Below are 115,343 nucleotides of genomic sequence, written 5' to 3'. Positions count from 1 at the left end.
ATGCGGCAAACCCACTAACTTTTCAATAACACTTTCTGACTTTACCATACCTTTATACTTATCTCCCGGCTGCAGTGATACAGGTATTTTCCGGTTAATATATTCTTCGTCCGGTATAGATTTTAAATGCAGATAAGATTCAATCATTGGATAATTCAAATACAATTTTCCCATATCTGTCGAATCCTCAAAGCAACGCTGCATTTCCAAAATTTTTTCTTCAGAAAATGCCGGATCATGTCGTTCATAATCAAATACAAGAATTATATTTGTAAAATCATTCCTATAATAAACTGTTTCCGGATGTTCCTTTTTACTGATTACAAATGGCAAATCAACATCCATTTCATCCTTCGCCCAATCCCTTCCATATTCTCTTACAATGTCCTCGTACAGCTTATAAATATTGGTACCGTAAATCCATACATCATCTATATCAATATTTAATTCTGGAAAACACTTGAAAACCAGCCAGAATAATTCATCTTTTTCATGTTTTCCCTCTACAATCAGTAAACTCCGGCTGCGCCGTCTTGTTTCTACTCCGTAATTATTCATACTTTTCAAACTCTCCACTGATATACATCTTTTCGAGATTATGACCTTCTCTTAATTCACGTTCTGTTGCATTACAAAGAGCTGTTAATGTTCCTTTCCTTGATAAAATAAACAGACAATCCGGTCTCATAATTCTATTTGTCATCAAATTCGTATTATGTGACGTCATAATCATCTGACATTTTGGATATTTGTGTTTAAAGAAACGGATTACATTTTCTGCCATTTCATAATGATAAAATGCATCAAATTCATCCAGATAAATCAAGGATGCATCCCATACTTTTGGAATCAATCTCCGATAAAGCTCTGCTAATGCCAATGTACCACTTGAAGCATTTTCATAAAACGGCACTAATTGTTCATGCGCAAAATATAATTCTCTTTGTCCGTCCGGTAATTTTTTTAGTATTAATTTACACTCAATTCCCATTGCATTTAAAAAATCTTCAAAATCTTTTAAACGTTCCGGATTTTCTAAACTTTCATAGAAACCCTCATTCATTCTTCCAAAGCGATACCGCATCCCATTTCCTACTGTAATCATCATCATTCTTCTTACATAATTTGCCAATTGAATAAGTGCGGAATCATTTTTTAAAGCCACGTTACTAATCAACCATCTCAAAAATGGCAACTTCGGTTCACTGATTTCATCATCTTCTCCGACCTCCAACGATTGCAAATACCGATCTATATTCGCAGTTTCTGCATCAATATAATTCAAATGGTCGAAATTATATTTCTGTGAACTAAAATTGCATTTAAAAATATTTTTTCCATTTATAAATAATTCTTCATCCCGCAGTTCCTGATTTGATAATCTCGAATATTTATAACTTAATTCTGTATTCTCAAATCTGAATTCATATTGAAAAACCGCAGCATCTTCTTTTGAATCTGCATTAAGTAAAATTCCATTTCCTGCATATCTTGTTCCACCAAACATTGTTGAACCTATATCAAGAAGTGCTTTCCCCAGATTTGTCTTACCCGTTGCATTGCGTCCATAAATTAATATTTTCCCGATAATACCCTCTGAAAGACAGTCTGTGTTAAACTGATATCCTGCAATATTTTCAAAATCTATTGTAATTTCATCTTTAAAATTTTTATAATTCTTCAATGTGAATTTTTTAAGCATATCTCATACCACCCTCTGAAATAATCATTCATGTATAACTCTATGCTTACAGTATAACCAATTTTTTAACTCTCTGCAAGAATACGCCGTAAAAAAATTACGGCATTTACTCCTCACCAACCACCGGATATACGCGCTGTGTCACATAACCGCCCATTAATCCAATAATAATGCCTGTTACAATACCAAAGATTAAAAGTACCGGCAGGTAATAATAAATCGCCGTAGTATCCATTAAAAAGACTGCCGCCGTAATCTGACCGACATTGTGGAAGACACCGCCTGCCACACTCACACCGACAATCGAAAAATGTCCGCTTTTCTTTAAAATCACCATAACCAAAAGACTTAACATTCCCCCTGCCATACTAAACAGAAAGCTGTTAAAATTACCAAATAACACCGCCGTCAGCGTAATCCGCAGCAGATTGACAAGCAGTGCCTGTCCGCTTCCAAGCAGATACAATACCGATATAATGGCAATATTGGCAATTCCCAGCTTCACGCCCGGAACCGGCAGCGGAATCGGTATCAGGGACTCTATATATGAAAATATCATTGCAAGCGCCGTTAAAATACCGCCCAGCGCGATTTTTTTCGTTCTTCCTGTATTCTTGTTTTTCTTTCTTCTTCTCATTTTTTTCTCCGTTTCCGCTACTGCACAACCGCATCAAATGTATCTGTCGTTCCTGTGATCTCTACGACAACGCGGTGCGGCAGGCACACAATGGTTTCACCCGTCTTATGAATCGTTCCTGTATGCACACACAGCTTGTCCGGACAGTCTGCATCAGACATATACACTGCATTATCCTGTATTACGATATGATTCGTACCGCCCTGATACCCTGATACATCAAATTCCGTATCATTCTTTAATGCAAGCTGTTTTACCACATTGCCATCTACTTTTATCACAACGGTTTCACCCTGCTTTTTGACACCGAACTGTATCCAGGCAAGCAGTCCTGCGGTAATAATAAGCAGTACCGCAACCAGATAAAAATCCGCAGATTTTAACCCCAGCCGGTTCTTTCTTTTTACTGTTTCTATTGTAAATTTCATTGGTTTTACTCCTGATTTGACTTTTTATATACTTAAAAATCCCTGTCTATTTTAGCATAAACAGACAGGGATTGTATACAGGGAATTTCAGTGTTTTACATATCTATCTATTGTGTAGAATGAATTTCCTGTGATATTGTATTTAACCGTTCTATTGAAAGTGATACTAACTGTTCTATACTTTCTATCGGCAGTCCCATTGCAAATGCCCTGCGAGCTGTTTCCTTTGCCGTCTTTTGTGCTTCCTCTGCCGCACGCATATTTGCATAATCCTCTACCAGCTTACACATCGTACTTCTCCCCTTTCCTTCTTTGTATTCCCTCAGCTTTTCACAACCCCTCTGAAACCGTTCATCCTGTACAGGTTTTGTGCTTTTAAACACTTTCATCAATGCCGCTGTACTGGATGAATCATCTATCTGTGTATTAACATATACTTCATACAGTCCGTTGTCAACTACATCTTTTGTTTCCCGCAGTGTCCTGTCTACATGATATGTGTTCTTCCCTTTTTTGAAAATGTCAAAAAAAGCCCTGCCAATAACAGCAGAGCCTCCAACATTTTCTTCCCACTATTCCTCTATCTGTATCTCTCCATCATCTTCTCAACCTCTTCCTTCATCTCATCCACAAATGACTGCGGTGACAACACTTTCACCCAGCTTCCCTGACTTAATAGTGTCATTTTAATGCCTGTTCCGTGTACCACCGTTGCCTGAATCGTCACCTTATTCTTTTCCCTCTTGATGACCTTCGATTTTGGAATACGGTCTAAAATAGCCTGTACAGAAGGTCCTGTAAATTCAAACTCAATCTGCTGTTCCTTGCCCGGCCACATATACTGGATTTCATTTTTCAACTTGCCTTCATCAAACCGGCTGTCATACTCCACTTCAAAACGTGTCCGGTGTTTTATCATATCTGTAATACGGTCAATTCGATAATACCGCTCTTTCCATTCGTCGTCTACCTCGTGTACTGCAATCAGATAAAAGTAATATTCGCTGAATACAATCGCCAACGGACGGATTCTCCTGTCAATTCTGGATTTGTCCATTTTGTAATATGTAATTGTAATTTCCTGCTTATCATCAATAGCCTCTGCCAGTGCATACAAATTATCAATTAAATCATTACACAGCGTTGCGACCGGTTTGTAATGGTAAAGTTCTCTCTTTACAAGTTCCTTCAACCGCTTTTTGTCTTTTGTTGAAGCAAATCCCTCCAGCTTTTCAACCAGCTGATTCATCTTATCCTGTGGCAGCGTTCTCGTTGCAATCAGTATTTTGGTAATTGCCAGCATTTCTCCATTGGTTAAAAACTTTTCTGCTTCAAAATACATTTTCTGTGAAGAACGATCAAACTTTACTTCTTCCCTACCCACAGAATATCCGTATTCTGCCATAAAATTTTTTATTTCACTGATGTCACGCTGGATACTCTTTTCTGATACTTCATACTCCGCCGCGAGGTCTTTTACCGCCATATGTTCGCCGCTCATAAATCTGTAAAAGATTTCCATAACACGATTTCTTTTATTCATCTCCAAAACCTCTTTCCTGTATCTTCTTTTACATATTGTATCATATGGAAACGACAATGAAATGACCGTGTAAAATTCTAATTAATCTTAACCTTTTTCCACCCGCACACAACACACTTTTTTGTAATTTTACAAACCCTTGCACCACAATGTGGGCAGATACTTTGATTGGCGACTCTGCTAATTGCAGAATCGCCATTGCTGTTCATTTTGATTTTTTTCACTTTGATCCTCATTTCTAAACAACTTTATCGCAAAGATGTCATGAAAACCAGTGCCTATGCCGCAATATCATTCATAACCTTTTGAGCATGCTGCATATTGCTTTCAACCTCAATCTTATTCACTGAATTCATTTCGTCTTCATTCGCCGCTTTCTTAACGAGATTGACCTTACACATCTTATACAAAAGTCCTACTAATAACACTGAATTCTGGGTTGCCAGCTTTTCTTCTTCTGTAAATTCATTCCAATCCACTTTACCCATTGTATAAACGGTATTATAAACCTTTTGAAAATTCTGACCATACAAAGCATATACTTTTTCCAGTGAATTAATATACCTGCCTGCCATTTTTCTTAAATCGAGCAGATATTCGCATATTTTATTGATTGTTTTTTCAGCTTTCTCCATCTGCTCCCACGCTTCATCTGCCTTATCGGATAATTTGCTTCCGGTTGCACTAAAAATTACACCGCCTACCAGCAAACCGACCCCCAGAGTTGTCGCGCCTAAAATGCTGGTTCCTAATGCAATACCACCGCCGCCGGCTGCTACAGCTCCGCCGCCAAGTGCAGCAAGTGTCGCATTGGTAGCCGCAGCTCCGCTAAGAGATGCAATGGCAGTTCCTGTCGATGCCGTGCCCAATGCCATAACCGCCGATGTCGTTGCCCCTGCCGCCGCAAAACCGCCTGCCGTACCTACAGCCGCACCGCCAATTCCGCCTAACAACACGCCTGCACCGACAGATACCTTGTTTAACTCTTCCTTATTGTACTTCGGAAGCGCAACCCCGCCTATTTTATATTCTTTAAATTCCGGACGATTCTGGATTTTTTCAATAGCATCTGAAAAATCTTTAAAATCATTTAAGATTTTTAATTCCAATTCTCCCAGTTTGTCCATTCTCTTATTGGTCTTTTCACTTTCGTTTTCAAAATACTCTATATTCTGTTTATGTTTGCGTTCAGCCGCCTTCATGGTGTCATTGGCTTCTTTCATTTTTGCAGCACCGTGTATTCCGCTTCCAACTCCTGCTACACCCGCTACCGCTGCTAATCCTCCTATAATAAGTGGTAATGGCATAATTCATTCCTCCGTTTTCTTTAAATTTTCACATCCAAGTTTGTTCAATCTGTAATACTCATCCCGTGTCATATACTCCTTAAAGTACAGTTCATAACACGCATCTACCCTGCACAATAATGGTCTTTTATCATATATTGTACACAAATTTTCTTTTAAATAAATACACGTACCATCTCCTCTGTCTAACTGTGCATACAGTTCCGACTTTTTTAAATTTCTACAACAACAGCCACAGCAATCACATGAAAACATTATTCAAATACCAGCGTAGCATTCTTATCCGACATATGCTTGTCAAAATCTCCCTGCCACGGCTTTTTAATTCCCATTTGTTCAAATGTATCCAATAACAGTACATTTAACTCTTTATCTGTTGTTGCTGTTGAAAAAATCCGGACTGCTTTGTTGTATTCTTGTGTTTCCCGTTTAAATGCTTCTATGTCAATCTGCTCTAATTCATGCAGATAAACAAGCAGGGCCTCATTGATGCGCTGAAATGCTAATATTGTTTCAGATAAAGCATCTTTTAAACCAACCCGGATACATACTTCCTTTAACACAAGCGTCACAAATCTAAACCATACAATCAGATTCAATCGTAAAAAAAATTCCAGAAAATCTCCGCCTGAATGTACTCCCGCATCAATGCCGTCCATTACACAGAGTGTTCCGTTTCCTAGCAGCAGCATTATTCTTAAATCTGCGTGCTGACTTGTTGGAATACACTCTTTTACCGGTAATTCATATTGAAAATGCCTGCGCAGTGCCCATATTAACCGGATAGATAAATCTGTCAGAACCACCGGAATAACCGCCGCCATTCCAAATCTGAAATCGTATCCCTTCTGGAATGCCCTTGTCGCAATCGTTGCTAAATCCTGTCTGTCATTTTCGACTTTAAAACTGCCGAACTTACAAAATTGAAACAACTCATAAAACGGCATTACAACGCCTGCTCCTCTGCCCGCATTTCCTCTTGCACCCGAACCTCCTGCAATATCTGACATAATATGCCCAAACCAGTTTGCAATACCGCAGAATAACTTTGCAATAAAATTTCCGCCCTGTAACTCATATGTATCTGTTGCAATCGTTATAATCTTTCCATTTGCAATAAAAGATGAAGTTGAGGTAAACTGATTCAATATTGAAAAAAACAGTCCTACAATATCCGGCGAATGTGACAATGACATCATATGATGATTTTTTGTGGACATATTAAAAGCATTTCCAACATCTGCGGTATGCCTCTGGTCATAATTAACTTTATACTTTCTTTCTAGAAAACCAATGGCACTTGCTACATTTTCTTTCTGCGCCTGCCTGGGATTCCAGCCGACCAGCTTCGCAAATCCTTTCACTGCACTATCAACCTGCGAATCTGTCCATTTTCCAAGTACACTATTGCCCGGTGTTCCAACAAGAAAAATATCAACCAATCCGCCTACTGCACCGCAGGCTACTGCCGCTAAATAATCGTATTTATCGCACTTATCTTCCCTTAGTAATGCCCTTTTATTCTGCTCCGTTTCTTTCATCAGTGCATAATCTGTTTTTGTTTCTTCCATACATACCCTTCTTTCATTTCATTTTCAAATTATCCCACTATTTATTTTTTCCCTCCTGTTTCACAGTCATTACTGCACTTATCTGCACACAATATGCAGTCCATCTTTTAAAGAAATTCTATGATATTTATAACCATATTTATAATACAGCCAGTCACCTATAACATTAAATTTTTTGGAGTATCCATCTTGTACAAGCGGACACTTGTCTTCAAGAATATTTTCTATATAACCTCCAGATGTCAAATCACAATCTACAAGATATGCATCTTCATTCAACGTCGTATAGTATAAATGCCCCTTACATAACTGCCATGCTCCGATTTCTTCACGACGCGCCTGCATATCCAGTTCTTCAATCTTCATTTCCCCTGTTGAAAGATTCAGTTTCGCAAATTCAACCGTATCCTTCTTTTCATTCTGCGCTACGGTATACTGATACCCATCAAAAAATTCTGTAACTGCTTCTCTATACTGCTGACAATAATCTTCTAAACACGTATCTAACTTACTGTCTTTATCAAATTCATAAACCAACTTTATTTCGCTCGATAAAATATCGTATACATATTCTGCATGGTTCGCACAAAAATAAATCTTTGTTCCCAACAGTTTAAATGAATAACACCGCGTTACAATATTTCCATCTTCATAACGCACATATTTTGTTTTTTCTGTATTCAAGTCCTGATATATCAACTGTGATTTACCATTCACATAAACAATGTACTGTTCATCACACTGCGGATACACCACACGTTTCGAATCACAACCAACCGCTCCAAGCATCGCATCAATATATGTCTTTTCATATGTTTTCACATCACAAACATAAATTTTCTCTTTTGAAAAAGAATTCCGACAAAACAAATAAATTTTATTCTCATATCCGCATATATTATTTTTCCAACTATAATCAGAAGACATGGGAGTTACAGTTACACGATGAAAAAGTCCATACATTCCATTTGATTGTTTTTCATCTGTTTTTTCTTTATCTGTTTTTTCTTCAATCCCACTATTACCTAATTTAAACTCTTTACATACTCCGTCTTCCTTTGAAACAATATACAATATTTCTTTTTCTTCATCTACTGTCACTACAACATCATCCAGTACTACCAGTGGTTCATGCATTTTTAACACATCTGCACATTTTTCTGAAATTCCTTTTAAATTACTCATACTTTCTCCATTCCGGGATTCTTTTGCTTTCCCTGTAAATTTTTTCACACCATTCGTATAAACCACAGCATAGAGCATACATATACCCTTATTAAAATATACCACACATACAAGAATCTGACAATAATATCCCAATCAAAATATAATAATAAGTTGGAGTAATATAATTTAATCAGGAGGTGTTGGCATGCCGAAAAAAGAAAATCCTTTGCGACAGCTTCCTGCCAGTTCAGACGAGTATGGTACTTTTAAGATTCATCTGGCAGAACTGATGGAACAGCGCGGCGTTTCCATGAACCAGCTTTCCTTCCGGACGGAGATGCAGCGCACGCAGCTTCGCAATTACCGGGATGAAAAGGTTCAGCGGCTTGATATTGATATTCTGAAACGTCTTTGTTATGTACTCGAATGTGATTTGAACGAACTCATCGAATACATTCCGCCAAAAGAAATCTAATCTCTTGTCTGTGATTTATACTTGACCATACAATAACACATACGGCGGACAACTATTTGTCCGTGTAAACCAAAAAGGTAGTTTTTGTATCCAAAATGATTACAAAAACTACCTCTTTTTCTGTCAGACTGCATTTTCTACAGCTTCGCCAGCAGTTCCGACTTCTTCTGCTGATATTCTTCTTCGCTTAAAATACCTTTTTCCTTTAATCCGGCAAGTTTTTCAATCTGCTCAAGAATTACATCACCGTTTGCTGCCTGTGTTTCTCCTGCCTGCATGCCGGACATCTGCTGTCCCTGCATATTCTGTGCCGCATTACGGTTTCCTGCAAATTTCTTTAAAATGCCGTTCTGACGTAAAACGTCCATAAATTCCACACATTTTTTTGCCTGACCGTAAATACTGATTCCCGTCAGCATTTCCAGCCGGATAAACTGCTCGTTGCCGTCCGAATCTTCATATTCGATTTCAATGTTGTTTTTCTGCTCCATTGCTTTCATATCCGAATCGCTGGAACTGAGCAGCCACTCTGTATTGCTGATTTTACGCTCTACAATTTCAAGTGACTTGATTTTGGCATATGGAATCGCCATTTCTTCAAACCAGTCATTTGTGCCGATGGTTGGTTTTAAATAAAAGCACTCCTCCATAATATTCAATCCGATTTCTCCGGACTGCTGTTTCGGATATTTGGCAAGTCCGCCTTTATAAGCGACACCGTAGCGCGTGATTGCGCCCTCAACCGGCTGTTTCATTTTCTTTGTTTCTTCGCTGAATTTTTTCATTTCACCTGCTGACTCTGCAAATGAACCTGCCACTTTACCTGTAATATTCTTTGTCGCATTTTTTGTTGTATTGATGGCATCTGCCAGTTTATCCGAATCAAATACTCCGCTGAAAAATCCCATGGTCTTTTCCCCTTTCATCTTTAATAATAATCGTTGTACATCGATTCAACTTCCCTGTATGTATCCGTAACAATCCAGCGATAACTTCCAATAACCGCCATCAACGGAAGAATTGCTACCACCAGAAACATCAGCCCCATGCCTTTAAAATTTTCTTTAGAAAGGCACTTCTTTGCAAAAGGCACTATTGTTTCCGGGCGGAATTCGGGGTCTTTTCTTAATTCATTGAATGACAATGCAAATGCAATCAGATAAATAATCATGCCGACCAATGCACTCACCTCAAACATAATAAAGATTCCCACCAGTGTAATAATCACACTGGTAATGGCTATCGCCTGATTATCCCTTTTGACTTCCGTGCTGTCTTTCTTTTTCGGCTTTGCCGCCTGCGGCGTAATAACCGCACCGCAGTGCGTACACACATTCAAACCATCTGCTACATTTCCCTTACACTTTGGACAAATTTTCATATTCCTCTCCATTCCGCAGGCTTTTTAATGCCTGCTGCTGTTTTTTTCGTGCTGTTTTCCGGACGTCCGAATCGCCTTTCCTTGAATTCTTTTGTATTCTATCACAGCACCCCGTCAGCATTTTGTCCGTGTAAAATAAAAATCCTGCCAATATCATCTTCCGCTATTAAAATCGCAGATATTTCCATGTGACAATGTGACATAATTATGCTATAATAACGAAAAGAAAGGAGTTGATATTATGCCAATTATAATGCCAATCCGGGATTTGAGAAATACCAGTGAAATATCAGAAATAGCTCATAAAGAACAAGAACCTATTTTCATTACCAAAAATGGATATAGTGATTTAGTGGTTATGAGCAGTGAACTATATGATGAATTTGCCGGAGTAAACCGTATTGATCAGGCAATTTACGAATCAGAACTTGAGACTGCTAATGGTTTTGAACCTGTAGATGCAGAAGAAGTTTTTTCAGAATTGGAGAAGAAATATTTTGGATAAATATAAAGTAAAAATCAATCATAGAGCGATTCGTGAATTAAACGCTATCTATGATTACATTGCAAAAGAAAAATTATCTCCCGAATATGCTAAAAGGCAGGCCGACAGAATCAAATCTGCTATTTTAGATTTAAGCACATTTCCTCAATCTCATCAAGAACGTAATACCGGCAAATACGCCGGCAAAGGATATCGTCAATTATTAATTGATAACTATGTTGCCGTATTTAAAATTGATGATTCCAATAAAACCGTCAATATCGTTACCATACAATATCAAAGACGAAATTTATAAAAAACCGGAGAACCACAGAATCTTTCTGTAGTCCTCCGGTTTTTATAGTATTTCTGATTAATGAAGATGAATAATCTTCTTCGGGCACTTTTCGGCACATTTGCCGCAGCCTGTACATTTTTCATAATCAATGTGTGCAATGTTGTTTTCAACGGTGATTGCACCGAATTCACACTGCTTTGTACAAAGCATACATCCGATACAGCCTGTTGAACATACTGGCATTACATCTTTACCCTTATCCTTGGAAGCACACTTTACAGTATACTTGCTTTCGTACGGAATGAGTTCAATTAAATGTCTAGGACATGTTGCAACACACTTACCGCATGCCTTACATTTTTCCTTATCGACTACCGCAATACCGTTTACAACGTGGATTGCATCAAACGGACATGCCTTGACACAAGAACCGTATCCCATACAGCCGTATGTACATGCCTTTGAACCGCCGTTTGGCGCAAATGGCATTACCGTACATTCTTCTACGCCGGAATACTTGTAATTTTCCTTTGCCTTTTCGCAGTCACCCGCACATTTTACAAATGCTGTCATTCTGGTAGATTCACCAACCTCAGCACCCATAATTGCCGCAATCTTTTCGGCAACCGGTTCACCACCGACCGGACAGGCACCTACCGGTGCTTCTCCTGCTGCGATTGCCTTTGCAAGGGCATCACAGCCTGCGTAACCGCAACCGCCGCAGTTATTACCCGGAAGTTCTGCTCTGACATCAATTTCTTTCTGGTCTACTTCTACTGCAAACTTCTTACCCATTACACCGAGGAAAAGTCCCAGTATCAAACCTGTAAGGCTGACAACTACAGCCGCTATAATAATACCTGTCATTTTCTTTTCCTCCTATAAGATTCCTGCGAATCCAAAGAATGCAATAGACATCAGGCCTGCTGTTAATAATACAATCGGCATACCCTGAAAACTCTCTGGAACATCATTAAATTCAATTCTTTCACGAATACCTGCCATGATGACAATTGCAATCGTAAAACCTACTGCTGTACCGAAACCAGCTACAACAGATTCAATGAAATTGTAACCGTTCTGTACATTTGTTAAAGCAATACCCAGTACGGCACAGTTTGTTGTAATTAAAGGAAGGTATACACCAAGTGCTTCATAAAGCGCCGGAGAAGTCTTCTTTAAGAACATTTCTACAAACTGAACAAGTGCTGCGATAACAAGAATGAACACGATTGTATTCAGATATGTTAAATCGAGCGGTACTAAGATAAAATCGTAAATCAAGCTGCAGATTGCTGATGAAATTGTGATAACACCGATAACGGCACCACCCATGCCTGCGGCTGTGTTAATCTTTTTTGATACACCAAGGAAAGGACACAGACCGAGGAACTGGCTTAATACAACGTTATTAACCAGTGCAGCACCAATCGCAATAATTAATAAATTCATATTTTCTTTCCTCCCTTATGCCTGCTTCTTTTCTTCTGCAAATGCCTTGCCGCCGCACATTGTGTTGGCGCAGGAATCACAGCTGCCGTCTTTTGAGCAGTAATCCGGTACCTGTGCCGGTTCCATGCCGTGCTTTGCCTTAATCTTGTTCATAATCGCAATACACATTGCCAGTACGAAGAAGGCACCCGGTGCAAGGATAAAGATACTTGCCGGTGTATACACGCTTTCAGGAATTGTAACAAGTGCTGAGCTGCCTGTGCTTAAAATGGTTCCGGCACCAATCAGCTCTCTGACAGCACCAAGAATTGTAATCGCACAGGTAAAACCAAGTCCCATGCCGAGTCCGTCAAATGCAGACGGCAGAACCGGATTTTTAGAAGCGTAAGCTTCCGCACGTCCTAAAATAATACAGTTTACAACAATCAAAGGAATATAAATTCCCAGTGAATCATAAAGGGATGGCAGATAGCCCTGCATTAAGAACTGTACCATTGTTACAAATGAAGCAACGATAACGATAAATGCCGGCATTCTGACACCGTCCGGAATTACTTTTCTAAGTAATGAAATCATAAGGTTTGACATTACCAGTACGACAGTAGAGGAAAGTCCCATACCGATACCGTTAATTGCCGATGTTGTAACGGCAAGTGTCGGACACATACCCAGTGTTAAAACAAATGTCGGATTTTCTTTAATCAAACCATTATAAAGTCTTTCAACGCATTTATTCAACTGAAACACCTCCTACTGTTACAGCTTTTGCTGCATAAATTTCTTTGTAAGCAATTAAAGCGGAGTTGACACCACGTAAAACTGCCTTTGATGTTACAGTAGAACCACTGATTGCATCAATCTTTTCATCTCCTGCGGCAGCACCGGAACCATCCTTTACAAGTACGAACTTGTCTGTATTGGCACTCTTAAACTGCGCGAGGAAATCCGGGCTTGTCTTTACACGCATACCAAGACCGGCTGTTTCTGAAATCGACAGAATTGATGTTCCGAGGTATGTACCGTCCGCACCGACGCCGACAGAAAACTTAATATCTCCGCCGTAGCCGTCACCTGCTACAACTGTTACAACAAGACCGATAACCTTACCGTCCTTGACACCTGCAACAACCTCTGTGATTTCATCTGCTGTGTAATTTTCAGCATCTGCCTGTAAGGCAGCTGCAAATGTTGCTGTAATATTGGCTTCTGAATAAGCATCGCCGCTTAATGCTTCAAAGCTGTCGGCATCTGCCATAACTTCTTTATAAGCTTCCTGCTTTGCCTTTTCATTCTGTGCCGCAATCGGGTCTTTGGTAATGTCATAGACAAAACCGAGAAGCACTCCTGCTACCAGCGTAATTGCAAACAGAATTAACGCATCTTTTACAATTTTATTCATAATCAGGCTGCCTCCTTTTCCGGTTTTTTCTTACCAAATGACTTTGGAACCGTTACCTTTTCAATTAACGGTACTAACAGGTTCGAGAAGATAATTGCATAAGAAACACCTTCTGCTGAACCGCCGAACATTCTGAAGATGAATGTTAAAAGTCCTAAAATCACACCAAATACAAGCTTTCCGTTTGGTGTAATCGGTGATGTTACATAGTCGGTTGCCATAAAGAATGCACCGAGGATTAAACCACCGCCGCAAATCTGTTCTGCTGTATACAGCACATCAAACTGATGTCCCGGAGCAAACAGGAAAATTAAAACGGCAAAGGTTAAAATGTAGGCTGCCGGTATTCTGATAGAAATAACCTTGCGCACTAACAGATAAACCGCACCGATTAACAAGAATAATACGGATGTTTCACCGATTACACCGCCTGTTCTACCGATAAACATATCAAGCAGCTTCACTGCGCCTTCTGCTTCTCCGCCCGGCTTTAAGACTGCCAGTGGTGTAGCGCCTGCAACACCGTCATAAACGAACTTTGTCATAGGACCTGTATAAGCAATTAAAAGGAAACATCTTGCTGCAAGCGCCGGGTTCATGAAGTTCTGACCCAGACCGCCAAATAACTGTTTTACAATAATAATCGCGAAAAGACATCCGACAATTTCATAACCAATGTTTAATGTCGGTGGTACATTTAACGCAATTAAAAGACCTGTAACCGCAGCACTTAAATCGCTGATAGTTACTTTTTTGTGCATAAAATACTGGTATGCTCCTTCTGCTGCCACACAGACTGCAATGCCGATGACAATACGAAGCAGTGCGCCCAGTCCAAAATTATAAATTCCAAATATACTTGCAGGTGTCAGTGCAATCAGAACGTCACGCATGATTGTCTGTGTCGTATCCTTGCTTCGTACATGAGGATTTGTCGATACATTAAATAAATCGCTCACCTGTTTTGTCCACCTTTCTACTTCTTTCTTCTGTTTGCCATGATGGTTCTTCTCATGGACTTAATCTGCTGTGTTAATGGACGTTTGGCCGGACAGACATATGAACAGCTGCCACATTCCACACATTCCATACCGTCAAACTTCAAGAAGCCTGCTTCGTCATTTCTGCTTGCAAATCCCGCAAGCTTGGCAGGAAGCAGATGGCTTGGACATCCGTCACCGCAGCGTCCGCAGCGGATACATGCCGATGTTTCAAGCTTTGAAACAACATCTTCCTTGAATACTAAAAGGGAAGAACTGCCCTTTACAACCGGCACGTCTAAGCTGTACATCGCAAAGCCCATCATCGGACCGCCTGAAATGTACTTTTCCGGTTCGCCGACAGGACCGCCTGCCGCTTCTAAAAGCTGTCTGTAATTGGTTCCGAGCCATACATAGAAGTTACCCGGTTCTTTTACGCCGTCACCAGTTACGGTTACAATTCGCTTTGTCAGCGGCTTTCCTTCGATAACTGCCATATAGATAGAGTAAATCGTATCGACATTATGTACGATACAACCCGCATCTGCCGGTAACATAGAGGAGTTAATGCTTCTGCCTGTTGTTGCATAAATCAGACAGCGCTCACCACCCTGCGGATACTTTGTCTTTAATTCCTTGACTTCAATATCCGGCTCATTCGCAGTCTTTTCCTTCATAATTCTGATAGCTTCCGGCTTATTATCTTCAATACCGATAATACCCTTTGCATGGTCGAACAGCTTTAAGGCAACCTTTAAGCCCATAACAACCTTATCAGATTCTTCTAACAGTCTGCGGTAATCGGAAGTAAGATACGGTTCACATTCTGCACCGTTTACAATGATGTAATCGATGTTCTCAGGATTCTTCGGTGTCAGCTTGACATTTGTCGGGAAGCCTGCACCGCCCATACCTACAACACCTGCCGCCTTGATTCTTTCGCGGATTTCATCTCTTGAAAGGTCTTCAAGCTTTGCCGGTGTATATTCTACTTCTTTGTACTCACCATCATTTTCAATGATGATTGCATTGCACTTGCCGCCTGTTGCAAGTGTTCTTGGTTCGATTGCTTTTACAGTACCTGAAACGGACGAATGAATATTTGCCGAAACAAATCCACCCGCTTCTGCAATCAACTGTCCTGCAAGTACATAGTCGCCTTTTGCTACGACAGGAACTGCAGGTGCACCGATGTGCTGTGAAAGTGGGAATACCATCTCACCCTGTGCAGGGAATAATTCTTTTACAGGTTTATCCTTAGAAAATTCCTTACCATCATAAGGGTGTACTCCACCTTTAAATGTACACTTTCCCATGACATAAATCTCCTTATAAATTTAATCTTACATTGTATTTTATCGCAAAATCGACAAAAAATCTACTTTTTTTTGTGTATATATTAATATATAATAAACAAAAGCTGATACATTTTTAACATTTCATGACATATTTTTAACAGTATCTGATATTTTTTTAACAGTTTTTCACAAAAACAGGAGTTTGTGCAAAAAACCTGCTTTTTACCGGTTTTATACAGCAGACTCCGGAAATGAGGTTTACAATGAAAGTGCTTACATCTACAATCCCTGCTACTGCCGCACCGTCACAGACTGCGGCGCTTTTATGTGCCTGTTTTCATACCGCGCACGCCGCAGGAGATTTTATATTTTTTGATATTGAAACAACCGGACTGTCCGCAGACAATTCAATGTGCTGGCTGATTGGCACTCTGGTTTTACAGGATGATTCCCTGATTCTGACACAGTATTTTGCAGATTCACCGTCCGATGAAAAAGAACTGATGGAACAATTTTTAGGAACACTTTCCGCCACAAGCTGTCTGGTGCATTTTAACGGCACACGCTTTGATATCCCGTTCTTACAGGAACGCGCGGCTCTTTTAGAATGTGATGCACAGCTTGCTGCAAAGCTTACAGACTGTGACAGCATTGACATTTTTAAAATGATAAAATCTTATGACAGCCTGCTTCATCTGACCAATTATAAGCAGAAAACCATTGAAAGTTTTTTGAATTTTCCACGCACGGATAAATTAGACGGCAAAAAGCTGATTGCCCTGTACAAATCCTACGTACTCTCTAAAGATACCGATTCTGAACGGCTGTTACTTTTACACAACAGCGACGACCTTGCCGGACTGCATGAAATCTGTGCCGTCCTCGCCTACGGACAGCTTTACGATACCGCCTTAAAAAAGGATTCTGTAGATAGTTTTAAAAAAGTTTTTGAAAATATTTCAATGGAGTTCAACTACGCCTCTGATTATGAAGGGAATGAAATTACCGAACTGATTTTAGAAACCGCGCCGGTTTTTCCTTTTCCAAAGGCACTCGACTGTAAACAGCCGGACGGATACTGCAAGATTTTCCCGGATAAACTGCGCCTGTGCGTTCCGGTTGTCAATGACCGTGTCAAGTTATTTTACAAAGATTATAAGAATTATTACTATCTGCCGGAGCAGAACTGCGCCATACATAAAAGCGTTGCCGCCTACGTGGACAAATCCAGACGCACCGCCGCAACTAAAAACACCTGCTATACATGGGTTGAGCCGCACACCCTAAACACCCCTGTCGCACTGTATCACTTTCTGACTGCCTATTTATGGCATTTGTTACAATAAATCTATGAAATCAGCCGGACGAAAATCCCGCCCGGCTGATTTATTGTTTATATTGATTTTGTGATATTTGCTCTCATCAGAAAACAAATACCTACAGCTTGTACACATTTAACGTTTAGATGCCCTGTACCTTCCGGTAGAAGAACAGTTTATCAAAGGTGTATCCCAAATCCTTGTGATTGATAATCTGTTCTGTGTTACCTACAAACAGACAGCCGTCATTAACTAATGCACGATTGAAGTTCTTATAAATATCCAGTTTTGCTTCTTCTGTAAAATAAATCATAACATTTCTGCATACAATCAGATGGCAGCCGGTCGGATACTTATCCTTTAACAAATCCGCCTTTTTAAATTCTACACACCGCTTGATGTCATCCGAAATCTTGTAATAACGGTCGCCCATTTTCTCAAAGTATTTCTTTTTATATTCATCCGGCAGTCCGTTCAGGCTGTTCGCACCGTATACGCCGTCCTTTGCCTTTGCAAGTACCTGCTCATCAATATCGGTTGCGTAAATATGGATCTTGTTCATCGGCACTTTCTTTGCCATGACCATTGCAAGGGAATACGGCTCATCCCCTGTGGAGCATGCCGCACTCCATATTTTTAAATTTTCCCCGAACTTGCTGATTAAGTCGGGTAATATTACATCTTCCAGCGTCTTCCAAAGCGCCGGATTGCGGTAAAATTCAGATACATTAATCGTAATATAATTGATGAATTCTTCCATCAGCTTTTTGTCTTTTTTAATGGCCTGACTGTAACTGTCGTAGCCGTCATACTTATTTCTACTAATCAGCGTATCAATACGGCGCTTCATCTGACGTTCCTTATAGGCATTTAAATCAATCGTTGTGCTTTGCAAAATAAATTTTTTAAAGTCTTCATAATCTTTAATCATGTTGCCCTCTTTCCTGCAAATCTTGTGACTTCTGCCAATCATCCAGTGCAGCATGTCTATCTTGCATATGTATTGCATATATTTTACCACATTTCACCATGAAAATCTTCCTTATTTTGAAATTATTTGAAACTTTTTAAAAAATTCTTTACAAAATATGTTATACTTTTGGCACGCACCGGCGCCGCCATATCTGAATCATGCAGTCTTATGCGCAGCCGGGGTCTGATTTTATAAAATGCCTTAAAAATCCTGAAATAAAACTAAAATAAATACGAACAGGAGAAACAATATGGACGAAGAAATTCTTTTAAAACGCAGACTCATTGATACCGCCAATAAGGCTTACCGTCAGAATATCTATACCTATACTAATTTTTTAAGCATGTCTGAGCTGGACACGTATTACCGGACACTGCCCGAACTATCCTTTATCCACTCGGAAGCCTTTGGTGGCAGTGTTTCCTGTGAGCGGCAGATTGTACGTTTCGGAAGCCCGGACGACTTTGGATTTGACGAACCGTATCCGATTGACTGTATCAAAATCTCGCCCCTGCTCCGCAAATTTGCCGATGACCTTACCCACCGCGATTTTTTAGGGGCTATTTTAAATCTGGGCATTGAACGCAGCCTCATCGGCGACATTCTGATTCGTGACAATGTAGGGTATCTGTTCTGCCTGTCCCACATCAGCACATTTATTATGGAAAACCTTATCAAAATCAAACACACCAATGTAAAATGTGAACCTGCCGCACCGGATACCGATGACTTTGCACCGGTTTTAGAAGACCTTGAACTCATCTGTGCTTCTGCCCGCATTGATGCCGTCACTGCTTCAATCACCAAGCTTTCCCGCAGTAAATCGGTAGAGCTTTTCCGCACCCAGAAAATCTTTGTCAACGGAAAATGTATGGAAAACAACAGTTATGCGTTAAAACCGGACGATATTCTTGTTATCCGCGGCACAGGCAAGTTCATCTACAAGGGCTGTGGAAATGAAACACGAAAAGGCAGGATCTATGTCCGCCTGCAAAAATACGTGTGACATTCCCTGCCTGTATACTGTTTTATTATCCTGTTACTGCTTGTTCTTATTTTTGTTCAGACGCTTTGCGCCAATGCCTGCTGCCGTTACTGCAGACGATGCCATCAGCAGCAGACATGTCCAGATATTTGCAGTATCAGCAGTCTTCACCATTGTCCGTGTATACAATGCTTCCATCAAAATCCTGTGGTGCATTGACCACAATTTCATCAAACTGCGAGGTCAGTGATGTGCTTTTGAGTAAATCAAATCCATTGTCCGCGTCCATATCCACTGTAACATCTGTCGCAAATGCACCGTAGCCGTTTGAGGCTTCAAACAGATTTAATCTGCCCCAACCTTCTGCGCCCTTTGGCACAACCATTTCTTTTGTGGTATCTGCATTGTTGAGTTTCAAAGTGTTAAAGTTTAAACTTAGATTTTCTGACTACTTCTTATTTCTTCTGAATATAGAAAACAGCCCTTTTCTTTTAGGCTTTGTACGCAGTTCCTGCTCCCGCAGTGCTTCCATGCGTTCATCTGTGTGTTCATCTGTTTTCATATCGTCATAAATCTTGTCTTTAAACTGTAAACCGAGTGTTTCCATCATGCTGTCGCCGCCATTTAATTCTCCAAACATAATACCCTCCATTTCTGCCGCACCCCTGCGGCTGACCTGTCCATAAGCTGTTCTCCTGCTCTTATTCATTCCATTTTATTGACCATCTTTACTTTACCCTCATACTTCCTATATCTGCCTAAAATGCACTTTCACTTTTTCACACGATTACTTTGTTTCCGCAGATTATTTCTGTGTATCCGCTTTCCCTGCCGTATCACACCGATAAGACCAGCTCCCATAACTGCAATTTCAATGCCAAATCCCGTTATCCATACCCAGTCTGCCAGCAATGGAACTGCCTGTGAAAAGTCGTCCCCTGTATAATACATTTTCACGGTATCACCCTGGTCTTTGTAGATGATACTTTTCTTACAAACAGCAAACCTGCTTTTTCCTGCTTCAAAATACTGATATGCATTATGTCCTTCATAGTACTCTGCCGTAATACACGTTCCTTCCCGCAGGAGTTTTTCGGAAAACTGATACTCCCGGATTGTATCAACAAAGCACCACATTGCAATACCAATGATTATGATACTAAAAATCAGCCAGAATACTGCGTTCTTTCGTTCCGCTTTTTCTTCTCTTTTTACCAGCCAGCTTTCATAATCAGACATATCTGTCACCTCCTATTAAATGACCTCTTGTCAAGAATAAATTTCAACAAATCACCTCGTTGTCCTTCCTTTTAAACTTTAACACTGTGTACATAAAAGCATTCCTCTGTACTATTTTTTAATTTCCGAAAAATCTATAAAATTCTTACCACTATATTCTAATATGCCAAAACTTTGTTCATCATATTTATTATAAATCATTTCATTCACATCAAATTCTTTTATAGAATTATTGATTTTAAAAATAAAAACATGTCGTTTCTTTTTATCTAAAAAACTACCGCTCTTCTCTGCCAGTGCAAAATTAGAATAAGCACCACCATAATTTACCATTGAACTTTCCGTCTGTTCTAAAATACATTTTGATTCTAAAATAGCTTCTTTTTTCTTTTTCATATTAATGCACTCCCAACCTAAGTATTAAACAGTATTTAATATATTCTTACTTCGGACTATTCATCTGCCACCTCCTCACATTGATTTTTGCTTCTTTGCTTCTTTCCTTTGTTCTGTTTACAGTATATACCAAAATCAGCAAAAAAGAAGACATAATCACGCAATACCGCATCTTTGCCCCGCAACTGTCACTTTCAGGTGTGCAACTGTCAGAAAACAATAATTGTCCTTGTTTCCGGCAAAAAACTGACAAACAAGCCACGTAAAAAAGCTACCGCCGCCACATATGAAATGTGGCAGCGGCAGCTTCTATGAATATAGACTGTCTGATGACCGTTCTAAATTATTCTTCTGTTGATTCTTCCTGAGCGTTATCTGATGCAAGAGCCTTCATGCTGAGACTGATCTTCTTTTCAGCTTCGTTCATGTCAACAACCTTTGCTTCGATTTCCTGACCGATTGAAAGAACATCTGAAGGCTTTTCAATATGTTCCTTCGCAATCTGTGAAACATGAAGTAATGCGTCAACACCTTCTTCAAGCTGTACGAATGCACCAAAATCTGTCATTCTTGCAACTTTACCCTTAACAACGTTACCTACAGCATACTTTGTAGCTGCATCGTTCCAAGGATTAGAATCCGGATACTTCACACTTAAAGCAATCTTATTGCCGTTGATTTCCTTAATGAAGCACTTTACAGAATCGCCAACCTTGTATACTTTCTTAGGATTTTCTGTTCTGCCCCATGACATTTCTGAAATATGAAGAAGTCCGTCAACACCGCCGAGGTCGATAAATGCACCGAAGTCTGTTACATTCTTAACTGTTCCTTCGATTGTATCACCTTCGTGAATCTTTTCTAATAATTCCTTCTGTGCTGCTTCCTTCTGTGCAACGATTAACTGCTTGCAGTCACCGATGATTCTTCTTCTCTTTGGATTGTACTCTGTGATTACGAAAGAAACTTCCTTATCCTTGTATACAGATAAATCCTTTACATATGTGTCTGAAACAAGACTTGCCGGAATAAATACTCTTGCTTCGTCAATGACAACACCAAGACCGCCATTCATAACCTGACTTACTGTTGCTGTTAATACTGTCTGGTTTTCGAAAGCTTCTTCAAGCTTCTTATTACCGTTATCAGCTACAAGTCTTCTGTATGTTAATAATACCTGACCTTCGCCGTCGTTTACTTTAAGGACCTTAGCCTGCATTGTATCACCAACAGATACAACTGTTGTTAAGTCAATGCCCGGTGTAGATGAGTATTCATTACGTGTAATAATACCATCTGCCTTATAGCCGATGTTAAGGATGATCTGGTCTTCCTTAACGTCGATAACAGTACCGTCAACTACCTCTCCTGTATGTATTGTCTTAAATGTTTCATCTAACATCTCTTCAAAGCTCTGTTCTGACATTAGTGTAAACCTCCTGAATAATATTGTTTGGGGTCGATGCCCCTGCTGTAATACCTATGCAGTCTGCCTTGCCCAAACTTGTCATGTCAAGGTCATTAAGCGTCTGAATGTAATATGTATCTTTACACTCGTTCTTACAGATTTCATACAGTTTTCGCGTATTGGAACTGCTGCTGCCTCCGACTACTATCATTGCATCAACACGCTTCGCTATCTCCCGTGCTTCTGTCTGACGTTCCTCAGTTGCATTACAAATTGTATTACGAATAATAATATTGTACCCCTTTTCGGATATAATTTCAACTAATTCTTTAAATTTATTGTAATTAAATGTCGTCTGGGATACGATACACACTTCCCGCTGTGGGTCTAATTGCAGATTTTGTGCCTTTTCTGCGGTATCAACCACATGTACTTGTGTTTTGGACCACCCCATAATTCCTTCGACTTCGGGGTGTTTTTCATTGCCGATAATAACAATCTGCTTGCCATTTGCACTTTCCTGCTTCACAATATTGTGAATTTTTAATACAAACGGACAGGTGGCATCTACAATTTCCACGCCTTTCTTCTGCAATGCTTCATAAACCGCACTGGATACTCCGTGTGAACGGATAATCACCGTTCCTTCTGTAATATCGTCTAATTCCTCCATTGTATTAATAACAAAGACGCCTTTTTTTTCTAAATCTTTAACAACTTCTTCATTATGAATAATCGGTCCAAATGTATAGACGTTTTTTTTGCCTGTCTGTTCATATACGGTATCCACCGCACGCTTTACACCAAAACAAAATCCTGCCGATTTTGCAAGAATCACTTCTTTCATGATGCCTTTTTCTCCTCAATAATCTGTGTAAGCTTTGCAACGACTTCTTCGATATTCATATCGGATGTATCCACCAGTATTGCATCTTCTGCCTGCTTTAACGGGGAAATTTCACGGTGCATGTCAGCATAGTCACGGCTTTCGATATCTGCCGCAATTTCTTCCAGATTACACTGCTCACCTTTCTGTGTAAGCTCGTCAAATCTTCTTTTTGCACGTGCCTGTGTACTCGCTGTCAGATAAATTTTTACAAAAGCATCCGGAAGCACGGTCGTTCCAATGTCCCTGCCGTCCATAATGACATCGGTTGTCTTTGCCAGCTTTCGCTGTAAATCCACCAGCTTACTGCGCACTGCCGCATACTTTGATGTCTTTGAAGCCATTTTTCCTGTTTCTTCTGTGCGTAACAGTCCTGTGACATTGTCACCGTTTAAAATCACCTGCTGTACGCCGTCCATATATTCAATCGTAATGTCCACATTGGACACTGCCGCATTGATTTCACGCTCATCGTCCGGGTTGACGTGATTCTGCGTAAAATATACCGCCATTGCACGGTACATTGCGCCTGTATCCACATAAATATAATTCATCTTTGCCGCCAAAAGCTTGGCAATCGTACTTTTTCCTGCACCAGCAGGTCCGTCAATCGCTATTGATACTGCCATTTTTTCTCCATTCCATTACATTTATTGTAATATTTTATATTTTATATTTTATATTTAAAATATTTATAAATTTTTCGTCTTACTGCCATTTATCAAAACTTTTACGATAAATGTGCCGCCGCCGCATAGGCTGTTGACCACGCAATCTGCAAATTAAAACCGCCGGTTACGGCATCCACGTCTAAGACTTCACCCGCAAAATACACACCGGATACCAGCTTTGATTCCATCGTTGCCGGATTGACTTCTTTGACACTCACACCGCCCTGCGTGATAATGGCTTCCTGAAAGCCGCGCAGTCCCGTAAGGGTCAACTTGAAATTCTTTAACAGCGTAACCAGCCGCTGGCGTTCCTGCTTTGTGACCTCGTGGATTTTCTTGTCCGGTGGGATTTTACTTAATTCCACAACCACAGGAATCAGCTTCTTTGGCAATAGCTTATCCAGTGAATTTTTAAAGCTTTTATTCTTTGCTTCTTCAAAATCCCGCAGCACACGCTCGTCTAGCTGTGCTTCATCAAGTGCCGGTTTTAAATCTATCGTAAGTAAAAGATTTTTCTGGCGGATAACCTTTGCCGCATAACTGCTGGCACTAAGCACTGTCGGACCGCTCACGCCAAAGTGCGTAAAAAGCATTTCCCCAAAATCTGAGTAAATCTTTTTGCCGGTATCCGGATCTGAAATCGTCACCGCCACATTTTTAAGGCTGAGCCCCTGCAACTCGCGCTCCCATTCTTCTTTTACAATAAACGGCACCAGTGCCGGAAGAATCGGTGTCACTTCGTGTCCCAGTTCTTTTGCAAAACGGTAGCCGTCCCCGGTAGAGCCTGTAGACTGATAAGAATTACCGCCGGTCGCTATAATCAGCGCATTGCCCTGTACCATGCGCTTACTGCCTGTCACTGTATCTTTCACCCTCAGCCCTGTAAATCTGCCGTCCTTGTGGCACACCTGCACAACCTCAGTATTTAAATGAACCTCTACCGACAGCTTTTTCATCTCACGCTGTAATGCGCCGATGACATCTGAGGAATGGTCTGATTCCGGGAATACGCGGTTGCCGCGTTCAATTTTAAACGCCAGCCCCAGTTCATCAAAAAAGCCCATTGTATCATAATTGGAAAAGCCGTTGAACGCGCTGTATAAAAACTTGCGATTGGTGACGACACTGTTAAAAATATCCTCGGAATCGCCTGCATTCGTAAAATTACAACGGCCCTTTCCTGTAATAAACAGCTTCTTTCCAAGCTTTTCGTTTTTTTCAAATAAAATAACCTGATTTCCATTTCTTGCCGCCGTAATGGCAGCCATCATGCCGGCTGCACCGCCGCCGGCGATTAAACATTTTTTCATCTTTTTCATTCCTTTGCTGACTAAACAAGGCTATTGTATCATAAAGCGGAAAAGAAACCAACCCTAAACGCCACAACTTCCTGCAACATCTATGGATTTATAACGCAAAACAGATTTACGGAAAATGTGTACTGCCCCGTACTATCCGTAAATCTGTTTAATCTCCTCAAAATGTTCTTTTGTAATCAGCGCATCTTTTTGTGTTCCTTTGAATTTGACAACATACGTCCACCTGCCATACGGCTCAATGGATTTAATTTTTGAAACATTAATCAGATACGACTTGTGGCTTCTAAGGAAACCTGTGTCCGAAAGCTTTTCTTCCAGCTCGCTGATTGCCATGCTGGTCGTAAACGGTTCTGCATCTGCCGTATAAAGAATCGTGGCATTGTTCTCACGCTCTACAAAAATAATGTCGTCTTTATCAAAAAAACGCACGCTTTCTTTGCCCTTAATCAGGATTTTATCTTTCTCGTGAAGCTTCTCCCGCGCTTTTTCGGACGGTATATCTGCCTTTTTGGACCCGGACGGTACTTCTGACGGATTCTGATTCTGACAGATATTGATACTGTCCGTGTCACCTATGTTGTCTTTTACACTGCCGCCGTTATTATTACCGTTGCTATCATTTATATTGTTTACGGCGTCCATATCATTTTTACTGACGCCCTGATACTGACTTTCATAACTACGCTGTATCCGCTCCAGTGTATGCTGAATCCGTTCCATATCAAATGGCTTTACCAGATAGTCAAACGCATACAGTTCAAACGCATTGGACATATACTCCGAATATGCCGTTGCAAAAATGATTTTCGTATCCGGCGCAGACTGTGCAATTACCTTTGCACAGTCTATTCCGCTGCTGCCCTTAATCTCAATATCCATAAACACAACCTCAGGCTGCGTTTCGTGAAAAGCCAGCAGGGCATCTGTCATGCTGTCACATTCGCTGACAACACAAAATGCCGGATTCCGTTCTATGACCCTGCGCAAAATCAAGCGGATATGAGCCTCATCGTCTACAAGCATTACCTTGATTGCCATGTCATTTTCCCTTTCAAATCGTGTGTCTGTTTCTTCTGTGTCTTCTTTTACATACCGGTTCTGCAAGAATCTCGGATAATACAACTGCCTGTCTTAATACTTCTGTATCCATGCCGCCAGATATTCCCTCAAATCCTGTTTTACCTGCACGGTGCATATCCTGTGCACAGGACATGCCGTCCGGCATGGTATGAACTTCCTGCCGCGGCTGTGCCTGCTGCTGTGTGGATGGCAGCGGTGGAGCAGCAGACTGCCGGTTCCCCGGCTGTCCGCCAAGCTGTCTGACAACCTGTGCGCCTAACTGCCCGCCAAGTTCACTGCCTGCTGCTTTCAGTCTTGCTGCAATCGTCTTTTTTAACTGCTGCTGGCTGCTATAAGACATCTTTTGGTTCATGTGCATCACCCTCTAAAATGTTCTTTGCGTTCACATCTTCCCTTGCAATGTTTTCACGCATTTTTGTATCTGCCTTAATATTCTGCATATCATAGTAATCCATAATGCCTAACTTGCCCTCACGCAGTGCATAAGCCAGTGCCTTTGGTACTTCTGCTTCGGCTTCTACAACGTAAGCGCGCATTTCCTGTTCCTTTGCAACTGCCATTGCACGGCGTTCCTCTGCTTTTGCCTGTGCGATATTTTTGTCGGCCTCTGCCTGAAGACTCTGTAAATGTGCACCAATGTTTCGTCCGATGTCGACATCCGCAATGTCGATGGAAAGAATTTCAAATGCTGTTCCCGCATCCAATCCCTTTGATAATACCAGCTTTGAAATATCGTCCGGATTTTCAAGCACTCTCTTGTGTTCTGCTGCCGAACCTACCGTTGTAACAATACCTTCACCGATACGTGCGATAATCGTTGCTTCACCGGCACCGCCAACCAGACGTTCCAGATTTGTTCTTACGGTGACTCTGGCTTTTACAAGCAGTTCAATACCATCCTTTGCCACGGCTGAAATATTCGGTGTTTCAATCACTTTCGGATTAACGCTCATCTTTACGGCTTCTAAGACATTTCGTCCCGCAAGGTCGATTGCCGCCGCCTTTTCAAACGGTAAATCAATGCCTGCACGTTCTGCAGCAATCAGCGCATCAACAACGCCGTCTACGTTACCGCCTGCAAGGTAATGTGCTTCTAACTGGTTGACCTGTAATGCGATACCGGCTTTGGTTGCCTTAATCAGCGGAAGAATAATTCTTGCCGGAACAACACGTCTTAAACGCATACCAATCAGTGTGAAAATGCCAACCCGCACTCCGGATGCCATCGATGAAATCCACAGTCCCACCGGAACAAACGAGAAAAACATAATCAAAATAAATACTACTACTGCTGCAACAATAATCGGTCCTACCATAACCTTTAACCCCTTTCTGTGTATGCATATTTTCATTTATTAATACAAAATGGCTGCCCATTTGAATTAATCTCTACTCCTGTCTTGCCTTTCTGACGACAAGTGATGAATTGCTGATTTTGTAAATCTCCACCAGTGTGCCTTTTTCTAAAAACGCACCGTCGGAAATCACATCAAACTCTACATCTTCTATCCGTACTTTCCCTGCCGGATGTAAATCCGTGGTTACAACTCCTTTTTTTCCTACAAGATACTGTAAATCCGTCGAACTTATGTAACCTTCTTCTTTATTCATTCTATCATTCAGAATAATCGGTGTCTTTAACCTGCCCTTTGCAAGCAGTGTAACCAGCGTAAATATCAAAACTGCAAGCAGCAATAAAACGACTGCTACGATAATAACCGCTTCCTGCACGCTGTCTGCGATTAAAAACACACCGGCGACCAGACAACACCCTCCTAAAATTCCCGGCGCGCCAAAGCCCGGTATAAGAGTTTCAATTCCCACAAAAAGAAAGCCCGCCGCCAGCAGTACAATTCCCAAAATCATAAAACCGTCCATTGCCCTTCTCCTTTCCTTTTCGCTTCTTTTTTTCTTTCTGTTTACAGTATATACAAAAAGCACCGAAAGGAAAGACATAATCACGCAATACCGCATCTTTTATCCGCAACTGTCACTTTTTGATATGCAACTGTCATTTTTATTTTGGAAGTGTCACGTCAAATTCTGTTTTTCCCGGTACAGAAGTAACGGTAATCGTGCCACGATACTGCCCTGCAAGCTTCCGCACCATCCACAGCCCCAGTCCGTGGCCTTCTTCCTTTTTGCTTGAATACCCCTTCTTAAAAATCAGTTCCCGCTTATTTTCCGGTATAACCGGACCATTATTGTATACAATAAACAAATACTGTTTTTCATTTTCCTGAATACACAGATGTACCTTTTTCTCTCCGTCCATGCCAGACACCGCCGTAAAGGCATTGTCGATTAAATTACCGAGAATCCGGCACACTTCCCACTGTTCCATGGAAAGTGCCGCCAGATCTGACGACACTTCCACAAAAAATGTAATCTGCTGCTTCTGCGCATACTCCATTTTTGCCTGAAGCAGGGCATTGACCGCCGGTTTTTTCGTCCGCAGTGCTTTTCCGATCCGCGCAATGTCCTCATAGAGCGGATGCAGATACCGGTACGCTTCTTCATATTCTTCCAGTTCAAGCAATCCGTAAACGACCTGCATTTCATTTAAGTATTCATGCCGCTGTGCGCGCAGTTTTAAATTAAGATGTTCCAGATTTTTAAAATTTTCCTGTAAATTTACAATATAAAACTTATCCAGTAAAAATGTCGATAAAATAATACTGATATTACACACCAGTAACATTCCCATAAAAACATAAACCGCAAGCGGCAGTGTTCCATACAGCCCAAGCCCCGCCGCAATCCAGAATACAATACTGATAAAAAACTGGATATACGCCGGAACCTGAATTTTTCTGCGCAGTTTTTTCCATTCCATTAAATATTTTCCTCTTTAATACACCCGATCAGATTTAATTTCTGAAGCTTTTTCTTAGAGTATATCATAGTTACAAATACAATGAAATAGACGCTTAGTACTGAAATTAAAATTGCCTTCCACGGAATATCCAATACCAGCACCTGTACGTTGTTAATCGTTTTGGCAATCCAGACGGATATAAGCACAGACACCGGAATCCCATATAACAGGGCTTTAGAGCCGTACATCAGACACTCAAAATACAGCATTTTGCCAAACCCCTGCTCCGTCATGCCGATGGATTTTAACATGGCAAATTCCCTGCGCCGCAGCATCATATTGGTAGAAATGGTGTTGAATACATTTGCCATGGCTATCAGCGACATCAATACTAAAAATCCGTATGAGAATACTTTTACCACATAAATAATACTTCTGTAGGATTCGTATTCCATTGCCTCATCGACCAGACTATAGCGGAAATACTGACCATTATCTTTGAGAATTTTCTGCATCTGTTCATACACCGCCATATGGTCTGTCGTCTTAAAATAAGTTATCAGTCCGCCCTGCCGATACTGCATTTTTTGTGTAAGCTTTTCCGCCATGGTGCGTGAACACAGCACAATATCATTTTGGTAGCGCAGATCGGTCTGCACCGCATACGGCAGCTTATCCACCGTTCTTCCGATATTAAAATCAATATCTGCTGCCTGTTTTTCTTCCTGCTCATTTTCATCTTCCGTTTCCGGATAAAAACATGCCTTTAATGTAAATGCCTGATTTGCAAAAACCGGATAATCCTTTCGTTTTCCGCTCTTGGTATCCGTCACACGGCGGTTGGTGTAGAGCAGATAAACCGGATTTTCCGTGTTCATATACGTATCCTTTGATAATCCGTTCTGCTGTAAATATCGTTCATACAAATCGTCTGCGATGCCGTAGACAAACATCAGTGTTTTTCCGTCGTTATAGGAAACCGAAGCATTTTCACTTTTCTTCTGCTCGGTTTTATATTCTTCTGTGAGATACGCGCTGTTTTCGTCCGCTTTATACCAGAACAGCCCCGCAGACAATGTGGTTGAACTTTCTTTTACGCCCTGTACCTGTTTTAATTTTTCAATAACCGGTTCTTCTTTTTCAATGTCTTCTAACGAACCGGAGCGGTAATAAACATCGTATTCCCCAAGCTTATAATTTTCCTCGACCATAAGCACAAGGTATTTGCCAAATGCGCTTGCCGATACAAACATCACAATACTGACAAACAGTGAAAAAATCGTGGTGCGGTATCTTTTGCCGCTTCTTTTAAAGTTCTTGCGGCTGATTACGCCTTCCACGCCGAACAGCTTCCTGAATATTTTAGAACATCTGATCTTTCTGCGGCTTAACTGAATATCGCCGTTCTGGCGGATTGCCTCAATCGCAGACATTCTCGAAATCCGTATCATCGGGATAAACGTTGAAATCAGCACCGTAAATAAAGATACGACTGCCGCCGCCGCAATTGCCGCAGGTGCCGGATACAATTTCATTTCACCGAGGGATACCATGCTTGCCGCAATGCTTTTCATACTGGCACGCACACCGAAAAGGGTAATGCCGATTCCCGCAACACCCACTAATATTCCCAGCGGGATTCCTGCAATGCTGACTAAAAATGCCTCGGAAAGCACACATTTACGAAGCTGTGCTTTGGTCGCCCCCACGGAGGAGAGCAGTCCGAACTGCTTTGTCCGTTCATTTAACGAAATGACAAAGGAATTGTAAATTAAAAGCACCGAAGCTCCGACAACCAGTACAATCACAATCACCGCTATCGTCGTAATAAAAGAGTAATAGGAAGAATACACGGATATTCCGCTCAGTCTTAACAGTCCGAGATTGTAGCCGGTTTCATAGGATGCATCGCTGTACCGTTTTAAAACCGCAAACGTATTCTTCGGATTTTTCACCCGAATGTAAACATCGGCACTTTCAACATTCTTTGTATTTTCATCGTATTTTGTATACACTACATAGCCGCTTCCGCTGCCAATATTAAAACCTGCGTCCTCATACAGACCGACTACCGTATATCCCTGTGTGTCCGCAAGTGCCAGTTCAACCGTATCGCCCACCTTGCAGTCCGCAAGAATACCGCTTGTAATCAAATCACTTGCAACTACAATTTCTTTTGAATTTTCCGCCATTCTGCCTTCTGTAAGCTCCAATGGGAGGCTGATTTCATTTTCATCACTGAATGCCTTGACACTGATCTGATGTCCGTCCTGTTCTTCAATGGTACTGCCGATATTGTACATCAGACGTTCTGATAAAATGTCACTGTCCTGCCTGATTTTTTCCAGCCCTTCCTTTAAATCGACCTGCTCAATCACGCCGTACCAGTTGCCCGATTCTTTGATTTTATAATCCAGCATACTTTTATGCAGGCTGGCGATAAAGACCGTAATTGCCGTAATCAACGCCGCTGACAGCATAATGCCGATAATCGTTACCAGTGTACGCACTTTGTTTTTTACCATTTGCCGGTAAGTCATTTTTAAAAAAATATGATTCTGTCCCATTAGCGGATCACCTCATCTCTTGTGATTCTGCCGTCGGAAATCTCAATAATACGGTCCGCCTGCAGGGCGATGTTTTCATCATGCGTAATGACAACCAGTGTCTGATTGTACTTTTTATTTGACAGCTTTAACAGTTCCATAATTTCATGGCTGTTGGCAGAGTCAAGATTTCCGGTCGGTTCATCCGCTAACAGCAGTGCCGGGTCATTCATCAGTGCACGCCCGATAGAAACTCTCTGCTGCTGCCCGCCGGATAACTGGTTCGGCAGATGATTTTCCCTTCCTTTTAAATGCAACACAGTCAAAAGCTCCTCTAACCGTTCCTCATCGACCTTTCTGCCGTCCATTAACACGGGCAGTGTGATATTTTCCACGACATTCAGCACCGGAATCAGGTTGTAAAACTGATAAATCAGCCCGACCTCCCTGCGCCTGAAAATTGCAAGCTGTGTATCATTTCTTGCATAGACATCATTGCTGTCCACATAGACATGCCCACCATCCGGTCTGTCTACGCCGCCAATCAGATGCAGAAGTGTAGACTTTCCCGAGCCGGACGGTCCTACAATTGCCACAAACTGCCCGCGCTTCACACTGAAGGACACGTTATCCAATGCCTTAAAGCTGTTTTCTCCTTTTCCGTAAATCTTTGTTAAATTTTCTACTTTCAAAATATCCATTGACTGCCTCCTGTATTTTAGATTTCAGTCTAAATTGTAGGACAGTCCGGTGACTGTGCCATGACTTTTATATGACAAATCTGTCACTTTTCGTTTAAGGCAGCATTTTATAAAAACAGATTTGAAATTCCGCACCGCCGTTTTTTGCGTTAAATACCTTTATCGTTCCGTTCTGCCTGCGGACAATCTCTGCTGCCAGTGAAAGTCCGATACCCACTCCTGTATTTTCCGTTCCTTTGCCACGGTAAAACCGCTCAAACAGGTGTGGTAAATCTTCTTTTTGAATTCCTGTTCCGTTGTCACGCACGATGATTTCCGTGTAAATCGGATTTTCCTGCGCCTCCATCTGAATCTGCCCGCCGGACGGTGTGTGTTCCATGCAGTTTTTCACAATATTTTCCAGCGCTTCTTTTGTCCACTGGAAATCTCCCGTAAAGGATACATTTTCTGCAATATCGTATGTCAAAAGCACCTCTTTTAATTCAAGCTGTACCGCCATGCCCTCAAATACCGTATCTGCCAGCTTTTTTACGGACACCGGTGCATTTTGAAACTGCACGACACCCGCATCGAATTTGGAAAGCTTTAAGAGTGTCGTTATGAGTTCTTCGACATGCGAGAGTGCATTGGATAACTTGCCGCTTAAATGCAGGCGTTCTTCATATGTAAGGTTTTCTTCCATTAAAAATGACAAAATAATATTCACGCTGGTCAGCGGTGTCTTTAACTGGTGCGAAATATCCGCCATGGCATTCATCAGATACTGTTTGTCCTGTCCCAGCTGCACCGCCTGTTCGTTTAAACGGATTACCAGCTTGTGAAGCTGATTCTGCAAAATACTTAAATCACCCTCCTGATACTCCTCAAATGCCGTTGTATAATCTCCCCGCAGAACGCGGTCTATCTGCGCATAAATTTCCCGGATTTTCTTTCTGCGACTGTATTCGCCCTCCGCATGGATTCCCATATATAAAATTCCCGTGGGAAGCACTATCCACCATGCCCGGCTTATCCATGCCGCCAATATTGAAGCTGTAAACACAACACCTTCTGCAATCCATTCACCGTTTCTTTTCATAGACGATACCCCATTCCACGCACCGTCTTAATTAACTCCGGATGGGACGGGTCTTCTTCTATCTTTTCCCGCAGCCGCTTAATATAAACTGTCAGCGTGTTGTCATTAACAAATTCTCCTGCCACGTCCCAGATTTCCGAGAGCAGGCGGCCTCTTGATAAAACCACACCCTTATTGTTAAAAAATATCAGTAACAGGCGGTATTCGAGTGCTGACAGTGCCAGCTCCTCTCCGTTACGGTATACGATTCCCTTAACCGTATCCACGGTGATACTGCCCTCTTTTAACAGCTTCTGGCTCTTTCCTGTCCGTCTTAACACACTGCGGATTCTTGAAACCAGCTCCCGCGGACGGAACGGCTTATTGATATAGTCATCTGCGCCCATATCCAGTCCCGTCACGACACTGTATTCATCGCCCGATGCCGTAAGGAAAATGACCGCCGCCGTGGATTTTTCCTTTGCCGCCGCACAGACTGCATATCCATTGCCGTCTGCTAACGATATATCAATTAAGAGCAAATCATATTCCCTTGTTTCAAGTTTTTCAATCGCTTCCCGCTGCCCCGCTACCGCTTCTACGATAAAATTTTCATTTTTTAAAAAGCTGCTTAAATAATCTACAATATCCCTGTCATCTTCAACCAGCAAAATTTTTTCCTGCACGCTTTTTCCGCCTTTCGCACTTTTTACCTCGTTTATATATCTTTTATCATCATAACAGTCCACCGAAAGTTCGTCAAATAATTAACTCTGCTTTTCTTTATGATAAGAACGTGCTATGATAGTTTTGTAATGATTTTTCTCAAGGGGAGGATTTTAAACTATGGCGTTACATATTATGGACGAAGCAAACAGATGCCTTCAGTGTAAGGTTCCGCAGTGTCAGAAGGGGTGTCCGATTCACACCAACATTCCGCTGGCAATTCGCCTGTTAAAAGAAAACAAATTAAACGAAGCCGGAAAAATGCTTTTTGAAAACAATCCGCTGACAACCGTGTGCAGTCTTGTCTGCAACCATGAAAATCAGTGTGAGGGTCACTGCGTACTTGGCAGAAAAGGTGCGCCGGTTCATTTTTCCAGCATTGAAAATTATATTTCCACAACCTATGCCAACCAGATGACCAACGGTCCTGCTAAATCCAACGGCATGCGCGTTGCCATTATCGGTTCCGGTCCTGCCGGTATTACGATTGCGATTATTCTTGCACGATACGGCTATCAGGTTACTATTTTTGAAGGAAAGGACAAGATTGGCGGTGTATTACGCTACGGCATCCCGGAATTTCGTCTGCCAAAGAGCGTCTTAGACGATATTGAATACCGCCATCTTGAATTAAAGGGCATTAAAATCCGCCCGAATACGACAATCGGCGGTGCTATCGGCATTGACGATTTATTCCGTGACGGCTATAAGGCAATTTTCGTCGGTACGGGTGTATGGAAGCCGAATACCCTGCATATTAAAGGTGAAACCTTTGGCAATGTCCACTTCGGTATCAATTACTTAAACAATCCTGACAGCTACCGCTTAGGCAAGCGTGTCATCGTCATCGGTGCCGGAAATGCCGCTATGGATGTGGCAAGAACCGCTATCCGCAAGGGTGTGGAGCATTTAACCTGCTTTTCTATCACAAAAGAGGTCGCCGCCAGCCACTATGAATTCAGCTATGCCCAGTTAGAGGGTGTCCAGTTTGAATACAATAAGCGTCCGGTTGAAATTAAGGATAACGGTGTTATCTTTATTGATGTTATTGAAAATGAAGATGGTACCTTTACAGATGTTGAAGGCACTGAAAAGCTTTACGAAGCCGACAGCACGATTATTTCTATCAGTCAGGGACCACAGAACCGTATTGTCAATACCACCGAAGGCTTAAAATCCACAGCCAGGGGTCTTTTGGATGCCGATGAAACCGGTCACACTTCAAGACCGGGTATCTTTGCTTCCGGTGATGTTGTAAACGGTGCGCGTACTGTTGTTGAAGCTGTTGCCCACAGCAAGGTTGTAGCAGAATCCATGCACGAATATATGCAGAGCCTGCCAAAGGACTGATAATATATCAGGTACTATAACCGTCAATTGCTTGCTCTCTATCCGATTCACAGTCGGAAAAAGAGCAGCCGATTGACGGTTAAACGGTGTCTGGTATTCCTGCCGGACACTTTTTACTTTATGGAAATTTGTATCCCCCGTCCTATTCTTTCTATCTTTTTTCCTAGAATTCCCTTTTATCTTATCCCTTTATAACCACATACTTTTGCACTGCATTATGGTAAAATTTTATTGTATTTCTATTTTTAGGAGGAAAGGAAAATTATGAAACACAATTTTAAGAAAATTCTGTGCGTACTGCTTGCCTGTCTTATGGTGATTCCGTTCTGTACAGAATTTGCAAAGCTTCCGCAGATTTGGGCAGCTTCGTCCGACATCGTGGACATTCCCGATGTCAATATGAAAGCCGCTTTAAACAGCGCTTTAAACGTTGAAGATTCTTCTGCCGATATTACAAAGGAACAGCTTGAATCGCTCACTGCTTTAAAATTAACAAATTCTGACGACACACACATTACCGACTACACAGGTCTTGAGTACTGTGTGAATCTGAAAACCTTACGGATTACCGATTCCGAACTTACGGTACTGCCGGATATTACGGCATTAACAAAACTGCACTTTCTGGATTTAAGTGACTGCTACAACCTGACAGATATTTCTAAAATTCCGGTAACGGATACTTTAAATGATGTAGAACTCGAAAAATGCACATCTGTAAATGATATCAGCCCGTTAAAAGCAGTTCCGTCTATCACAAGACTTTGTCTGGACGGTGTTAAAATCACCGATAAAAACGCTGATTCTAATGCGGACACAATTTCAAGCCTTACGAATCTGAAATATCTGGATTTGTCATACGCTTATGTAACAGACGAGTATTCTTCAATGTTTGATTCGCTTACAAAGCTTGAAACCTTAATTCTGGCATATAACCGTTTTTCAAATGTTGATTTCCTGTTGTCACACAACGGTACTTTAAAGGAACTGACACTTTACGGCTGTCCAGTTGCCAATGACATGACCGACACACTCGGACAAATGACCAGCTTAAAAACACTGGGTATCAGCTCTACAAATATTATGGACTACCGCTTTATGTCCCGTCTGCCGCATTTAACCAACTGGCCTATCCGTATGGCAGAAGGAAGTGATTCCTTCCCGACCAGACCATACACTAAAATTGTAAAGGAATTTCTGCCATATACACAGGAAACCTGTGTAATTGACAACCCGGTTATCAATATTGACGGCACACCTGTCGCTCCGGTTGAAGCAGACGGATACACTTTTGATGCGTCATCCAATCAGATTATACTGGATACAACACTTGTGGACAGCGGTTCCCGCTTATATTATTATATTAACTATCATTTTACTATTACCACGCCTGCGGGATATGACATTGTTATGCACCCGCTTGTTACCGTTTATGTCAGCAAAACAAGTGCACCGGATCCTATTAAGCTTTTCACCCAGCCGAAATCCTTTAAGGGAATTACCGGCAGCAGTTATTCTTTAAATGTTGCTGTACAGGGAACGGGCGGTTCTAATCAATATCAGTGGTATAAAGACGGTACGGCTCTTACCGGTGAAACTTCATCTACACTGAATTTCTCTGCACTTGCCGAAAGTGATGCCGGAGATTATACCGTTGTCGTTTCTAACGGTGTAAGCAGCGTCACAAGCGACACCGCAACCGTTACGGTTATGCCTAGACTTCAGATTTCCGCACAGCCTGCTTCTCTTTCACTGACAGAGGGGGAGAGTGGAGAACTCTCTGTTACGGCTTCCGGCTACGGAACATTATCTTATCAGTGGTTTAAAAACGGTTCTGCCATAACCAATGCAACGGCTTCTTCTATCCGCTTTGATAATATTTCAGGCAATGATGCGGGAAGCTACTATGTCGTTGTATATGATGACAACAGTTCTACCATGAGCAGCGCTGCAAATATAACCGTTACTACAAAACCAACACAGCCGGTTACAAAGCCAACCGAAACCGCTACGACAGAAGCGGCTACGACTCAGCCTGTTACGAAGCCGGCTGAAAATGCTACAACGGAAGCGGCTACGACTCAGCCTGTTACGAAGCCGACTGAAAATGCTACAACGGAAGCGGCTACGACTCAGCCTGCTACGAAGCCGGCTGAAAATGCTACAACGGAAGCGGCTACGACTCAGCCTGTTACGAAGCCGACTGAAAATGCTACAACGGAAGCGGCTACGACTCAGCCTGCTACAAAACCGGCTCAACCTGCTACAACAGCGGCTGTCCAGCCTGCAACTTCTACCAAAACAACAACAGCCACAAAAACTGCCGCTGCTTCAACAGATACTGCGACACAAAACAACACACAGGAACCGGCTACCGGTGATACAACATCTGTCGCTGTCTACGGACTTCTTCTTTTTGCCGCTGTTCTTGGCTGTGTAACACTGCTGATTACAAACAAAAAGAAAATGGATAAATAAATACATACAACAGTTATAACCGTTGTATTGACACAAAAAACAAATGACATAAAAATAAGATAAAATAAAAAATATCCCGGCTTTGCAGTCTGCCTAAGCCGGGATATTTTTACTATGCATACAGTTTGAATTTTCTTACCAGTGTATCCAGTTCTTCTGCCTTGGCGGATAACTGTTCGCTGATTGCCGCACTTTCTTCTGATGAAGAAGCCGTATTCTGTACTGCCGCCGATAACTGATCGATTCCCTGATTGACCTGTTCTAAGGCAGATGCCTGATTGACGGCTGTTTCATTAATCTGATGTGCCACATCTGCAAAGGTGTTCATGCTCGCAATTACTCTGTCAAAAGACTGGGAAACGGTTTCCGTAACTGCATTGCCTTTTTCAATTTCCTGAACGGTTTTGCTGATTAATTCCTTGGTTTCTGCCGCAGAATTGGCACTGTCTGCCGCCAGCTTACCAATCTGGTCTGCAACAACCGCAAAGCCTTTTCCGGCTTCTCCGGCTCTTGCTGCTTCAATTGAAGCATTTAATGAAAGCAGATTTGTCTGTGAGGCAATATTTTCTATTGTTACAATAATATTATCGATTTCGCTGGAGATTTCATAAATGCGGCGCATTTCATCGGTCAATTCTTTCATTTTTTCCTTTTCCTGCTCTGCATCTGAAACGGTCTTTTGAATATCATCATATGCCTGCTGCGTTTCCCTGGCACTTTCCGTTGCCATATTGGCTACCGAAGTCACTGTAGCATCTAACTGCTGGATTGCACTTGCCTGATCAGTTGCGCCCTCTGCAAGTGCCTGCGAAGACTGGGATATACCGTTTGCCCCTTCTTCAACCTCATCCGCACTTGTCTGGATATTCGTCAGAGTACTGTTAAAACGCTTTAAGATATGTACAAAAGACTCTTTAATACTTGCAAAATCACCGAGGAAATCTGTAATTTCATCGCTGTCCTCTGTCAAATCTCCGGTTGCCATACGCTGTAAGATTGCTGAAATCTCATTTACATAATCGGAGAGATTTTTCGTTGTACCGCGCAGTGCATCCGCAAGTTGTCCGATTTCATCATCGGATTCATAGGTAATCCGTTCTCCGACAGACATATCTCCGCTGTACATGATTTTGGCAGCTTCTGTAATCTCCTGTACCGGTTCTACAATAGCACCGGCCATCTTGCGTGTAACATGCAGTCCAAATACCACGCCTGCGATAAGCAGTAAAATACCTGCCACGGTCATTCCGACACCAGTATATTTTGACATCGTATAATAATTAACCGCAGTCTTATCAATCGAGTTTTCCAGCTGTTCAGAAAGGCTTTTAATGTCATTTACAATCGGCAGATATGTATTATTATTTAATTCAACCGCCTCGCTGTAACGACCTGCCTTAATCTGTGTCATTAACGTGCTTCTGACCTTTTCGCCTTCATCAATCTTTGACACTATCTGATTTAACAGCGCTGTACTTTCTGTATTCATCTTCCGGTTCTGCATCTGCTGTACAGAATCTGTAATCAGACTGACATCTTCTGTGACGGTCTTTTCAAAATTCACATAGCTGTTCCCAACCTGTGATGAATCCTCAGTCAGAATTCTGTTTATCGCACGCTGTAAATCCGTAATGCCGTAGCGCACTTTGCCTACACTGTCAATATTGGCAAGCGGACCGTTAAAAATACCGCTTACATTTCCCTTTACAATATTTAACCCCACAAGTAACAGTACCGCTATCACTGCCGCTACTGCAATAATAATGCCATGGGATATAAATAATTTTTTCTTTAGTGATAAGTTTTTGTATCTTTCATTTTGTTCCATTCTCGTTCTGTCTCCTTGTTTATGTTAAATACAGATTTTACTATACTTTTTTCCTGTATTCAAGGTGTTATGGGTATTTTTTCCTAAGAAAATTGTATTTTTTGTGTATTTCTATATGATACGAAAGCGCAATCTACAAAAAGGGAGATTCTTTTGAATCTCCCTTTATAAGCTAACTCAACAATGATATCCAATGATATCCGCTGCTGAATCCGGCATCAGATTATTATACCGGATATGTCTTATTTTCTGTATCCGCAGCCTTTGGGTCAACCTTTGTCTGCTGCGCTTCTCTGTACTTAAAGAATTCTTCTGCAACTGCCGGGAATAATGCGTATGATAATACGTCTTCATCCTGCTGTTTGTACTTCTGAACGACCGGGCTCTTTTTGAAGCCTTCTAACTGTGGCTCAATCAAGTCAGCCGGACGGCATGTAATCGGCTCTGTATCACCGATTGCCTTCTTCTGTACTTCTTTATTAAACGGCTTAACGGTACGTCCGAATTCACCTGCAAGAACCTTCTTGGATTCTTTTGTAATCATCTTGTAACGTTCACCCTGTAATACATTTAATACAGCCTGTGTACCGACAATCTGTGATGACGGTGTAACCAGAGGCGGTTCACCATAATCCTTACGAACTCTCGGAATTTCTTCAAGCACAGCCTGATACTTGTCTTCTGCACCTGCATCCTTTAACTGGGATACAAGATTTGATAACATACCACCCGGTACCTGATATAAGAGTGTCTTGATATTTACGCCAAGAACCTTTGTATTCATCAGACCTGTCTTTAACGCTTCCTCTCTCATCGGACGGAAGTATTCAGCGATTTCAGCCAGCAGATTCTGGTCAAGTCCTGTATCATACGGTGTGCCCTTAAAGGTTTCTACCATAACTTCTGTTGCAGGCTGGCTTGTACCCATTGAGAACGGTGAGATTGCTGTATCAATAACATCTGCACCGGCTTCTACTGCCTTTAAATAGGTCATGGAAGCAACACCGGATGTATAATGTGTATGCATCTGAATCGGCAGTGAAGAACCTTCCTTTAATGCCTGTACGAGTTCTGTTGCTTTATATGGAAGTAAAAGACCTGCCATATCCTTGATACAGATAGAGTCTGCACCCATATCTTCAATCTTCTTTGCTGTTTCTTTCCAATAATCCAGTGTATAGGCATCACCGATTGTATAAGAAAGTGCAATCTGTGCATGTCCTTTTTCTCTCTTAGCTGCCTTTACTGCTGTTTCAAGATTTCTTAAATCGTTAAAGCAGTCGAAAATACGGATAATATCAATACCGTTTGCAATAGACTTCTGTACGAAATATTCTACTACATCATCTGCATAATGATTGTATCCGAGGATATTCTGTCCTCTGAATAACATCTGTAATTTTGTATTTTTAAAACCATCTCTTAACTTACGAAGTCTTTCCCATGGGTCTTCTTTTAAGAATCTAAGAGATGCATCGAATGTCGCACCACCCCAGCACTCTACAGAATGATATCCGACTTTATCCATCTTATCGACAATCGGAAGCATCTGCTCTGTTGTCATTCTTGTAGCAATTAAGGACTGATGTGCATCACGCAATACGGTCTCAGTAATTTTTAAAGGTTTTTTCACCTGTTCTGCCATCTTTATATCCTCCATTAATATCTATTTTACATTACACCAAACATCGCCATAAACGTACCTGCGGCAACTGCCGTACCGATAACACCGGCTACGTTTGGTCCCATCGCATGCATTAACAGGAAGTTGGACGGATCTGCTTCCGTGCCGACCTTCTGTGATACTCGTGCTGCCATTGGAACGGCTGATACGCCGGCTGAACCAATCAGCGGATTTACCTTGCCATGTGTTGCCTTGCACATAATCTTACCAAACAGTACACCGGCTGCCGTACCAAATGCAAACGCAACCAGACCTAATGCAACAATCTTTAAAGTATCAAGATTTAAAAATGCCTCTGCACTTGTTGTTGCACCGACAGATGTACCCAGAATAATAACAACGATGTACATCAATGCATTTGATGCTGTTTCTGTAAGCTGCTTTACAACACCGCTCTCTTTAAAGAGATTACCTAACATCAGCATACCAACGAGTGGAGCTGTTGTCGGAAGAATCATAACAACAACAATCGTTACAACGATTGGGAACAGAATCTTTTCCAGTTTGGATACAGGACGTAACTGTTCCATTTTAATCTTTCTTTCATCTTCTGTTGTTAAAAGCTTCATAATCGGTGGCTGGATAATCGGAACCAGTGACATATAGGAATATGCTGCCACCGCAATCGGTCCCATATATTTTGTCTGTCCTAATTTACCGGCAAGGAAGATAGATGTCGGTCCATCGGCACCACCGATAATAGAAATCGCTGCTGCTGCCTTATCCGGGAATCCCATAAAGATTGCCAGAATATATGCAGCGAAAATACCGAACTGCGCTGCCGCACCAAGCAGAAAGCTCTTTGGATTGGCAATCAGCGGTCCGAAATCTGTCATTGCACCAACACCAAGGAAAATCAAGGACGGTAAAATACTCCATTCATCCAGTAAATAGAAGTAATGCAGTAAACCACCCACACCATTGCTGGAATCCTCAATGGAAAGCATGATGTCCGGATAAAGATTGACAAGAAGCATACCAAAGGAAATCGGTACAAGAAGCAGAGGTTCGTATCCTTTTTTTATTGCTAAGTACAGGAAAATCAACGCAACAACAACCATGAGGTAATTGCCCCATGAAAGCCCGAAAAATGCGGTCTGCTGTACGAGGTTTCCCAATGTTTCTATAATATAACTCATTTTTTAACCTCCCGTTTCAATGATTCTGATAAAGAACTTAGTTCATGGAAACTAATACTTTACCTGTTTCAACGGAATCACCAACGGCACATTCTACTGTTGCAACAGTACCGTCCTGTGGTGCACAGATTTCATTTTCCATCTTCATGGCTTCAAGAACAACAAGTACATCACCCTTCTTTACAGCAGAGCCTGCTGCAACCGGTGTCTTTAAAATCTTACCCTGCATTGGAGCAGTTACCTTTACTGCACCCTGTGCGCCAGCCGGTGCTGCTTTCTTTGCTGCCTTCGGTGCAGCTTTCGGTGCAGCCTTTGCTGCCGGTGTTGCTGCGCTTCCTGTTCCTTCTTCTACTGTAACGTCATATACATTCCCATTCACTGTGATCGTATAATTTTTCATTGTTTCCTCCGTTCCACCGCGGTCTGCGGCTGATTGATTATCAAATATTTTAATTTTATTTCCAGTTATTCTGTCTGCCGACTTTTCTGATGGAACGAACTACCAGTCCATCTGCCGCAGTACCTTCTGATGCAGCAATCGCCGCCGTAATAACAGCAACCAGTTCGCAGTCATCTTCTTCCTCATCTTCCGGTTCCTCAACAACCGGTGCAGGTGCTGTCTGCTGTGGTGCTTCTGCTGTCTGTTTCTTTGCTCCGATTTTATTAACATGCTGAAGCAGAGAAATGATATAAGAAATGAAAATCAGCACGATAAATACCGTACCCATACCAAGTACTGTATTTAATACAGCCTTTTCCATCTTCTCACCTGTTGTATAAGTCGGGTTAATTGCACCGCTGTCCAGATTGAAATCATCATCGATGACCAGTTCAAATGCACAGGTTCTTGTTTCATACGTTGCATTGATTGCAATCGTGCACAGTGTTCCTGTTTCATCACTGACTCTGACATCTTCTTTGTCAATGGACTTTAATGCGCCTAAATCTTCTCTTGTTTTAACCCAGCTGTTATAAAACTCAATCGTCTTGTCGTTCATGCCCTGCATATTTACGACATAGACTTTTCCATTCACATAGCTGAGTGTCTTTGCTGCTTCGCCATCTGCTTTAATCTGTGCATCCGATGTCTGGTCTAAATATACCAGCATATCTTCTGCCCACTGTACCATATCTGAGGCATACTGATTGACCTTCATATCTTTAAGGCTCGTCTTAGCACTGTCTGAAGAAATGGTATTGGTGCAGGCTGTCATACTGAACACGCAGGCTAACACACAGAACAACACGAAAAAGCGTTTGATATTAGTTTTCTTCATATTGTTTCACCTCATTATCAGACCGTTCCATGCTTCTTAACCGGACGATCCTCTCTTTTTGTGTACAGCATTTCAAACGCTGCCGCAACATACTGTCTTGTTTCCTCAGGATTGATAATTGTATCCACATAACCTCTTGCTGCTGCAGATTCTACGCTGGACTGTAACTGTGCATATTCTGCTGCCTTTTCAGAAATCTTTGCGTTGACATCTTCTGCCTTATCAATCTCATCTGCATACATAATCTTTACTGCACTGGCTGCATCCATCATACCGATGCTTGCTGACGGCCATGCGTATGTCATATCTGCACCGACTGCTTTGGAATTCATTGCCACATAAGCACTTCCGTAAGCTTCGCCGATGATTACATTAACCTTTGGTACGGTTGCATTTGCAAATGCATATGTAAGCTTTGCTGCTGCCTTTGCAATCTTCTTTTCTGAATCAACTGTTGCTTCAAAGCCCTTTACATTGGTAAGGGTCAGCACCGGAATTTCAAATGCATCACAGAAATTCACAAATTCTGCAGCTTTTTCAGCACCGTCAACGGTCAGTACCGGTTCAAACTTTTCTGCTGCTTCGCCTTCGTCATCAAAACGGACTGTTCTGTTGGCAACGGCGCCGACTGTTGTACCGTTAATCTTTAACAGACCTGTTACAACACTCTTTGCAAATTCAGACTTTACTTCCATAAATAAGCCGTCATCTGCAATATCTGTTAATGCAAGCACTGCATCTGCTGCTTCTGCTTCCATATCCGCACATGCTCTATTTAAATCATCTTCGCAGTCTGCATAAGCTACATCGTCATTATTGGCCGGAAGAAGAGATACAAGCTGTCTGATGCCATTTGCAATTGTTTCCTCATCACCTGTAAAATCTGCAACACCTGCTTCTGCCTGAAATGCAGCAGATGCTGTGTCTAACTTGGTATCATTGTTGCCGTCTAATGCATTCGGACTGTTCACAAATAACTTTCCGTTCTTTTCTTCTACAAATGTAAAATCAGAAAGTTCTGAAAGAACTGCAAGACCGCCGCCGCAGCTTCCATAAACAGCCGTAATCTGCGGTACAAGACCGGAACATAATGACATCTTCCGGTAAATTGTTCCGAAACCATTCAAAGCATCTGTTGCTTCCTGAAGTCTTAATCCTGCACAATCTATCAGGCCAATAACCGGCGCTCCCATCTTCATAGCCATATCGTAAAGTCCTGTAATCTTCTTTGCATGCATTTCGCCGATTGAACCGCCTAAAACTGCCGGATTCTGGCTGTATACATACACAAGACTTCCATTAATTACTCCGTATCCGGTAATAACACCGTCTGCCGGAGTGTCTTTTTCCTGCATGTTAAAATCTGTTGCTCTGGCTTTTACACCTGCTCCGATTTCAACAAAACTGTTGTCATCAAGAATTGCTTCAATGCGTTCTCTTGCTGACGCCTGTGTTGTGTTACCCATTCTCTAAAGACCTCCTATACTTTTTGTAATAATGTAACAATCTATTGTCTATTTTATAACAATATTTCCCAAAAAACAAGCTTTTTGTAGAATCTTATTTACAATTCTGACAATTCCTTTTAAATTGCATAATACTTTAAAAAAAGCATCTGACACAAGCCTAATCTCTACTCTCAATTGCCGCCACAATCCCTTTTTCAATCAGAATTTCCGCAGTTTCTTCTTTTATCTCATTGCTCTGGCAGATGCTTAACCCCTGCCGTAAAATGTATCCGTTCAGCGGATATTTCAAGCCTTTTAATGTAAGAACTACTTCCTCTGTCATCGGCACAAATGAAATATATTTTCCGTACTGATCTGCCTTTTTTATCGTTTTATTTCCGTTTAACAGATAAATTTTGTTGTACTTATCATAAATGCAGCACTCCGTTCCTGCTTCCAATGCCTGTTTCATGATAAAAATATTGGTCAGTGCGTGGTCATAGCGTGTTCCGGTAGCCCCTAAAATATCAATCGCCGCCGGATGATGTTTTAACGCTGTAATTACCGCCAGATGTGTATCGGTATAATTTTTTTCCGGCGGATATGTCACTGTCTGCGTATCTTTTTTATAGGTATCAAGCAGCCTTTCATTAACCGAATCGTAATCCCCCAAAATGTAATCCACCCGGATTCCCAGTTTATCCGCATGTACCAGTCCGCTGTCTGCCGCAATGCAGTAATCATATATTTTTCCGGAAAGCCAGTCTTTCGCCCACTCATAATCTACTGTACCGCCCGTAATAATTAAAATCTTTTCTGCCATGATTTTCATTTTATCCTTTCTGCACTCACGAATCATCTCTTTCCGTTCTGCTTTGTGTAATGATTCGTTATTATATATTTCTGACTTTGCCACGCATGTCCGTAAAATTCAAAGTTTCTCCGCACGTCGCATTGCCTGTGCTTATTATATGATAACAATTTTAAAGTTCTTTGTACAAGTTCTTTTTTTCTTCACATTTTTGTTTTATACTAAAATTTGGAGTAAAATCCAAAATCTGATTGAGATAAGAATGGAGATTTTTATGGAAAACAAACATTATGAACCGGTCGCTTATCTTCCGAAAGAGCAGGCTGAACGTTTTCAGGAATTTTTGAAATTTTCGGGAATTGCAGACATTGAAATGAATGTCAATGAATTAAACAGCACTTATTCTGTCAGTGTTGCTTCGGGCGATTTTGAAAAAGCAGATAATCTTTATCATGTTTTTTCCGAAAATGAACTAAAAAAAGATTCTACGGAAGACGAGTTGACTCAGGGTGGCAGTATTTACAATAACTCTGCCGAAAAATACAGCGACAATCTCTCCTCTGCCATCACATTTTTTGTGTGTGGCGGTGCGGGACTGATTATTTTACTGCTCAATGACTTTAATGTACTTCACCTGTTCCACTTTTCAGGTGCTTCCGCAATCCTGACAAATGTTGTGCTTGGCGGACTTTTTATTGCATTTTTACTGATTGGCTTCAAATCACTCAAATATTCCAAAAATATTAAATCACAGATGAGTGTGGAAAATGAACTTTCAGATAAATTAAACAACTGGCTTGCCAAAAACGTGTCACCGGAAGCCATTGAAGCTTCTTACGATGGCAGTATCCCGGAAGAAATGAAGTATTTTAACCGCAGCAGCTATTTAAAAAACGCGCTGTCAGAAGCCTTCCCGGATGCAGATGATTCTGTTATCGAAGTGGTCAGTGACCAGTACATTGAAGATACTTTTAATTCTTCACATGAATAATGCCTTTAAATATTTTTGATTCTGCTATGTTTTAAAACTATTCAAAAACCGCAGGAATGTGAACCAGACTCCGGATTCCCGGACATCTGTCACACTCCTGCGGTTTTATTTTTTATGATACCAGGGTCAAAAGATCTGAACCCACATGAGCTTGCTCATAGGTGGGTGAATGATCTTGTGACCGTATAATTATTTGTTTGAAAGATATTCATCAATACCCTTAGCACCGGCTTTACCTGCACCCATGGCAAGAATAACAGTTGCTGCACCTGTTACGGCATCACCACCGGCATAAACGCCTGTCTTTGTTGTCTTACCTGTTTCTTCCTCTGCAATAATGCACTTTCTGTTATTGATATCCAGTCCCTTTGTTGTAGAAGAAATCAATGGATTTGGAGATGTACCCAGTGACATGATTACTGCGTCTAAATCCATTACATATTCAGAACCCGGAACTTCAACCGGTCTTCTTCTTCCTGAAGCATCCGGTTCGCCCAGTTCCATTTTAACGCACTTCATACCCTTTACCCAGCCGTTTTCATCAGCGATAATTTCAGTCGGGTTTGTCAGAAGGTCAAAGATGATACCTTCTTCTTTTGCGTGATGTACTTCTTCTGCTCTTGCAGGAAGTTCCGCTTCACTTCTTCTGTATACGATATGTACTTCTGCACCAAGTCTTAACGCTGTTCTTGCAGCATCCATGGCAACATTACCGCCACCTACGATAGCTACCTTATTGAATCTTGCAATCGGTGTATCGTAATCATCGTTGAAAGCTTTCATCAGGTTGCTTCTTGTAAGGTATTCATTTGCAGAAAATACGCCATTTGCATTTTCACCCGGGATACCCATAAATCTAGGCAGACCTGCACCGGAACCGATAAATACAGCTTCAAAACCTTCTTCTTCAATTAACTGGTCGATTGTCATAGACTTGCCGATAACAACGTTTGTTTCAATCTTAACGCCTAAGCTCTTTACATTTTCAATTTCACTTGCAACAACGGTTGACTTTGGCAGACGGAATTCAGGAATACCGTAAACAAGTACACCGCCCGGCTCATGAAGGGCTTCAAAGATTGTTACGTCATAACCCATCTTTGCAAGATCTCCTGCACAGGTAAGACCTGAAGGACCTGAACCAATAACGGCAACTTTCTTATTCTTCTTTTCCGTAGATTTTTCCGGCTTAATCTGATTTTGCCTTGCCCAGTCAGCAACGAAACGTTCCAGCTTACCAATAGAAATTGCTTCGCCCTTGATACCGCGGATACATTTTCCTTCACACTGGCTTTCCTGTGGACATACACGTCCGCAGACAGCCGGAAGTGCTGATGACTGACCGATAATCTTATAAGCAGTTTCAAAATTCTTTTCTTTAACTTCATGAATAAATGCCGGGATATTAATGGATACAGGGCATCCCTTAATACACTGTGCATTCTTACAATTAATACATCTGCTGGCTTCTAATACAGCTTCTTCTTCGTTGTAACCCAGACAAACTTCATCAAAATTCTTATTTCTTACGTCAGGAGCCTGCTCTCTGACTGGTACTTTCTTTGTAACGTCCATTATGGAACCTCCTACCTGTTGTTTTATTTTTTATGATTAATCGTTGCAGTTGCCACAGCCGCCGTGATGTGTATCACCTTCCTGAAGCTTTAACATGGCTCTGCCTTCTTCTGTCTTATACATCTGCTGGCGTTTCATTGCCTGATCAAAATCTACCAGATGTCCGTCAAATTCCGGTCCGTCTACGCAGGCGAATTTGATTTCGTCGCCAACCTGTAAACGGCAGGCACCACACATACCTGTACCATCAACCATAATCGGGTTCATGCTGACAATTGTAGGAATTCCCAATTCTTTTGTCAACAGACAGACAAACTTCATCATAATCAGAGGTCCGATTGCGATACAACGGTCATACTTTTTGCCCTGATTGTTTACTAAATCCTTTAATACATCTGTACCCATGCCTTTTCTGACATAGCTTCCGTCATCGGTTGTAATGTAAAGATTACCGGCTACAGCTTCCATCTCTTTTTCAAGGATGAGTAAATCTTTATTTTTTGCACCCACAATAACATCGGCATCAATGCCATGTTCATGCAGCCATTTTACCTGTGGGTAAACCGGTGCTGTACCAACACCACCTGCTACAAACACAAGCTTCTTTTTCTTTAATTCTTCAATATCTTCTCCAATTAATTCTGAAGGACATCCGAGTGGTCCTACGAAATCTTCAAAAGCATCTCCTGCCTTTAAATGTGCCATCTTTTCTGTAGATGCGCCCACTGTCTGGAATACAATTGTAACAATGCCCTTTTCACGGTCAAAGTCGCAAATAGTAAGAGGAATTCTCTCTCCTTTTTCGTCCATCTTTACAATGATGAACTGACCCGGCTGGCAGTGTCTGGCAACTCTTGGCGCCTCAACATCCATCAGGTAAATTTTGTCTGCTAATTTCTCAGCTTTCTGAATCTTATACATCTTAGTACCCCTTTCAATTTATATTCCGTGTATATAAAAGACACGTTTATAACATAGTAAATCGCGGCATTGCTGCCTTTTTAATAAGAAGATGCCTGATATGTGCCTTCTGTTCCTGTAATCTGGTAGCATTTCCCATTTTTAATGCCTACCCCGTAGTTTCCCTCTGTCGTGGTCTGTGTGCCGGATTTTAAATCCACCCGGATCTGATACAGTTCCGTATCGTTAATTGTGACATTTCCCACATAAGAAAAGACTGCCGCCGCACCATTTGGTGCTGTCTGCTCATCTGCATTGAGCATCCCAAGTTCTTTCATGCGGTCTTTTAAAATCTCTAACGCTTCTGTATACGTATAGGATTTTTGTGGATTTACAATATAATTCTTCCTTGCAACAGAACTTACCAGATCATGTTCATCAACTGCAATGGCTGATACAACAATATTGCCTTCCGGCATTGAAAAAGGCTCTGTATAAGCCTGTGAATCTGTTGTCGGTGTCGTTCCGTCTGTTGTGTAATAAATTTTCGTGCCATCTGCAGCATCAATGGAAATTTTTTCTCCATATTCATAAGTGCCTGATGACGGACTGATGACCGGCGCATCCGGCTTCTGATAGTTAATAGTATAGTCAAATTCCGCAACCGGACTATATACACCGATTGTATTGACCGCAACGGCTTTCAACGCCGTAATACCACCCTCAAGCGCAATCGCTTCTGTATACTGTGTACTGCTGCTGTCCGGCTGTGTACCGTCTGTTGTATAATAAATTGTACAGGAATCCTCTGCAAATAAAGAAACCTGTAATTCCCTTTGATACTGTCCCGGTGTTTCGGATACAGTCGGTGCCTGTACTTCATACTGGGATAACAACTTCTGGGCATCTGTTCCCTGATACTGTGCAATCAATTTATTCAAGGCATCGCCGTCTTCTTTATCCGCATAAAACTGTGCCAGTGCAGATAATGCATTCTCATTATTTTTATCTACCTGCAAAATCGCAAGCAGCATATCCAATGCCTGCTGTTCTTCTTTATCCTGCTGATAGCACTGATAAAGTGCATACATCATATCTACATTTTTTTTACCTTCACCGGTCTGATAAGCTTTGGCAAAATATTGCTTTGCATTATGATAATCCTGTTTTTTTAACAATTCCATGGCTTTTTGATAATTATAAGAATAGGATTTGCGGTTGGAAATACCCCATACGGTAATTCCTGCAATCACTGCGACGGTCACTGCCGCCACAATTCCCACAATCAGTATTTTCTTTTTTTTATCTGCTTTCAAAGCCGTTTTGGATGTTTTTTTCGATAAATCTGTTTCCGGCTTATCAGTGTCCTGCTTACCGTTCCCCGGTTTATCCATTCCGGGGTGTACTTTTACCGGTTCTATTACCTGTGTTTCTAAAGACACCTTTGTTTCTGTCGCAGCTTTTTTCTCCATGGCGGCTTTCTGCATGCTTTTCTGCTGTTTTTCCTTCTCCGCCTGTCTTGCCTGAAGCTGGATATCTACTAAATCCGGCAAAACCTGAGTCTTCATCTGGGCAGCATCTTTTTTCCCTGCATTTCCCGCGGCTGTAGAACGGACAGGTATTTCCTGTTTTCCCATTGCAGCCTTTGCTACATTGGTTTCTTCTTCTACCAGCTTTTCAATGGATTTTGCAAGTTCTATATCAATCTCTTCTTTATTATCGTTACTCACTGAGCCTAAATCAGTACGCGTATCGTCTGGTTTACTTTCATCATGACTGCCCATAGCTAACTCCTATTTCTTTATTTAACATGAACAATCATACCATATACAAATGATTTTAGCAATAAATGATACTGTGAATTTTTTGACGAAACAAATCCACCCTTCTTTTGCACTTTTTATTTATATATTTTATTGTTTGTTTATATTTCGTACACACTTTGCTCACAATTCCCAGATATAATAAATCTCGATAGCAAAGATATTCTTTCTATCTCCCCCTCATATTTTTTTGACCGGTACTCTCCCCAAGGGTACCGGTTTTTTATTACTTTTTTTAATTCTATATCTGCTAAATCGGCTTTCAATAATTCCTGCACTACAATAAAAAGCAGCCACAGACGTTCTTCACGAACCGCCTGCGGCTGCTTTTATTAATTCCGGAATACCACTACTGTGTTATTCTTACCGGATATTTGTTACTCTTACTGTGCATGACAAAGTCTTATTATTTAAGACTGCTGTTACAGTTGTCGTACCTGCCTTACGGGCAACTACATGACCTGTTGAGTCGACTGTGCAGACTCTCGGGTTACTGCTTCTCCATGTCACCTTGCTGTTACTGTCGTTACCGATAACATCCAGCCAGTATGAATCATACTGTTCCAAAGTGATGCTTGAACGGCTGATAGCCAGTGAATGGACTATACAAGATGAAAGTGCAGTACCATTGACGCTTTCTGCCACAACTTCCGCAGTACCAGGACCCACTGTTGTAATTACGCCATTACCATCTACTACAACAATACCGGTATCTGTTGAATACCATTCATAGGAATCCGTATTAATTGCCGGACGCACTCTGACAGATAACTGTCTTGACTTACCGGTGAGCATATAGATTTCGCTTGAATTAATCTTAATGGATGTAATATTAACTACCGGTGTTACATATACCCAGCAGACACCCTTTACATTATTTCCATCCTTCGAAGTCGCTGTAATCTTACACTTACCTGTACTTAAAGCAAAGATTTCGCCGGCTTCATCAACTGTTGCAATTTCTTCATTAGAAGATTCCCATGTTACATCTTTAATCGATGCATCGTCCGGTTCAATAACTGCCTGTACAATGCGGGATTCTCCAACTAACATACGGACTGTATCTGGTTCAATACGGATAGATGTCACCGGATTTACAACCTGAACAACACAGGTAGCGGATACACCGCTGCCATCAGCTGCTGTTACAGTAATAACTGCAATACCCGGTTCACCCGCATTTAATGTACCGTAAGAATCTACGGAACAGATTGAATTATCGGATGAGGTCCATATAATATTTTTATTGGTTGCCGTATCAGAACCTACCGTTGCTGTTAAAGTTCCGGAAGTTCCGACATTCATAAATTTATGTGTTTCACTTAATGTAATAGAAGAAACATATTCTTTTACATCAATCGTACAAGCTGCTGTCAGCTGGCACTCCTCTGTTGTAACAATGATTACGCAGGAGCCACCCTTTACTGCTGTTACAACACCCATTTCATCAACGGTTGCAACATCAGGATCACTTGAACGATACGTTACATTCTTATTTTCAGCATCATACGGCTCGATATTCGGAATAATCGCATACTTTGCACCTACCCATAATTCCTGATAATCAGAATTTAAGGTAATACCTGTTACCGGCTGTGTAACTGTTACAACACAGTATGCTGTCAGACCGGAATCCGGGTTTGTTGCAATAATAGAAGTTGTACCTGCACCGGTAGCTGTTACCTTACCGTCGCTTTCCACTGTACACACATCTTCATCACGGCTTTCCCATGTAATGATTTTGTTATCCGCATTTTCCGGAAGACAGGTTGCATTCAGCCAGAATACCTGACCTTTTCTTACTGTAATATCTGTTGTATTTAAAACAACCTGTGTAACCGGCTGTTTTACATAGATATTACACATTGCAGATGCCTTGCCATCTAATGATTCACAAAGAATTGTACAGCTTCCTGTTCCAACTGCCTGTACTAAACCGTTAGAGTCTACAATACAAACATTGGTATTAGAAGATGTCCAGCGTACTGTTCTGTTAGATGCCTCTAACGGAAGTACTTCTGCTGTAATTCTTAATGTATCTCCGATTCTCATAATTTCATCTGTATAATCGAGTGTAATCGTTTCTACCGGAATATCAATGACAAAATTACAGAATGCCTGAAATGCGCCGTCTTCGGTTTTACAAACTACTGCTGCATGTCCCGGTTTTACAAATGTTACAAGACCACTCTCATCAACCTTTACAATGCTTTCATCTGTAGACTGCCATGTAACATTTCTGTTAACACCTTCCCCTGCAGGAAGAACAGTTGCCACTAACTGGAACTGTCCGACAGACATAGAAGATTCTACCGATGTTTCATTTAATACAACACCTGTAACCGGTTCTCTTACATAAACATCACAAGTTGCTGTCTTTAATCCATCTTCTGTAATAACACTGATGGTTGCTGTACCACCGGCTACACCCGTGATAGTTGCCGTGTAGCTGTCACCTTCAACTGTTGCAACGCTTGTATTTGAAGAAGACCATAATACTTTATCATTGGTTGGTCCTGCCGGATTAAATAACAGCTGGACCGTTCCGGTTGAACCTCTGTCAATCTGAATAGACGACGGATTAATGGATACTTCATTAACCGGTGTTGTTACATAAATAACACAGGTTGCTGTCTTCATAACGCCGTTAACGTTTTGTGTAACAATCAAATGTACCGTACCGGACTTCACACCGGTAATCTTAAATGTCTTACCGTCCTGCTCTACTGTAACCAGATCACCTGTCGGAATTGTTCCGTCATCCTTTGGCTGGTTTTCAAGCTTATAAGTAATTGGATTGGCTGTAATATCTGTAGCTGTTACAAGGGCTGACACTTCAATGGTTTCGCCCATGTTAACAGATGTCTTATCTGCACTTAATGCAAAATCATCAATAACAGTAATTTCATACACCAGCTGAATCGGCTGATTGTACTTTGTACTGAAATCATCTGCTGCTCTTGATGCATATATCTTTGCAGTACCGGCACCAATTGCCGTAACAAGACCTGTTGTTGCATCAACCTGCAGGACTGCATTGTTCGATGTTGTCCATGTAATCTCTGTCGGATTTGCTGATGTTGATAACTGCAGCTGGTCATCAACGTTCATATTGCTGACCTGATTGCCCAGTTTCTTAAACGGTACAACAACATCAACGGTATCATGCGTATACCATGTCTTATTGCCCTGTGCATCATATGCCGGAATACCTACTGTTACCGTAGAAACACCTGCATACTTACCAAGTACTGAACCGTCCTGTGCAACTTCAACAACCTTCGGGTCAGATGACTCGTAAAAAACACCTGCCGTTGCCGGATTATTGATGTTAGAACCAATAACATACTTCGTAAACTCTACATATGGTTCATCATTTAACTTTAAACACTTGCGGTTATTATTGTCTCTGTAAATGTTTGAATCATTAAATTCTACTTTTGCACGAACTGTAAATTCTTTGCAAAGAGCCTCTTCACCGCCGCCGTCTGCTGTTCTTACAATAACCGTTGCCTGTCCACCGCCGACAACCTTTAAAGTTGCCTGTGTGCTGGATGATGAAACCAGTTCAACTACACCGTCATGAGAAACGTTTCCACTGGTGTCGTTCTTTGTTTCAATAAAAATCTTGTTAGAATCACAGGTATTGGTTGTAAATGTGATCTGATCACCAACTGTATAAATCGTACTGTTGGAATGAGTTGTCGTAACTTCAAGCGGTACAACAACCTTTGCCGTCAGGCTGGTAACCAGTGACTTATTGATAATGGAACCTGTGCTGTCATACTGAATAGAATAGTATGTAGCTGTCACATCCGCTTTACCGGCATGTGCACCCTTAATAATAGGAATCATACCTTTTGCAGTGTCGTGATCCATTACATCATTTTCTCTGCGGAATGTAACAATATCGTTATTAGAAGATGTCCATTCGATATTATTACCATTTGGTGCGTAATTCTGGTTCGGATCCCCATTATCATCCGTACCGGTAAGAGAACTAACCTGTACAACCGAGTTAGACTCTTTATTGAATGCAATGCTTGCAGAAGTCGTTGACAATCTCATGGCAACACTGGTCGCAGCGTTGGCATAGAGCATATATCCTCCTAACAGAGCGATTGCAAAGATTGCAGCTGCCAGCACCTTCCAGCCCTTACGCAATCTTCTAATCTGATAAATTTTTTTCATAACAGACCTCTTTTCTACTGTATTCTAAATACCTATTTAGTCTATCGACTACATTTTGTGTTTAGTTTACTATATTTTCACAATTTTTTCAACATTTTCCACAAAATTTACGTTTTAATTCCCCCGCATGGGAGGCTTCTGTTACAAAGGTACTACATAAACAGACTGCCGCACTTTCAAAGCACGGCAGTCCCATGGACTTAAAAACAATTCCTGCAATTATTTCTGAACAAGATGTATAGCGAATCCGCCGAACTCGCCCTTGAAATAAATTGCCTTTAATCTGTCATTTTTAATAACGGCTGAATCCTTGTCAAATTCAAATCCACGTTTCTCTAAATGATAGATTGCTCTTTCAATATAGTTTGTTGCGATTGCAATATGGCCATGTGTTCCACGACCCTGCTTTTTCATCAGCTCAAAGCCTGTTCCTGAAAATACTGAACTGTTACCGACTTTCTTTTCAAAGCTGAACATCTTATTGAATGTATCTGCAAGGTCTTCTGCCTCTTCACCGCTCTGTAAGTTGACACCAACGTGTCTAACTTCAAATCCAAGCATCGTATCAACAGCTTCTCTTGTCAGATTCTTAATGCCTTCAAAATCGCCTGCTGCAACCATGTCTTTCTTTACCATCCATGAACCGCCGCAGCATACAATTTTACCAAAGTCAAGATAAGACTTTAAGTTGCCTGCATTGATACCGCCTGTCGGCATAAATTTCATATTTGTATATGGTGCTGCCATAGACTTAATCATGTTGAGTCCGCCTGCTGCTTCAGCCGGGAAGAATTTTACGACATCAAGTCCTAATTCAATCGCTGTTTCTACATCAGAAGGATTGCTTGTACCCGGAACAATCGGATAACCCTTGTCCAGACAATGCTTTACAACCTTAGGATTCAGTCCCGGACTGACAATAAACTTTGCTCCTGCATTCATGGCTCTGTCTGCCTGCTCCGGTGTTAATACTGTACCGGCTCCGACAACAAGTTCAGGGAACTTTTCAGCCATGATACGGATAGATTCCTCTGCTGCTGCAGTTCTGAATGTTACTTCTGCGCAAGGAAGTCCGCCTTCAATTAAAGCCTTTGCTAACGGTTCTGCATCTTTTGCATCATCTAATGCGATAACCGGTACAATACCAATCTTGCTCAATTCTTCTACAACTTTATTCATTTCAACTTCTCCTTTTACTAGAATATGTAATTTCTTTTTATTATAGAGTTGGTACATTTTTTTGTCAATTCATAGTTTTGTAAATTCATGAAATTCTTTCGGTAAAAAATATAGATTAAATCGGACAAGTATGATAGAATACATTTGTAATAAAATATTTTGGAGGTATCTAAAAAATGAAATTAAATTTAAGACCAGCCGAAGAGTGCACATTTGATGCCGTATCTTTAGGTGAAGTAATGCTTCGTCTTGATCCGGGTGAAGGAAGAATCCGTACAGCAAGAAGCTTTAGAGCATGGGAAGGCGGCGGAGAATACAATGTTATCCGTGGTCTTCACAAGTGTTTCGGAATGAACACAGCTGTTATCACAGCTTTCGCTGATAACGAAGTAGGTCTTCTTATGAAAGACTTCATCGAGCAGGGTGGCGTTTCAACAGACCTCATCTGCTGGAAGAAGACTGATGGTATCGGACGTCTTTGCAGAAACGGTCTGAACTTCACAGAAAGAGGATTTGGTATCCGTGGCGCTAAGGGCTGCTCTGACAGAGCTAACACAGCTATCTCTCAGGCTACACCGGATGATTTCGATTTCGACTACATCTTCAAGAACAAGAGCGATGGTGGTTTAGGTGTTCGCTGGTTACATACAGGCGGTATCTACGCTGCTCTTTCTGAACAGGCTTGTGAAACAGTTATCGCAGCTTGTAAGGCAGCTAAGAAGTATGGTACAATCGTATCTTACGACTTAAACTACCGTCCTTCTATGTGGGAAGCTATCGGTGGATTAGCTAAGGCTCAGGAAGTTAATAAGGAAGTTGCTAAGTACGTTGATGTTATGATTGGTAACGAAGAAGACTTCACAGCCTGCCTTGGTTTTGAAATCGAAGGTAACGATGCAAACCTTAAGACTCTGAACCTTGATGGTTACAAGAAGATGATCAACGAAGCTGCTGCTACATATCCGAACTTCAAGGCTGTTGCTACAACACTTCGTCAGGTTAAGACAGCTACAGTTAACGATTGGTCTGCTATCTGCTGGGCTGATGGTGAAATCTATAAGGCTGCTCAGTATGACGGTCTTGAAATCATGGATAGAGTTGGTGGCGGTGATTCATTCGCTTCAGGTCTTGTATATGGTCTTATGACATTTGAAGATGCTGAAAAGGCTGTTAATTACGGTGCTGCTCACGGCGCTCTTGCTATGACAACTCCTGGTGATACAACAATGGCTTCTCTCAAGGAAGTTGAAGGTATCGTTGGTGGTGCTGGCGCAAGAGTTCAGAGATAATTAAAGCTTAGCTTTCATTTGATTAGAGCGTTCAAGAACAAAAAACGTCCGGCAGGAAAATCCTGCCGGACGTTTTTTTGTTCTTTCACACACATTTGAGTTTTATCTGCTTCTTTACCGGATACAATGACAATACCAGTTCATAGTTTCGTTCTTTTACGTGCTCCCACTGTTTTTGCGTAAATCCATTTTTTACTAAAAGAAACGGCAGAATCAGTTTCCGTTCTTCTCCTGATTCGATATAGATTGAACCGCTTTGATACTGCTCACTATTCCATTTTTCATTTACCGCCATATACTTATCAGGTGCTGTACAAGTTGTCCATGCCTGTGATGTCAATGTAAAGCCTTCTAATGTGACCCGCTGTTTCTCTTCTGACATATTTTTTATATTGACTGTAACCATGATACATTCTGCTTCCTTAAACATTTCCTTTTCGAAAGCATATATATCAGAAAAATCTTCCTGACTCATAAAAGACACATCGGTTGCTGTTATTTCAAAATCATCTGCCGTCATCGCTTCACCAATCTGTTTTTCCTCTAACTGTGCTTTCGGATATTTCAGGTTAATACCGATTACCAACACCAGATATGCAAAAAAGGCAATCACCGATACGGCAATTATGATCGTTTTTATTCTACTTTTTTTCATTTCGGATAATTTTCCCCTCCTCCATATAATAAATGCTGTCTGCTATCTGATCTAATATTTCTCTGTCATGACAGCTGACAATAATTAATGCACCTGCTTCCGCTCTTTGTTTTATAATTTTCTTTACTTTTTCCACACTTTTTTCATCTAAAGCATTAAAAGGTTCATCTAAAATAATCAGTTCGGGATTTTCCATTAGTGCAATGGCAATTCCCAGCTTTTGTCTCATTCCAAGTGAATATTTCTTTACGGACTTCTTTTCATCAGGGTCTAATCCTACTTCCTGTAGTATTTCACGCATTTCATTTTCCAAAGCAATTCCTTTGATGGATGCGATTGCCCTCATATTATCCAATGCACTGTAATGCTCTATAAATCCCGGACTTTCAATGAGTGCGCCAAGACTTTCCGGAAATGATATTCTTTTTCCCAGTTCATCTCCGTCTACAATAATTGCTCCGTTATCAGGAATCACCAGTCCGCAGATACACCGCATCAGCATGGTCTTTCCCGAACCATTCTGCCCCCGGAAACCATAAATTTTCCCACATTCCATAGATGCTGATATATCATCAAGCACTCTATTCCCCTTTATTGTTTTCGATATATTTTTAATCTCCAAATACATATTCCTCTCCATTTCCAAGCAGCTTGTTGCCAAGACGCAATGAGTAATTCGCGCAGGCGATTTCTCATTTGCCATCATTGCTATTTGTTTTGCTCATAAAAATCATTTATTTTATGAATAAATATCCTTCTTCTCTATTGTGATACTGCCAATAACCACCGAAACCAGTATCAACAGACTGCCAAGCACCACTGCCCATAAAGTATTTAAGATACTTCCATGCAGAAGTACCGGTGTGCGCATCAGCATCAGATAATTTCCCAGACTATATGGACTATATATAAAAATCCCTGCCGCAATTACCGCACAAACCCAGATATATCCCATTGGCGGCTGGAATACCACCGCTATCATCATCTGCGTAACAGCGATTGCCAACGATACTATTACCGGCACTGCCATAGCATACATATAAAGTTCAGTTCCTGCATTTTCAATTTTCTGATTTTCAAGCAAAAATGCAGCAACCTCCGGCTGTGCCGCCTTAAATCCGCCTGTTACAATGCTCACCGCAGTCACCGACAGATACAGCACAAGATAAAATCCGAGAACAGACAGGATATTCCAAATCACTTTTCCGAACCACCATGCCTTTCGATTTCCTGATTTCAAAAGAATCTGCTGTCCTGCCATATGCAAATCCTTTACCGGATATACACCGACAACAACTGCCAGATAAAGCTGTATAAAAACCCAGTATGCGTTTGGCACGATATATTCATTTTTACGGATTACTTTCATTCCCCTCAAATTCCACAAAATGTAATCCCAAAATCCCATATCGACAGACAACAACTTTTTACATGAATGATTACAGCATATACATGCAATTATTATAAAGCCTGCAAACACCATATACTTTACTTTGTTTTCGTTCCATACTGCCCGGATATCGTATTGGATTATTTTCATATTCATCTATCTGCACCTCTTTGGTAAAAAGTCTTTTTTCTTTGCCGCAAATCTTCCTATTATATAGAAAACTATACATAACCCCGCTGCGACTGCCATATAAACGCCGATTTTCTCATCACGCCAGTTCTTATAGCTAATCATCAGCAATTGGAATACTTTATTAACCCTATATACATCCACCACATAAAATACCAGAATACCAATCCATACCAATGCCATCTGATTTGTAATCCAATACAACAACAGACTGACAATCAGAATCAGTTCTGTCAATAGAATCACCGCCATTATGTATGCTGCCATAACTACGGCATATGCAACCTGTATTGTATCTCCTGTTGACAATGCGTAATAACTGTCATCACTCTGCCAGTTTATATTCACCTTACAAATTACCGAGGCCGACAAAATGGTACTGCCACTGTATACAAGAGCTGCCGCCAGCCCCATCACTGACAATTTTTTTATCTGATAATTCCATATTGCCGTTCTTTTTTTATGCTGTAATATATTACAGTATAAAAAATCATTACGGATTGTCCTTGTAAAAACCAAAAGCAGTACAATATACATGATAGAAGTTCTCAACATCAACAGTTCACTGCGAATCAAAATATCCGCTCTGCTGATTTCCACACCTCTTACATATTGTAAATTAATCTTTGCAGTACCGGTATATAATACCCCCAATATTACAATTATAATAAAAGCGGCTATCATATATGGTTCGCAATATTTTTTATTCAGCATATATCCTCCTGCCTGCCGCGGTAAATGAACTCCCAGCCCGTGATAATAAGCAGGACTGCCGTTTCTACCACGAACGGAATCATTCTGGGCGAACTATACGCAGGATTTATAAAATTAGACGGCTCCCATGACTGCAAATTGAGCAGTTGGAACAATGCCGATAAAAACACGTTTAATACCAATGGCGCTAACAGCACCGTAAAAATGTGATTGGAGTAAAATGCAACATTTAATGCAAATACCGCCAGTGCCCCGCTGAATAAAAATATAACCATCAATGAAATCGCAACATAAACTGCCGGGTGCGTAAACAGCAATGCAGAAAAGCTTCCTTTCGGGACCATATTCGATGTTGAATCTGCCGCCTGTGGTTTTATTACCGGTACAACTGCTATGCAAAGCAAAATATTAAAAATGAGCGGAACACAGGATACAATTCCTCCCGATAAAAATACCGCCGTAAATTTTGCATAAAAATACTCTCTTTTATCTGCCCTTGTGCAGATAAATTCAATCAAATGATCATTTACATCACTAAAAAAAGTAGCTGCGTATGGCAGTGTTACCAGAATCGGAAGAATAAGTAAATAAAGATATGAATACATATTATTCCCTTCACATATCCAGCTATTATACAGATTCGGTGGATATAGGAGTGCAAAATCTAAAGACATATATTTATCCATTCGCCTCACAACAGGAAGAACCTCTACTATCCAATGGGCAGCTGACACAATCAGTCCTATCATCATCGCAATATAAAATCCCGGATTTCTTAACATTCTTTTTACTTCAAATTTAATCATCTGTTTCATCCATTTAATACTCCTCACTTTTTCTTAACAGGTCATTTAATTTTATAAATGCATATTTTTTCACAGATTCTACCGTTGTATTCTCATCTTTCAATTTGTAAGTTGTTTTGGAACCGTATGCTCCCATTGGATTTAACAGCAGATTGATATTGGCATCCTCTGTCAAATCATCGTCACTCACAAGATAGTACAATGTAACCGGCTCTGATTTTTCTCCATATTTCATCTGATAATGAAAATCATCCATTGGATCAGGTTCTTCACCAATACTACTCATATACAATTCATACTTATGTGTCTTTGTATTCTGCATTTTATCAACATGCAGCTGATGACTGTTTAACGTTTCTATCTTATTAGGACTTATATCGTTATTATCTTCTATTGTCATGGTTACACTAACAATACTGTAATCATTGACAATTCTGTTCCCGTCAAACTGTATCCCTGATGCGTGTTCCTGCGGTTCAAACGGCAGTTCCTTCAAAATCTTTGCTTCCAGTATTTCATACGAATATTTCCATATATCCACCTGATAGCTGCCTTCTTCTGCCTTTTGTTCCTCTCCTCCTGCCACAACTGTGACAGCCTCATCTGTGGACAGACTCTGAGATGTTTCATCACTTTTAACCGTATTATATATACTAAAAAACTTACGTCCGCCAAAAACTGCAAAAACTGCTATGACAAGAATTAAAAAGACCTTTTCTGTAATACCCCATTTACGCTTCATCTTTCTTCTCCATATCTATTTGCTATTAAATATTTATTTTAAATTTTTCCGGTCGACCTTACATTCATATTACCCCATGCCCTCTATATTTTCTATCTGCATTTCGCCAACTGCACTTTTTTTTCGTGAACTGCTCTTTTTATTAATTTTTGTTCAATATTCCAATACATTTTTGATTTATTTCATCTTATCTAAAAGAAAAATGTCCGGCAGGATTCATTCCCCTGTCGGACATTTTATTGTTTGTATCTTTTATATTCTGTTATGGTACTCCTGTATGCCAAAATGCGATAACAGCAGCTTTTTCATCTCTGTTTCACTGATTCCGCCGGGCTGTAAGAAAATCACAAATACCCTGAACAGTACCGCTTTTATGTATTCATCTTCTGTAAAATCCGATGTGTTTAAAAGCGTTGTCAGCATGAATTCCAGTCTGTTTGGCGGACAGCCTTCGCACAGCAAATCTATTGCTTCACGCTCATATGCTGTAACATTCTGCCACTTTTCACTTTCAAAAGCCATAATACCATTATCCTGAACTTCCCTGCCAAGCCAAACAAGTTCTTCTATATATTGAAAATATTGTTCCTTATTCCTGCAATTTTTAAAAATTTCTTCATTAAACGTTAAGTTCATGCATACCCTCCCAAACTCACACTTTTACTAAATATACGGGAAACGGATTTCCATTAGGTAATCGGCATACTGTCTTTGGATTTCTTTTAACTTTCCGCGGCTGACTTTGATTTTTTGTCCATCATTCATTTCTATTGTTCCCGCAATATTTTTAATTGCCACAAAATTCACAATATAAAATCGCGAAACCCGTATAAATGTCTGAACCGGAAGTATGTCCTCACACTCCTTTAAACTGATATATCCCGGCACAACACCATTTTCCGTATAAATCTCAATATATTTATCGTTTGATTTAATATATTGAATCTCTTTTAATGAAACCCCTGTTTCTGCCGTAAGCCGGCAGACTGCATTTTCTTTTTTCTCCTCAACAGCTTTATCCAGAACCTCAAATACCTTTTCCCTTGAAACCGGTTTATCTATGAAACCACATACATTTTTGCCAAAAGCCTCCCGGATATATCCGTCATAGCACGTTATAAATGCAATCATTTCTTTTCTCTTATTTTGAATCAAAATATCTTTTAACGCAATTCCGGACATTCCGGACATCTCAATATCCAAAAACAAAATATCTATATCATCCTGCGCCTTTAGATAATCTTCTGCACAGCTATATTGCTTTATCGTAACCTGAATTTGTTTTTCTGTCTGATATGCCAGCACTTTATCTGTAATTTCTTCTCTCCATAACAGGACATCATCACAAATTCCCACTGAAACCCCCTCTGTCATTGGTCACAAATCCTCCACGATGTAAAAATCCAAATATATTGATATCAGGGTCAAAAGGTCTAAACCCACATGAGTTTGCTCATAGGTGGGGCTTGTGTCCCCAACATCATATATTTATTATACACGATTTTCTATTCTTAGGCAAAGCAAAAAAGACAGCCCCGCCGTTTCCCATTCACTATCCAAACAGGAAAACGGCAGTCTGCCTTTTATAATATCATATCTTACAGTGTTACACCCTGCTTAAAGATTGCTAAATCGTGGAATCCTGCGATTTCAGCCTTTACCTTCTTGCCGGAAGCAACGTCTAATACGAGCTGGAACAGCTCTTTTGCTGCATCTTCAAGCGGAAGGTCATCTGTAACGATTCTTCCTGCATTGAAGTCAATCCAGTTGCTCTTGTTACCTGCAAGTCTTGAGTTTGTTGCAATCTTAACGGTCGGTACCGGTGAAGCAAACGGTGTACCGCGGCCTGTTGTAAACAGAACCATCTGTGCGCCGGAAGCTGCACAGGCTGTCGCTGCTACAAGGTCATTACCCGGTGCGCTTAAAAGGTTGAGTCCCTTTGTATGAACCGGTTCAGCATATGCAAGAACACCCTTTACTAAAGAGCTTCCTGACTTCTGTGTACATCCTAAAGACTTATCTTCCAGTGTTGTAATACCACCGTCTTTATTTCCCGGTGAAGGATTTTCATAAATTTCCTGACCGTTCTTGATGAAGTATTCCTTGAAATCGTTAATCAGGTGTACTGTCTTTTCAAAGAGTTCCTTATTTGCACAACGGTTCATAAGAATCGTTTCTGCACCGAACATTTCCGGAACTTCTGTAAGAATGGTTGTACCACCCTTTGATACGAGCATATCTGAGAACAGACCGACTGTCGGATTGGCTGTGATACCGGATAAACCATCTGAACCACCGCACTTCATACCGATAATCAGTTCCTTTGCATTAACCTTTTCACGCTTAAAGGTCGCTGCATAAGCCATCAGTTCTTCCATCATCTTTTCAGCTGTTTCCTGTTCATTTTCAACGTCCTGAACCTGAAGGAACTTTACTCTGTCGGAATTTACTTCGCCGATATAGTCTTTTAATACTTCAATACGGCTGTTTTCACATCCAAGTCCAAGTACCAGTACGGCACCTGCATTTGGATGGTTAATCAGGTCTGCAAGAATCTTTCTTGTATTTTCCTGATCCTCTGTAGTCTGTGAACATCCGTAAGGATGTGTAAATGCAACAACTTCATCAACGCCTTCCGGCTTATTCATTCTTGCTGTTGCTTCGATTGCTCTTGCAATAGAGTTTACACAGCCGACTGTCGGAACAATCCATACTTCGTTACGGACACCGACTTTACCGTTTTCTCTCATGTAACCGTCAAAGTAAGCCGGTTCTGTCGGTTCTACATCCTTATGTCCTTCCGGTTCATAAGTATACTCTAACAGTTCGCCAAGACCTGTCTTTAAGTTATGTGTATGAACCCATGCACCTACCGGAATATCAGCCTGTGCAAATCCGATTCTGAAACCGTATTTGATAACCGGATCACCGTTCTTGATTTCTTTGATGACAAACTTGTGTCCCTGTGGGATATCTTCAACCGTTGTCACTTCTGTTCCTGCTACGTTGACCGTTATACCTTTTGCAATCGGCTTTAATGCTACAGCAACATTATCATCTTTATTAATTTTAATAAAATCCTGCATATATACCTCTTTAAATCTTTTGATTATTATAAAGTAAGAGCGGATGATACTGACACACCCGCTCTTATAAGTATTCAGAGCCTGTTCTTATACACTGATAAGCATTCTAAACTGCAATATGAATTAGTCAAGTGCTAAATCATTTACAACTGCTCTCATGCCTCTTTCTCTGATGTCTTTGATATATTCAGTAATTGTTTCTTCAAGGCCTGCAACCTTTGTAAGATCTTCTCCACCAAAGAACTTTGTATTGCTTAAGTAAGCATGTGTAAATTCTTCTGCGGACTTTCCTGAATTATCTCTGAAGAAATCAAGAACAGCCTTATCGTCTGTGATGTTATATTCTTCACCGTTTCTGTCACCCTTTAATACAATACCGCCGTTGAATTCAGCTTCTGTCTGTGATGTATAGAAGCTCATTAATGCTGCGATAGAGAATGTAAGGTACTTCGGAAGCTTGTCAAATTTCTTTACATAGCCTAAGAATGAAGGCAGACATCTTGCTTCCCACTTAGATACAGAGTTTAAGGAAATGCTTAATAATCTGTGGTCTACGAATGGGTTTAAGAATCTGTCGATAACAGCCTTTGCAAATTCTTCGCAGTCTTCCTTTGAAAGTGAAAGTGTAGGAATAACTTCGTTGTAAAGAGTTTCTTCCATGTACTTTCTGATTACAGGGTCTTTCATTGAATTTTCAACGTTGTCATTGCCTGCAAGGAATGATGCCAATACGAAAGAAGTATGGGAACCATTGAGGATTCTTACCTTTCTTTCCTTGTATGGATGATGATCCTTTGTAAATACAACATTTAAGCCTGCTTCCTTGAATGGAAGTTCCTTCTCTAACTGTTCAAGCGGAAGGTTTGAATCACTTTCAACAACCCAGAGTCCGAAAACTTCTGCTCTGTCGATTAACTGGTCTTCATAACCCCATTCTTCGCAAAGCTTAGCAGCATCTTCTCTTGGATAACCCGGAACAATTCTGTCTACCAGTGTCGGGCAGAATGAGCAGTACTTGTTTACCCAGTCCTTGAATCCGTCTTCAAGTCCCCAGAGTTCAATGAACTTCATGATGCATTTCTTTAATTCAATACCGTTGTCGGCAATCAGTTCACATGGAAGCAGGATAAGACCCTTGTCTGCTGCTCCGTTGAACTTCTGATATCTCTTATAAAGAAGCTGTGTCAGCTTACCCGGATAAGTCTTAGGAGGACGTGCATTCGGGTCATTATCTGTTTCGTCAAATACAATACCTGCTTCTGTTGTATTAGAAACGATAAATCTAAGAGTTTCACTTGTTCCGTATTCGATGTACTTGTCATAATCTTCGATTGCAGCAACAGCATCTACTACAGATGTAATCTGACGGGTAATTTCCTTTGGCTGTCCGTCAACAAAACCTCTTAACTGAAGTGTGTACTGGCATTCCTGATCATGGAATCTTTCCAGTGTACCGAATTCGATAGGCTTAACAATTACAACGCCGCCGTTGAAGTCCGTCTTTTCGTTCGTTACATCAAAGATATAATCAACGAATGCTCTAAGGAAGTTACCTTCACCAAACTGCATAACCTTAACCGGTCTGTCAACTGCATGTGTAATACTCTTGTTTAATCTTTGCATTTTCAATCTCCTTTTTTTACAGGGTCCGCTTCTTGGCACCGCCCTTTAGTAAAACCAGTTTATGGTAATCAAACATAAGTGCAATGTAAGCGCTTACATTATTTAAAATAAACTGAAACGCGTAATTAGTCAACTACTTTTTCAATCTTTTGCATAAATGTTAGAACATCACACTTGTTTTTATTATCATAACATTGTATAATGCATTTATCAATATGTAAGTGCTTACATTTACATATTTTTTATGATACCAGGGTCAAAAAGTCTTTCACACACATGAGCTTGCTCATCAGTGGGTGAAAGACCTTGCGACCCGCCCCGATATGAGCATACGATATGCGAATATCCTGATGCTGATTGCGGGAATGTGTAACATGAAGCAATCAGCAGGTATCATAAATAATCAGAAGCAGCTAGAACACTACCGGAGAATTTTATGAATATTTACGATGTATCTAAAAAAGCCGGCGTTTCCATTGCAACCGTTTCCAGAGTGTTAAACGGCAATGCCAATGTCAGCGATAAAACTAAAAACAAAGTTCTCGTCGCCATGAAGGAGCTTGACTATACACCGAATATTTTTGCACGCGGTCTGGGACTTAATACAATGAAGACCATCGGCATTATGTGCAGTGATTCTTCTGATACCTACCTTGCCAATGCGGTTTATTATCTGGAACAGGAACTGCGCCGGCACAATTACGATTCCATTTTGTGCTGTACCGGACAGGATTCCGAAACCAAGAAAAAGTATCTGGATTTATTAATCAGTAAGCGTGTGGACGGCATTATCTTAGCCGGTTCCCAGTTTGTGTTAAACCAGCCGGGAAGCGATAACCGCTATATCTTAAATGCCGCAAAGGAAGTTCCGATTGTTCTGGCAAACGGGTTTTTACCCGGCAAAAACATTTATTCCGTCATGTGCAACGACACTGCTGCCGTATACGATGCGACCAGCCGTCTGATTGCCGCAGGAAGACGTCAGATTGTGTATCTTTACACCAGTACCTCCTACAGCGGAATGAACAAATTAAAAGGCTATAAAAACGCCCTTTCGGATGCGGGGATTCCCCTGCGTGAGGAATGGACACATTTATGCACCAAAAATATCCAGCGCGCAAAGGATTATCTGAATACCCTTTATGACAAAGGAATTTCTTTTGATGCCGTAGTCACCTCCGATGATTCTTTAGCCGTGGGCGCTGTTAAATATGCCTATGAACACCGGATTGCCATTCCGGAACAGCTTCAGATTATCGGTTACAACAATTCCGTTCTTGCCAACTGCACCGAACCGGAATTAACTTCGATTGACAGCAAGGTGGAACAGCTTTCCGTTAAAGCCGTCAATATTTTAATGCAGGTATTAAGCGGTCATGACGTTCCCGCAGAGAATATCATTGCTGCTGATATAATTAAACGCAACACAACAAATTTTTAAGTTACAGGAGGACACTAACATGAAACAATTCATGGACAAGGACTTTTTACTTTCCACACCAACTGCTCAGCATCTTTTTCACGATTATGCTGACAAAATGCCAATTGTTGACTATCACTGCCACATCAATCCAAAAGAAATTGCTGAGGACAGAAAATTTGAAAACATCACTCAGGTATGGCTCGGCGGCGACCATTATAAATGGCGTCAGATGAGAACAAACGGTGTTGACGAGAAGTACATCACAGGTGATGCTTCTGACAGGGAAAAATTCCAGAAATGGGCTGAAACACTTGAAATGGCTATCGGTAATCCGCTGTATCACTGGAGCCACCTTGAATTACAGAGATACTTCGGCTATAACGGCGTGTTAAACGGGGATACAGCTGAAGAAGTATGGAATCTGTGCAACGCAAAGCTTCAGGAAGACTCTATGTCAGTCAGAAACTTAATCCGCAAGTCTAATGTAACATTAATCTGTACAACAGATGATCCGGTTGATTCACTTGAATGGCATAAGGTCCTGGCAGAAGATGATACTTTTGAAGTAAAGGTACTTCCTGCATGGAGACCGGATAAGGCTATGAACATTGAAAAGCCTGAATACCTTGATTACTTAAAGACATTATCTGATGTCAGCGGTATCACTGTTAATTCTTTTGCTTCCTTAATGGATGCTTTAAGAAACAGAATGGAATTCTTCGCTTCTATGGGATGCTGTGTATCTGACCACGCTCTTGAATATGTTATGTACAAGCCATACACAACAGAAGAAATCGAAAAGATTTTCGCAAAGAGATTTGCAGGTGAAACAATTACTGTTGATGAAATGAACAAATTCAAGACAGCATTCATGGTTTCAGTTGGTAAAGAATACAACAAGTTAAACTGGGTAATGCAGTTACATTACGGTACAATCCGTGATAACAACACATTAAGATACAACCAGTTAGGACCGGATACAGGATATGACTGCATTAATACTTATGACTGCTCTGCTGAAATGGCACAGTTCTTAAATGCATTAAATATCACAGATGAACTGCCAAAGACAATCATCTATTCATTAAATCCGTCTGTAAACGCTGCTATCGGTACAGTACTTGGATGTTTCCAGGATTCTAAGGCTGTCGGCAAGATTCAGCAGGGTTCAGCATGGTGGTTCAATGACCATAAGGTCGGCATGACAAACCAGATGACCTCTCTTGCTAATTTAAGCTTACTTGGTAACTTCATCGGTATGCTTACAGACTCAAGAAGTTTCTTATCTTACACAAGACATGAATACTTCAGAAGAATCATGTGCGAATTAATCGGTGGCTGGGTTGAAAATGGTGAATATCCAAACGACGAAAAAGCGCTCGAAAAGATCGTAAAGGGTATCTCTTACAACAATGCAGTAAGATACTTCGGTTTCGATGTAAAATAATTCATTCAGTCTAAAGAGAGATGGGATATACGCTTACGGGTTATAAGTGTATATCCCTCTTTTTTAATGAACAAATTATCATGATAAAAAAGCCTTTCTGTCCTGTCCGAACAAAAAGGCTTTTTATAATATTTTACTATTTTCCATCTCTTGTCCGCAAAGATGAATTTAAAATGTGCATCTTTCCTGACATATCCGGCTTATTCGTCGGTTTCTCACCAACTTCTGACATCAGCATGGCTTTCCCAAGTTCTTTTGTCATTCTTACCATGCAGTCCGGACAGTATCTTCCGTAACGGATATCTGCGCCACAGGACTGGCACTTGATATACACCGGCGAACCATCCGGTATTTCAATCCGTCCCTGACGTAAAAAATTATCAATAACATTGACCGGCACACCTGTTTCGTTTGAAATAACCATTGCCGGCTGCGGACCATGTTCTTCCAGATAAGAACGCACCTTACCAAATTGTGTCTGCTCCTGTCTGTGGCAGACCGGACACTCAAACATTTCTCCGTAAATATATTTCATATGAATACCACAGTCCGGACATCTTGGCATCATGTCATATTTATACCGCCCCGATGTTGAAGCTGACTGAAATACTCTTCTGCTATTGTCTGTGTCTTCTTTACTCCTCATATCGGTCCCTCCATATTGTCTGTCTTTTATGGGGCGTAAAATCCACGGTTACAAATCCATCAGATTATCTTTCCCGGATTTCTGCCGTCAAATATCTTACGTCTCTCTGATTTGTCCACGTCGCTAATATACTTTCTGTCCAAATCACTTTCATTTACTACTGGTTCTTCTTTTTCTTTCAATGCATTAAGCAGTCCGTAATTGTCACGATTCCGTATATTGGCTCCACTGTGATTTGCAAGCATCTGACGCTGTTTCATGCTGATATAATGATTAATCAGCTGATTGCGCATTGTCATGCGGCATCCGTACACATATTTTTCTTCTTCCACTTTTACCAGCCGGACAATAAATCCTGTCAGATCATAATTTCTGTCAAAATCCTTAAATACCAGACGCACCGATAAACCGGTTGCATCTTCAATCTCATGATCAACCACAAATGCAAAGCCTGTATCACTTAAATCTTTTAAAATAACATCCATTGCCCTCCGGTTGGTTCCAACACGTGCAATACCTTCCAGACCAACAAACAGTCTGAATGCCTCTCTCCGGTTCACTTCAAATCCCGCACCACTGGCGATTACTTTATACAAAACCCTGCCTTTGGTTTTTACAACCGAACATCCGACACCCTTCCATACAATCGGTGCCTTGTCATTTCTGGAATAGGTCAGGCTTACGGAAACACCTTCTCCGCCCAATCCGACAACTTTTCCTTTCGACATAACCGGTTTTGTTAAAATAAAATTATCATGAACTTCAACTACCTCTGACGGAAATTCCAGCTCCTGCTTCTGGATACTCACATCAAATAAAATACCTGTGCCAACCGGCAATTCTGCTAACCGCATAACATTCTCCACCCTGCTGCATAATGCAGTTCTTCCGTATTATTATTATATTGTTCACAATCCCCCAGCGTTCTTATCTTTTATTTTATCATCTTATTTTACAAAAGGGAAGTATTTTATTAAAATTCCACAAAAAATGCACGAACCGCACTTTTGATTTTGGCGGTCCGTGCAATATCCGAAAGAACTACATTACAGTTATTGTAATTTTTATCTTACTCTTCGTCTTCTTCCGGTTCATCCCAGTTGTGATATACATTCTGTACATCATCTTCTTCATCTAAAAGATTTAAAATTCTTCTCATCTTCTTGATGTCATCCTCTGTTGTCAGTTCAACAACTGTCTGCGGAATCATTGTTACTTCAGCAGAAGCAAATGTAATGCCTTCATTTGTCAAAGCTTCACTGACTGCATCAAAATCTTCCGGTGCTGTTGTAACTTCAAAACAGTCTTCTTCTTCATTGAAGTCATCCGCGCCTGCATCCAGAGCAAGCATCATCAATTCATCGGCATCTTTATCACAGTCTTCTTTCCCAATGATAATCTGTCCCTTATTGTCAAACATAAAGGATACACAGCCCGGTGTTCCGACATTTCCGCCGCCCTTTGTAAATGCGTTACGGATGTTGGAAGCTGCTCTGTTTCTGTTATCTGTAAGGGCTTCAACAATAATAGCCGTCCCATTCGGACCATAACCTTCGTATGTAACAGATTCAAAACTGCTCATATCTGTACTGGCAGCTTTTTTGATTGCTCTTTCAATTGTATCATTCGGCATGTTTGCTGCCTTTGCCTTTGTCACAACCTGTCTTAACTTACTGTTGTTGTTAACTTCCGGACCGCCCTCTTTTACAGCAACCATAATTTCCTTACCAAGACGGGTAAAAATCTTTCCCTTTGCTGCATCATTTGCAGCTTTTTTATGTGCAATATTTGCAAACTTTGAATGTCCTGACATTTCTCATTCTCCTTTATTCAACTCAATCTTTATTTTCATTAAAAAACACCGACAGACATTTTACCACATTTTATGTACTGATTACAAGCCTTTTTGCTGTTTTATCAGCAGCTGCTCGAATTCTGTCATCGGCATCGGCTTATAATAGTAATAGCCCTGTGCCTTATAGCTGCCATAATTCATCAGTAATTCTGCCTGTTCTTTTGTTTCAATACCTTCTACAATCATATCTAACTGCAATTCCTGTATCATGTGAATGACATTGCGGATTACAATCTGGCTTTTTTCTTTTTTAATATCCTTCAAGAAGAAACGGTCAATCTTAACTTCGTCCACCGGCTCATCCTTTAACATATTTAAAGAGGAATAGCCTGCACCAAAGTCATCCATGGAAAAGCGGAAGCCTGCACTCTGAAGCCTTGTAATATTCTTATACAATTTGTCTACGTATTCCGTAAACATACTTTCCGTAACTTCAAGGGGTACATAATACGGCTCTACATCATACTGCTGTGCCAGTTTTTCCAGCACTCCTGCAAAAGACTTCTGATATACATGGCTTCTGGATACATTTACAGAAATCGGCACCGGCGTAATTCCACCGGTCTTCCAGATATGAATGGCTGCGAATACCTTCTCCCATACATATGCATCAACATCCACGATATAGCCGCTCTTTTCCAGCACCGGAATAAATTCATCAGGATAAATAATGCCTTCTTTGACACTATGCCACCGTATCAGTGCTTCTCCGCCAATTATTTCTCCACTGCGCATATCAACTTTGGGCTGTATATAGACTTTAAATTCTTCGTCCCGCAGCGCCATTGCAACATTATTCTCAATACGTTTTTCGCGCATCATTTCTTTACGCATTTTATCATCATAAAACTCATAAATTGCATAGGCTTTTCCCTTAATTTTCTGCAGTGCCATATCAGCATAGTCACACATCAGGCTGATGTCCATGTGATTCTTTGAAATGCAGATGCCAAATGCAGGCAATGCCTTACAAAACAGCGGATACGCACAGATTTTTTCATGGAGTGCAACTGCAATATCCGATAACTGCTTTTTATTCTTAAATGGAAGACAGATTGTAAAAATGTCCGCACGCAGATGACCGACAACCGACATATCCGATTCGTATTCCCGTATGCAGTCTGCTATGTACTGAAGCAGTTTATCACCCTGCTGCCTGCCGCAGAATTCATTGACCGTTTTAAAGCGGTATATATCCATACGAATCAGTGCATACTGTAGTTTTTCATGCTGCTGCATACATTCATTGGCCTTAAAAAAGAATGATTTCGGACCGTAAAGTCCCGTAAGGGCTGCTCTGTCACTGTCTGCTCTTTCTTCCGCCATTTTCCGTAGTGAATATAAATATAGTTCTTCGCGCCCCTGCTCTGTCATCATTGGGGAAATTTCCGCTTTCGTATCTTCTTCCTGCCTGCTCATACGGTGTCACCCTTTCTTTCCATATCTTCATGTACTTCTTCCCGCACAATTATTATTTATCTTATCATACTTTGCCGATATAATAAATACTTTTTCAGGTAAAAGAAAAACTGCCGGACTAAGAGAACCTACATTCATCCCAGTGCGGCAGTCCATTTTTCATTTTATAAATGGCTCTTAATCTTTTCAATCATTTCCGCATATTCGGCATCAGATAAGTACTTCTTATCCGGATTCATTAAGAATACACCGCCCCATTCAAATTCGTCCTTGTACTTCGGGCAGAGATGAAAATGAAGATGATGACCCGTATCACCGTAAGCACCATAATTTACCTTGTCCGGATGGAAAGCTGCCATAATTGCTCTTGCAACCTTTGCAACATCTTCGAAGTAAGCTGCACGTTCTTCTGCTGTCAGTTCATTCATATCGCCGACATGCTTCTTATGTGCTACGATACATCTGCCCGGATGGCTCTGCTCCTTAAATAAATAGACCTTTGACGTTTCAAGTTCGCAAATCTTAATACCGAATTTTGCTACTAAATCGCCTTCTACACAATATGCGCAATTGTTATCTACCATGATAATCCTCCATTCTATTGTTACAGGCGGAAGCATATCTGATGCCCGCCGCCCGTAAAATTTATTCTTTATTATTCAGCGTCTTTAATAGAAAAGCTTAATCTGCCCATCTTATCTTTGCCCATGCACTTGCAGCGTACCTTATCACCTAATGTCAGTACGTCCTCTACATGTTCGATTCTTTCTTTTGCAATCTTTGAAATATGAACCATGCCTTCCTTACCCGGTGCAAATTCAACAAATGCACCGAATTCTTTGATGCTTACAACCTTACCTTCGTAAATCTGGCCTTCTTCAAAATCCTGTACAATGGTATTGATATACTTCATTGCCTGATCCATGCCTGCCTGCTCTACGCCGCATACAGATACAAATCCATCATCTGTAATATCAATCTTAACACCACATTCATCAATAATTGCATTGATAACCTTACCACGCTGTCCGACAACTTCACCGATCTTAGCCGGATCAATCTTTGTCTGGATAATCTTCGGTGCATATTCACCAACTGTCTTTCTAGGCTCTGCGATTGCAGGCTTCATACAGGTATCCATAATGAACAGTCTTGCTTCTCTAGTTCTTGCGATGGCTTCTTCTACGATTGGTCTTGTCAGACCGTGAATCTTAATATCCATCTGAATGGCTGTGATACCTTCTGTTGTACCGGTTACCTTAAAGTCCATATCACCGAAGAAATCTTCAAGTCCCTGAATATCTGTTAATACGATATAATCGTCATCTGTATCACCTGTTACAAGACCACATGAAATACCGGCTACCATCTTCTTAATCGGTACACCTGCTGCCATTAAAGACATGCAGGAAGCACAGGTTGAAGCCATGGATGTTGATCCGTTGGATTCAAATGTTTCGGATACGGCGCGGATTGCATACGGGAATTCTTCCGGTGTAGGAAGAACCGGAATCAATGCTCTTTCTGCTAATGCACCATGACCGATTTCACGACGTCCCGGACCTCTTGACGGCTTTGTTTCACCTACTGAGTATGACGGGAAATTGTACTGGTGGATATATCTTTTTTCCGTAACGTTATCATCTAATCCGTCTACTTTCTGTGCTTCTGAAAGCGGTGCAAGCGTTACAATGTCACAAATCTGTGTCTGTCCTCTTGTAAACATCGCAGAACCATGCACTCTCGGAATAATATCCACTTCTGCTGCCAGCGGACGAATCTGGTTAATAGCACGTCCATCCGGTCTTTTATGGTCTTTTAAGATCATCTTACGAACTGTCTTTTTCTGATACTGGTAAACTGCTTCACCCAGTACGGCAAGCCATTCTTCATTGTCTGCAAAAGCTTCTTTCATCTTTTCTGTTACTGCATCAATGTTCTTTTCTCTGGTCTGCTTGTCATCTGTAAAGACTGCTTCTTCCATTTCCTGTGGTGTTACAATCTGCTTCATAGCTTCAAACATTTCAGCCGGAACGGCACAGCTTACATATGTATGCTTTTCCTTGCCGACTTCTGCCACAATCTTATCGATAAATTCAATGATTGTCTGGTTGATGTCATGTGCCATGTAAATTGCCTCAATCATCTTTGCTTCCGGAATCTCATTGGCACCGGCTTCAATCATGATAACTTTCTGTCTTGTAGAAGCAACTGTCAGCTGTAAATCACCTTCCTGCCACTGTGTCTGTGAAGGATTGACTACAAATTCACCGTCAATCAGTCCGATCTGTGTGGTTGCACAAGGACCGTCAAACGGAATATCGGAAATGCAGGTTGCAATCGCAGAACCAAGCATTGCAAGCAGTTCCGGTCTGCACTCTGTATCAACAGACATCACCATGTTGTTTAATGTAACATCATTTCTGTAATCCTTTGGGAACAGCGGACGCATCGGTCTGTCGATTACACGGGAAGTCAGGATGGCATTTTCAGATGCCTTTCCTTCTCTCTTGTTAAAACCACCCGGAATCTTACCGACTGCATACATCTTTTCTTCATATTCTACACTTAACGGGAAGAAATCAATTCCTTCTCTTGGCTCTTTGGATGCAGTTGCTGTAGAAAGCACAACTGTATCGCCATAGTGCATTAACGCTGCACCGTTTGCCTGTGCGCAGACTCTGCCGATATCAACACGCAGTGTTCTGCCAGCCAGCTCCATTGTAAACTGTTTAAACATAAATTCTCCATTCTGCCGGATTTTTGATTTTTCTGCCCGGCTCTTTTTTTATCAGAAACAGAAGCCCGAAACAACTGAAAAACCCACCATTTTCTCATTGCATTTCACAACCTACGGTACATTTTTCAGCAGTCTCGGTAGAAACTTCTGTTATCTTTGTTTTACGGTCTGCGGTTATTCCATGATGCTCCGCACAATACAAAAGGGCGGAGAAATCTCCGCCCTTCTTAAAATTACTTTCTGATTCCAAGACGAGCGATGAGGTTTCTGTAACCTTCGATATCGTTCTTCTTTAAATACTCAAGTAAAGCTCTTCTCTTACCAACCATTTTAAGAAGTCCTCTTCTTGAATGATGGTCTTTCTGGTTAACCTTTAAATGTTCTGTAAGTTCTGCAATTCTTTCTGTTAAGATTGCGATCTGAACTTCCGGTGAACCTGTATCGCCAGGCTTTCTTCCGTATGCTGCAATAATTTCTGCTTTCTTTTCCTTAGATATCATGATTGATATTCCTCCTTTTAATAATCGCCTGCTACTAAGAATCAGGTCGGAGTGTCCTGAATCTGAATAACGGCTAACATACTTTAAAAATATAACATAAATTCATCTGCTATGCAAGCTTTTCATGTGATTTTGCATACTAATTTTCATTAATTTTTAAGTAAAAACATTTCTTTTGCAAATGAAGCATCACTTTCCATCTGTTTTTTTAAAGTTTCGATGGAATCAAATTTCATTTCCTGCCGTAAAAAGTGCATAAGCTGTACTTCTATATAATGTCCGTAGGCGTCATCATTATAATCAAACAGATTGGTTTCCACGCTTAAAAGCGGACTGTCATCAAGTGTCGGACGGACGCCTAAATTGGTCACGCCAAAATATTCTTTACCGTCCAGCCGTGTAATGGATGCATACACACCGTTTGGCGGAAGCAGCTTACTGTCCGGCGGATAAATATTTAACGTCGGAAGATTTAACTGACGGCCCAGCTGCTTTCCCTTTGATACAATACCATAGATGCTGTAGGGTCTGCCAAGCAGCACATTGACAGTTTCCATGTGTCCGAGGCGCAGCTCTTCACGGACATATGTACTACTGATTTCCCGCTCCTGATACCGCTCTTTTTCGACAATCGTGGTTTCAAACCCATATTCCGGTCCGCGTTCCAAAAGCATCTGCGCATTGCCCATTCTGCCTTTGCCAAAGTGATAATCCGTACCGACCACCACATACTTTGCATGCAGTCTGCCAATCAGAATTTCCTCAATAAACGCTTCCGGTTCCATATTCATAAAATCTTGTGTAAACGGATATTCAATTTCCACATCGACACCCTGTTTTTCCAGAAACATCCGCCGTTCTGTATTGGTTGTAATAAAATGCTGGTTTTTCTGCGGGCAGAGCCGGAGTGGAATTTTATCAAATGTAAAAACAACCGATAAAAGATTTTCCTGTTTTGCTTTTTCCTGAATCATCTCTATCAGTTTCTGATGTCCCATGTGAACGCCGTCAAACTTTCCCAGCGTAACAGCAGAGGGCCTGTCCAGACTAAAATCACGGATTCCCTGAATATACTGCAAAACGTTCACACCCCTTTCATATTAATCTCCATTTCTGAGCATCTTGCTGCGAAATGCTATTTTCCCGGCTGTTCATGCGAATAAAACATTTTCACCGGTTTAAATACACACGCACTCCATCGGAATATCCCGATAAATGCCGCATGGCTGTCATAAATTCTGAAACACTCCTGCTCCATCAGATCCGCTTCCTGCATGGACACTGCCGCCGCAGGAAAAGCATTGCCATTATAGAGCAGTTTTTCGTACTCCTCTAAGACGGTGAGCTTCCTGTAATCCGGAAACATCTCATCAATCGGAACGATATGTTCTTCCACCGTCTGATTGTGTGTCATTTCTTCAATCTGTTCCAGTGTAAGACTGTCATCCAGCCCAAAGCAGCCAACCCTTGTCCGCACCAGTTTTTTCATACAGGCACCACAGCCCAGTTTTTTTCCGATATCTTCACATAAAGTACGGATATAAGTTCCTTTGGAACACTCCACGGTAAAAGTAACGGTTTTTTCGTCGTCTGCCAGATTCATTTCATTGATATGCAGTGCATGAATTGTAATTTTTCTGGCTGCACGTTCAATCTCAATGCCCTGTCTTGCAAGTTCATACAGCTTATGGCCTTTATATTTTAAAGCCGAATACATCGGCGGTGTCTGGTAATATTCGCCTACAAAGCTGCTGCACGCCTCTATCACCTCTAATTCGGTGACATGGACTTCATTTTCTGCCGTTACGGTACCGGTGGTATCCTGTGTATCTGTCGTTGTTCCCAAAAGCATCACTGCTTCATACGTTTTTCCCCAGTCTGTAATCATGCTGCAAAGCCCTGTTGCTTTGCCCAGACATACCGGCAGCACGCCTTCCGCTTCCGGGTCAAGCGTACCTGTATGTCCGATTTTTTTCATATGGAGAATTCCTCTGAGTTTTGCAACGACATCATGCGAAGTATATCCTTTTTCTTTATATACATTTATGATACCATTCATAACATTCCTCATATACTGTTTTCACAGTTTTTATTCAACATTTTCTGCGCCGGAAAGTGCATTGTACTGCTCCTCAATTCTGGCACCGATATTGTTAATAATGTCATGCACTGCACCGTTTGCCGTAAAGCCCGCCGCACGGATATGTCCACCGCCGCCATAGTGCATTGCAATTTTGCTCACGTCAATGACTTTCTTGGAACGTAAGCTGACTTTATATTCTTCCTCACCGGTCTGATACAGGAAAATGGCAACTTCCACGCCCTCCGTCAGACGCAGCTGTTCCACAATGCCGCCCAGCTCCCTGCCGGTAACACCATAGAAATTCATTTCATCCTGTGTAACCAGTGAGAAAATACATTTGCCGTCATAGAATAAAACACTCTCTAATAATGCCCTGCCAAGAATCTGATTCTGGATATATGTCTTTGTATAAAAGCTGTTATCGATAATATCTGAGTAATCAATTCCTTTTTCCATCATCTTTCCGGCAATCAGCATCGTCTGTGCCGACGTCGAGCTGTACTTAAACACGCCCGTATCATGCACAATACCTGTGTAAATGCAGGCTGCTGTGTCTTTACTGATTTTATCATCTTCCAGTGTACGGTAAAGCACTTCACAGGCAGAGCTGGCCTGCGCGTCTACTACATTGACATCAGCAAAGCTTCCGTTGCTGATATGATGATCAATGCAGACAGTCTTTTTTGCATTTTCAAAGCAGCTATGGAATGGCTCAATTCTGTCTAAGCTGCTGCAATCGAGTACAAAAAAGACATCATATTCTTTTTTGATATCCGGGATTGTCTGAATTTTATCAATATCACGGATATAATGAAATTCACTGCCCGGTGTTTCCAGATAAACTGTTACATCCAGCTGCGGACAATTATCCTTTAAATAGGAATACAATCCCATGCAGGAACCGATACAGTCCCCGTCCGGTCTGATATGTCCGGTAATACCTACCGTTTCTGCACCTTTTAATTCTTCTAAAACATTCATACTTAGTCCTCTGAATCCTGTACAGGTTCCTCAACATGATGTTCATTGTCATACTGTGTTACTTCGTCAATCAGTTTTGACATATTGACACCGTATTCAATGGACTGGTCCAAAATAAAAGTAATTTCCGGTGTGTTGCGCAGATTGATATTCTTTGCAAGCTGCCTGCGGATATATCCTTCTGCACTTTTCAACCCTTTCATCGTGTCTTCCTGGGATTCTTTGTCCCCAAGGACACTGATATATGCTTTACAGGTTTTTAAATCCGGGGCAACCTCCACGGATACCACCGAGGTCATCGGGTTTATCCGCGGGTCTTTGATTTCTCCCCTGATAATGTTACTGAGTTCCTTTAATACTTCACCATTAATTCTGGTGTTTTTTACACTGTTTTTACGCATTCTAAAAACCTTATGCCCTTTCTAAAACTTATCTAGGCACTTCTACCATTTCATAAGCTTCAATGATGTCGCCTTCCTGAATGTCGTTAAATTTTTCAAATACAAGACCACATTCATATCCGGCCTTTACCTCCTTGACTTCATCCTTAAATCTCTTTAAGGAAGCAATCGGTCCTTCGTACGTCTTTTCGCCTTCTCTTGTAATGCGGACAGAAGCATTTCTTGTAATCTTACCGTCTGTTACAAATGAACCGGCAATGTTGCCGACACCGGATGCCTTGAAAATCTGGCGGATTTCAACATGACCGATAACCTGTTCTTCATAAATCGGCTCTAACATACCCTTTAAAGCGGACTCTACATCTTCAATTGCATTGTAGATAACACTGTATAATCTTAAATCAACCTTTTCACGTTCTGCAACGATTCTTGCCTGATTATCCGGCTTAACATTAAAGCCAATGATAATTGCATTGGAAGCAGAAGCTAAAACAACATCGGATTCGTTGATATTACCAACACCGCCGTGGATAATCTTAACCACAACTTCTTCGTTTGAAAGCTTTACAAGACTCTGCTTTACAGCTTCTACAGACCCCTGTACATCGGCTTTGATAATAATACCAAGTTCCTTTACATTACCTGCCTGAATCTGTTCGAATAATGCATCTAAGGATACCTTGTGCTTTGTATCGTCTAAGAGCTTCTTTCTGCCTTCGCTGATAAAGGTTTCTGCAAAGTTTCTGGCTTCCTTATCAGAATCCATTGCAACGAGAATTTCACCGGCATTCGGCACGTCATTTAAACCGAGAATTTCAACAGGAATAGAAGGTCCTGCTTCTCTTACACGGTGTCCCTTATCATCTACCATCGCTCTGATTTTACCATGGCATGCACCGGCTGCCACATGGTCACCAACCTTTAATGTACCCTTCTGTACAAGTACGGTTGCAACCGGACCGCGTCCCTTATCCAGTTCAGCTTCAATTACGATACCTCTTGCCTTACGGTTCGGATTTGCCTTTAATTCCTGTACCTCTGCGGTTAAAAGAATCATTTCCAGTAAGTCATCAATACCTTCCTTTGTATGTGCGGATACCGGTACGAAAATGGTTGAACCGCCCCAGTCTTCCGGAATCAGTTCGTATTCTGTCAGTTCCTGCTTTACCTTTTCGATATTGGCACTCGGCTTATCAATCTTGTTGACAGCAACGATAATTTCAACACCTGCTGCCTTTGCATGGTTGATGGCTTCAATTGTCTGAGGCATGACACCGTCATCTGCCGCAACAACCAGAATGGCAATATCTGTTGCCTGTGCACCACGCATTCTCATGGCTGTAAACGCTTCATGACCCGGTGTATCAAGGAATGTAATCAGGTGATCATTGATTGATACCGTATACGCACCGATTTTCTGTGTAATACCGCCGGATTCTTTAGCCGTTACGTGTGTTTCACGGATGGCATCCAGTAATGATGTCTTACCGTGGTCAACGTGACCCATAACGCAGACTACAGGTGGTCTTGTAACCTGTGTATCTTCTGCTTCATCATCTTCCTTTAACAGTTCTGCAATAACATCAACCTTTTCTTCGTGTTCACAGATACAGTTAAATTCAAGTGCGATTTCTTCTGCTGTATCATAATCCACTTCCTGATTGATTGTTACAATTTTTCCCTGCATAAACAGCTTCTTTACAACAACGGACGGCTGGACTTTCATCTTATCTGCCAGTTCCTTGATGGTTAAGCTGTCCGGCAGAACCAGCTGCTTAATGGTTTCTTCTTCTTTTTCTACCGGCTTGTTTACCTTCTTGTTTGCCTGGCTGTTTGCGAACTTCAGATTTTCTTTTTCTTCATCTTTTCTTCTGTCGTTCTTCTTGTTGTCCCTTCTGGATTCCGGCTTTCTTGCATCTGGCTTGGTTTCAAACAGAAAATCATTCTTTGGCAGACTTTCTTTTCTGTCACGGTCATTTCTGCGTCCGCTGTTTCCACCCTGTCCATTGCGGTCATTTCTATAGCCGTTATTTCCGCCACCGTTTCCGTTGCGGTCATTTCTATAGCCGTTATTTCCGCCACCGTTTCCGTTGCGGTCGTTTCTGTCATTTCTGTAACCGTTATTTCCACCGCCGTTTCCGTTGCGGTCATTTCTATAGCCATTATTTCCGCCGCCGTTTCCGTTGCGGTCATTTCTATAGCCGTTATTTCCGCCACCGTTTCCGTTGCGGTCATTTCTGTCATTTCTATAGCCGTTATTTCTGTCGCCGTTTCCGTTGCGGTCGTTCCGATCGTTTCTGTAACCGTTATTTCCACCGCCGTTTCCGTTGCGGTCATTTCTATAGCCATTATTTCCGCCGCCGTTTCCGTTGCGGTCATTTCTGTAACCGTTATGTCTGTCTCCGTTTCCGCTACGGTCATTTCTGTCACGGTCGTTACGGTTGTTGTCACGGTTTCCGGCATAGTTATTTCTACCGTTTTCGTTTCTTGGTGTATCTGATTTTCTGTTGTTATTCTGATTGTTATTTCTATTATTCATCTGATTATCGTTCTTTGTCTGATTCTGATTTCCCTTTCTTGTATCATTTCCCGGTGCTTTTGTACTATTCTGTGGAAAATACACCTGTGAAATATGGGACTTTTTATCTTCCTGCTTTGCTTCTGTCTTTGGTTTTTCCGGCTGTGCCGCCTTTTTACCGAACTTGCTGCGGATAGACGTGATTTCTGAGTCTGTCAGACCGTTGGAAGCGGTATACTTCTTTGTGTCGTTACTCAATGTTTCTATAATTTCTTTTGATGATATATTTAACTCTTTTGCCAATTCATGAACTCTCATATTTGCCATTTAACCTCTCTTCCGAACAACCGCTTACATCTGCTGCTCCAAACCATTTTTTAAATGCTTTTCGATTGTATTTCTAAAGCCTTCATCTGCGACTGCGAGTGATGCCCGAAACTGTTTGCCGATTGCATGACCAAGTGTTTCTTTGTCACTGTAAAAGTAAACAGGCACCTCATAAAATGCACACATATTTGTAAACATCTTCTTTGTATTTTCCGATGCATCTCCTGCAACAATAACCAGTGCGGCTTTCCCGGTCTTGACTGCCTTTTCTGTTGCAAATTCTCCGCTTACGATTTTTCCTGCTTTCTGCGCAAGTCCGATCATTGCTAATGCCTTATCCTGCTTCAATATTTTCCAGCTCCTTTGCCAACTTGTCATACACAGACTTTTCTATCGGCATTTTAAAGGAACGTTCCAGTCCCTTTGATGCCACAGCCTTTGCAAAACAATCCGCATTAGGACATATATATGCACCTCTGCCGTTTTTCTTGCCTGTCACATCAATGATAATGCCTTCCGTATCTGTTTTTAAGATTCTGATTAAATCTTTTTTATTCTTCATTTCACGACAGCCTATGCACTGTCTTTGAGGAATCTTTTTTGTTCCGGCCAAATAAATCACTCCCTGATCTTTTATTCTTCTTCACTCAATGTAAGTTCAACGTCTTCTTCGTCACCGGCTGTTTCGTCGATGTCTTCATTTGCCTGTGCTTCACTCTTAATATCAATGCCAAAGCCTGTAAGCTTCGCTGCAAGTCTTACGTTTTGTCCTGATTTGCCGATTGCAAGAGAAAGCTGCTGTTCTGAAACGATGATTTCCGCTTTCTTTTCTTCGTCATCTGCTGTTGCGGATACAACCTTTGCCGGACTTAACGCATTGACAATTAACTGTGCCGGATTTTCATCCCATTCGATAATATCAATCTGTTCGTTGCCCAGTTCATTAACGATTGCCTTTACTCTCGCACCGTTTACACCGACACATGCACCAACCGGATCAACATTCGGTACTTTTGCACGGACTGCCATTTTAGTTCTTGAACCGGCTTCTCTTGCAATACCCATAATTTCAACAATGCCGTCTTTGATTTCCGTTACTTCTTCTTCAAAAAGGCGTTCTACAAGCTGTGGTGATGTTCTTGATACTCTTACCAGTGTCCCCGGTTTTTCTTTGTTGGAAACGCTTACAACATAAAGTTTAATTCTGTCGCCGCGTTCAAAGGTTTCACCCTTTACCTGATCACTGACCTTTAAGGTTGTCTGTGTTCTTCCGATGTCTACCAAAACATTACCCTTTTCATCAATTCTTTGTACAATTCCTGTGATGATTTCTTTTTCCTTTGAATGGTATTCATTGTAAAGTGCTGCCTTTTCTTCTTCACGAATCTTCTGTACAATTGTACCCTTTGCATTCTTTGCCGCACGTCTTGAAAATTCTTCTGATTTTACCTCTACGGTAACAATGTCACCAATCTGGCAGTTTGGCTTAATCTTTCTTGCATCGGCAAGGGAAATCTCTGTTGCAGAAATATACTTTTCAGTATTTTTTCTGGAATTGCTTCCTTCTGCCGGTTCCGGAACAGATACTTCTTCAACGACCTGTCTGTCTGAATAAATGTGGAAGTCCCCTGTGATTCTGTCTAATACAACACGGCCGTTTTCTACAGTGTTAAACTGTGTCTTATATTCATCCATCAGTGATTTTTCAATTGCCTCAAACATCACTTCCTTGCTGATTCCGTTTTCTTTTTCAAGCGCATCAAGTGCTGCTATTAATTCTTTACTCATAATTTCCTCCATTTGGCCTTGCGGCATCGTTTATTCTTTATTATTAATCACAAAATGCAAGACGAATCATTGCCAGATTCGCTCTTTCAAATGTCTTTTCTTCATCCTTTTCAAATGCAAGTGTTACTGTTTTTTCATCGTATGCTTTTAACACGCCTGTAAATTCTTTCTGTTTGTCTTCGGCACGGTAAAGCTTAATATCAATTAATTTTCCAATGCTTCTTTGATAATCTTTTTCTTTCTTTAACGGTCTTAACAACCCCGGAGAACTGACTTCAAAAATATACTGATCCGGAATATAGTTTTCTTTGTCAAGGACTTCATTAAATTCTCTGCTGATTACCTCACAGTCATCTACGGTAATGCCGCCTTCTTTATCGATGTAAACTCTCAAGTACCAGTCACTGCCCTCTTTCACATATTCCACATCAACCAGCTCAAAATGATGCGCATCAATGAACGGTTGAATGAGCTGCTCTGTTTTTTCTTCGTAGCTTATCTTTCTACCCATTTATTCATCGCCTTTCCATTATTTTAAATCGCAGGAATCCCCGCCTGTCAGTCCGCCTGTATTATGCCTAACAACGAAAGAGTGGACATTTCTGCCCACTCTTTCCAGAACACTATAATACAGAATAGCTAATAGGGGAGTCGAACCCCTGTCTTCGCCGTGAGAGGGCGACGTCTTGACCACTTGACCAATTAGCCATATTCCTGTAACTGTATGCCGTATTTACAACGTGCGTTTAACAGTACTTTCATATAATACACTTTTTTTATGCACATTGCAAGCACTTTTTTTATTTTTTTGCATTTTCTTTTATTTCAGGCAAAAAATAACGGGCATCTTCCGGGATAAGGAATTCCCATGCCCTGCTGCTGCCCGTTCTGTTTATAAATTTAAAACCGCTTTTGTATTTTTCTTTAAAAGACTGCAAAAAGTGCGCTGAAAAGTCCTGCACTGGCAGCACCCATGACAATACCTGCCAGAAGCACACCGCCCAATACGGCAAGTACACTCTTTTTAAATCCCATATCCAGAAAACTGGCTGCCAATGTTCCTGTCCATGCACCTGTACCCGGAACCGGAATACCCACAAATAAAAGCAGTGCGATAAATAACCCGTTTCCTGCTTTTTCTTTCAGCTTCTGTCCGCCCTTGTGACCTTTTTCAATACAGAAGGTAAAAAACTTACCAATGTATTTTTTATCCTTGCCCCACTCAAGCACCCGTCTTGCAAAAAGGTAAATAATCGGAACCGGAAGCATGTTGCCGATAACACAGATGATGTAGGACTGTAATAACGGCAGCTGAAAGCCCTGCGAAATCGGAATCGCACCTCGCAATTCTACGATTGGCACCATGGATACCAGAAAAATCATAAGATATTTTTTTAACATAAATTTAGTTTTCTCCATTCTCTCCGCATACACGGTTTATTTTATGCGCTGTGCACACAATCTATGTTACAAAAGTATACTGATAAAAGCAAGTATTTTTTTATTCGTGCATATGACGGAGGCTGTCTAAGAACAGCGGCTTGTTGGCGAAGCGGAACAGTTCCCTTGCGTATGGATAGTTGATGATTTTCATGGCATCGTCTTCCGTCGCAAAGACGTTCATGGCACTGTCAACATATACGTTTTGCAGGCTCATGTCGCTGACTGCAAAAACGGAATCGCACAATACCAGCTTACAGTCGTATGTATCGTCTGGATTGACTGTAATTTGTGCCTGCGGACTGATTTTTAAAATCCGCTCCGCAAGATCGTAGGAAAAATCTTCTCCCTGACCGCGTTCTAAATAAATACACTGCTTTCCCGCCAGCACTTCACGCAGTGCCGTATCTTTGCAGTCCACTTCAAATATCCGTCCGTCTGCCGCTTTTCCGCGGACACCGTGAATCGCATCATCATAGGCAAACATGACTGTTTTTGCCTTATTATACTCACCGCGGTACATGCCTTCATACTGCACTTCAAATACGGAATTTAAAAAGGTATCACACATTTTTCCCCACTCATCCTGCGGGGTATATTTCATAAAGAAGTATATCCAGTTGCGCCACGCATAATATGTTGGAAATGTATTAACAACTTCTTTTTTTGCGCCCATGCGGTGAAGCACTACGGAACTGCCGACTGATGCCACTTTGTAACCTGCAAGGTTACAGCAGTATCCCCACTCGGTATCGTCCCAGTAGAGAAAATTATCTTCCGGCATCAGTCCGATTTCATCTATCAGACTTTTCCGCACCATAAGAGAGCAGGCGGCAACCGCATCGGAATATTCGACATCGGGAATTCCGTCTGCATCGGTTTTTCCAAGGAATTTGGCTTCGGTACAGTAGTCTTTAAAATCCACAATCTGACCAAACTGTTGGATAACACCCGGATTTTCCATGTGATACACGCGCGAACCTGCCATGCCGCTGTCCGGGTGTGTGTCCAGAAACTCCACCAGCTCACCCATTGCATTTTCATCAACCAGCACATCATTGTCCAGACAATACAGATATTCGTATCCTTTTTCCAAAGCTTTCCGCAGTCCGGTATTAAATCCACCCGAACCACCGAGATTCTCTGCGTTGACAAGCACCGTTACCTGACTGCCGTACTTTTCACGGATTGCTTCTGCCGAACCGTCTGACGAAGCATTATCTACAACGTATAAATCATAGTCTGTGTATTTCGATTCCAGCACTGACTGGATACAGTTCAGTACATCTTCTTTTTTATTAAAATTACAAATTACCGCTCCTACACGTTTCATATGTACCTCTTTTCCGCAGGCATTTTAATGCCAGAGGAACCGCGGACTGAATTTATTCAGTCCTGCGATAAAAGATATTTGTGCTGCCTGCGGCACAAATATCTGTATGAAGAATCTTAGATTTAAGGATTCTTCATACTTGCCTTTTCCTATAAATCAAACAGCGACAGCTGGTTGCTGTCTGCCATTCCCTGTAACAGCCCCAGATCGCTTAATTTTTCAATAACCGTCTGTCCGACCTTTGCACGCTGGCGCAGGTCATCTTTGGATAAGAACTCGCCGCCCCTTGCCGCAATCTCTATGGATTCTCCGGCAACTTCACCAACCTTGTCGATGACTTTAAAAGACGGCATAATTTTTCCGTCAATAATCTGGAATGACCGTGCCTTTGCCTGATACAGATTAATCGGTGTAAAATCAAATCCACGTGCATACATTTCCTGCACGATACGCATATCCTTTAACTCGTCTTCTTCGGCATTGGTCAGCTGGTTTTCGGCTTTTCTCGCCTTGTAATCCGCAAGGAAATATTCCAGCTTATCCCTGCCCATTGCCATTTTTTCGTAGTCAAACGCATTGGCACGGATACTAAAATACGCGCAGTAATACGCGAGCGGATAAAAGACCTTGCAGTAAGCCACGCGCCATGCCATCATAACGTAAGCCGCCGCATGGGCTTTCGGGAACATGTACTTAATCTTTTTACACGACCAGATATACCAGTCCGGTACATCATGCGCACGCATGACTTCTTCCTGTTCCGGTGTCAGGCCTTTACCCTTACGCACCTTTTCCATGATTGTGAACGCCTGTTCACTCTCCAGTCCCTTCTGAATCAGATAGACCATGATATCATCACGCGTGCAAATCGCCGTGGAAATGGTTGCCTTTCCCTCTTTGATAAGAGTCTGTGCATTGCCAAGCCATACATCAGTACCATGGGCCAGACCGGCAATACGGACCAGATCCGAAAAATACTGTGGTTTGGTGTCAATTAACATCTGCATGGCAAAATCCGTACCGAATTCCGGGATACCGAGCGCCCCCAGCTTACAGCCGCCAATGTCTTGTGGTGTAATTCCAAGTGCCGATGTATTCTGAAACAGCGACATGACTTCTTTGGAATCCAGCGGAATTTCAAGTGGGTCAAGCCCCGTTAAATCCTGCAGCATACGAATCATCGTCGGGTCTAAATGTCCTAAAATATCGAGTTTTAACAGATTGTGGTCAATGCTGTGGTAATCGAAATGGGTCGTTGTAATCGACGTTTTCATATCATTAGCAGGGTGCTGTACCGGTGTAAAGGAATGAATTTCCTCACCGATTGGCAGTACAACGATACCGCCCGGATGCTGCCCGGTGGTTCTTCGGATATCCGTACAGCCCTCTGAAATACGCTCGATTTCACACCGGCGCTTTACAATCGGATGGCCTGTTTTTTCGGATTTATCCGCAAAATATTTCATTACAAAGCCGTATGCCGTCTTTTCGGCAACCGTACCGATTGTTCCGGCTTTAAATGTCTGTCCTTTTCCAAAGATAACCTCGGTAAATGCATGCGCCTTACTCTGATATTCATTGGAAAAGTTTAAGTCGATATCCGGCTCTTTATTTCCCTTAAATCCAAGGAATGTTTCAAACGGAATGTCAAATCCGAGTTTATTAAGCTTATGTCCGCAGTTTGGACAGATTTTATCGGGCATGTCACACCCCGCACCGCCCGCAAATTTCTTAACGTCTTCCGAATAAAATTCATTGTAAAAACATTTCGGACACAGATAATGCGGACTTAAGGGGTTTACCTCCGTAATACCCGCCATGGTTGCCGCAAAGGACGAACCGACCGACCCCCGCGAACCTACCAGATAACCGTCATCATTGGACTTCCACACCAGCTTCTGCGCAATGATGTACATTACGGAATAGCCGTTTGAAATAATGGAATTTAATTCCCTGTCCAGACGCTCCGTTACAATCTGCGGAAGCTCTGGACCGTAAATTTCATGCGCTCTGTCATGACAGATTTTACGCAGCATTTCATCGGAATTTTCAATGACCGGCGGACACTTATCCGGGCGTACCGGAGAAATTTCCTCGCACAGGTTCATGATTTTATTCGTATTTTCCACGACAATCTCATAGGCTTTTTCACTGCCTAAGTAGTCAAACTCGTGCAGCATTTCTTCCGTGGTATGCAGATACAGCGGTGCCTGATTGTCCGCATCGTCAAAGCCCTTTCCCGCCATAATGATACGGCGGTAGATTTCATCTTCGGGATTTAAAAAATGCACGTCACACGTTGCCACAACCGGCTTGTGAAATTTCGAGCCGAGTGCCACGACCCTGCGGTTTAAATCACGCAGGTCTTCTTCATTCTGCACATAGCAGTCTTCTTTTTCTATCATAAAGTGGTTGTTGCCAATCGGCTGAACCTCCAGATAGTCATAGAAGTTTACGATTCTTGCAATTTCCGCATCGGAACGGCCGCTTAACATCGCACGGAATAATTCTCCGGCTTCACACGCACTTCCGACAATCAGCCCGTCACGGTATTGGTTGACAAGACTTTTCGGAATTTTCGGAAAACGGCTGAAATAGGTCAGGTGGGACGCTGAAATCAAACGGTACAGATTGATTCTGCCCGTTTCATTTGCCGCCAAAATAATACAGTGGTACTGATGCAGCTTACGGATGGAATCCACATCGAGCTTACCCTTTTCATTGAGCATTTCCAAATCGAAAATGTCCCGCTCCTTTAACATTTCAATCAGTTTGATAAAGGCATCTGCCGTTGCGCCCGCATCATCGACCGCCCTGTGGTGGTTTTCCAGGGATACACCCAGATGCTTGCAGAGCGTATCCAGCTTATAATTGTGCAGGTTCGGTATGACAAACTGTGCCAGAAGTACCGTATCCAGAATTGTATTGTTTACGGTAATCCCCTGTTTCTGCGCCTTGTTGGCAATAAAGCTGGTATCAAATTCCGCGTTGTGCGCTACCAGTACGGCATCGCCGCAGAAGTCCAGAAACTCTTTTAAAACCGTCTCTATGGTTGGCGCTGAAAGCACCATGGCATCGGTAATGCCGGTCAGTTTCTCAATTCTGAATGAAATCGGTATCTGCGGATTGACAAAAGTGCTGAACTTGTCCACGATTTTTCCGTCCGTGATTTTTACCGCACCGATTTCAATAATGCGGTCGGCTTCTGCCGAAAATCCGGTGGTTTCCAGGTCAAATACGACATATGTATCCGTAAACTGCTGCCCCTTTGGATTTGTAACAATCTGCTTGGTATCGTCTACAAGATAGGCTTCCACACCGTAAATCAATTTAAAATCCAGCTTCTCGCCTTTTTTCTTATAATCGCCCTGAATATCTTTTAATGTATGATAGGCTTCTGTAAATGCCTGTACAACGCCGTGGTCTGTAATCGCAAGGGCTTTGTGTCCCCAGCGGATTGCCTGCCGCATGATGTCACTGACACTTGATACCCCATCCATATCACTCATCTTGGTATGGCAATGCAGCTCTACTCTTTTGTTTAAGGCAAGGTCGTTGCGCACTTCACGGTTGTCGTAAGACTTGCGGATACCGGACACGTTTGCAATGGAAATTTCCTGGTCGTAGCGGTCAAGCGCCGCAATACCTTTGACTTTGATAAAATTTTTCTTTTTGATAAATTCCCGCATTTCCGGAAGCTGTTCGTTGCGGACAAAGATTTTTACCGTAATGGTATCCGTAAAATCCGTGATGTCAAACATCATAATTGTCCGCTCATTGCGGATTTCCCGCTCCTCGACCTTCCGGATCATGCCGGAAATAACGACTTCTCCAAGCGCCGTATCAATCTGTTCTATCGGCATCGGTTCTTCATCAAAATCCCTGCCGTATAAAACGTCATCGTTGGACGGTTTTTTATAAAATTTATCATTTCTTGAAAAGCTTCTGTTTTCCTGTCCGCCAAAGCTTTTGCCCTGTATAGGGCCTGCCGCCTTTGCAGCTGTCTGTGTGGCCGCTTCTTTGCCTGCGGCTTTTTTCTTATTTCCCGCACCGGACTTTTTTTCCAGAACCGCAGCTGCCGCCGCGGCAGGACTGCCCGTTGCCGCTTCCATTTTCTGCTGAATCTGCTTTACACGCAGGTTTAACTTATGCTCGTTTTCTTTTTGGTAATGGCTGCCGTTTTTCGTCTTATAGCGGTATACCACATCAATCTCAAAACCGAAGCGGTTTAAGAAAACCTTATGAAAATAATCTGCCAAAGAATCCGCATAGGTTCTTGCAAGGAAGCCATCCTCCAGTTCTAAAACCAGACGGTCTTCTTCCTCAAATTCCCAGGACGAGTTTTTCAGCAGATTATATTCCAGTGTCCAGTATTTTTCAAGTTCAAACAAAATACTGTCATAGTATACTTCCATAATCGTTACCGGTGTGTACTGCTTGGACAGATGATACCGGTCGATAATCCGCACATCCATATTTTTCATGCGGAATACCTGCTTTTTTAGGGCATCCTCTGTTTTATAAATGACAGGCTTTCCTATCAGCCTGTCACTTTTTAAATATACACGCGCAAGCGTATTGGTCGATGTTTTGGATACTCTTGTCACTTCCGTATCTGCCAGATAACTGCCCAGTTCCTCCGGCAGGCGGAGTGTTTTAAATACTTCAAAAAATTTATACACCTGTACCACCCCAATGGTCTAATTCGTACTTTAAGGTTGAAAGCAGTTCGTCTTCCGGTACTTTGCGCACCACTTCGCCGTGTTTGATTAACACACCACAGCCGTCACCGCCTGCAATGCCCAGATCCGCTTCCTTTGCTTCACCCGGTCCGTTGACAACACAGCCCATGACTGCCAGTTTTAAATCGTAATCATACGAAGACACCATTTCTTCTACCTGCTTTGCCAGTCCGATTAAGTCAATGCGCGTTCTGCCACAGGTCGGACAGGAAACGACTTCAATACCGCCCTTCTTAAGCCCCAGTGTCTTTAAAATAATCTTTGCCGCTTCCACTTCTTTGACCGGATTATCCGTCAGTGAAACACGGATGGTATCGCCGATTCCCTGATTCAAAATCAGTCCCAGTCCGAGTGCGGATTTAATGCTTCCTGAAAATGCCGTACCGGATTCTGTAATGCCGACATGCAGTGGATACGCTATTTTTTGTGCAATCAATTCATGGGCTTTGACACACATCATGACGTCGGAAGATTTGATACTGACAACCAGATTGTCATATCCCTGCTCCTCAATCATATGTACCTTGTCAATCGCACTCTCCACAATACCTTCTGCCGTCACACCATGGTATTTTTCCACCAGTTCTTTTTCCAGCGAACCGCTGTTGACACCGACACGGATTGGAATATTGCGTTCTTTTGCCACGTCCACTACAGCTTTAATCTTATCGGCACCGCCGATATTGCCCGGATTGATACGGATTTTATCCGCACCGTTTTCCATTGCCGCAATCGCCATGCGGTAATCAAAATGAATATCCGCAACCAGTGGAATATGAATGTATTTTTTGATTTCCGAAACCGCTTTTGCCGCTTCGATGGTCGGCACGGTACAGCGGATAATTTCACAGCCCGCTGCCTCCAGTTCCAGTATCTGTCTGACCGTTGCTTCTACATCTTCCGTATGGGTATTGGTCATGGACTGAATCAGCACCGGATTTCCGCCGCCGATTTTTTTATTGCCGATTGTTACTGTTTTCGTATGTTCTCTAAACATCTTACTCTCCTATTTTTGCAGACATTTTACTGCCGAATCTAAAACAACCCTCTGATATCTTTAAACATGACATAGACCATTAACAGCATTAAAAGTATCATGCCCACAAAATGCACCATGCCTTCATGCTCTTTTTTAACCGGTTTGCCGCGCAGCACCTCTAAAATGAAAAATACCAGCCGTCCGCCGTCCAAAGCCGGGAGCGGCAGAAGGTTCATGACACCTAAGTTGGCGCTAATCATAATGGCAAGACTGAATAATGTCATTAAAACTGCTACCGTGCCTGCCGGTTTACTGCTTTCCACAACAGAGCTCATAACACTGACCGTTCCTACCGGTCCTGTCAAATCGTTAATGCCGACCTGTCCCGTAAACATCATGCCAAGACTTTCAATAACAATTTCAATCCAGTAACCGACTTCCTTAAATGCGCAGACAATCGTCTGTGCCGGAGATAATTTGACATACTCTCCGTATGATGCCAGTCCTGTATAATAGCTTTCCTGTTCGACAAGCTGCGGTGTAACCGCAAGTGTCACCTGATTCCCGTTACGGCTTACCACAACCGATAACGTTTCCCCTGTAGACCGGTTTAAATATTCGGTAAACTGTGTACTGTTTTCCATGGCAATGCCGTCTACGGAAAGAATAATATCCTTTGCCTGCATGCCACCCGCTTCTGCCGGGGAATCCTTTGTCACGCTCTGAATTGTACAGTCCGGTTCGATGACAACACCCATTTTATAAGAGCTGAGTTTCGTATACTGCGGTGTCAGCTGCGTTGTATACTTCTGTCCGTCCCGCTCATACGTAATATTCATGGTCTTTGCCGCATTATAATAACGGTAAAATGAATATTCTCTCGAACAGCTCATCTTATCGCCGTTAATTTTTAAAATGGTATCGCCCTCTGCAAGTCCTGCTTCCTGCGCCGGTGAATTGTCATAAACCTTATCAACGGTACACAAATCATAGCCATCCACACCGATCATAATAATAGATAAAATCAGTGCCAGCAGGAAATTAAACAGCGGACCTGCCGCGATAATGGCAATTCTCGACCACACAGATTTATTGGAAAATGCACGGTCCGCATCGTATTCTTCTTCAAGTGTCTTTGCCTTGCCGTCCTTTTCGTCTGCCTGTTCGTCCTCATCTTCATCGGTCTGGGCTTCCATAAACTCATCGCCTAACATCATACACGAACCGCCAAACGGAAGCAGTTTGATACTGTATACGGTTTCTCCCTTTTTAAAATGAATCAGCTTCGGACCAAATCCCAGTGCAAATTCCAAAACTGTTACGCCATTTGCTTTTGCCACAATAAAATGCCCGAACTCATGTACGATAATAATGACACTTAAAACGAGTATGGCAAGTATTACATTTACTATCAACCTCTGCCTCCTTTATTTACCAACGGCTCTCAAGCAGTTCCGTCACGGCACGTTCCGTTTCCAGAATCTGTGCTACGTCCGGATTTTCTTTAAACGCGGTCTGCTCCATTGCATATGCAATCATTTCCGGTATATCCAGATATGCAATTTCACGGTTTAAAAACTTGCGGACTGCCACTTCATTTGCCGCATTGAATGCCGTCGGAATATTGCCGCCCTGTGATGCCGCTTCGTAGGCAAGCTTTAAGCCCCTGAAATTTTCAAAATCCGGTTTTTCAAATGTTATTTTACCCAGTTCAAAGAAATCTACGCGCCCGGTATTGAGCGGTCTTCTCTCCGGATAATACAGCGCATACTGAATCGGCAGACGCATATCGGGACTGCCAAGTTGTGCCATAATGCCGCCATCCACAAACTGCACCATGGAATGAATAATACTCTGCGGCTGGATAACAACCTGCACCTTTTCTGCCGGTACGTCAAACAGCCACTGTGCTTCCATAACTTCCAATCCTTTATTTACCATAGTGGAAGAATCTATTGTGATTTTTTTACCCATAGACCAGTTTGGGTGATTCAGCGCATCTTCTACCGTTACATTTTTTAAATCCGCAATTGTCTTTCCGCGGAACGGTCCGCCGGAAGCCGTCAGCAGAATCTTTTCTGCCTGCTTTTTATTTTCACCGTTTAATGACTGGAATATTGCGGAATGTTCGCTGTCTACCGGATAGATATGTACGTTTTTTTCTTTGGCAAGCGGCATAATGATGTGTCCCGCCGTTACCAGTGTTTCCTTGTTTGCCAGTGCAATGTCTTTTCCCGCTTCAATTGCGCGGATAGTCGGTACAATGCCCATCATGCCGACAACTGCCGTCAGCACAATATCTGCTGAAGAGATTGTCGCCGCTTCGATTAATCCTTCACTGCCGGAAACAATACGTACGTCCATATCCGCCAGCTCTGTCTTTAAATCGCCTGCCAGTTTTTCACTGCCGATGCAGACCAGTTCCGGCTTAAATTCACGTGCCTGTGCTGCCAGTTCTTTGACCCTTGTTCCTGCTGCCAGCGCCGCAACTTTAATATCTTTATTTCTTCTGATTACATCCAGTGTCTGTGTCCCGATAGAACCTGTAGAACCCAGTAACGAGATTGTCTTCATTTTTTCCTCTTTTCTGCGCCCAAAACAGCGCTTCTGTCTTATCTGTCCGATAAAATCTTCTGACATTTAAAATCTATAAAAACTGATTGATTAAATACACTGCCCAGTAAACTGCCGGTGCCGTAAAAATAACACTGTCAAAGCGGTCTAAAATGCCGCCGTGTCCCGGAATCAGTGTTCCGTAATCCTTGACATCGTGGTTTCTTTTAATCGCCGATGCCGCCAAATCGCCTACAATCGCAAAAAATGCGCCGATAAAACTTGCCGCCGCAAATGTCACAACCGGGTAAGCAATTACGCCGGACATATGCGGACTTACAAGAAATCCGTAAATACCGCCAATCACCGCTGATGCTACAACACCGCCGATACCACCTTCAACCGATTTTTTTGGTGAAAGCTTCGGCGCCATTTTATGTCTGCCGAAAAATACCCCTGTAAAATATGCAAAGGTGTCGTTTACCCATGAAGCCGCAAATATCAGCCATACGGTGTAAATGCCGTCATGATAGGTACGCACCTTATAAATGTAAGAAAGCAGCATTGCCACATAGACAAGTCCTAAAAGGGTAATGCACACATTTTCCGTGCGGTACTTCGGAAAGGCAAAGACATAGACTGCCATAACCGCTATAACGGCTGCTGCCAGTACCAGTAAAAGATACTCATCCCGTCCTGCCCCGATACAGATATAATAGAGTATACACGCTATGTATCCTGCATATGCCATGACTGTCTTTTCCATATGAATGACACGGTACAGTTCAAACATTCCAATCAGTGCAATCATTAGATTTAATCCGAATAAATACCAGCTCCCGCATACCAATGCCGAAGCCATAATAATTACCAGAACAATTCCGCTTAAAATTCTTGTTTTCATTGTCCTATTCCTCCGTTACACCGCCAAATCTGCGTTCTCTTTTATTATATTTCTCAAACGCACGAATCAATTCCTCTTTATTAAAATCCGGCCAGTGTACATCTGTAAAGTAAAATTCCGTATAGGCAAGCTGCCACGGCAGATAATTGGAGAGACGCTGTTCACCGCTGGTGCGGATCAGTAAATCCGGATCCGGAAGTTCCCATGTATCCAGATTCTTAGAAATCATTTCTTCTGTAATATCCTCCGGGGCAAGTTCGTGGTTTGAAACCTTTGTGGCAAGCTTTCTCACCGCTCTTGTAATCTCATCCCTGCCACCGTAATTAATCGCAATCGTAAACTGCAAGCCGGTGTTGTTCTTCGTCTTTTGTTCCAGATTTTCAATGCTTTCGATAATATCTGCACTTAATTCCTCACGTCTGCCAATCACACGGCACCGTACATTATTTTTCATGGATTTTTTGACACAGTCCTTTAAATATGTACGCAGAATGGTCATCAGTGTTGAAACCTCCTCCGTAGAACGCTTCCAGTTTTCTGTTGAAAATGCATACACTGTAAAATATTTTACGCCTAAATCGTCTACAACCGTCAGCATATCTTCAACAACCTTACTGCCAACCTTATGTCCATATGTGCGGGGCATGTGTCTTTGCTTTGCCCACCTGCCGTTTCCGTCCAAAATAACGGCAACGTGCTGCGGAATTTTTAATCCCAATGCTTCATTTAATGTATCCATATCTGCCTCATTCCTGCATTTTCCTGCTGCAATATTCATATCTGCCGATAACAAAAGTCTGAAACTGCATTCCACAGATTCTTTTTTTACTCCGTCATCTTCAATAAAAATGGAAATTGCCGCACTAAGGAATCCGATACATTCTTCTATGACCGGAACAATTCATGTATTTACCTTAGTGCGACAGCTTTCCCTGTATTATACTGTAAGAATTTCTTTTGTCTTTTCGTCGATTGCTTTGTCAATCATATCTACATATTTATCTGTCAGCTTCTGAACTTCATCTTCCTTGCCTTTGAGTTCATCATCTGATAATTCTCCACCCTTGTTCATCTTCTTAAATGCATCATTGGCATCACGTCTGATGTTACGGATTGCAACCTTGGCATTATCACCCTTTTTCTTGATATCCTTTGCCAGTTCCTTACGTCTGTCTTCCGTCAGTTCCGGGAAAACCAGGCGAATAACCTTACCGTCGTTATTCGGTGTAATACCTAATTCAGATACTAAAATTGCCTTTTCAATGTCCTTAATCAGGCTGGCTTCCCAAGGCTGAATCTGAATCATTCTGGCTTCCGGTACGGAAATGTTGGCAACCTGCTGTAAGGATGTCGGTGTTCCGTAATAATCCACCTTAATCTTATCTAAAATATGCGGATTGGCTCTTCCTGCACGGATCGTTGCGTAATCTTCCTGTAACGCATCTACGGATTTGCCCATTTTTTCTTCGAATTCTTTCATTTCGCTCATAATTACCTCACTGTGTTTTGTATTTTTCTTTCTACTATCTGTTTATCATATCTTTGACAATTAGTCAACTGTTACAACTGTTCCGTTGAATTTTCCTGTCATGGCATTTAAAATGCTGTTGTCCTCATTTAAGCCAAATACCATTAACGGCATCTTATTTTCCATGCACATAACGGATGCGGTCATATCAATAACACCAAGCTGCTTATCAACAACTTCCTGAATGGAAATCTTGTCATACTTCTTTGCCTGTGGATTAATCTTCGGGTCACTGTCGTAAATGCCGTCAATCGCCTTTGCCAGTAAAATGGCATCTGCATCCAGTTCAATCGCACGAAGCACAATTCCGGTATCTGTAGAGAAGTACGGATGACCTGTACCACCTGCGAAAAAGACTACCATGCCTTTTTCAAAATACTTGTTGGCTCTGTCCTTTGAGAACAGCTTTGTCATACTGCCACATTCAAACGGAGTTAAGATATTGGTCTTTAATCCTTCTGAACGGAAAATTTCTGACACGTAAATGCAGTTCATAATGGTTGCAAGCATACCAATCTGGTCTGCCTTTGTTCTATCGATATTATCATTGGAGCGTCCTCTCCAGTAGTTGCCACCGCCAATTACCACGCCGACATCAATTCCTTTATCAATAATTGCCTTGACCTGTCTTGCAATATCTGCAATCAGTGCATCATCATATCCTGACTTCTGCTCACCTGCTAATGCTTCTCCGCTTAATTTTAAAATAACTCTTTTCATGTGTTTTGATTTCCTCTCTGCTGCTCTCGCGCTTTTTATTTCTTCATTACTGCCGGTATGCTGTTCTTTATGTATATCTGCTCCGGCAAGTCAGCTTCTGCCGTTAAATATCTTCTGGATTTTACTGCATATCCGTTTCTTCTGCCACCTCTGCCGGTTCTGCTTTTTGTTCTGCCTTTGCAAAAGGATTCTTCTGGAACACTGCCTCTGTATTGACATCACCGTAGCACTGGGAGCATCTGCCCTCAATGGTTGCACCGTTGTTAATCTGTACCGTCTTAAATTTCATATCGCCAACGACGATTGCTGTAGAATCTACAATAACAGGACCTTCGATGTCAATATTTCCCTTGACCGCACCTGCAATTACCGCAGAAGTTCCGTATAAATCACCGATAATTACAGTGCCTTTGCCAATCTTTACAGAACCGGTAGCGTGAATGTCACCTTCTATCTGTGCATCATTTGCAAACACTTCATTGGCGCCGATTGCACCGCGTACTACACCACTGACGGTTAATTTGCCCATACAGCTGACATCGCCTTCCACCGTACCATAGATATCAATAGAACCCGTAGAATCAAGATTACCTGTAACAGTCAGTCCCGCGGTAATGACTGCTGTTTCTTCTACTGAATCATCATCTAATATGTCCATATGCTCTATATCATTACTTCTTTCATTAATCACTCTGTCAATATCAGAACCCAGCTGTTCACCTTCAGATAACATTTCCTTTTTCTCCTCCAAAATATCCGGTTGAATGTCCGGTTCAAAAAATTGTCTGGATTCACTTTTATTGTCTTTAAATAAGCCCATTGTCGCACACCTCCAACCACTTTGCACTGCTTTTTTAGTATATCATAAAATGTCTGATAAATGAAGATGTTATTTTATCCTTTGATTCAGATAATACATTCTTTATATTAATCCGGCATAATACAAAAATCCCCAAACCGCCGGTCTTCCCGGCAATCTGAGGACTATTATGATTTATCTGTATTATCAGTGCATGATTTGAATCAAAGATTACTTTAACTGTGCTGCAACTTCTGCTGCGAAGTCTTCGTTCTTCTTTTCGATACCTTCGCCTGTTTCAAAACGAACAAATCCCTTAATCTTGATGTTAGCATTGTTTTCTTTTGCTACAGAAGCAACGTATGCAGATACGCTCTGCTTTCCGTCTTCAGCCTTAACGTATACCTGGTCAAGAAGGCAGATTTCCTTTAATTCCTTATTGATACGTCCCTTAACCATACCTTCGATAATCTTATCGTTTGCATCCGGCTTTTCATTCTTAGCTGCTGCTGTAATGATTTCTGTTTCCTTAGCGATGTAGTCTGCATCAACTTCATCTCTGTTTGTGTACATTGGCTTTAAAGCTGCTGCCTGCATAGCTACGTTTCTAGCCATTTCTTCAATTGCAGGATTTACAACATCTGTCTCAACATCTACTAATACACCAATCTTACCACCCATGTGAATGTAAGAAGCAATGAAACCATTTGCTTCTTCTAACTGGGCGAATCTTCTAATCTTTAAGTTTTCACCGATTACGGCAATCTGTCCTGCTAAAGCATCTGCTACAGTCTTAGATGAATCCTTGTTCCAGCTTTCTGCTAAAAATGCATCAATATCAGCTGCCTTTGTTGTTAAAGCCTGTGCTGCAACATCTTCAACATATGCGTTGAAATCTGCATTCTTTGCAACGAAGTCTGTTTCTGAATTTACTTCTACGATTGCTGCCTTAGTACCTTCAACTACAGTCTTAACGATACCTTCTGCTGCAATTCTGCCAGCTTTCTTAGCTGCCTTTGCCATACCGTTTTCTCTTAAATATTCTACAGCCTTGTCCATATCGCCGTCTGTGTTTGCAAGAGCCTTCTTACAATCCATCATACCTGCGCCTGTCATTTCTCTTAATTCTTTTACCATTGCTGCTGTAACTGCTGCCATTTGTAATTCCTCCACTTTCATTTATTAAAAAACTTTAAAAAATGCCTCAACCTGTTTCTTTCAGGCTGAAGCATTTTAGAGCCATAAATAATCTCTCAACTACTTATCAGCATTTCTATCTGTGTTTCGTGTAAATTAAGCTTCTTCTACAGCTTCTGCTTCTTCAGCCGGAGCTTCTTCTACACCCTGATTTGCTTCGATTACTGCATCAGCCATCTTAGAAACGATTAACTTAACAGCTCTGATAGCGTCATCATTACCCGGAATTACATAATCTAATTCATCCGGATCACAGTTTGTATCTACAATACCGATTAACTTGATGCCAAGTGCCTGTGCTTCCTGTACACAGATTCTTTCCTTCTTAGGGTCAACGATAAAGATTGCATCCGGAAGCTTCTTCATTTCCTTGATACCGCCAAGGTTCTTTGTAAGCTTTTCCATTTCCTTCTTTAAGTTGATAACTTCCTTCTTAGGAAGAACATCAAATGTGCCGTCTTCCTGCATTGCTTCGATTTCTTTTAATCTGTTGATTCTGCTCTGGATTGTCTTGAAGTTTGTAAGCATACCGCCTAACCATCTTTCGTTAACATAGAACATTCCACAACGCTCTGCTTCTGTTGCGATTGCATCCTGAGCCTGCTTCTTTGTACCTACGAAAAGAATTGTGCCGCCATCTGCTACGATATCAGAAATCGCCTTATAAGCTTCATCAACCTTACCTACAGACTTCTGTAAGTCGATGATATGGATACCGTTTCTTTCTGTGTAGATGTACTCAGACATCTTAGGGTTCCATCTTCTTGTCTGATGTCCGAAGTGAACACCTGCTTCAAGTAACTGCTTCATTGAAATTACGCTCATTTTAATACCTCCATGGTTTTGATTCTTTTATAGGCTTCTGCTCTTATAACCACCGGCGCGTATACCGGCACCAGCTATAAAATCCACCTATATGTTTTTTCACACGAATTGAATTATAACAATTCTTTTAAAATAATGCAAGCGTTTTTTTACATTTTTTTGCTAATGCTTCTGCTAACGGCTTGTAATGACATTCGCCAGATTTTCAAAAGAATCATTTTTCTTTACAATATGCGTTCCTGCAATCATTTTGGTTGAGTTGCCGGACGCTGCCATATAACCGATAAAACCATCTCTGTCACTGATAATCCCTGCTGACAGAAACATATCTGCCACCTGTGTCGCCGTATATCCGCTTCCGATTTCAATCTGTACCTCATCTCCCGGCAGATAAAGTGCTGCCCGGGTCTGCGGCTGGCCTTGTGTTTCCGGTTCTGATGCTTCTGTGGCTGCCGTTGTTTCCTGACCGATTGTCGTTTCTTCCTGTGTAGTGGTTTCTTCCTGTACAACAGTTGTCTGTTCTTTTGTAGTCTCTTCTTCCTGTTTTATGGTTTCTGCCTGTGTATCTTTCTGGGTATATGCAAGTATTGAGCTTTCTGTTGATGTCTGCTCTGTCCCTGTTACCAGCCTCTTATTTGCTGATGAAACTGCATTGGCAATAGAAAAAACAAGTGTTGTTGCCACTATTCCAATACCGGCTCCTCTTAAATAATATTTTAATTTCATTGCCATCCTCATTCTGCACTCTGCTTTTCTTTCTCATGCAGCCCGATAATCAGACTGACCTCGCCAACGCCGATACCAAGCTGTTTTGCAATATCCCGCACCATCATTCCCTTTCTGTAAAGGTATACAATGCTTTCCGGACTGCCGTCCTGTGGATTTTCCGGTATTTCATCAATTTCCGGCTCACCACTGACAATCGACTTTAACTTTCCTGCCTGATTTTTGGATTTGCCCTGTTCTTCTGAAATTCTTGCCTTTTCGTTGCTCTGCTTCACCAGTTCAGACAACCGTTCTTTTGCAACATCCCGCACGGTAGCGGTATATGCCGCGTTGTCCGTCTGTTCCTGCTGTGACGGCACTGCCTGCTGCACTGACGATACCGGTTCAGCTGCTATATCGTTCTGCATTTTTTTTACTTCATGCTTTGCAATGTTGACGTCTTTAACTGTATTCTTTACTTCCTTTGCCTTTTCATTGAGCATATCGTATAAAAATACGGCCTCATTGTGGCTTTTATTAATCTCACCCATCACCGTATCTGCATAATCGTTCATTTCCAAAATTTTTGTATTGGAAATTTTATCAAGAGATGCTTCTGTGCGTTCATTAATTGCATTGAGTTCTTCTGTCACCAGTTCATTGACCTGACGGCGGATTTCCTCTTTCTGTCCGTCGGACAACACTGTCTTTTCCGGTTGTTTTGCCTGCTCTGAAGTTTTTTGTTCATCTTCTGTAAGCAGAAAGCTTGCAGCAATACACAAAATTCCGCAGACAGCCAAAATGACTTCCAGTATTACCATATGTTCCTCTTTTCCGTGTCTTTTCAAATTTTGATATCGATGTCTACGATTTCCTGTCCCTTTATAAAGAACTTTCCGTCTTTAGAACCCTTTTTACCCTGATGGTGTCCATCCGGATATTCATTCTGGCTCTTATCCTTGGCATCATACTTTTTCTGGTGGTTATCGGCATTCTCTTTATGCTGAACCTGTTCTGCTTTTGTATCTGTTTCTTTTTGAACCTGTGTCGTTATCGTCTGCTGTTCCACAACAGGTCTCTGGTTTTCTTCCTGTTTAATATGTGAAACTTCATTCATCTGCTGTACTACTGCAAAATCTACCGGCCTTACAATCATTTTCCGCTCCCATTCTGCTTTTATAATAAAGCGCTCTTAATGTCTGCCCGCTCTTTGATAAACTGACAATGGTCATACTTTTCTTTGATAAACATAAACTGATCACCAAATACAAGCTTCGTTCCTGCATACGCTGTTCCGTATACTTTAATTCTGGCATTGCTGTCTTCCGAAACAACCGACTGTAAATCTTCAAATTCTTTCTTCTGTTCTGCCAGTTCCTTATCAATTATCAGCATATTTTTCATAGTTTTTTGCAGCATTTCTTTTTTATCCTGTGAAAGTTCACCTTCTAAATCCTGCTTTTTACGCAATGCTGTTATAATCTGATTCAACTGTATTTTATTTGCACCCATTGTCTGAAGACTCTTTTGCAATTCGTCCAGACGTCTTTTGGCTGCCGGGTCAACACCGACACCGATAACCGTTGCCGTACCAAGTTCATTGCCAATCACTTTTGCTTCAACCAGTGTCATGGAACGGACTTCCCCACCGATAATCAGTCCTTTTTTGCCTGCCGCCTTAATGCTGCCTTTTGCATTGACCTTACTATGTAAAATAGAATCTGTTTCAATACTGCCGCCTGCTTCTACCTGTTCTACAGATTCAAGGAATTTCGTAACGATATTGCCGCCTGCTTTAATGACTGCACGGTTCATCCCCTGCACACCACGGTTGAAGGTGATATTGCCGCCTGCGACAATTGTTGCACCTTCCACGATACCACTTACTGCAATATCGCCGGTCGCTTTTACACTGAATCCCGCAAGGACATTGCCTTTAATATTAACATTCCCCTGGTAATCAATATCACCGGTAGAATTATCTACATCAACGATTTCCAGTACATTGGATACAAATACTTTGTCATTTTCCAGGGTTACATGACCGCTGACACTGCTAATCAGCTGTAATCCGTCTTCCGAAACCGTCAGATCCCGTCCATGGCGGAAAATCACGTGTTTTACCTTTTTCGGCATGACCTTTCTTCCAAGCAGATCTTCTCCCGGTGTACCGCGGTCTTCCGGATGAAGCACGGCAACAACCTCACCCTTTCTGATGTGATTCACATTTTCAAGTGTATGGAAATCAACTGTACCATCATCGTTCATCTTTGGTGTCGGTTTTAATTCTGTATTGAATTTATATTCAATATAACCGTCACTGCCCTCTGTCGCTGCCGTTCCCACCGCAATCACATAACGGTGTCCGTAACGGCGGTGTGCCAGAAAATCTTTGACAACGTCTGTTTTAATTCCGTTTTTCACGCCCAGATGCTGGATATCTTTGATAATTTCATCTTCATCCAGCATTCCCGCACCTTCAAACGGCGGATAAAATACAGCTTCCATCTCCATTAAATCCGAACTCATGGTATATATGCCGAACTCCCGGCTCTCCAACGCTCCTGCATCTGAAACCTTTACCGTAAACGGTGCTTCTTTCGCTTTTGAAAAAGCTTCTTTCATCTTTACGGTGTCACAATCCATAATTTTCTTTTTATCCAGATAATATAATGCATCTGCCACTGTTGCCGGCTGTTCGCCGCTTTTCGGAGGATATACTGTAAAATACAACCCGTCCGCTTTTACTGAAAATTGAAAATACCCGCCAATACACTCTACCATATGCTTTCTCCCATCTGATGTATTTACACCTGCACAACACTTCTAAATTATAAATCCGGGCTGATGCAGTTCCTTTATAATATAATGTCCAGATACTCACCCAGTGTTTTACGCATTCTGCCAAGTGCTTTGGTATGCAGCTGGGAAACCCTTGATTCTGAAACATTTAATACAAGACTAATTTCTTTTAATGTCATTTCCTCATAATAATACAATGTAATAACATTTCTTTCTTTTTCTGTTAAGGAATTGATTGCTTCTGTTAATTTTATTTTCAATTCTTCTTTTTCCAGCACTTCTTCCGGCTGGTCAAAGTGCGTATTTGTTACTGACTCTATCTTTGCCTCACTGCCCGTTTCCGTATATTCATCCAATGAAATCAGGTTAGAGGCTTTGGTCTGCCCCTGCCAGCTGTTTAATTCGTCTACTGTTATTTCTAATTCTTCGGCGATTTCCTCATCGGTTGCCACATGCCCTTTTTCTGTTTCAATTTTAGACATCGCCGCATCTATTTTTTTCTGCTTCTGACGGATTGACCGCGGAAGCCAGTCCATTTTACGAATCTGGTCCAGTATTGCGCCACGGATTCTAAGACTAGCATAACTTTCAAACTTTACATTTTTGCTGTAATCAAATTTATCTATGGCATCGATTAATCCAAAAATGCCATAGCCTACCAAATCATCATATTCTACATTATAGCCCAGATACATACTGAGTCGTCCGGCGACAAGCTTGACCAATTGCGCATATTCTGCAATAAGCTGTTCCCGGATTTCACTCTTTCCTGTCTGCATATATTCCTGCCACAGTTTATTTCTACCTACTTCGTCCATTACTGCCGCCCCCAGCCCATCATTTGATTAAACTACTTCGGAAAATTACTTTTCTTCCTGCTGTTCTTCTTCTGTCTGTTCCGGCGTGCCTTCGCCTTCTCCTGCTGTACCTTCATCCTCTGACGGTTTTTCTTCTTCTGTTTCTAAATCCTTAAATGCCTTATTTAATATTACTCTCAAAAGAAGCCCTGCCATATAAAACCCTGCCATAACTGCGACCAATACCCACAGAAAATGTACCAGCGAATACTTTTGTATAATCATAACCACACTACTGACAAAACCTGCAAGCAATGTAACCAACGCAGGAATATTTCTAAACTTACGCATATTCCCTCCCAATCTATTTTTCTTTTTTGCTGTTTGTTATTAAATTGTCTTTTGAGGCTTACCTACCGACTTTATAACATAATCCCCTGTCTCTGAGTAAAACTCTACAGTTCGTCCATAATTTAAACCACAGTCTTCTGCGAGAAGACGGATTCTATATTCTTTTAATTTAGCTCTGGCTGCTGCTGCATTCCGTTCACCTACCCGCAGTGATTCATTCTGCGATGCCATGGCAAACATCTGTGCACCACCCGCCATTTTTGCGACCAGGCGGCTTTTTGAAGCCCCGAGGTTTTCCATCTGTCGAATTAATTCATCAATTCCTGTATCTGCAAATTTTGCAACATTTGAATTATTTCTAATCTGTGTACTGTCTGGAAGCATACAATGCAGCAATCCACTTACCTTTGTCACCGGATCGTATAATGCAACGCCCACACAGGAACCAAGACCTAATGTTGTAAGCGCATCTGGACATTTACAGACTTTCAGATCCGCCATGCCAACTTTTATCATATTCCCCATATACAACTGTCCATTCTTTTTTCTAATCTTTACAGTTTCAAGAAACACAGCCTGCGGGACAAATTTCTCCCGCAAGCTGAAAAAAAATTTTAAGTCTTACATACCAAGTGATGCCAAAATTTTGTCATAAGAATCAAGTTCAGGGATTAACAGGAAGTATCCTGTAACAAAATCCATCTCGCCAAATTCTGACTGAATCATAAGCAGCTTATCGCCATATTTACCAAACTCGGCTGCCGGCACACTCAGCAGTGCACCTACCATATCTACGGTCAGTGACGGTACTGTACATATCATCTTTAAATTTGTCAGGGTGGAAAGCGCATTTAAATAAGAACCAGAAACAATATTTCCAATTTCATTTAATGCTGACATTTCTATTTCCGTAAAGCTTTCCGCGCCCAAATCTTCATCGGTTGTAACATCTCTCATCATTAATGAATTTACAAGATGGTGTGCTGATTTCATATCAAATAAGAACATCATCATCCCATCAATGTCACCCTCAATACCCAGTAAGATTCCAACTACTGTCTGATCTTCTGATCCAATCACGGAAGAAATATCCTGAAAAGGCAGTAATGCAACATTCGGAACAGACATATCCATCTTGATGCTTAACAACTTTGATAATGCTGTTGTTGCATTTCCTGCACCAATATTTCCTATTTCCTTTAAAACGTCATATTGCATGGCGTCCAATCCGTCAAGACTTATTTTTGCCATATTCCCACCGCTTTCTTTAGTTCTCTACGATCAGACCGACAATATCTAATAAAGAAATCAGTTCACCCTTGCTCTTTCCGATGCTGCTGATATAACCTGATGCTGCATCATCTCTTGAGGTTCTTGTGATTTTTTCTGTATTGTCATCATCCAGTGTTACAACCTCTCTTACCTGATCTACAATAACACCAATGGTAGCACCTTCGATTTTTACAATGATGATTCTGGTCTTATCTGTAAATTCATCGTCTTCAAGTCCCAGTTTTAAGCGGATGCTCATAACCGGAATAATTTCACCGCGCAGATTGATGACACCTTTATAATATGTCTGTGTCTTTGGCACGCGGGTAATCTTTTGGTTCCTGACAATATTATCAATATATTTAATATTGATACCATACTGTTCGTTGCCAATTCTTACCACGATATACTGAACGGCAGTTTCTGCTTCCTGCTCTGTTGTAATTGCTTTTACCTGTTCCATATTTATACCCATCCTTTCTGTAGCATCTTCCCCTATACAAGCGTATTTGCATCAATAATCAGGGCTACAGAACCATCTCCTAAGATTGTTGCGCCACTAATCATCTTATTGATACGGATATACTTACCAAGTGATTTAATAACGATTTCCATCTGGCCAATCAGACTGTCTACTACAAGTCCTGCCTGCTTATCGCCTTTTCTTACGACAACGACTGTAATATTTTCTGATTCTTCCGGTTCTCCCGGAACATCCAGTAAATCTCTTAAACGGATTAACGGAATAACATTACCTCTTAAATGAATCACTTCTTTGGCATGTACATACTTGATATCACTTACAGGAATATCTTCGATGGTTTCAATAGAACCAAGTGAAATCGCATACTTTTCATCTCCGAGCTTAACCATCAATGCCTGAATAATGGCAAGTGTTAATGGAAGACGGATACTGAATGTACTTCCTTCACCGTACTTTGTCTTAACTTCAACATCACCACCCAGGGCTTCAATCTTTGATTTTACAACGTCAAGTCCAACACCACGACCGGATACATCTGTTACCTTTTCAGCAGTTGAAAAGCTTGGTCTGAATAATAAATCGATTGCTTCTTTATCTGTCATGACATCAGCCTGTTCCTGTGTAATTGTACCTTTTTCAACTGCCTTTGCTTTTACCTTTTCTGTATCAATACCATTACCGTCATCACGGACTTCGATAACAACATTGTTACCTTCCTGGAACGCATCAAGGAAAATAGAGCCCACTTCGCTCTTACCGCGTTCTTTTCTGATTTCAGCGCTTTCAAGACCGTGGTCAGCAGAATTTCTTAATAAGTGCATAATCGGGTCACCGATTTCATCGATAACCGTTCTATCAAGCTCTGTATCTTCACCTGACATATATAACTCCATCTTCTTGCCAAGCTTCTTGTTCAGATCACGAATCATTCGTGGGAATCTGCTGAATACACTTTCAATTGGCATCATACGCACCTTCATAACGGATTCATGAAGGTTCGTTGTTACTCTTTCAAGGTATTCAATCTGTTCTGTGAAACTCTGGTTCAGTGCAGCTGCTTCATCACCTTCAACATGACTTGCAGATACAAGACCGTTCTTTGCAATAATTAATTCACTGACAAGGTTCATTAAAACATCAAGCTTTTCAATATCTACTCGTACTGTATGGCTGACTGAACCGGATGTCTTGCCTGTAGAAGCAGGCTTCTTTGCAGCCGGTTTTGCAGCTGCCGGTTTTGCAGTCTGTGATACTGCTGATGTTTCCTTCTTTTCTTCTTTTGCTTCTTCTGTCTGTTCCTCAGGGAAAGGCTGCGTAATTTCCTGGCCTGCCGCATCCTTGATTTCAGATACATTCTTAATTAATGCAATGATATTATCATATTTTTCTTCTGTTACAACAATAATGCTGAAATCAAAGTCAAACTTCTCATCTTCAATATCCTGTACAGACGGTTCTGATTTAATGATATCACCATGTCCTTCAAGATTTTTAAATACAAGAAACGCTCTGGCAGCCTTTAAAATACAATTCTCATCTACGCTGACCTTAATCTTGTATACATGAAGATTCTTTTTTAACGCTTCGTTAACTGCATTCTTTTCAAAATCTGCAAGCGGCATATCCTTATCATCTGCCGGTGCAGCTGAGGCTGTTGCTGCCGGTGCTTCTTCCTTCTTTGCCGCCGGTGCTGCATTTCCTTTACCTTCTGATGCGATAAACGCATTCAGTGCTTTGATAATCGGTTCATTATCATCTGTTCCTTCGTCCTGTGTTTCCCTGATGTTGTCCACATAGGTTTCCAGTGCATCCAGACACTGGAATAATACATCCACAAGATTTGAATTCACTTCCATATTGCCGTTTCTGACTTCGGAAAATACATTTTCCATATCATGTGTCAGATTCTGCATTCTCTTATATCCCATTGTGCCGGCCATACCTTTTAAAGAATGGGCTGCACGGAATATTTCATTAATCGTATCACTGTTATCCGGTTCTTTTTCCAGAATAATTAACTGGTCACTCAGTGTCTGTAAATGTTCATTTGATTCATCAAGAAAAATCTCTAAATACTGGCTAACATCCATCTTATGATACCCCCACGTTCTTCGTAATTACTTCAGCGACACGGTTAAGCGGTACTACCTCATTAACCAGTCCCGTCTGAGCGATGGCCTTTGGCATTCCATACACCACACTGGTGTCTTCATCCTGCGCGATGACATAAATCTTTTTATGTCTGTCTGAAAGGCCCTTGATTCCTTTGGTTCCATCTGCTCCCATACCGGTAAGCACTACACAGGTGATTTCATCGTAATCACACCGTTCTAATGATTCATACATAATGTTGGCACAAGGTCTTAATCCTTCAATTGCCGGTTCATCACTTAACTGTATCTTATGTCCTGAACCATTTTTTACAATTCTTAAATGTTTTCCGCCCGGCGCAATATAGACATGCCCTCTGCGGATAATATCTCCGTCTTCTGCCTCCTTTACCTGTACGTCACTCATCTCATCCAGCCGTTGTGCAAGCGAGGCTGTAAAACCTGCCGGCATATGCTGTACCAGCACAACACCTGCATCCAGATTTCTAGGGAGCATCGGGATGACCTGTTGCAAGGACTTTGGTCCGCCTGTTGAGCAGGCAAGTGCCACGACCTTTTTACAATTCGTTTTCACATCCTTATATAACTTCCCATCTACTTTTTTAGCCGGTGCCGCACTTTGTGCTGTCCCGGTTCTGGCACGGATTGCCTTTAAAGCTTCTGCGCCCGCCATGCGGCGCTGTTCTCTTGCAGCTTCATCCTGCGTTTTTCCCGGTGTAAACCGGCTGCTTCCTGACGGTACGGCTCTGGATACGGAAGAAGCACTGACTCTTTCAAGTGTCTTTTTAGTGCTGGTCGCAACATTAAGCATCTCATGAATACGTTTTCTAAAGCTTTCGCTTTTCGTTTCCAGATAATTTTCCGGTTTTGTAACGAAATCGAATGCCCCGTATTCCAATGCCTGAATTGTTTCCCGTGCGCCCTCTTTCGCCACCGTACTGACAACAATAACGGTCTGCTCAATATGCTCACGCTGAAGCTTCTGCAGGAGTTGTAATCCATTCATCTTTGGCATATTAATATCAAGAATAACTGCACTGTAAAGTGTCGGATTCTGGCGGATATATTCGTATCCCTCCAGGCCGTCTTTTGCAATTGCCGCAACCTCGTACTCATTGCCTGACTTAATTATATCAGATATTACTCTTCTCATGAGTGCAGAGTCATCAATAATTAATATTTTTTTCGACATATTTATCAACTCCTTTTACACATTCTTTTTTGCAAAAAAGTTCTTAAAATATCCCCTGATCCCTCTTCTTGAATCCGAAACATCCTGCTGTGTGCCGGACAATTTCTTTGCAATCGCTTCAAACTGCTTTGAAGCCGCCGCATTCGGATACATAATGGAAACCGGCTTCTGTTTCATAATTGCCTTTGTAATGTAACTATCCTGCGGAATAACACCGAGAAATTCAATATTAATATTCAAAAATTTAGAAACAACCATACTCAGCTTTTCATATAGATTCTTTCCTTCACCTGCATCAGACACCCTGTTTGCAATCATTTTAACGGTTGTATTTTTCCCCTGGAACCCTTCTGTCATGCTCAGAGCCTTTAGCAGCGCATAAGAGTCTGTTACAGAAGTCGGTTCCGGTGTTGTTACCAGAATCGTTTCAGGACTGGAAATCAGGAATTCCATAACGCTTGGGTTAATACCGGCGCCTGTATCAATAATAACAATATCTGCTATTTTTTCAAGTTCCGTCATTTTATTAATCAGCCGTTTCACCTGCTCTTTGTCAAAATTTGCAAGATTGGCAATTCCCGAACCGCCGGAAATAAACTGGATTCCCTCCGGTCCCTCACAGATGATCTCTTTCAATTCCCGCCCGTTATACAGCAAATCACTCAGATTATATTTCGGAATCACACCAAACATAACTTCTACATTGGCAAGACCAAAATCGGCATCTAAAATTACAACACTTTTTCCCATTCGCGCAAACTGAATCGCCAGATTAACGGACACACTGGATTTTCCAACGCCTCCCTTTCCACTGGTAACTGCAATCACACGTGCTGCTTCTTTTGCCTGTTCTTCCTTTTGCTGCATGATTTTCCTTAAATTTTCTGCCTGATCCATTATTCAGCTCCTCCCAGAAGTTGTTTTGCCAACGCCTGCTTATCAATCACTTCAATATCATTCGGCACATTTTGTCCCAGTGTCGTATATGACAACGGTGCATCTGTTATCATTCTGATATTGAGAATATTGCCAAGCGAACAGGTCTCATCCAGTTTTGTAAAAATAACCGACCAGTCTTTAATATCCTGATAGCGCTCTACAATGCTGACAAGGTCCTTACTTTTGGTTGTAACACTTAATGTCAGATAAATATCCACATCAAATTCATCGCTTTTTTGTCTGGTTCTTTCAATCAGTTCCATCAGCTCATCCATCTGCCCTTCAGCCTTATGGGATCTTCCTGCTGTATCTACCAGAATCAGGTCATAATCCTTATACTCTTCCAGACAATGTTCCAGTTCGTCTGCCGAATAAACGACACTCACCGGACAGGATATAATAGAAGCATAGGTATTGAGCTGTTCAACCGCTGCAATTCTATAAGTATCTGATGTAATAAATGCAACTCTTGCATGTTCTTCCAGTTTAAATTTGGAAGCAATCTTTGCAATCGTCGTTGTCTTTCCGACACCTGTCGGACCGATAAAAAAGGCAACCTTTGGCTTATCTTCCTGTAATGTAATAATATGGGGTTCACCCAGTTTTAAAATCACTTTCTGATATACTGCTGCCAGAATACTGTCAATATTGGATTCCTTTTTTAAAGAATTTTCAATATCACCGATAATGCTGTCTGCACATTTTTCATTCACATCATTTTCAAGCATCTTCTTATATATAAGCTGCAAAAATCTGTAATTGGTATTTTCACGTTCCTGCACCACACGTCTGCCTTCATCTGCACCATTCAATTCATAGCTGTTCTGAACATCCTGCGCTGCCCGGTCTGCCGTTCTTTCTTTCGATACCGTATAGTCATAATCCATGCGGTTCTTTAAAAGCTGCTGGAGAGAATCTAACTTCTGCTCAATTGCCGCAGTATCCGCTGCCGACACCTGTGAGGACGGCTGATAGGCCCCTGCCGGGCGCGGGCTGCTTACCGGCATTGACACGCGCGGTGCGTAACCTGACGGTGTATATGCCGCTGCCGGACCTTCCTGTGCCGGCATGTCTGTATCTGCAAGGACATCCCCTGCAATTTCATCAAAAGAAGTCCTGCTTTTTTCACCTGCACCTTCGTTTTCTTCCTGTGCAGCCGTAATTTCTACCATATCTTTCCGAAACAGCCTGAAAATTCCACGCTGTTTCAATGTTTTTACATTTAATACGACGGCTGAACTGCCCAGTTCATCTCTCGCCTTTAATACTGCTTCTGTTTCCGTCGGTGCCTGAAATTTCTTTACTATCATTTATGCTGTCACCATCCCAACTGATTGTAATTCAATATTTGATTCTACTTCATTGTAAGAAATTACAATAATATCCTTATAATAATCCATTGCCAGCTTCTTAAAATACATTCTGACAATCGGCGAAGTAATCACAATTGGATTTTTTCCCATATCTTCAAGCTTCTTTAACTGTTCGCCCAAAGACTGCATGATTTTTTTCGTCCGTTCCGGATCAAGCGTCAGGTAAGACCCCTGTTCTGTATTCTTTACAGCACCCATAATCTCCTGTTCCACTGCCGGGTCTAATGTAACAACACTTGTTACCTCATCAACAGGGAAATATTTGCCTGAAATTGCACGTTTCAGACTCTGTCTGACATATTCTGTCAGAATATCCGTATCTCTTGTAACTGCTGCATGATCAGCAAGGGTTTCAAAAATTGTAACAAGGTCACGGATTGAAATTCCCTCTGAGAGAAGATTCTGTAATACTTTCTGGATTTCACCGATACTCATCAGCTTCGGTACAAGTTCATCCATTAATGCTGTATTATTGTCTTTAATATTATTAATAAGATTCTGAACATCCTGTCTTGTAAGCAGTTCTGAAAGATGCTGCTTAATCACTTCCGTCAGATGCGTTGCAATAATAGACGGCGGATCAACAACCGTATAGCCTAAGGATTCCGCACGTTCTCTCTGACTTTCCGTAATCCAGATTGCCGGAAGATGGAAAGACGGTTCAAAGGTCGGAATACCGGTAATTTCTTCTTCGACATATCCCGGATTCATCGCCATATAATGGTCAAATAAAATTTCTCCTTCGCTGACCTGGA

The 115,343-nt window shown here is 41.5% G+C and carries 111 protein-coding genes and 1 tRNA gene (2 of these 112 only partly in view); 11 read left to right on the top strand and 101 right to left on the bottom strand.

The genetic code is table 11. The annotated features are described in order from the left end of the window. The 9 genes from WMO37_RS03580 to WMO37_RS03540 form a co-directional block, all read right to left on the bottom strand. Positions 1 to 558, bottom strand: partial view of a hypothetical protein gene (locus WMO37_RS03580; RefSeq protein ID WP_349154320.1) — the 5' portion only. It extends 468 nt beyond the left edge of the window; the window shows 558 of its 1,026 coding nt (coding positions 1–558); it begins with the start codon at positions 556 to 558; its stop codon lies beyond the left edge, outside the window. Further along, positions 551 to 1,702, bottom strand: a complete 1,152-nt coding sequence (locus WMO37_RS03575) for an AAA family ATPase (protein ID WP_022432264.1) — start codon at positions 1,700 to 1,702, stop codon at positions 551 to 553. The genes WMO37_RS03580 and WMO37_RS03575 overlap by 8 nt, the downstream gene beginning before the upstream one ends. A gap of 106 nt (positions 1,703 to 1,808) precedes the next feature. Next, a complete protein-coding gene (locus WMO37_RS03570) occupies positions 1,809 to 2,339 on the bottom strand; it encodes a Gx transporter family protein (RefSeq protein ID WP_227089343.1) in 531 nt (176 codons plus the stop codon). A 17-nt stretch (positions 2,340 to 2,356) separates the two neighbouring features. Then, the gene (locus WMO37_RS03565) at positions 2,357 to 2,767 is read right to left on the bottom strand and encodes a NusG domain II-containing protein (protein ID WP_349154319.1); all 411 of its coding nucleotides are present in this window, start codon (positions 2,765 to 2,767) and stop codon (positions 2,357 to 2,359) included. Positions 2,768 to 2,874: 107 nt separating this feature from the next. Then, positions 2,875 to 3,057 (bottom strand): hypothetical protein, encoded by a 183-nt coding sequence (locus WMO37_RS03560; RefSeq protein WP_349154318.1) that lies wholly within the window; start codon positions 3,055 to 3,057, stop codon positions 2,875 to 2,877. 290 nt (positions 3,058 to 3,347) lie between these two features. After that, positions 3,348 to 4,310, bottom strand: a complete 963-nt coding sequence (locus WMO37_RS03555) for a helix-turn-helix transcriptional regulator (protein ID WP_349154317.1) — start codon at positions 4,308 to 4,310, stop codon at positions 3,348 to 3,350. A 278-nt stretch (positions 4,311 to 4,588) separates the two neighbouring features. Next, the gene (locus tag WMO37_RS03550) at positions 4,589 to 5,617 is read right to left on the bottom strand and encodes a hypothetical protein (protein WP_349154316.1); all 1,029 of its coding nucleotides are present in this window, start codon (positions 5,615 to 5,617) and stop codon (positions 4,589 to 4,591) included. A gap of 254 nt (positions 5,618 to 5,871) precedes the next feature. Further along, positions 5,872 to 7,188 (bottom strand): hypothetical protein, encoded by a 1,317-nt coding sequence (locus WMO37_RS03545; protein WP_349154315.1) that lies wholly within the window; start codon positions 7,186 to 7,188, stop codon positions 5,872 to 5,874. 78 nt (positions 7,189 to 7,266) lie between these two features. Continuing rightward, positions 7,267 to 8,373, bottom strand: coding sequence for a hypothetical protein (locus WMO37_RS03540; RefSeq protein WP_349154314.1), 1,107 nt, complete (start codon positions 8,371 to 8,373; stop codon positions 7,267 to 7,269). Positions 8,374 to 8,560: 187 nt separating this feature from the next. Here WMO37_RS03540 and WMO37_RS03535 point away from each other — a divergent pair, with 187 nt between their 5' ends. After that, a complete protein-coding gene (locus WMO37_RS03535) occupies positions 8,561 to 8,830 on the top strand; it encodes a helix-turn-helix domain-containing protein (protein ID WP_022432274.1) in 270 nt (89 codons plus the stop codon). 137 nt (positions 8,831 to 8,967) lie between these two features. Here WMO37_RS03535 and WMO37_RS03530 read toward each other — a convergent pair whose 3' ends face one another. Together WMO37_RS03530 and WMO37_RS03525 are read right to left on the bottom strand one after the other, a co-directional pair. Beyond that, complete coding sequence (locus tag WMO37_RS03530; RefSeq protein WP_349154313.1) at positions 8,968 to 9,738, bottom strand: SHOCT domain-containing protein; 771 nt, start codon at positions 9,736 to 9,738, stop codon at positions 8,968 to 8,970. A gap of 20 nt (positions 9,739 to 9,758) precedes the next feature. Continuing rightward, the gene (locus tag WMO37_RS03525) at positions 9,759 to 10,211 is read right to left on the bottom strand and encodes a zinc ribbon domain-containing protein (protein WP_227089311.1); all 453 of its coding nucleotides are present in this window, start codon (positions 10,209 to 10,211) and stop codon (positions 9,759 to 9,761) included. 241 nt (positions 10,212 to 10,452) lie between these two features. On the opposite strand from WMO37_RS03525, the gene WMO37_RS03520 reads away from it, so the two are divergent. Next, complete coding sequence (locus tag WMO37_RS03520) at positions 10,453 to 10,716, top strand: type II toxin-antitoxin system prevent-host-death family antitoxin (protein WP_349154312.1); 264 nt, start codon at positions 10,453 to 10,455, stop codon at positions 10,714 to 10,716. Further along, positions 10,709 to 11,011 carry a type II toxin-antitoxin system RelE/ParE family toxin gene (locus WMO37_RS03515; protein ID WP_349154311.1) on the top strand — a complete coding sequence of 101 codons (303 nt, stop codon included), beginning with the start codon at positions 10,709 to 10,711 and terminating at the stop codon, positions 11,009 to 11,011. Before WMO37_RS03520 ends, WMO37_RS03515 begins: the two co-directional genes overlap by 8 nt. 57 nt (positions 11,012 to 11,068) lie before the next feature. Here the strand turns inward: WMO37_RS03515 and WMO37_RS03510 are convergent, their stop codons facing one another. Genes WMO37_RS03510 through rsxC form a run of 6 tightly spaced genes read right to left on the bottom strand, consistent with a single transcriptional unit; the run spans position 11,069 to position 16,140 of the window. Further along, positions 11,069 to 11,860: an RnfABCDGE type electron transport complex subunit B gene (locus tag WMO37_RS03510; RefSeq protein ID WP_022432279.1), complete on the bottom strand. Its 792-nt coding sequence runs from the start codon at positions 11,858 to 11,860 to the stop codon at positions 11,069 to 11,071. Between the two features lie 12 nt (positions 11,861 to 11,872). Beyond that, positions 11,873 to 12,445: an electron transport complex subunit RsxA gene (gene rsxA, locus WMO37_RS03505; protein WP_022432280.1), complete on the bottom strand. Its 573-nt coding sequence runs from the start codon at positions 12,443 to 12,445 to the stop codon at positions 11,873 to 11,875. Positions 12,446 to 12,460: 15 nt separating this feature from the next. Further along, on the bottom strand, positions 12,461 to 13,183 hold the full coding sequence (rsxE, locus tag WMO37_RS03500) for an electron transport complex subunit RsxE (protein ID WP_349154310.1): 723 nt from the start codon (positions 13,181 to 13,183) through the stop codon (positions 12,461 to 12,463). After that, positions 13,176 to 13,844: an RnfABCDGE type electron transport complex subunit G gene (locus WMO37_RS03495; RefSeq protein ID WP_022432282.1), complete on the bottom strand. Its 669-nt coding sequence runs from the start codon at positions 13,842 to 13,844 to the stop codon at positions 13,176 to 13,178. The genes rsxE and WMO37_RS03495 overlap by 8 nt, the downstream gene beginning before the upstream one ends. A gap of 2 nt (positions 13,845 to 13,846) precedes the next feature. Then, positions 13,847 to 14,803, bottom strand: a complete 957-nt coding sequence (locus WMO37_RS03490; protein ID WP_349154309.1) for an RnfABCDGE type electron transport complex subunit D — start codon at positions 14,801 to 14,803, stop codon at positions 13,847 to 13,849. Between the two features lie 17 nt (positions 14,804 to 14,820). Further along, complete coding sequence (rsxC, locus tag WMO37_RS03485) at positions 14,821 to 16,140, bottom strand: electron transport complex subunit RsxC (protein ID WP_022432284.1); 1,320 nt, start codon at positions 16,138 to 16,140, stop codon at positions 14,821 to 14,823. Positions 16,141 to 16,385: 245 nt separating this feature from the next. On the opposite strand from rsxC, the gene WMO37_RS03480 reads away from it, so the two are divergent. Further along, positions 16,386 to 17,468, top strand: a complete 1,083-nt coding sequence (locus tag WMO37_RS03480) for a ribonuclease H-like domain-containing protein (protein WP_349154308.1) — start codon at positions 16,386 to 16,388, stop codon at positions 17,466 to 17,468. A 115-nt stretch (positions 17,469 to 17,583) separates the two neighbouring features. Here WMO37_RS03480 and WMO37_RS03475 read toward each other — a convergent pair whose 3' ends face one another. Then, on the bottom strand, positions 17,584 to 18,372 hold the full coding sequence (locus WMO37_RS03475; RefSeq protein WP_022432286.1) for a CheR family methyltransferase: 789 nt from the start codon (positions 18,370 to 18,372) through the stop codon (positions 17,584 to 17,586). Positions 18,373 to 18,664: 292 nt separating this feature from the next. Here WMO37_RS03475 and WMO37_RS03470 point away from each other — a divergent pair, with 292 nt between their 5' ends. Then, positions 18,665 to 19,420: a YlmH/Sll1252 family protein gene (locus tag WMO37_RS03470; RefSeq protein ID WP_349154307.1), complete on the top strand. Its 756-nt coding sequence runs from the start codon at positions 18,665 to 18,667 to the stop codon at positions 19,418 to 19,420. Between the two features lie 136 nt (positions 19,421 to 19,556). Here the strand turns inward: WMO37_RS03470 and WMO37_RS03465 are convergent, their stop codons facing one another. From WMO37_RS03465 to WMO37_RS03385, 17 genes are all read right to left on the bottom strand, one after another. Next, a complete protein-coding gene (locus WMO37_RS03465; protein WP_349154306.1) occupies positions 19,557 to 19,817 on the bottom strand; it encodes a hypothetical protein in 261 nt (86 codons plus the stop codon). A 30-nt stretch (positions 19,818 to 19,847) separates the two neighbouring features. Beyond that, positions 19,848 to 20,039 (bottom strand): hypothetical protein, encoded by a 192-nt coding sequence (locus WMO37_RS03460; RefSeq protein ID WP_227089304.1) that lies wholly within the window; start codon positions 20,037 to 20,039, stop codon positions 19,848 to 19,850. 131 nt (positions 20,040 to 20,170) lie between these two features. Then, positions 20,171 to 20,638: a hypothetical protein gene (locus WMO37_RS03455; protein WP_349154305.1), complete on the bottom strand. Its 468-nt coding sequence runs from the start codon at positions 20,636 to 20,638 to the stop codon at positions 20,171 to 20,173. Positions 20,639 to 20,749: 111 nt separating this feature from the next. Continuing rightward, positions 20,750 to 21,034: a hypothetical protein gene (locus WMO37_RS03450; protein WP_349154304.1), complete on the bottom strand. Its 285-nt coding sequence runs from the start codon at positions 21,032 to 21,034 to the stop codon at positions 20,750 to 20,752. A gap of 343 nt (positions 21,035 to 21,377) precedes the next feature. Beyond that, entirely contained in the window at positions 21,378 to 22,460 is a 1,083-nt protein-coding gene (gene rpsA / locus WMO37_RS03445; protein ID WP_022432291.1) for a 30S ribosomal protein S1, read from the bottom strand. Next, complete coding sequence (gene ispH / locus WMO37_RS03440) at positions 22,441 to 23,289, bottom strand: 4-hydroxy-3-methylbut-2-enyl diphosphate reductase (RefSeq protein WP_227089302.1); 849 nt, start codon at positions 23,287 to 23,289, stop codon at positions 22,441 to 22,443. The genes rpsA and ispH overlap by 20 nt, the downstream gene beginning before the upstream one ends. Beyond that, on the bottom strand, positions 23,286 to 23,957 hold the full coding sequence (gene cmk / locus WMO37_RS03435) for a (d)CMP kinase (RefSeq protein WP_022432293.1): 672 nt from the start codon (positions 23,955 to 23,957) through the stop codon (positions 23,286 to 23,288). Before cmk ends, ispH begins: the two co-directional genes overlap by 4 nt. A 101-nt stretch (positions 23,958 to 24,058) precedes the next feature. Beyond that, positions 24,059 to 25,309: a BaiN/RdsA family NAD(P)/FAD-dependent oxidoreductase gene (locus WMO37_RS03430; RefSeq protein ID WP_227089301.1), complete on the bottom strand. Its 1,251-nt coding sequence runs from the start codon at positions 25,307 to 25,309 to the stop codon at positions 24,059 to 24,061. Positions 25,310 to 25,450: 141 nt separating this feature from the next. After that, positions 25,451 to 26,356: a LytR/AlgR family response regulator transcription factor gene (locus WMO37_RS03425; protein ID WP_227089300.1), complete on the bottom strand. Its 906-nt coding sequence runs from the start codon at positions 26,354 to 26,356 to the stop codon at positions 25,451 to 25,453. A gap of 13 nt (positions 26,357 to 26,369) precedes the next feature. Next, the gene (locus WMO37_RS03420; RefSeq protein WP_227089299.1) at positions 26,370 to 26,750 is read right to left on the bottom strand and encodes a hypothetical protein; all 381 of its coding nucleotides are present in this window, start codon (positions 26,748 to 26,750) and stop codon (positions 26,370 to 26,372) included. After that, complete coding sequence (floA, locus tag WMO37_RS03415; protein ID WP_022432297.1) at positions 26,728 to 27,714, bottom strand: flotillin-like protein FloA; 987 nt, start codon at positions 27,712 to 27,714, stop codon at positions 26,728 to 26,730. Before floA ends, WMO37_RS03420 begins: the two co-directional genes overlap by 23 nt. A gap of 73 nt (positions 27,715 to 27,787) precedes the next feature. Then, positions 27,788 to 28,276, bottom strand: a complete 489-nt coding sequence (locus WMO37_RS03410) for an NfeD family protein (protein ID WP_022432298.1) — start codon at positions 28,274 to 28,276, stop codon at positions 27,788 to 27,790. A 139-nt stretch (positions 28,277 to 28,415) separates the two neighbouring features. After that, positions 28,416 to 29,234, bottom strand: coding sequence for a sensor histidine kinase (locus WMO37_RS03405; protein ID WP_022432299.1), 819 nt, complete (start codon positions 29,232 to 29,234; stop codon positions 28,416 to 28,418). After that, on the bottom strand, positions 29,234 to 31,783 hold the full coding sequence (locus tag WMO37_RS03400) for an ABC transporter permease (RefSeq protein WP_349154303.1): 2,550 nt from the start codon (positions 31,781 to 31,783) through the stop codon (positions 29,234 to 29,236). The genes WMO37_RS03405 and WMO37_RS03400 overlap by 1 nt, the downstream gene beginning before the upstream one ends. Then, positions 31,783 to 32,463, bottom strand: a complete 681-nt coding sequence (locus tag WMO37_RS03395; protein ID WP_022432301.1) for an ABC transporter ATP-binding protein — start codon at positions 32,461 to 32,463, stop codon at positions 31,783 to 31,785. Before WMO37_RS03395 ends, WMO37_RS03400 begins: the two co-directional genes overlap by 1 nt. A 94-nt stretch (positions 32,464 to 32,557) precedes the next feature. Further along, complete coding sequence (locus WMO37_RS03390; RefSeq protein WP_349154302.1) at positions 32,558 to 33,541, bottom strand: sensor histidine kinase; 984 nt, start codon at positions 33,539 to 33,541, stop codon at positions 32,558 to 32,560. Beyond that, positions 33,538 to 34,206 (bottom strand): response regulator transcription factor, encoded by a 669-nt coding sequence (locus tag WMO37_RS03385; RefSeq protein ID WP_227089295.1) that lies wholly within the window; start codon positions 34,204 to 34,206, stop codon positions 33,538 to 33,540. Before WMO37_RS03385 ends, WMO37_RS03390 begins: the two co-directional genes overlap by 4 nt. Before the next feature lie 160 nt (positions 34,207 to 34,366). Here WMO37_RS03385 and WMO37_RS03380 point away from each other — a divergent pair, with 160 nt between their 5' ends. Then, positions 34,367 to 35,596 carry an NAD(P)-dependent oxidoreductase gene (locus WMO37_RS03380; RefSeq protein WP_022432304.1) on the top strand — a complete coding sequence of 410 codons (1,230 nt, stop codon included), beginning with the start codon at positions 34,367 to 34,369 and terminating at the stop codon, positions 35,594 to 35,596. 264 nt (positions 35,597 to 35,860) lie between these two features. After that, positions 35,861 to 38,074 (top strand): immunoglobulin domain-containing protein, encoded by a 2,214-nt coding sequence (locus WMO37_RS03375; protein ID WP_349154301.1) that lies wholly within the window; start codon positions 35,861 to 35,863, stop codon positions 38,072 to 38,074. A 112-nt stretch (positions 38,075 to 38,186) separates the two neighbouring features. Here the strand turns inward: WMO37_RS03375 and WMO37_RS03370 are convergent, their stop codons facing one another. The 7 genes from WMO37_RS03370 to WMO37_RS03340 all read right to left on the bottom strand — a co-directional run bounded on the left by WMO37_RS03370 (position 38,187) and on the right by WMO37_RS03340 (position 46,282). After that, entirely contained in the window at positions 38,187 to 39,902 is a 1,716-nt protein-coding gene (locus WMO37_RS03370) for a methyl-accepting chemotaxis protein (RefSeq protein ID WP_349154300.1), read from the bottom strand. Between the two features lie 226 nt (positions 39,903 to 40,128). Continuing rightward, on the bottom strand, positions 40,129 to 41,547 hold the full coding sequence (locus WMO37_RS03365) for an oxaloacetate decarboxylase subunit alpha (protein WP_022432307.1): 1,419 nt from the start codon (positions 41,545 to 41,547) through the stop codon (positions 40,129 to 40,131). 26 nt (positions 41,548 to 41,573) lie between these two features. After that, positions 41,574 to 42,725 carry a sodium ion-translocating decarboxylase subunit beta gene (locus WMO37_RS03360; RefSeq protein WP_022432308.1) on the bottom strand — a complete coding sequence of 384 codons (1,152 nt, stop codon included), beginning with the start codon at positions 42,723 to 42,725 and terminating at the stop codon, positions 41,574 to 41,576. Positions 42,726 to 42,762: 37 nt separating this feature from the next. Then, positions 42,763 to 43,125: a biotin/lipoyl-containing protein gene (locus tag WMO37_RS03355; RefSeq protein WP_349154299.1), complete on the bottom strand. Its 363-nt coding sequence runs from the start codon at positions 43,123 to 43,125 to the stop codon at positions 42,763 to 42,765. 55 nt (positions 43,126 to 43,180) lie between these two features. Further along, entirely contained in the window at positions 43,181 to 44,002 is an 822-nt protein-coding gene (locus tag WMO37_RS03350; protein ID WP_349154298.1) for an OadG family protein, read from the bottom strand. 17 nt (positions 44,003 to 44,019) lie between these two features. Then, complete coding sequence (locus tag WMO37_RS03345) at positions 44,020 to 45,468, bottom strand: acyl-CoA carboxylase subunit beta (protein WP_349154297.1); 1,449 nt, start codon at positions 45,466 to 45,468, stop codon at positions 44,020 to 44,022. A 160-nt stretch (positions 45,469 to 45,628) separates the two neighbouring features. After that, positions 45,629 to 46,282 (bottom strand): thiamine diphosphokinase, encoded by a 654-nt coding sequence (locus WMO37_RS03340; RefSeq protein WP_349154296.1) that lies wholly within the window; start codon positions 46,280 to 46,282, stop codon positions 45,629 to 45,631. Positions 46,283 to 46,535: 253 nt separating this feature from the next. Between WMO37_RS03340 and WMO37_RS03335 the strand changes: the two genes are divergently transcribed. Then, positions 46,536 to 47,252 carry a hypothetical protein gene (locus WMO37_RS03335; RefSeq protein WP_022432318.1) on the top strand — a complete coding sequence of 239 codons (717 nt, stop codon included), beginning with the start codon at positions 46,536 to 46,538 and terminating at the stop codon, positions 47,250 to 47,252. A gap of 189 nt (positions 47,253 to 47,441) precedes the next feature. Here the strand turns inward: WMO37_RS03335 and gltA are convergent, their stop codons facing one another. The 5 genes from gltA to WMO37_RS03310 form a co-directional block, all read right to left on the bottom strand. Continuing rightward, positions 47,442 to 48,827, bottom strand: coding sequence for an NADPH-dependent glutamate synthase (gene gltA / locus WMO37_RS03330; protein ID WP_349154295.1), 1,386 nt, complete (start codon positions 48,825 to 48,827; stop codon positions 47,442 to 47,444). Between the two features lie 36 nt (positions 48,828 to 48,863). Beyond that, the gene (locus tag WMO37_RS03325) at positions 48,864 to 49,748 is read right to left on the bottom strand and encodes a sulfide/dihydroorotate dehydrogenase-like FAD/NAD-binding protein (RefSeq protein WP_022432320.1); all 885 of its coding nucleotides are present in this window, start codon (positions 49,746 to 49,748) and stop codon (positions 48,864 to 48,866) included. Between the two features lie 80 nt (positions 49,749 to 49,828). Further along, positions 49,829 to 51,511, bottom strand: a complete 1,683-nt coding sequence (locus WMO37_RS03320; protein WP_349154294.1) for a chitobiase/beta-hexosaminidase C-terminal domain-containing protein — start codon at positions 51,509 to 51,511, stop codon at positions 49,829 to 49,831. Positions 51,512 to 51,913: 402 nt separating this feature from the next. Continuing rightward, a complete protein-coding gene (locus WMO37_RS03315; protein WP_349154293.1) occupies positions 51,914 to 55,741 on the bottom strand; it encodes an Ig-like domain-containing protein in 3,828 nt (1,275 codons plus the stop codon). Between the two features lie 219 nt (positions 55,742 to 55,960). Next, positions 55,961 to 56,920, bottom strand: coding sequence for a bifunctional 4-hydroxy-2-oxoglutarate aldolase/2-dehydro-3-deoxy-phosphogluconate aldolase (locus tag WMO37_RS03310; protein ID WP_022432323.1), 960 nt, complete (start codon positions 56,918 to 56,920; stop codon positions 55,961 to 55,963). Between the two features lie 176 nt (positions 56,921 to 57,096). Here WMO37_RS03310 and WMO37_RS03305 point away from each other — a divergent pair, with 176 nt between their 5' ends. Further along, the gene (locus tag WMO37_RS03305) at positions 57,097 to 58,209 is read left to right on the top strand and encodes a sugar kinase (RefSeq protein WP_022432324.1); all 1,113 of its coding nucleotides are present in this window, start codon (positions 57,097 to 57,099) and stop codon (positions 58,207 to 58,209) included. 85 nt (positions 58,210 to 58,294) lie between these two features. Here the strand turns inward: WMO37_RS03305 and WMO37_RS03300 are convergent, their stop codons facing one another. The 10 genes from WMO37_RS03300 to WMO37_RS03255 form a co-directional block, all read right to left on the bottom strand. After that, positions 58,295 to 58,864: a DUF5028 domain-containing protein gene (locus WMO37_RS03300; protein WP_349154292.1), complete on the bottom strand. Its 570-nt coding sequence runs from the start codon at positions 58,862 to 58,864 to the stop codon at positions 58,295 to 58,297. Further along, the gene (locus WMO37_RS03295) at positions 58,851 to 59,444 is read right to left on the bottom strand and encodes an ATP-binding cassette domain-containing protein (RefSeq protein ID WP_349154291.1); all 594 of its coding nucleotides are present in this window, start codon (positions 59,442 to 59,444) and stop codon (positions 58,851 to 58,853) included. Before WMO37_RS03295 ends, WMO37_RS03300 begins: the two co-directional genes overlap by 14 nt. Positions 59,445 to 59,603: 159 nt before the next feature. After that, positions 59,604 to 60,410 (bottom strand): hypothetical protein, encoded by an 807-nt coding sequence (locus WMO37_RS03290; protein ID WP_349154290.1) that lies wholly within the window; start codon positions 60,408 to 60,410, stop codon positions 59,604 to 59,606. Then, a complete protein-coding gene (locus tag WMO37_RS03285; protein WP_349154289.1) occupies positions 60,411 to 61,157 on the bottom strand; it encodes a hypothetical protein in 747 nt (248 codons plus the stop codon). Then, positions 61,151 to 61,972 (bottom strand): hypothetical protein, encoded by an 822-nt coding sequence (locus tag WMO37_RS03280; RefSeq protein WP_022432329.1) that lies wholly within the window; start codon positions 61,970 to 61,972, stop codon positions 61,151 to 61,153. Before WMO37_RS03280 ends, WMO37_RS03285 begins: the two co-directional genes overlap by 7 nt. 4 nt (positions 61,973 to 61,976) lie before the next feature. Then, complete coding sequence (locus tag WMO37_RS03275) at positions 61,977 to 62,705, bottom strand: hypothetical protein (RefSeq protein ID WP_022432330.1); 729 nt, start codon at positions 62,703 to 62,705, stop codon at positions 61,977 to 61,979. A 252-nt stretch (positions 62,706 to 62,957) separates the two neighbouring features. Continuing rightward, the gene (locus WMO37_RS03270; protein WP_022432332.1) at positions 62,958 to 63,341 is read right to left on the bottom strand and encodes a hypothetical protein; all 384 of its coding nucleotides are present in this window, start codon (positions 63,339 to 63,341) and stop codon (positions 62,958 to 62,960) included. A gap of 27 nt (positions 63,342 to 63,368) precedes the next feature. Further along, positions 63,369 to 64,079 carry a LytR/AlgR family response regulator transcription factor gene (locus WMO37_RS03265; protein ID WP_022432333.1) on the bottom strand — a complete coding sequence of 237 codons (711 nt, stop codon included), beginning with the start codon at positions 64,077 to 64,079 and terminating at the stop codon, positions 63,369 to 63,371. 224 nt (positions 64,080 to 64,303) lie between these two features. Then, positions 64,304 to 65,791, bottom strand: coding sequence for a UxaA family hydrolase (locus tag WMO37_RS03260; RefSeq protein WP_349154288.1), 1,488 nt, complete (start codon positions 65,789 to 65,791; stop codon positions 64,304 to 64,306). A gap of 123 nt (positions 65,792 to 65,914) precedes the next feature. Next, positions 65,915 to 67,414: a tagaturonate reductase gene (locus WMO37_RS03255; RefSeq protein WP_022432335.1), complete on the bottom strand. Its 1,500-nt coding sequence runs from the start codon at positions 67,412 to 67,414 to the stop codon at positions 65,915 to 65,917. 436 nt (positions 67,415 to 67,850) lie between these two features. Between WMO37_RS03255 and WMO37_RS03250 the strand changes: the two genes are divergently transcribed. Continuing rightward, the gene (locus WMO37_RS03250; RefSeq protein ID WP_022432336.1) at positions 67,851 to 68,855 is read left to right on the top strand and encodes a LacI family DNA-binding transcriptional regulator; all 1,005 of its coding nucleotides are present in this window, start codon (positions 67,851 to 67,853) and stop codon (positions 68,853 to 68,855) included. A gap of 19 nt (positions 68,856 to 68,874) precedes the next feature. Continuing rightward, on the top strand, positions 68,875 to 70,284 hold the full coding sequence (gene uxaC / locus WMO37_RS03245; RefSeq protein ID WP_022432337.1) for a glucuronate isomerase: 1,410 nt from the start codon (positions 68,875 to 68,877) through the stop codon (positions 70,282 to 70,284). 136 nt (positions 70,285 to 70,420) lie between these two features. Here the strand turns inward: uxaC and WMO37_RS03240 are convergent, their stop codons facing one another. The 44 genes from WMO37_RS03240 to flhA form a co-directional block, all read right to left on the bottom strand. Then, complete coding sequence (locus WMO37_RS03240; RefSeq protein ID WP_022432338.1) at positions 70,421 to 70,930, bottom strand: hypothetical protein; 510 nt, start codon at positions 70,928 to 70,930, stop codon at positions 70,421 to 70,423. 59 nt (positions 70,931 to 70,989) lie between these two features. After that, on the bottom strand, positions 70,990 to 71,784 hold the full coding sequence (locus tag WMO37_RS03235; protein WP_022432339.1) for a PilZ domain-containing protein: 795 nt from the start codon (positions 71,782 to 71,784) through the stop codon (positions 70,990 to 70,992). A gap of 215 nt (positions 71,785 to 71,999) precedes the next feature. Beyond that, positions 72,000 to 72,743, bottom strand: a complete 744-nt coding sequence (locus tag WMO37_RS03230; protein ID WP_022432340.1) for a YebC/PmpR family DNA-binding transcriptional regulator — start codon at positions 72,741 to 72,743, stop codon at positions 72,000 to 72,002. A gap of 81 nt (positions 72,744 to 72,824) precedes the next feature. Further along, positions 72,825 to 74,204 (bottom strand): putative bifunctional diguanylate cyclase/phosphodiesterase, encoded by a 1,380-nt coding sequence (locus tag WMO37_RS03225; protein WP_022432341.1) that lies wholly within the window; start codon positions 74,202 to 74,204, stop codon positions 72,825 to 72,827. A 164-nt stretch (positions 74,205 to 74,368) separates the two neighbouring features. Continuing rightward, entirely contained in the window at positions 74,369 to 74,788 is a 420-nt protein-coding gene (locus tag WMO37_RS03220; protein ID WP_022432342.1) for an HIT family protein, read from the bottom strand. A gap of 71 nt (positions 74,789 to 74,859) precedes the next feature. Further along, entirely contained in the window at positions 74,860 to 76,944 is a 2,085-nt protein-coding gene (locus WMO37_RS03215) for a polyribonucleotide nucleotidyltransferase (protein WP_022432343.1), read from the bottom strand. Positions 76,945 to 77,177: 233 nt separating this feature from the next. Next, positions 77,178 to 77,444 carry a 30S ribosomal protein S15 gene (gene rpsO / locus WMO37_RS03210; RefSeq protein WP_022432344.1) on the bottom strand — a complete coding sequence of 89 codons (267 nt, stop codon included), beginning with the start codon at positions 77,442 to 77,444 and terminating at the stop codon, positions 77,178 to 77,180. A 149-nt stretch (positions 77,445 to 77,593) separates the two neighbouring features. Continuing rightward, positions 77,594 to 78,523, bottom strand: coding sequence for a bifunctional riboflavin kinase/FAD synthetase (locus WMO37_RS03205; RefSeq protein WP_022432345.1), 930 nt, complete (start codon positions 78,521 to 78,523; stop codon positions 77,594 to 77,596). A 56-nt stretch (positions 78,524 to 78,579) separates the two neighbouring features. Next, positions 78,580 to 79,503: a tRNA pseudouridine(55) synthase TruB gene (truB, locus tag WMO37_RS03200; protein ID WP_022432346.1), complete on the bottom strand. Its 924-nt coding sequence runs from the start codon at positions 79,501 to 79,503 to the stop codon at positions 78,580 to 78,582. Positions 79,504 to 79,533: 30 nt separating this feature from the next. Further along, complete coding sequence (locus tag WMO37_RS03195) at positions 79,534 to 80,508, bottom strand: DHH family phosphoesterase (protein WP_022432347.1); 975 nt, start codon at positions 80,506 to 80,508, stop codon at positions 79,534 to 79,536. A 2-nt stretch (positions 80,509 to 80,510) separates the two neighbouring features. Then, a complete protein-coding gene (gene rbfA / locus WMO37_RS03190; RefSeq protein WP_022432348.1) occupies positions 80,511 to 80,909 on the bottom strand; it encodes a 30S ribosome-binding factor RbfA in 399 nt (132 codons plus the stop codon). Positions 80,910 to 80,937: 28 nt separating this feature from the next. Beyond that, complete coding sequence (gene infB, locus WMO37_RS03185) at positions 80,938 to 83,754, bottom strand: translation initiation factor IF-2 (RefSeq protein ID WP_349154287.1); 2,817 nt, start codon at positions 83,752 to 83,754, stop codon at positions 80,938 to 80,940. 24 nt (positions 83,755 to 83,778) lie between these two features. Continuing rightward, the gene (locus tag WMO37_RS03180) at positions 83,779 to 84,102 is read right to left on the bottom strand and encodes a L7Ae/L30e/S12e/Gadd45 family ribosomal protein (RefSeq protein WP_022433335.1); all 324 of its coding nucleotides are present in this window, start codon (positions 84,100 to 84,102) and stop codon (positions 83,779 to 83,781) included. Then, on the bottom strand, positions 84,089 to 84,316 hold the full coding sequence (gene rnpM / locus WMO37_RS03175) for an RNase P modulator RnpM (RefSeq protein WP_264473879.1): 228 nt from the start codon (positions 84,314 to 84,316) through the stop codon (positions 84,089 to 84,091). Before rnpM ends, WMO37_RS03180 begins: the two co-directional genes overlap by 14 nt. 71 nt (positions 84,317 to 84,387) lie before the next feature. Next, positions 84,388 to 85,542 carry a transcription termination factor NusA gene (nusA, locus tag WMO37_RS03170; RefSeq protein ID WP_227089271.1) on the bottom strand — a complete coding sequence of 385 codons (1,155 nt, stop codon included), beginning with the start codon at positions 85,540 to 85,542 and terminating at the stop codon, positions 84,388 to 84,390. A gap of 43 nt (positions 85,543 to 85,585) precedes the next feature. Next, positions 85,586 to 86,053, bottom strand: a complete 468-nt coding sequence (gene rimP, locus WMO37_RS03165; RefSeq protein WP_022433338.1) for a ribosome maturation factor RimP — start codon at positions 86,051 to 86,053, stop codon at positions 85,586 to 85,588. 125 nt (positions 86,054 to 86,178) lie between these two features. Next, positions 86,179 to 86,250 (bottom strand) — tRNA-Glu (locus WMO37_RS03160). 216 nt (positions 86,251 to 86,466) lie between these two features. Next, a complete protein-coding gene (locus WMO37_RS03155) occupies positions 86,467 to 86,943 on the bottom strand; it encodes a COG2426 family protein (protein ID WP_022433339.1) in 477 nt (158 codons plus the stop codon). A 100-nt stretch (positions 86,944 to 87,043) separates the two neighbouring features. Next, on the bottom strand, positions 87,044 to 88,315 hold the full coding sequence (locus WMO37_RS03150) for a glycosyltransferase family 2 protein (protein ID WP_349154286.1): 1,272 nt from the start codon (positions 88,313 to 88,315) through the stop codon (positions 87,044 to 87,046). 149 nt (positions 88,316 to 88,464) lie between these two features. Then, entirely contained in the window at positions 88,465 to 92,997 is a 4,533-nt protein-coding gene (locus WMO37_RS03145) for a PolC-type DNA polymerase III (RefSeq protein ID WP_436970251.1), read from the bottom strand. Further along, on the bottom strand, positions 92,990 to 94,054 hold the full coding sequence (ispG, locus tag WMO37_RS03140; RefSeq protein WP_349154284.1) for a flavodoxin-dependent (E)-4-hydroxy-3-methylbut-2-enyl-diphosphate synthase: 1,065 nt from the start codon (positions 94,052 to 94,054) through the stop codon (positions 92,990 to 92,992). The genes WMO37_RS03145 and ispG overlap by 8 nt, the downstream gene beginning before the upstream one ends. Before the next feature lie 38 nt (positions 94,055 to 94,092). Further along, a complete protein-coding gene (gene rseP / locus WMO37_RS03135) occupies positions 94,093 to 95,451 on the bottom strand; it encodes an RIP metalloprotease RseP (protein WP_349154283.1) in 1,359 nt (452 codons plus the stop codon). A gap of 16 nt (positions 95,452 to 95,467) precedes the next feature. Further along, positions 95,468 to 96,610: a 1-deoxy-D-xylulose-5-phosphate reductoisomerase gene (locus WMO37_RS03130; protein WP_349154282.1), complete on the bottom strand. Its 1,143-nt coding sequence runs from the start codon at positions 96,608 to 96,610 to the stop codon at positions 95,468 to 95,470. Positions 96,611 to 96,683: 73 nt separating this feature from the next. Next, complete coding sequence (locus WMO37_RS03125; protein WP_022433345.1) at positions 96,684 to 97,493, bottom strand: phosphatidate cytidylyltransferase; 810 nt, start codon at positions 97,491 to 97,493, stop codon at positions 96,684 to 96,686. A gap of 4 nt (positions 97,494 to 97,497) precedes the next feature. Next, positions 97,498 to 98,232 (bottom strand): undecaprenyl pyrophosphate synthase, encoded by a 735-nt coding sequence (uppS, locus tag WMO37_RS03120; protein ID WP_022433346.1) that lies wholly within the window; start codon positions 98,230 to 98,232, stop codon positions 97,498 to 97,500. Between the two features lie 198 nt (positions 98,233 to 98,430). Next, positions 98,431 to 98,982 carry a ribosome recycling factor gene (frr, locus tag WMO37_RS03115; RefSeq protein WP_022433347.1) on the bottom strand — a complete coding sequence of 184 codons (552 nt, stop codon included), beginning with the start codon at positions 98,980 to 98,982 and terminating at the stop codon, positions 98,431 to 98,433. A 60-nt stretch (positions 98,983 to 99,042) separates the two neighbouring features. Beyond that, a complete protein-coding gene (pyrH, locus tag WMO37_RS03110; protein ID WP_022433348.1) occupies positions 99,043 to 99,741 on the bottom strand; it encodes a UMP kinase in 699 nt (232 codons plus the stop codon). 121 nt (positions 99,742 to 99,862) lie between these two features. Further along, positions 99,863 to 100,561, bottom strand: a complete 699-nt coding sequence (locus tag WMO37_RS03105) for a bactofilin family protein (protein ID WP_022433349.1) — start codon at positions 100,559 to 100,561, stop codon at positions 99,863 to 99,865. Positions 100,562 to 100,771: 210 nt separating this feature from the next. Then, positions 100,772 to 101,698 (bottom strand): translation elongation factor Ts, encoded by a 927-nt coding sequence (tsf, locus tag WMO37_RS03100; protein WP_022433350.1) that lies wholly within the window; start codon positions 101,696 to 101,698, stop codon positions 100,772 to 100,774. A gap of 135 nt (positions 101,699 to 101,833) precedes the next feature. Then, a complete protein-coding gene (gene rpsB / locus WMO37_RS03095) occupies positions 101,834 to 102,562 on the bottom strand; it encodes a 30S ribosomal protein S2 (protein WP_022433351.1) in 729 nt (242 codons plus the stop codon). A gap of 174 nt (positions 102,563 to 102,736) precedes the next feature. Further along, a complete protein-coding gene (locus WMO37_RS03090; RefSeq protein WP_022433352.1) occupies positions 102,737 to 103,288 on the bottom strand; it encodes an MltG/YceG/YrrL family protein in 552 nt (183 codons plus the stop codon). Between the two features lie 8 nt (positions 103,289 to 103,296). Continuing rightward, on the bottom strand, positions 103,297 to 104,088 hold the full coding sequence (locus WMO37_RS03085; RefSeq protein ID WP_022433353.1) for a DUF6115 domain-containing protein: 792 nt from the start codon (positions 104,086 to 104,088) through the stop codon (positions 103,297 to 103,299). 23 nt (positions 104,089 to 104,111) lie between these two features. Next, positions 104,112 to 104,423 carry a hypothetical protein gene (locus WMO37_RS03080; protein WP_022433354.1) on the bottom strand — a complete coding sequence of 104 codons (312 nt, stop codon included), beginning with the start codon at positions 104,421 to 104,423 and terminating at the stop codon, positions 104,112 to 104,114. A gap of 20 nt (positions 104,424 to 104,443) precedes the next feature. Further along, positions 104,444 to 106,051 (bottom strand): flagellar assembly protein A, encoded by a 1,608-nt coding sequence (locus tag WMO37_RS03075; RefSeq protein ID WP_022433355.1) that lies wholly within the window; start codon positions 106,049 to 106,051, stop codon positions 104,444 to 104,446. A 74-nt stretch (positions 106,052 to 106,125) separates the two neighbouring features. Continuing rightward, positions 106,126 to 106,887 (bottom strand): sigma-70 family RNA polymerase sigma factor, encoded by a 762-nt coding sequence (locus WMO37_RS03070; RefSeq protein ID WP_022433356.1) that lies wholly within the window; start codon positions 106,885 to 106,887, stop codon positions 106,126 to 106,128. Positions 106,888 to 106,932: 45 nt separating this feature from the next. Further along, entirely contained in the window at positions 106,933 to 107,217 is a 285-nt protein-coding gene (locus WMO37_RS03065; protein ID WP_022433357.1) for a hypothetical protein, read from the bottom strand. A gap of 39 nt (positions 107,218 to 107,256) precedes the next feature. Continuing rightward, positions 107,257 to 107,742 carry a chemotaxis protein CheD gene (locus WMO37_RS03060; RefSeq protein ID WP_022433358.1) on the bottom strand — a complete coding sequence of 162 codons (486 nt, stop codon included), beginning with the start codon at positions 107,740 to 107,742 and terminating at the stop codon, positions 107,257 to 107,259. 96 nt (positions 107,743 to 107,838) lie between these two features. Continuing rightward, positions 107,839 to 108,468 carry a chemotaxis protein CheC gene (locus WMO37_RS03055; protein ID WP_022433359.1) on the bottom strand — a complete coding sequence of 210 codons (630 nt, stop codon included), beginning with the start codon at positions 108,466 to 108,468 and terminating at the stop codon, positions 107,839 to 107,841. 16 nt (positions 108,469 to 108,484) lie between these two features. Continuing rightward, the gene (locus WMO37_RS03050; protein WP_022433360.1) at positions 108,485 to 108,952 is read right to left on the bottom strand and encodes a chemotaxis protein CheW; all 468 of its coding nucleotides are present in this window, start codon (positions 108,950 to 108,952) and stop codon (positions 108,485 to 108,487) included. 32 nt (positions 108,953 to 108,984) lie between these two features. After that, entirely contained in the window at positions 108,985 to 111,063 is a 2,079-nt protein-coding gene (locus tag WMO37_RS03045; RefSeq protein ID WP_022433361.1) for a chemotaxis protein CheA, read from the bottom strand. Between the two features lies 1 nt (position 111,064). Continuing rightward, positions 111,065 to 112,276, bottom strand: a complete 1,212-nt coding sequence (gene cheB / locus WMO37_RS03040) for a chemotaxis-specific protein-glutamate methyltransferase CheB (protein ID WP_022433362.1) — start codon at positions 112,274 to 112,276, stop codon at positions 111,065 to 111,067. 15 nt (positions 112,277 to 112,291) lie between these two features. Continuing rightward, complete coding sequence (locus WMO37_RS03035; protein WP_022433363.1) at positions 112,292 to 113,173, bottom strand: MinD/ParA family protein; 882 nt, start codon at positions 113,171 to 113,173, stop codon at positions 112,292 to 112,294. Next, positions 113,173 to 114,525, bottom strand: coding sequence for a flagellar biosynthesis GTPase FlhF (gene flhF, locus WMO37_RS03030; protein WP_349154281.1), 1,353 nt, complete (start codon positions 114,523 to 114,525; stop codon positions 113,173 to 113,175). Before flhF ends, WMO37_RS03035 begins: the two co-directional genes overlap by 1 nt. Then, positions 114,526 to 115,343: the final stretch of a flagellar biosynthesis protein FlhA gene (gene flhA / locus WMO37_RS03025; protein WP_022433365.1), read on the bottom strand. Its footprint extends 1,222 nt past the window's final position; 818 of the gene's 2,040 nt are visible here — the last part of the coding sequence; the start codon falls outside the window, past its right edge — the gene reads right to left on this strand; it ends in the stop codon at positions 114,526 to 114,528.

This window comes from Lachnospira intestinalis, from assembly GCF_040095895.1.
Lineage (GTDB): Bacteria > Bacillota > Clostridia > Lachnospirales > Lachnospiraceae > Lachnospira > Lachnospira intestinalis.
This window is presented reverse-complemented; position numbering and strand designations above follow the sequence as displayed.

What these genes read in the sequence shown, in the direction of transcription:
- WMO37_RS03255 (WP_022432335.1), bottom strand. Translation starts at nt 67,414, where the DNA reads ATGCAAAGATTAAACAAGAGTATTACACATGCAGTTGACAGACCGGTT.
- WMO37_RS03310 (WP_022432323.1), bottom strand. Translation starts at nt 56,920, where the DNA reads ATGAATAAAGTTGTAGAAGAATTGAGCAAGATTGGTATTGTACCGGTT.
- WMO37_RS03495 (WP_022432282.1), bottom strand. Translation starts at nt 13,844, where the DNA reads ATGAATAAAATTGTAAAAGATGCGTTAATTCTGTTTGCAATTACGCTG.
- WMO37_RS03285 (WP_349154289.1), bottom strand. Translation starts at nt 61,157, where the DNA reads ATGCTGAATAAAAAATATTGCGAACCATATATGATAGCCGCTTTTATT.
- gltA (WP_349154295.1), bottom strand. Translation starts at nt 48,827, where the DNA reads ATGGACGTTACAAAGAAAGTACCAGTCAGAGAGCAGGCTCCTGACGTA.
- WMO37_RS03430 (WP_227089301.1), bottom strand. Translation starts at nt 25,309, where the DNA reads ATGAAAAAATGTTTAATCGCCGGCGGCGGTGCAGCCGGCATGATGGCT.
- WMO37_RS03220 (WP_022432342.1), bottom strand. Translation starts at nt 74,788, where the DNA reads ATGGTAGATAACAATTGCGCATATTGTGTAGAAGGCGATTTAGTAGCA.
- nusA (WP_227089271.1), bottom strand. Translation starts at nt 85,542, where the DNA reads ATGAGTAAAGAATTAATAGCAGCACTTGATGCGCTTGAAAAAGAAAAC.
- WMO37_RS03420 (WP_227089299.1), bottom strand. Translation starts at nt 26,750, where the DNA reads ATGAACCAAAAGATGTCTTATAGCAGCCAGCAGCAGTTAAAAAAGACG.
- rpsB (WP_022433351.1), bottom strand. Translation starts at nt 102,562, where the DNA reads ATGAGCGTAATTTCAATGAAGCAGTTACTTGAAGCAGGTGTTCACTTC.
- cmk (WP_022432293.1), bottom strand. Translation starts at nt 23,957, where the DNA reads ATGGCAGTATCAATAGCGATTGACGGACCTGCTGGTGCAGGAAAAAGT.
- WMO37_RS03290 (WP_349154290.1), bottom strand. Translation starts at nt 60,410, where the DNA reads ATGAATATGAAAATAATCCAATACGATATCCGGGCAGTATGGAACGAA.
- WMO37_RS03550 (WP_349154316.1), bottom strand. Translation starts at nt 5,617, where the DNA reads ATGCCATTACCACTTATTATAGGAGGATTAGCAGCGGTAGCGGGTGTA.
- WMO37_RS03215 (WP_022432343.1), bottom strand. Translation starts at nt 76,944, where the DNA reads ATGTTTAAACAGTTTACAATGGAGCTGGCTGGCAGAACACTGCGTGTT.
- WMO37_RS03125 (WP_022433345.1), bottom strand. Translation starts at nt 97,493, where the DNA reads ATGAAAACAAGAATTTTAAGCGGAATTGTTCTGGTAATTATTATGGCT.
- WMO37_RS03460 (WP_227089304.1), bottom strand. Translation starts at nt 20,039, where the DNA reads ATGTTTGGAGAATTAAATGGCGGCGACAGCATGATGGAAACACTCGGT.
- floA (WP_022432297.1), bottom strand. Translation starts at nt 27,714, where the DNA reads ATGGTAGGACCGATTATTGTTGCAGCAGTAGTAGTATTTATTTTGATT.
- rsxA (WP_022432280.1), bottom strand. Translation starts at nt 12,445, where the DNA reads ATGAATTTATTAATTATTGCGATTGGTGCTGCACTGGTTAATAACGTT.
- WMO37_RS03540 (WP_349154314.1), bottom strand. Translation starts at nt 8,373, where the DNA reads ATGAGTAATTTAAAAGGAATTTCAGAAAAATGTGCAGATGTGTTAAAA.
- WMO37_RS03510 (WP_022432279.1), bottom strand. Translation starts at nt 11,860, where the DNA reads ATGACAGGTATTATTATAGCGGCTGTAGTTGTCAGCCTTACAGGTTTG.
- WMO37_RS03070 (WP_022433356.1), bottom strand. Translation starts at nt 106,887, where the DNA reads ATGGACGAAGTAGGTAGAAATAAACTGTGGCAGGAATATATGCAGACA.
- WMO37_RS03325 (WP_022432320.1), bottom strand. Translation starts at nt 49,748, where the DNA reads ATGTATAAGATTCAGAAAGCTGAGAAATTAGCAGACAAAATTTACCTG.
- rpsO (WP_022432344.1), bottom strand. Translation starts at nt 77,444, where the DNA reads ATGATATCTAAGGAAAAGAAAGCAGAAATTATTGCAGCATACGGAAGA.
- WMO37_RS03470 (WP_349154307.1), top strand. Translation starts at nt 18,665, where the DNA reads ATGGACGAAGAAATTCTTTTAAAACGCAGACTCATTGATACCGCCAAT.
- WMO37_RS03475 (WP_022432286.1), bottom strand. Translation starts at nt 18,372, where the DNA reads ATGATTAAAGATTATGAAGACTTTAAAAAATTTATTTTGCAAAGCACA.
- infB (WP_349154287.1), bottom strand. Translation starts at nt 83,754, where the DNA reads ATGGCAAATATGAGAGTTCATGAATTGGCAAAAGAGTTAAATATATCA.
- WMO37_RS03320 (WP_349154294.1), bottom strand. Translation starts at nt 51,511, where the DNA reads ATGGGCAGTCATGATGAAAGTAAACCAGACGATACGCGTACTGATTTA.
- WMO37_RS03085 (WP_022433353.1), bottom strand. Translation starts at nt 104,088, where the DNA reads ATGGTAATACTGGAAGTCATTTTGGCTGTCTGCGGAATTTTGTGTATT.
- WMO37_RS03240 (WP_022432338.1), bottom strand. Translation starts at nt 70,930, where the DNA reads ATGAGGAGTAAAGAAGACACAGACAATAGCAGAAGAGTATTTCAGTCA.
- rpsA (WP_022432291.1), bottom strand. Translation starts at nt 22,460, where the DNA reads ATGTCAGAACAGAGCTTTGAAGAGATGTTAGATGAAACATTTAAGACA.
- WMO37_RS03075 (WP_022433355.1), bottom strand. Translation starts at nt 106,051, where the DNA reads ATGGTAGAGTGTATTGGCGGGTATTTTCAATTTTCAGTAAAAGCGGAC.
- WMO37_RS03035 (WP_022433363.1), bottom strand. Translation starts at nt 113,173, where the DNA reads ATGGATCAGGCAGAAAATTTAAGGAAAATCATGCAGCAAAAGGAAGAA.
- rsxC (WP_022432284.1), bottom strand. Translation starts at nt 16,140, where the DNA reads ATGGGAAAGTGTACATTTAAAGGTGGAGTACACCCTTATGATGGTAAG.
- WMO37_RS03340 (WP_349154296.1), bottom strand. Translation starts at nt 46,282, where the DNA reads ATGAAAATCATGGCAGAAAAGATTTTAATTATTACGGGCGGTACAGTA.
- WMO37_RS03545 (WP_349154315.1), bottom strand. Translation starts at nt 7,188, where the DNA reads ATGGAAGAAACAAAAACAGATTATGCACTGATGAAAGAAACGGAGCAG.
- WMO37_RS03380 (WP_022432304.1), top strand. Translation starts at nt 34,367, where the DNA reads ATGGCGTTACATATTATGGACGAAGCAAACAGATGCCTTCAGTGTAAG.
- uxaC (WP_022432337.1), top strand. Translation starts at nt 68,875, where the DNA reads ATGAAACAATTCATGGACAAGGACTTTTTACTTTCCACACCAACTGCT.
- WMO37_RS03260 (WP_349154288.1), bottom strand. Translation starts at nt 65,791, where the DNA reads ATGCAGGATTTTATTAAAATTAATAAAGATGATAATGTTGCTGTAGCA.
- truB (WP_022432346.1), bottom strand. Translation starts at nt 79,503, where the DNA reads ATGAATGGTATCATAAATGTATATAAAGAAAAAGGATATACTTCGCAT.
- WMO37_RS03130 (WP_349154282.1), bottom strand. Translation starts at nt 96,610, where the DNA reads ATGAAGACAATCTCGTTACTGGGTTCTACAGGTTCTATCGGGACACAG.
- WMO37_RS03360 (WP_022432308.1), bottom strand. Translation starts at nt 42,725, where the DNA reads ATGAGTTATATTATAGAAACATTGGGAAACCTCGTACAGCAGACCGCA.
- WMO37_RS03570 (WP_227089343.1), bottom strand. Translation starts at nt 2,339, where the DNA reads ATGAGAAGAAGAAAGAAAAACAAGAATACAGGAAGAACGAAAAAAATC.
- WMO37_RS03300 (WP_349154292.1), bottom strand. Translation starts at nt 58,864, where the DNA reads ATGAAAAAAAGTAGAATAAAAACGATCATAATTGCCGTATCGGTGATT.
- WMO37_RS03520 (WP_349154312.1), top strand. Translation starts at nt 10,453, where the DNA reads ATGCCAATTATAATGCCAATCCGGGATTTGAGAAATACCAGTGAAATA.
- rnpM (WP_264473879.1), bottom strand. Translation starts at nt 84,316, where the DNA reads ATGAAGAATAAAAAAGATTTAATCAGAATCTTAAAAACAGATACGGAA.
- WMO37_RS03265 (WP_022432333.1), bottom strand. Translation starts at nt 64,079, where the DNA reads ATGACAGAGGGGGTTTCAGTGGGAATTTGTGATGATGTCCTGTTATGG.
- WMO37_RS03250 (WP_022432336.1), top strand. Translation starts at nt 67,851, where the DNA reads ATGAATATTTACGATGTATCTAAAAAAGCCGGCGTTTCCATTGCAACC.
- WMO37_RS03390 (WP_349154302.1), bottom strand. Translation starts at nt 33,541, where the DNA reads ATGAAAAGAAACGGTGAATGGATTGCAGAAGGTGTTGTGTTTACAGCT.
- WMO37_RS03410 (WP_022432298.1), bottom strand. Translation starts at nt 28,276, where the DNA reads ATGGACGGTTTTATGATTTTGGGAATTGTACTGCTGGCGGCGGGCTTT.
- WMO37_RS03080 (WP_022433354.1), bottom strand. Translation starts at nt 104,423, where the DNA reads ATGATTGTAAGGCCGGTAGATTTTGCAGTAGTACAGCAGATGAATGAA.
- WMO37_RS03045 (WP_022433361.1), bottom strand. Translation starts at nt 111,063, where the DNA reads ATGGATGTTAGCCAGTATTTAGAGATTTTTCTTGATGAATCAAATGAA.
- WMO37_RS03425 (WP_227089300.1), bottom strand. Translation starts at nt 26,356, where the DNA reads ATGGCAATCAAGGTAATGCTTGTAGACGATGAGGCTCATATCCGCTTG.
- WMO37_RS03270 (WP_022432332.1), bottom strand. Translation starts at nt 63,341, where the DNA reads ATGAACTTAACGTTTAATGAAGAAATTTTTAAAAATTGCAGGAATAAG.
- WMO37_RS03060 (WP_022433358.1), bottom strand. Translation starts at nt 107,742, where the DNA reads ATGGGGAATATGATAAAAGTTGGCATGGCGGATCTGAAAGTCTGTAAA.
- WMO37_RS03395 (WP_022432301.1), bottom strand. Translation starts at nt 32,463, where the DNA reads ATGGATATTTTGAAAGTAGAAAATTTAACAAAGATTTACGGAAAAGGA.
- WMO37_RS03150 (WP_349154286.1), bottom strand. Translation starts at nt 88,315, where the DNA reads ATGAAACGTGTAGGAGCGGTAATTTGTAATTTTAATAAAAAAGAAGAT.
- uppS (WP_022433346.1), bottom strand. Translation starts at nt 98,232, where the DNA reads ATGGATACATTAAATGAAGCATTGGGATTAAAAATTCCGCAGCACGTT.
- flhF (WP_349154281.1), bottom strand. Translation starts at nt 114,525, where the DNA reads ATGATAGTAAAGAAATTTCAGGCACCGACGGAAACAGAAGCAGTATTA.
- WMO37_RS03280 (WP_022432329.1), bottom strand. Translation starts at nt 61,972, where the DNA reads ATGAAACAGATGATTAAATTTGAAGTAAAAAGAATGTTAAGAAATCCG.
- WMO37_RS03480 (WP_349154308.1), top strand. Translation starts at nt 16,386, where the DNA reads ATGAAAGTGCTTACATCTACAATCCCTGCTACTGCCGCACCGTCACAG.
- WMO37_RS03455 (WP_349154305.1), bottom strand. Translation starts at nt 20,638, where the DNA reads ATGTCTGATTATGAAAGCTGGCTGGTAAAAAGAGAAGAAAAAGCGGAA.
- WMO37_RS03565 (WP_349154319.1), bottom strand. Translation starts at nt 2,767, where the DNA reads ATGAAATTTACAATAGAAACAGTAAAAAGAAAGAACCGGCTGGGGTTA.
- WMO37_RS03345 (WP_349154297.1), bottom strand. Translation starts at nt 45,468, where the DNA reads ATGGGTAACACAACACAGGCGTCAGCAAGAGAACGCATTGAAGCAATT.
- WMO37_RS03370 (WP_349154300.1), bottom strand. Translation starts at nt 39,902, where the DNA reads ATGGAACAAAATGAAAGATACAAAAACTTATCACTAAAGAAAAAATTA.
- WMO37_RS03155 (WP_022433339.1), bottom strand. Translation starts at nt 86,943, where the DNA reads ATGTTAAAAAAATATCTTATGATTTTTCTGGTATCCATGGTGCCAATC.
- WMO37_RS03530 (WP_349154313.1), bottom strand. Translation starts at nt 9,738, where the DNA reads ATGGGATTTTTCAGCGGAGTATTTGATTCGGATAAACTGGCAGATGCC.
- WMO37_RS03090 (WP_022433352.1), bottom strand. Translation starts at nt 103,288, where the DNA reads ATGAAATTAAAATATTATTTAAGAGGAGCCGGTATTGGAATAGTGGCA.
- ispH (WP_227089302.1), bottom strand. Translation starts at nt 23,289, where the DNA reads ATGAAAGAAGTGATTCTTGCAAAATCGGCAGGATTTTGTTTTGGTGTA.
- frr (WP_022433347.1), bottom strand. Translation starts at nt 98,982, where the DNA reads ATGAGCGAAATGAAAGAATTCGAAGAAAAAATGGGCAAATCCGTAGAT.
- cheB (WP_022433362.1), bottom strand. Translation starts at nt 112,276, where the DNA reads ATGTCGAAAAAAATATTAATTATTGATGACTCTGCACTCATGAGAAGA.
- WMO37_RS03555 (WP_349154317.1), bottom strand. Translation starts at nt 4,310, where the DNA reads ATGAATAAAAGAAATCGTGTTATGGAAATCTTTTACAGATTTATGAGC.
- WMO37_RS03305 (WP_022432324.1), top strand. Translation starts at nt 57,097, where the DNA reads ATGAAATTAAATTTAAGACCAGCCGAAGAGTGCACATTTGATGCCGTA.
- WMO37_RS03365 (WP_022432307.1), bottom strand. Translation starts at nt 41,547, where the DNA reads ATGGCAGAACAGGTGAAAAAACCTTTAAAAATTACTGAGACCGTATTG.
- tsf (WP_022433350.1), bottom strand. Translation starts at nt 101,698, where the DNA reads ATGGCAGCAGTTACAGCAGCAATGGTAAAAGAATTAAGAGAAATGACA.
- WMO37_RS03575 (WP_022432264.1), bottom strand. Translation starts at nt 1,702, where the DNA reads ATGCTTAAAAAATTCACATTGAAGAATTATAAAAATTTTAAAGATGAA.
- ispG (WP_349154284.1), bottom strand. Translation starts at nt 94,054, where the DNA reads ATGTTTAGAGAACATACGAAAACAGTAACAATCGGCAATAAAAAAATC.
- WMO37_RS03105 (WP_022433349.1), bottom strand. Translation starts at nt 100,561, where the DNA reads ATGGGCTTATTTAAAGACAATAAAAGTGAATCCAGACAATTTTTTGAA.
- WMO37_RS03535 (WP_022432274.1), top strand. Translation starts at nt 8,561, where the DNA reads ATGCCGAAAAAAGAAAATCCTTTGCGACAGCTTCCTGCCAGTTCAGAC.
- WMO37_RS03450 (WP_349154304.1), bottom strand. Translation starts at nt 21,034, where the DNA reads ATGAAAAAGAAAAAAGAAGCTATTTTAGAATCAAAATGTATTTTAGAA.
- WMO37_RS03375 (WP_349154301.1), top strand. Translation starts at nt 35,861, where the DNA reads ATGAAACACAATTTTAAGAAAATTCTGTGCGTACTGCTTGCCTGTCTT.
- WMO37_RS03195 (WP_022432347.1), bottom strand. Translation starts at nt 80,508, where the DNA reads ATGAATGTTTTAGAAGAATTAAAAGGTGCAGAAACGGTAGGTATTACC.
- WMO37_RS03055 (WP_022433359.1), bottom strand. Translation starts at nt 108,468, where the DNA reads ATGGCAAAAATAAGTCTTGACGGATTGGACGCCATGCAATATGACGTT.
- WMO37_RS03315 (WP_349154293.1), bottom strand. Translation starts at nt 55,741, where the DNA reads ATGAAAAAAATTTATCAGATTAGAAGATTGCGTAAGGGCTGGAAGGTG.
- WMO37_RS03405 (WP_022432299.1), bottom strand. Translation starts at nt 29,234, where the DNA reads ATGGAATGGAAAAAACTGCGCAGAAAAATTCAGGTTCCGGCGTATATC.
- WMO37_RS03065 (WP_022433357.1), bottom strand. Translation starts at nt 107,217, where the DNA reads ATGCGTAAGTTTAGAAATATTCCTGCGTTGGTTACATTGCTTGCAGGT.
- WMO37_RS03355 (WP_349154299.1), bottom strand. Translation starts at nt 43,125, where the DNA reads ATGAAAAATTATACGATCACAGTGAATGGGAATGTATATGACGTTACA.
- WMO37_RS03400 (WP_349154303.1), bottom strand. Translation starts at nt 31,783, where the DNA reads ATGGGACAGAATCATATTTTTTTAAAAATGACTTACCGGCAAATGGTA.
- WMO37_RS03560 (WP_349154318.1), bottom strand. Translation starts at nt 3,057, where the DNA reads ATGTGTAAGCTGGTAGAGGATTATGCAAATATGCGTGCGGCAGAGGAA.
- WMO37_RS03050 (WP_022433360.1), bottom strand. Translation starts at nt 108,952, where the DNA reads ATGGAACAGGTAAAAGCAATTACAACAGAGCAGGAAGCAGAAACTGCC.
- pyrH (WP_022433348.1), bottom strand. Translation starts at nt 99,741, where the DNA reads ATGAAAAGAGTTATTTTAAAATTAAGCGGAGAAGCATTAGCAGGTGAG.
- WMO37_RS03350 (WP_349154298.1), bottom strand. Translation starts at nt 44,002, where the DNA reads ATGAAGAAAACTAATATCAAACGCTTTTTCGTGTTGTTCTGTGTGTTA.
- WMO37_RS03335 (WP_022432318.1), top strand. Translation starts at nt 46,536, where the DNA reads ATGGAAAACAAACATTATGAACCGGTCGCTTATCTTCCGAAAGAGCAG.
- rbfA (WP_022432348.1), bottom strand. Translation starts at nt 80,909, where the DNA reads ATGCGTAAAAACAGTGTAAAAAACACCAGAATTAATGGTGAAGTATTA.
- WMO37_RS03525 (WP_227089311.1), bottom strand. Translation starts at nt 10,211, where the DNA reads ATGAAAATTTGTCCAAAGTGTAAGGGAAATGTAGCAGATGGTTTGAAT.
- WMO37_RS03275 (WP_022432330.1), bottom strand. Translation starts at nt 62,705, where the DNA reads ATGAAGCGTAAATGGGGTATTACAGAAAAGGTCTTTTTAATTCTTGTC.
- rimP (WP_022433338.1), bottom strand. Translation starts at nt 86,053, where the DNA reads ATGGGTAGAAAGATAAGCTACGAAGAAAAAACAGAGCAGCTCATTCAA.
- WMO37_RS03225 (WP_022432341.1), bottom strand. Translation starts at nt 74,204, where the DNA reads ATGAGCAGGCAGGAAGAAGATACGAAAGCGGAAATTTCCCCAATGATG.
- WMO37_RS03230 (WP_022432340.1), bottom strand. Translation starts at nt 72,743, where the DNA reads ATGTCAGGACATTCAAAGTTTGCAAATATTGCACATAAAAAAGCTGCA.
- WMO37_RS03235 (WP_022432339.1), bottom strand. Translation starts at nt 71,784, where the DNA reads ATGCGGTTAGCAGAATTGCCGGTTGGCACAGGTATTTTATTTGATGTG.